Genomic DNA, 115,343 nt, shown 5'->3' on the forward strand with positions numbered 1-115,343 from the left:
GAAAAAGAGTTTCAGAAAAAGGGCCGCTGCACTTCTGACCGCAGCGATGGTATCCTCTACCGGCTTCTCTGCACTGGCAGAAGTCGGCCCGATGGCAGGTCCGACCGTTCCGACGACGGCGGCGACCAGTACCGTCACGGGCAGCAGTGCTGTACCGACCACGACACAGACGGTCACACAGGCAGCCGAAGCGAGCGCACAGACCACGGCCAACGGTCTCCCGCTGCAGGAGGATCAGCGCGTGCTCGATTTCTATCAGGATTCCGTCATCATCGGTGATTCCGTCGCCGATGGCTTCAAGCTGTTCGCACAGGGCAATAAAACGAATCCGCTCATGGCTGAGCTTCAGTTCCTGACCGCCTCCCGCTATAATCTGATCAATGCACTGATCCCAGAGGAGCAGGATAAGACGATCGCACATCCGATCTACAAGGGCCAGTTCCTGAATGTATGGAACTCCATCAAGCTCATGAACGCGAAGCACATCTATATGTTCTTCGGCTTCAACGACCTCGGCGACCGTACCGATAAGATCGTAAACCGCTATGTACAGCTCATCCACCAGATTCAGGCGGTCAATCCGGAGGTCGACTTCACGATCATCAGTACGACCTACATCTATCCGGGCTATACGAAGAGCTTCCCGGGTGTGAAGAGCTGGGCCTTCGATAATCCGACCGTCCGCAGGCTGAACACCGAGATGCAGAAGCTCGCACAGCAGAACGGCTGGGGCTACATGAACATCGCCGATGCGCTCTCGGATGGCCAGGGTAACCTGAATCCGAACTTCTGCACCGATCAGATGATCCATCAGAACGCCGCCGCGTATGTCGTATGGGCACAGTGCTTCCGCGACTACGCTGCAAGTAAAAATTTTAATCATTAAAAAGAACCGGTCCCTTGCGGGACCGGTTCTTTTTGGTTCAGGCTATAGAACCTATGAAGAAAAATGAGATGTGTGAATCGGGTTTATCCCTTGACACCACCTGTGGTAACACCACCAACGATGTACTTCGAGAGGATGAGGTACACGATGATGACCGGGAAGATCGAGAAGGCGATCATGACATAGACCTGGCCCATATCGAACTTCAGGAAGTCTGCGGAACGAAGCTGAGCGATCAGGATCGGCAGGGTCTTCTTCGTGTCGGTATGAAGGATCAGGGCCGGCTGGAAGTAGTTGTTCCAGCTGCTGACGAAGGTGAAGATCGCCTGCACGGCGATGGCCGGCTTCATCAGCGGAAGCACGATGGTGTTAAAGATGCGGAACTCGCCGGCGCCGTCGATGCGGGCCGCCTCGACGAGGGACATCGGAAGTACCGAGTCCATATACTGCTTCATATAGAAAAAGGTGACCGGTGCAGCGATCGACGGAACGATCAGCGGGATGAAGCTGTCCATCAGCTTCAGCTTCGTCACGAACTGGATGAAGCCGAGCGCTGTGACCTGCGTCGGGATCATCATGATCATCAGGATGAAGGTGAACATGAACTTCTTGAGCTTGAAGTTATATGCGTGGATCGCATAGGCGGTCATGGTCGAGAAGTAGGTGCAGAGCACCGCACTTAAGCCGGCGACGATGAAGCTGTTGCCCATGCCGCATACCACCGGAAGGGTACCATTCAGCAGGTTCTGCCAGTTCGTCAAGAGGTAGCTGCTCGGGATCGGCGTGAAGCCGCGGGTCAGCTCTGCGTTCGAACGGGTCGCATTGATAAACAGGATGTAGAACCAGATGAGGCACAGGAAGGACAGGAGGATCAGTACGAGATACGAGATAAATCGTCTGGCATGGATGTTCATTCCATGGCTTTGCTTCATTTCTGTCATAGCGCTGCCTCCTTAGTTTACTTCGCTGCTGGAAGATGTCTTATAGACGATCATACTCAGCACACCGGTGATGATGAAGAGAAGAACGGAAAGGGCACCGCCCATGCCGAAGTTCTTACTGTACAGATGCTTGTTGAGCCACATGATCATGGTCATCGTACTACGTGCCGGGTCACCGCTTCCGTTCGTCAGGATCTGCGGTACATCGAACATCTGGATACCACCGATGAGGGAGGTGATGAGCACGTACACGAGAATCGGTCGAAGCAGCGGCAGGGTGATACGGAAGAAGATCTGCGTCGAGCTCGCGCCATCGACCTGCGCCGCCTCGAAGAGTGCGGTATCGATGCCCATCATGCCGGCCATCAGGAGGATGGTCGTATTACCGAACCACATGATATAGTTCATGGCACCGACGAGGGATCTCGTCGCCGTCGTACTACTCAGGAAGGTAAACGGCTTACTGAGGATGCCAAGCTGCATCAGAATCGAGTTGACTGGTCCGGAATCGGAGAACAGGGTGAAGAACAGCATCGCGAATGCACTCGCCATGATCAGATTCGGAAGATAGATCACAGTCTTAAAGAAGCGCTGGCCGCGAAGGCGAAGCGAGGGATCCGTAAACCAGGCACCGAGGAGGAGCGAGGTGATGATCTGCGGCAGGAAACCGATGATCCACATGATCATGGTGTTGCCGGCGTACTTCCAGAGATCTGCGTTCGACAGGATCTTCAGGTAGTTTCCGAGACCGATGAAGTTCGGCCCGATCTGCTTTAAGCCCGAGCGATAGTTCTCGAAGAAGCTGTTGTAGATCGTCGTTACGAGTGGCACGAACTGGAACAAAAGATAGACAACGATAAACGGGATCAGAAAATAGTAACCCCAGCGGTTGTACTGTACAACCTTACTCTGTTTTTTCTTCATAATCTGCAGCCTTTCTGAATTTTGAAGGTAAAAATGCCCACCCGGCCTCTCCACCGGGCGGGCATTTATGTCGATTAGTGTGAAAGCTCCGGATACTTCTCCTCAACTGCTGTGTAGAAGAGGTTCAGTGCGTCCTCGTAGGAAGCATTGCCATCGAAGTAGTTCTTCATCGCCTTCTGGAACTCCTCGTTGCAGCCCTGATCGTAGTTGGTCATGTTGGAAAGGTCGATCTTATCTGCACCTGCACAGAAGAGTGCGAGCGGGTTCTGTCCACCCAGTACCTTGAATGCGAAGGAATCATCCTTTGCAGCGGCATCCATCGCCGGCTTGTTGTTTACGAAATCACTATCCTTCTTTACGATGTCGGTCATGATCTGCTCGTTGGTGGTGAGCTGTCTCATAATGTCGGCAACGAGTGTCGGGTTATCGGTTCCCTTCGCTGCACAGATCCATGTGCCGCCCCAGTAGAAGCCCTGCGGTCCTTCAACAGCACCCCAGCCGCCCTGGTTTGCGATCGATCCATCTGTATCTGCAGCCATCGAGAAGTTGATGAGCCATGCCGGTCCGAAGTAGCAGAATACCTTACCATCCGGATAGAAGCCCTTGCTCCAGTCATCGGACCAGAGCTCGTAGGTCTTGGTCTCGCCTGCATCAACGAGTGCCTTGGAATCGTCTACCCAGTTCTTGATGTTGTCATCGATGGTGATCTTGCCATCCGTTACCCACGGAGTGGTGACGTTGTTCGAGTATACACGGTAGGAGTCATTGACCGAAGATGTGATGGTATAGCCGCCATCCTTCATCTTCTTCGCCGTCTCGTTAAAGCTAGCCCAGTCCTTCACCGCAGCCTGTACATCTGCAGGATCATCGGAGCCGAGCACATCCTTCGCCGCCTGACGGTTGTAGATCAGCACGCCCGGGCAGCCCTGCCATGAAACACCACGGAGATTGCCATCGCCGTCGGTCACAACGTCCTTCGTGTACTGATACTGATTCTTAAGCTCATCCTCTGTGAGGCCGAGATCCTTGACCGGAACGGTAACCTCAACATCAGAATCTACATACTTCTTTGCATAATCGGCCTCGACAAGGAAGAGGTCTACCTTGCTGTCCGCAGACGCGTTCTCATTTTCCGGAAGTACGGTATCGAGATTGTTCTGGTATGCGTTATCAGTGGACGGTGTGATGGTCCACTTCACGGTCACATCACCGATCTTACCGGTCGTACCATCGACGGCCTCATATCCTGGATAGTGGTCGGTCAGTCTGGACTTGAACTCCTCGTTCCAGCACTGGATATTGAGCACCTTACCCTCATCAGAAGCTGCCTCGGTCGCCGCCTCGGTGGCTACCTCGGTCGCTGCTGCGGTGGTCTCTGCCTTCGTCTCTGCCGGTGCAGCGGTCGTCGCTGCAGGCTGTGATGATCCACAGGCTGCCAGTGATGCAACGGTCATCGTCGCAACAGTCGTCATACTAAGCCAACGTTTCACATTCTTTTTCATTATTGAGTCCTCCCTCAAAAAGATTCTTATTATGTAAAGTATCCTTCGATACTTCATGTACATTCTTACGTGCCTGTATTTCGTCTGATCCGTCCAATGCTTCCGGCGGAAGATCATCCCGCGTCTTCACGTTTCTTCAGCGCTGTCCTATGCTTCTTCCCGAAGATCCTTTACGCTGTGCCCCGGCAGGAGCTTGCCTCTGATCATGATCTGCTCTGCGGTACAGCTGTCCTTCTCTTCGATCTCCTCGACGAGCTTCCGTGCGGACTGATGACCGATACCGGTGGAGTCCTGGAAGTAGGTCGTGAGCTTCGGGCGAATCACCTGGGAAAGATTGATGCCATCATAGCCGGTGATGCTGATGTCCTCCGGAATCCGAAGCCCCATCTTCTCAAGCTCGGTCAGCGCTCCGAGCGCTGCGTAATCATCCGGACACATCAGGATGGTCGGTGGCTCTGGAAGTGCCATGAGCTCACGCACCGCCTCCGCGGTCCTCATCACATCATGGAAGGCTCCGGCCTTCTCGTACATCGGATTCAGCTCGACACCGAACTCCTTCAGTGCTCTCCGGAATCCATTCAGTCGCTTCTTCGTAACCATGGTCATCTCACCATGGATGAGACCGATTCTGCGATGTCCCATCTCCAGCACGTACTTCGTCAGCTCGTACTGACCTTCGAGGTTGTCGGACATCACCGCACTCTTATCATTAAACGGATAATCGATGGTGACGGTCGGGATCTCGCTCTTTACGAGCTCAACCACCTGCGGGGAGGTGAAATCCACACTGGCGATCAGGACACCATCACAGTTTCTGTAGCGTGCATGCTCCAAGAAGCTGGCCTTCGTGCCGGCGATGGTGTCGGATATGAAGGTCACATCGTAGCCGAGCTTTTCGAAGGTTTCCTTCGCGCTGTTCAGAATCGCTGCGAAGTACTCATGGGTGAGTCCTGAGTTTGTTGCATCTACAAACAGGACACCGATATTATGAGAACGATTGGTTTTTAACTGTCGGGCTGCTATATTAGGAAGATAGTGCATTTCCTTCGCTGCGGCCCGGATCCGTTCAGCGGTCTGTGGATTGATATCGGAATATCCATTCAGTGCCTTACTGACGGTCGCCGGCGAAACCCCCAGCGCTTTCGAAATGTCTTTAATCGTTACCATAATACTGATTCATCTTTCCTTTCGGATGCTCCTGGTCGAAATTACTTTTCTTTCGTTTCACTTCTCGAATTTGTCATCCGAAATCCTTTTCGTATTTTCATTCTAAATCGATTTCGTCTTCTTGTAAACAGCTAGTATTTCACAGATATTTAAATGCGTTTTTGTACGAAATATACATTTCGTTGATTTTTTCGCCGGCTCTATTTACAACTTTTGTCCAGGAAAATATAATTATGTGTAGCGAAAACGTATTCGTAAATTTGTTAATTTCAGACTCTATTTTTTGTGTTTTAAGAATTATATAGAAGGAGGCTTTATGAAATTCGGTCATTTCGATGACGCACAGCGAGAATATGTCATCACGACTCCGAAGACCCCTCTCCCATGGATCAACTACCTCGGGTCCCGGGACTTCTTCAGTCTCATCTCGAACACGGCAGGAGGCTACTCCTTCTATAAGGATGCGAAACTCCTGCGTCTCACCCGCTACCGTTACAACAACTGTCCGCTCGACCAGGGTGGCCGCTACTACTATATCAAGGATGGCGACAGCATCTGGAATCCGGGCTGGCAGCCGACGCAGACTACGCTTGATTCGTATGAGTGTCGTCACGGTCTCGGCTATACCGTCATCACAAGCCGGAAGAATCAGCTCGAGGCGAAGCTCGAGGCCTTCGTGCCGGTGGACGACGCCTGTGAGATCAACCGCATCACCCTGCGAAATGATGGTGTGACGGCCAGAAGCATTGACCTCTTCAGCTTCGTCGAGTTCTGTCTCTGGAACGCGCAGGACGATCAGACGAACTTCCAGCGGAACTTCTCGACGGGCGAGGTCGAGGTGATCGGCAGCACGATCTACCATAAGACAGAGTATCGCGAGCGTCGGAATCACTATGCGGTATTTTCCGTCAACAGACCGGTCGTCGGCTTCGACACAAGCCGTGACGCCTTCATCGGTGTCTACAACGGCTTCCATAATCCGGAGGCAGTGCTCGCCGGCGAGAGTCGCAACTCCATCGCCCATGGCTGGCAGCCGATCGGCTCGCATCATCTGAAGGTTGAGCTCGCACCGGGCGCATCCGAGAGCTTCATCTTCGTGCTCGGCTACTGTGAGAATCCGGTCGACGAGAAGTGGGAAGCGCCGGGCATCATCAATAAGAAGCCGGCGGAGAAGCTTCTCGCGAAGTATCAGACGGACGCGCAGGTGGACGCTGCGCTCGCAGAGCTGAAGGCCTACTGGGATGGTCTCCTCAGCAGCTATACGGTACACAGCAGCGACGAGAAGCTGAACCGCGTCGTGAATATCTGGAATCAGTATCAGTGCATGGTGACCTTCAACATGTCCCGCTCCGCCTCCTACTTCGAGAGCGGCATGGGCCGTGGCATGGGCTTCCGTGACAGCTGTCAGGACCTGCTCGGGTTCGTCCATCTGATTCCGACCCGCGCACGCGAACGCATCCTCGACATCGCGAACACACAGCTTCCGGATGGCTCCTGCTATCATCAGTACCAGCCGCTGACCAAGAAGGGCAATGCTGACATCGGTGGCGGTTTCAACGATGATCCGCTCTGGCTGATTGCCTGCACACATGCCTATCTCGCGGAGACCGGCGACTTCTCGATTCTCGATGAAGCCTGTGCCTGGGATTCGGATTTCACGGATGCGAAGCCGCTCATGGAGCATCTCCGTCGGAGCTTCCATTTCACCGTCACGCATAAGGGACCGCACCAGCTGCCGCTGATCGGTCGCGCCGACTGGAACGACTGTCTGAACCTGAACTGCTTCTCCGAGGAGCCGGGTGAGAGCTTCCAGACCACCGGTCCATCCGAGGGTCCGGTCGCGGAATCGGTCTTCATCGCCGGCATGTTCGTGAAGTACGGAAAGGAATATGCAGATATCTGCCGTCATATCGGTCTTTGTGAGGAGGCTGCCTCCGTCGATCAGGAAGTCGCCGCGATGGTCGAGGCCGTCGAGACCGCTGGCTGGGACGGTGAGTGGTTCATCCGTGCCTTCGATGCATACTCGAATCCGGTGGGCTCTCACGTCTGTGAGGAGGGCCAGATCTTCATCGAGCCACAGGGCATGTGTGTCATGGCCGGCATCGGTGTCGAGGATGGCAAGGCCGCGACGGCACTCGCGTCCGTGGAGAAGCGCCTCGAGTGCAAGTATGGTATCGTACTGAACCAGCCGGCCTATACACGGTATCACGTGGAGCTCGGTGAGATCTCCTCCTACCCGCCTGGATATAAGGAGAACGCCGGGATCTTCTGTCATAATAATCCATGGATCGCAGCAGCCGAAACGATGATCGGTCATGGAAACCGTGCCTTCGAGGTCTTCAAGAAGACCTGCCCGATCTATCTCGAGGACATCTCGGAGATCCACCGTACGGAGCCGTATGTCTACTGCCAGATGGTGGCCGGACGTGATGCGGCGACCCCGGGCGAGGGCAAGAACAGCTGGCTGACCGGCACCGCAGCCTGGACCTTTACCTGCATGAGCCAGTACATCCTCGGCATCCAACCGAGCCTGGACGGTCTCCGCATCGACCCTTGCATCCCGGATACACTCGAGCACTACACCGTCGATCGGCTCTACCGTGGCAGTCACTACCACATCACGATCGACAACCACGCCCACGCTGAAAAGGGCGTCACCTCTATGACGGTGGATGGCGCTCCGGTCGCCGGCAATGTCATCCCGCTGGGGCTCAGCGGCGAGCAGCATGAGGTCGTGGTGACGTTAGGATAAGAGCCCGGAGGACGGGCAGAAGAAGCACAGTACTACGAGACCGGAAAAATCTAAATTTCAGAATGCCAAAGAGCGCTACCGAAAAAACGGCAGCGCTCTTTTCCATTTCAGGCCCAACTATCTACTATTCAGCATTTTCAAAAATAGTAGATATGTTTTCGGGCTCCAAAACGAGTTTTAAAAAGAAAACTATCCAATATCCGATGATTTCAAAAATAATAGATATAGAATAGCTAATTTCGAAAGCCTCTTCTCCGACTGACTATCCAGCTTTTTAAAATTTATCGAATATTGGATACAAGAACTTCTCTGTAATCAACAATCCTCAAAAAACGATATCCACTAATTCAAAATTTCTCGATAATTCGATAGTACATTTTTGAGCATATGAGTAATTCCGAGTAAATCTATCCAATGATTGATTGTTTTTAAAATAGTAGATATTTGTGTAGTAAGCATTATGGATACTTACGGGTCAAGTTCCCGCTCAACCTTGTGAATGAGGTGCAGAAGCATCGGGATGAGGTAGGCGCAGGCGGCGAGCCAGGCGGCCTGGTCGGTCCAGCAGATGGCGCTGTAGCCGAAGAGCGGGACGCAGATCGTGGCGACGAGGATACGGGCGACCATCTCGAGGGCACCACTGATGACGGACAGTGCGCTGAAGCCGAGGCTCTGGATCGCGTAGCGTGTGACGTCGAGGATGGCGAGCAGCCAGTAGAGGAGGCCGAGCGCGCCCATATACCGGGCAGCTGCGTCGATGACCGAGACATTGGCCGCATCGACGAAGAGGCTGCCGAGGAAGTGTCCGCCGAAGTTCATGATCACACCGGCGACGATGCCGTAGCCGACCGCAAGTGCGAGCGTCACGCGGATGCCCTGCTTCACACGGTCCATCTTATGCGCGCCCATGTTCTGACCGACGAAGGTCGCCATCGCGGTGGCCACGGCGTCAAACGGGCAGAGCATCAGCTGCTTCACCTTCGTGCCGGCGGTGAAACCGGAGACGTAGATGGAGCCGAGGCCGTTGTTCGCGGACTGCATGACCATCGAGCCGATCGCGGTGACCGAATACTGGAGGCCCATCGGCAGGCCCATGACGACGAGGTTCCGGGCCACGGTACTGTTCCAGTGGCAGTCCTCGCGCGTCGGATGCAGTACCGGCATCACGCGGATGATGTAGACGAGGCAGGCGATGCCGCTCAGGGCCTGCGCGGTGATCGTCGCCAGCGCGACGCCGGCACAGCCGAGGTGAAGCACCGCGATGCAGAACAGATCCAGAAATACGTTCAGAAAGGTCGAGATCGCGAGGAAGATGAAGGGTGCCTTCGAGTTTCCGACCGCGCGGAGCAGGCTTGACAGCAGGTTATAGAGGAGTGTGAACGGGATGCCGAGGAAGATGATCAGCAGGTACCGGTACGCGTCCTGGTATATGTCTTCCGGCGTCTGCATGATGTGCATGATGAGCGGGCACAGGAGTGCGGTCAATGTCGTCAGTACCGCAGCGATGATGACCGTCACCACGAGGCTGTGGTACACGTAGCGCCGGAGTCCCTGCATATCCTCTGCGCCGAAGCGCTGTGACACCGGGATACCGAAGCCTGCGCAGCTGCCCATGCAAAAACCGAGCACAAGGAACTGGACGCTCGAGCTGGAGCCGACCGCGGCCAGCGCATCCGCACCGAGCAGACGCCCGACGATCATCGCATCGACGATGTTGTAAAACTGCTGAAACAGATTCCCGAGCAGAAGCGGAATCATGAAAACGAGGATCAAACGAAGCGGGGAGCCCGACGTCATGCTCTGAACATTACTTTTACTCATATACTACCTGATTATCTGTATAAATACCTGGCTTCTTCTATTGAAAGAGGGTTGACAGCCCCTCATTTTAAGTAGTTACTTTACGGTCGTCAATATGGAAATATCGATGGATTTCATCGGAACTTTAAAATGAGCTCTGCCGTAAGTGGCAGAGCTCTATGGGGCAAAATGCATCGTGGGAAATGCATCCGCTGTCAGATGTCCGGTTCGAGTCCTCGATATACCCGCGGATCCGAACGCTGTGTTCAGCATGTTTCAATACATGCTTCGTATCTAGAACTTACTCGACGATCGCGCCGGAGTCGGCGGAGTGGACGAGCTTCGCGTATTTCTTGAGGTAACCGGTGAGGTTGCGCTGCTCGCGTACCTTCATGGTCTTCTTACGCTCTTCGAGTTCCTCGTCGGAAACTTCGAGGTTGATGGAGTAGTTCGGGATGTCGATCTTGATCTTATCGCCATCCTTCACGTATGCGATGGTACCGCCGGCCTGGGCCTCCGGGGAAACATGTCCGATCGCTGCGCCACGGGATGCGCCGGAGAAACGTCCGTCGGTGATGAGGGATACAGTCGTATCAAGCTTCATACCGGCGATGGCAGAGGTCGGTCCGAGCATCTCACGCATACCAGGTCCGCCGGCCGGACCCTCATAACGGATCACGACACAGTCACCCGGCTTGATCTCGCCACCGTAAATCGCCTTGATGGCGTCTTCCTCGGAGTCGAAGCAGCGCGCGGTGCACTCATTGACCATCATCTCAGGTGCGACTGCCGAACGCTTGACGATGGAGCCATGTGGTGCCAGGTTACCATACAGCACGGCGAGACCGCCCTCCTTGAGGTATGGGTTATCGAACGGACGGATGACCTCCGGGTTCCGGTTGACGCTGTCCTTCGTCGCCTCACCGATCGTCTCACCGAGCACGGTCATACAGTCTCTGTGGATCAGGCCATGCTGATCGAGCTCGTGGATGACGGCATAGATTCCGCCGGCATCCATGAGGTCCTGCATGTGGTGGTGACCCGCCGGTGCCAGGTGGCAGAGGTTCGGGGTACGATCGGAGATCTCGTTGATCTTATGAAGATCGAACGGAACGCCTGCCTCATGCGCTACGGCCATGAGGTGCAGTGCGGTATTGGTGGAGCAGCCGAGGGCCATATCGGTGGTCAGGCAGTTCTCGATCGCATCTGCAGTGATGATGTCACGCGGACGGATGTTCTGCTCGAGGACCTTCATCACCTGCATGCCGGCCAGCTTTGCGAGACGGATACGCTCCGAATAGACCGCCGGGATGGTACCATTGCCCGGAAGTGCCATGCCCAGTACCTCGCAGAGGGAGTTCATGGAGTTCGCGGTGAACATACCAGAACAGGAGCCGCAGGTCGGACAGCAGGTATTCTCGATGTCGAGGACGCCCTTCTCGTCCATAAGACCAGCCTTGAACGCACCGACGGCCTCGAACGCGGTGTTCAGGTCACGCTGATGAAGAGACAGCATTGGCCCACCGGATACGAAAACGGATGGCAGATTCAGACGGCAGGCAGCGAGGAGCATGCCCGGTACGATCTTATCGCAGTTCGGGATGAAGACGAGGGCGTCGAGAGCGTGGCCGCTCGCCATACACTCAATGGTGTCGGTGATCAGCTCGCGGGATGACAGTGAGAAGTGCATGCCATCGTGGCCCATCGCGATACCGTCGCAGACAGCGATGGTGTTGAACTCGAGTGGCGTGCCGCCGGCCATCAGGATACCATCCTTGACCGCACGGGAGATCTGCTGCAGGTGCTCATGACCCGGAACGACCTCGGTAAATGAATTGACGACGCCGATCAGCGGACGGCGGATCTGCTCGTCGGTCAGGCCGTCGGCCTTCAGAAGTGAACGGTGCGGGGTACGCTCGATACCCTTCTTTACTACATCACTACGCATAATATGCCTCCTTGTTAATAAAAATTTAATGGGGTCAGACCCCCTTACGAAATTCTTAAGCCAGAATCAGTCCTGGGAACGCCAGTGGTACATAGAGGATCACGAAGAACACCACGATGAGGCCGATCAGGTACGGGATGATGGCCTTCGATATCTTCGTCATCGGAAGTCCCGTGATACCCGAGGCGACGAAGAGGTTGATGGCTACCGGCGGGGTGATCATACCGATGGCGAGGCCGACGGCGAATACCACACCGAAGTGGACGAGGTTCACGCCCATCGCCTTCACGAGCGGAAGGAATACCGGGGTGAGCAGAATGATCGCAGAGGAGGTCTCCATGAAGACACCAGCGACCAGGATGATAAGACCGATCAGGAAGAGGATGATGTAGGTATTGCTCGAAACGGAGAGAACAGCCTTCGAAATCATCTCCGGGATCTTCCAGTTCGCCAGTACCCAGCCGAACGGACCGGAGAAGCCGATGATCAGCATGATGACGGAGGAGGTCTTCGCAGAGTTCTTCATGATCTCCATGAGGCCCTTCGGCGTGAGGTCACGGTACACGAAGAAGCCGATGAGGATGGAGTAGATAACCGCGACATCGGCTGCCTCGGACGGGGTGAAGTAGCCGGAGAAGATGCCACCGAGGATGATCAGCGGCATGAGGATGCCCCAGACCGCATGGAGGAAGGTTCTCAGGACGTTCTTCACGCTGAGCGGTGTGCCCTTCGGGTAGTTGAGCTTCCGCGCTTCGACGAGGGCGATGACGATCAGGATCACACCCATCGTGATACCCGGGATGAAGCCGTTACGGAAAAGGGTATTGACCGACTGCTCTGCGATGACGGCGTAGAGCACCATCGGAACGGATGGCGGGATGACGACGCCGATCGTACCGGCAGCGGCGATGAGGGCGGCAGACTTATCGACATGATAGCCGCGCTTCTCGAGCTCCGGGATGAGGGTCGCACCGACGGCTGCGGTGGTCGCTGCACCAGATCCGGAAATCGCGGCGAAGAACATGCCGGCGAGGACGGAAACGATGGTGAGGCCGCCACGGATCCAGCCGAGGAGGGACTCTGCGAACTCGACGAGCACCTTCGACACGGCGCCCTTCGACATGAGGTCACCGGCGAGGATGAAGAACGGAACCGCGATCAGCGAGAAGCTGTCCTGCGCAGTGAAGATACGCTGCACCATCATGAGGGCAGGTACGTCACCGGCGACGAGGGTGATGAAGGCGGCGATGGCGATGGTGAAGCCGACCGGAACACCGAGAAGAAGTAAAATTGCGAACGAAATAAACAGTACGGCTGCCATTATGACTCCACCTCCTTCACTTCATCCATGTGGAACAGCTGCTGCAGGAACGCATCCAGCGCATGTACGGCCATAAGGCCGCAACCGAGGTCAATGCCTAAGTATACATAGCGCATCGGCCAGCGGAGGGATGCGGAAAGCTGTGTTCCCTGCTTTCCGAAATACTTATAGCCGTAGTAAACGACCACCAGGCAGAGGGCGAAACAGAGTGCATGCACGAGAAGCTGCATCACTCTCTTCACCGGTGCCGGCATCACATCCTGCAGTACCGTGACGGCGATGTGTCCGCCGTGCTTATAGACACACCCTGCACCGAGCATCGAGCACCAGATCAGTAAATAACGGGTGGCCTCCTCGGACCACTGTAACGACTTAAAGAAGATACGGCACACGATCTGCGCACCGGTGATGATGACCATCAGAAGCAGCATCGCGAAGATGACGTAGCCCATCACCTTATCGATCGCATCTGACAACTTATGAACAGCTTTAACAAATCCCACTTTGTCTGCCCCTTTCACTACCTGCTTCAGGTATCTGTACGACCCCTGTTTCTGAGACGGAGCCTGCGCGAGCAGGCTCCGTCTCAGCTTTATTTCTACATAAACTTCTTAATATGAACGTTCGGATAGGAAGTGTTTGCGTAGCGATACCTTCGAACGTTTCACTTTCCAATGATCCGAAAAATCACTTAACTGTAGCGATGACGTCGTTGATCTTCTTTACATAATCGGCATACTGAGGATATGCATCATATACCGGCTGTACAGCTGCCTTGAAGGAAGCGATATCCGGGTTCTCCTCGACCTCCATGCCGTTGTCCTTCATCGCCTGAAGCTGATCTGCCTCCTGAGCGGCTACCCACTCTCTCTCATACTCTGCGGCATCCTGTGCTGCATCGAGGAATACCTGCTGGATGTCGGCGTCGAGCTCGTTGAACTTATCGAGGGACATGGTGACGATCGCAGTGGAGTAGCTGTGACCATCGAGGGTTGCGTACTTCTGGGACTCCCAGAGCTTATAGGAGTTGATAACGTTGATCGGGTTCTCCTCACCATCGACGGTGCCCTGCTGTAAAGCGGTCAGTGCATCGGACCATGCCATCGGCGTTGCGTTGACACCGAGTGCATCGAAGGCCTTCTGGTAAACCTCGTTCTCCATCACACGGATCTTGAGGCCCTTTACATCCTCTGCGGTCTTGATCGGACGAACGTTGTTTGTGAGATCACGGAAGCCTCTCTCTGCATATGCGAGACCCTTGAGGCCGGAACCCTCGAGTGTATCGAGAAGAGAACGACCTACCTCACCATCGAGCACAGCGTATGCCTGCTCCTTGTTCTCGAAGAGATACGGCATGTCGAGTACACCCATATCCGAGGAGAAATTTACGAACGGTCCGGACGTCACGATACCCATATCGAGGGTGCCCATCTGCATGGACTCAAGCATATCACGCTCACCACCGAGGTCTCCGTTCGGGTGAAGCTCGATCGCATACTTGCCGTCGGTCTTATCCTGTACATCCTGTGCGAACTTTACCGCTGCGATCATGAAGGAATCCTGCTCGTTGGTGGTCATACCAAGCTTGAGCACGGTTGCGCCCTCCGGGATCTCCGGCTGAACGTTCGATGCGTTCTTTACATCATCATCGGCTGCGGCTGCTGTGGTCTCTGCACCAGCTGCCGTGGTCTCCTCTGCAGCTGCCGTGGTGTCTGCGGCTGCGGCGGTCGTCTCTGCGGCTGCTGCCGTGGTTGCCTCTGGTGTGCTGGATGATCCGCAGGCTGCCAGGGATGCTGCCATCGCACCGGCCATCATCATGGCCATCATTCTGTTCTTTCTCATAATGTCTCCTCCTCAAATTGTATCAACAAATGTAAACGTTTTTATATTTCATCCGCCGAAGCGGCTGAAAGCTTCTTCCATCCATACAGGGCCAATGCTTACGGATTTACTTCATCACGAATCCGCCCATACATGGTCGATTTGTTTTTGAAATCGATCGGTGCAAGCAGATACAAAAAAAGCCTTTGTCTCTTTTTATCAAAGAGACAAAGGCTGTAAAGTCCTCTGCGGTACCACTCTCATTGTCGAATAAAACGACCACTCTGTCGCATCTATCAATGCTTAGTCCTTTAACGGAGACCAGCCCGGCGTAACCTACTAACCAGTGCGTTCAGCGCGCAACTCAGAGATGATTTTCACAGCTTTCGTTCCACTGTCTCGCACCCTCCGACAGCTCTCTGGCTCGCTCCAACTGCTACTTTTTCTCGTCAACGTTTTTTGCTCTGTATTGATTTATTCGTAATTTACGCCTTTTCCACTGCAGTGTCAAGAATCAAGCGTAGTGCAAAAATTCATAGCTGTTATAACACAGTAACAGTTCAGACAGGAGACCCGGAGCGGCGGCAACAGAGGCACAGTACTCCGTTGCCGCTCCTCCGGGTCTCCTGGCTGCTTGAACTGTTACATAACACATCGTTTATCAAGTATGTAAAAAAACTATATCTCGGTACTACGCAGATTTGCTAATATATATGAAAATATCCGTCTGCATGGCATGAACGGGAAGGTCAGGGAGGAAATCATGAAGACGAAAGTTTATATCGATGGTCAGAGTGGCACGACGGGACTTCAGATCTATGACCGGATCGGTCAACGCGAGGATCTCGAGCTGCTGCGGATTCCGGAGGAGCTCCGGCACGATCCGGATGAGCGGAAGAAGTATCTCAACAGCGCAGATATCGTATTTCTCTGTCTGCCAGATGAAGGTGCCAGAGAAGCGGTTTCCTTCATTGATAATCCGAACGTGCGCGTGATCGATGCGTCGACGGCACACCGGACGAATCCGGACTGGACCTATGGCTATCCGGAGCTGTCGAAGGCGCAGCGGGAGGCGATTCGCACGAGTAAGCGTGTGGCGAATCCGGGCTGCCATGCGACGGGCTTCATTTCGACGACGGCTCCGCTGGTGGCGATGGGCGTGCTTCCGAAGGACTACCCGATGAGCTGCTACAGCCTGACCGGCTACTCCGGGGGTGGCAAGAAGATGATCGCGGAGTACGAGGCAGAAGGACGTTCTGAGCTGCTGGACGCGCCGGGCATCTATGGTCTCAACCTGCAGCATAAGCATCTGCCGGAGATGCAGACGGTGACGGGACTCGCGTATCCGCCAGTGTTCATGCCGGTCGTGGACGATTATTATAAGGGCATGGCGACGACGATTATGCTCCAGAACCGGCTTCTGCCTGGGCAACCGAGCGCGGAGGAGATCTGTGCGAAGCTCGCAGACTACTATCGTGATGAGCACTTCGTATCCGTCGTGCCGTTCGGCGAGAATGACAGCAAGCTCTATGCAAATAAGCTTGCCGGCACAAACCGCCTCGAGATCGTGGTCTGTGGACATGAGGAGCAGACGACGGTGACCGCAGTTTTCGACAACCTCGGAAAGGGTGCGAGCGGTGCTGCGGTGCAGAACATGAACATCATGCTCGGACTGCCAGAGGAAACGGGCCTCGAGTGATCTCGAACGGTGTCCATTTCAACATGTAAACAGAGCCGTCGCGTGAATGATGAAACTCCATGAGCATTTCACCATTCGCGCGACGGCTCTGTTTGTTAGATTTCTGTCCGTGATTGCTCACTTCACATCCGTGGCGTCGTCTGGTCCGAGGTCGATGATGTCGCCACCGTCCTTCGGCGTCGGTACGAGGCGGGCACGGTCAGACAGGCTGTGGTCGCCTGCATCGGACCAATGCTGACGGTCCGCCGCACGGGTGGCACGCCCATCCACAGTGCGGCCGTCGGCAGAGGCGGTCTGCAGGCCGAAGCGTCGCGCGATGTAGTCGTGGAGCGATCCGGAGATGTAGAAGATGCCGAGGATCAGCAGGATCTGCGGCATCACGAAAATGCTGAGTGCCGTGAGAAGGCCGTTCACGAGCTTTGCACGGGTCAGGAAGAGACGGATCAGAAGCGAGATCGCGATCGCACCGAAGCACATCAGGATGATATAGCCGACGATGCCGATGATCTGGAGCAGGCTCTGGAGGATCGCGTTCTCGAGCGGCTTCGCGAAGGTGTAATTATAAGCGAAGAAGGCGAGGATGGACAGGACGCCCAGCCAGCGCGGCGGGTAATACTCGATGATCGGCTTCGGCTGCGGTACCGCCACGTGGAGACGACGCAGGATCAGAAGGCTGAGCTCATAGATGATAAAGCCCTGGACGGCACCGGTGAAGGCGACGGAAATGATCAGGATACGCTTCAGAAAATCCGGCGTCAGCATCTGCCGGAAGACATCCATCTGGGCAGCGCTCTGCGCGGTCGCTCCGGCACCGGTGAACTTCTGTGCCGAGTTAAGGGCCTCCGTCATGATCGTCTGCATCTCGAGGACATCCTGATCGAGCGTCGTGCCCGAGATGACCGCGAGGAGGAGGACATTGACCAGCTCCGCGATGATCGAGAGCAGCATCACGAGTAGGAGGGTACGAGTCATATCCTTCTTATCGTGGATACGACTGCCGAGGATCATGCCAATGAAGGCCATGCAGGACGAGTAGATGAGCGTCGTCGGCAGACTGAAGAACACGGCCATCAGCGTGGATGCGATCCAGACCGCGAAGCTCGAGCAGAGACCGTAACGCGCGCCGTAGGCGACCATCGGAATCGGCAGGATGAAGATGAGCGCCCCCTGGAACATGGAGCCGGTCTGGCGGTCGATCAGGAGCAGGATCGTAAAGAGCGCGGTGATCATCGCACCGAACGTGATTTTCTGAGTTTTCTGGTTCAATATGTTTACCTCGGTTCTGAATTCTGATGTCGTACCAGTAAGGATCAGCGCCAGGGGCCCCTGGCTCGACTGAACTGATACGAATCTTATAATTATATAGCATATCTCTGCGTGTTTATCCTGAAATTTCGGAAATATTATGGTGGAATTTCATAGAGCAGAGTGTTATAGTCGGAACGTTTGAAATTTTCCATCACAGGAGTTCGCAATGAAACTGATCAAATCAAGAAGAAACCTGTTGATTCATCTTTGCATGGCCTTCATGGGCGGCTACGCCGGCATGTACGGCATCCTGGTCCGCGGTTCGTTCGGGCAGGCCGTCACCTCGAATCTCGCAAATGTCTTCCGGCATCTGCTGCTCGGGGACAATGTCGAGGACGCGCTGTTTCGCGCCGGTGCACTGCTGGTCTTTCTGTTTTCACTCGCACTTACGCACATCCTGCAGATGAAGGACCGTCGCATCGCAGAAATCACCTGCCTCGTATCACAGCTTGCCTGCATCCTGATTTCGGCAGCGATCCCGGAAGCCACGCAGGGCGCACTCGCGCTCTATCCGATCTTTTTCCTGACCGGTATCCAGTGGGGCACCTTCACCGGTGCCGAGGGCTTCAACAGCGCGACGATCTTCTGCTCGAATAATTCGAAGCAGGCACTCTTCGGCTGGATCGACTATATCCTCACCGGAAAGCACGAAAGCTTCCGGCAGGGACTCTTCTACACCGCGACCCTCGTTTTCTTCTATGCCGCCGTCGTCATCTCCGTCTTCATGAGTGATCGCTTCGGTGCGCACGCCATCCTCCTCGAGCTGCTGCCGCTCACGCTGGTCGCCGGTGTCTGGCTCATCAACGACCGCGCCGCCGCGAAGGACGTGGCGATCGCTGCGTAAGCCCGGGGTGCTCGTGCAGAGGACGCCATCTGTTACATGTTGATATAGACGCTATATGGCTGCCGCACCCGATGGTGCGACAGCCATTTTGATTTGTAACCGTTCTGGTAGTGGGGACCCGGAGGGGCGGCAACGGAGGCACAGCACTCCGAGACCGGTTCAATCTAAGCCGGGGACCCTAAGCGGCACTATCACTTCGATTTCGCAGAACTTCATGCCTGCTGCAGGCGGGTCGCTGTCCAGTAGGCCCCCATCGACTGGCCCGGCTGCTCGGTGACGTCGTCCGTCAGATACGCGCCGAGGCCGACCGAAGCCGGGTCGAAGGCCCGTGCCTCGTCCTCGCTTCTGAACTCGACTTCCGCATACCAGAACTCGGTCGGTGCGCCCTCGTCTACATGATTCACCTCGAGCTGATGGCCATCCGGCAGCAGGTAGGTCCGGCGAAGCTTCGGGATCAGCGGCAGACCGATGAGATCCTCGAGCTCGAGGAAGCGCGCTTCCTCGATCGAAAACTCGATTTCCTTCCGGCTGAGCCGTCCCTTCGACTTGAAGCAGAGGATGAACTCATCCTTCAGCGGCGCGCCATCACTCGACACCCGCAGCTTCTCCTCGCGGATCCGCACGGTCGGTCGCACCGACACGTAGCCCTGTCGCATCTCCTCTTCCTTCCGCAGCGGATAGCCCTCCGGCCAGCCCTGCACCATCCACTTACGCTCGATTTCCATTCCCATATCTCTACCTCAACTTAAAAACTGAAAGCCCATCACGACGATGCCGAGGATCACCAGGATGACGCCGGTCGCCCGATTCAGGGTTTTCGCGGATGCCCGATTTGCGAAGACAGCAGCGACACGCGCCCAGAGGAAGGTGAACACGATGCACAGCACCCAGACGGTCACATCCGGCATGCCACCGATCGCGAAGTGTGAAACCGCGCCGGTCAGCGCCGTGAAGGTCATGATGAAAACGCTGGTGCCCACGGCGGTCTTCAGCTCATAGCCGAGGACGGAGGTGAGGATCAGCAGCATCATCATACCACCACCGGCACCGATGAAGCCACAGATAAATCCGATCAGGACACCGCAGAGGATGGACTGGATCGCCCGCTTCTTTGCGGACACGCCCTGCATGGACTCCTTCGTCGTCATGACCGGACGCACGATAAACTTGATGCCGAGCAGGAAGGTCATGAAGACAGAGAAGCTCCCCATGGTTGCAGATGGTACGAGCGACGAAATATAGCTCCCGACGACGGTAAAAGTCAGCACACTGATCATCATGATGATGCCGTTTCGGATGTCGAGATTTTTATTCTTTCCATAGGTATAGGCAGAGACCGCGCTCGCCAGCACATCCGATGAGAGCGCGATCCCGACAGCCATATACGGATCCATGCCGAGGAAGGTGACGAGCATCGGTGTGATCACGGCAGCCGCGCTCATCCCCGCGAAACCGGTGCCGAGGCCGGCGCCCATGCCGGCGAAAAAGGTAACGATAATCGTAAATAGAAGTGACATAATGAAGCCTCCATCGGGTCAAATCGACCCTCATCCTGTAAAATTCTGTGTCTATCTCACATGATCATCGGGCAAATGCCCGGATCATGATCGTCGAAACGGCACGAATGTCCGTATCCGTGCGCTGCGTCATCCATCGATCTGAGCTATATTTTTCTCCATCTGCATCAACACCATGCGAAACGCGGCGAGCGTCGGTTCATCGATGCCCTGGAGCAGTGTGTCGATAAACTGCGCCTGCACTGCGCGACCTTTCTCGACGATCGGTGCCGCCTTCTCCGTGAGCTTGAGCTCTACCTTCCGGCGGTCATGCGCGACCTCGCAGCGCACGAGCAGTCCCTCCTGAACCAGGCGATCGACGTTGATCGATACCAGGTTCGCCTTGATCCGGCGGATCTCCACGATATCCCGTGCGCTCTTGTACTCCGGATGATTCGCGAGAAACATCAGGATATCGAACGCCGTCTGCGGGATGTCGAGCTCATGACAAAGCGCCTTACAGCTCCGCGTATACGCCCGGCTGATCTTATCTGCAAAAGAAATATCGAACATGTTTCCTCCATTTTTGATTAGTTCATTTTTGAACAAAGCGAAGTATAGAACGATTTAAAAGAAATGTAAAGCACTTCATCCTATTTCAACCAGACTTTGTGCCCAAAAGTCGAGGACACGCCGTGACCGTTCCGTGCACTATTTTGTTACTGAAAATAAAACCCGCACAAATATCCGTCGATTTCACTAAAAATCAGCATATTTATTTGTGCTGCAGCACAATGAAATCCATCTCCGAAAGTGCGATAATAAAGCTATCAGAACAGATCGTGAATTGACAACTGAAAATGGAGGTGTGGATGTGAAGCTGACCGCAATCATGGATAACCACCGAAGCGAGCAGAAGGCACTGACGGCTGAGCATGGGCTGTCGTTTCTGCTGGACACCGTGACGACGAAGATTCTCTTCGATTTCGGTGCCGGTCGGGCTGCGTATGACAATGCAGTAAAGCTGAACGTAGATCTCAAATCGATCGATTACGCCGTCGGAAGTCATGGGCACTACGACCATGGCGGTGGGTATCCGTACTTTTTTGTGGGTGGATTGAGCTGCCCGCTGATTACGGGGGACGGTTACTTCGAGGAAAAGTATGCGTTTGATGGGATGAAGGCGACGTATCTCGGCTGCGGCTTCGATGAGCGCTGGATGGAGGAACGTCGGATCGATCATCGCGTCTGTCGTGAGATGATGAAGCTGGAGGACGACTGCTATGTCGTCGGTGGATTCCAGCGGACGCATGATTTCGAGACGATTCCGAAACGCTTCGTGCTCCGGGATCAGGAGGGCTGGAAGCAGGATGATTTTTCAGATGAAGTCTGTCTGGTGCTGACACGGCCGGAGGGACTCGTCGTCATCGTGGGCTGCAGCCACCCGGGCATCCTCAATATTCTAAAGTCGGTGCAGATGCGCTTTCACCGACCGGTGTATGCGGTCTTCGGCGGTACGCACCTCGTAGAGGCAGACCGGCCGCGCATCGAAAAGACGCTGGATGAGATGAAGGCCATGGGTGTCCGTCTGATCGGCTTCAACCACTGTTCCGGCGAACTGCTCCAGGAGATGCTGGACGCCCGTCCGGATATCCGGCACTGCTACCTCGGCGCAGGCGACTGCCTGTTCCTGTGAATTTCGGAATGTGACATGAAAGAAATAGCAACGATGGCCCAGGATTTCGTGGAAGCGACGTCGGCGCTGGTGGGTCATCGCACGATCAATATCATGGATACGAACGCGATTATCATCGCGTCGACGGAAAAGAATCGCATCGGCACCTTTCATCAGGGCGCCGCAGAGGTGCTGGCGACCGGAAAGCCAGTGCTGGTTCGAAAAGAGAATCTGGCAGCGTACCCAGGTGCACGCGAGGGCTACAATATGCCGATTTATCTCGAGGATGAGATGATCGGTGTCGTCGGAATGTTCGGCGATGAGGCGGAGGTTCGGGATACAGCAAATCTGCTCTGTGTGTATGTATCACAGCAGTTTGCACAGTTCCAGCTGGCGCAAAAGCAGAAAATGGAATCGGAGATCGGCACGCAGCTGCTTCGCTCGCTCATACTGGGCGATGAGACGCAACGCGAAAAGGTACAGCAGCTCTGTGATTTTCTGGATGTACATCTCGCATTTCCGTATCGGGTCATCCTGATTTATCAGGAGACTGCGGAAAGCACGGATGAATATGTAGAGTCACTGTCCCATGCGGTTCAGTCGCTGGTATGGAAGGGGATTCTGGACCGACAGCGCGATGTATTTGGCTTTTATAAGCAGAGCTATGTAATCCTGCTGAGCGATACTTCGGAGAAATCCAGTGAAGAGTGGCTGACACATGAACATAGTGACTGTGATGCCTCAGAGGCAACGCCACCTGAAGGAGACATTGGTCGGCTCTTCGAACGGGAGCAGCTGGATGAACGGAATGGTCAGAATCGTATCGGGAAGCTGATCGCGGAAATCCGCTCGCACCCTGGCTGGCGGACCGTCATAAGCGGTATATGTAAAACGATGAACGAAATACCGGAAGGTATGCGTGAAGTGATGATAATGAAAGAGATGAAAGGAGGGGAGATTCAAAATCTCGAAGAGCATTCGTGCAGGATGCGGTATCTGCTGGGACGCTTCATCAGTTATGGCGGCGATCGGGCCGTCCGGGAGATGGCGGAGCGGCTGCTGCAGGAGGAGGAGAAGCAGGCCGAACTGCTTCTACACACGGCGGAGTGCTACTACGAGGAAAATGGAAGTGCAACCAGCGCTTCGGAACGGCTGCACCTGCATAAGAATTCCTTGCTGTATCGGATGAAGCGGCTATACCAGCTTCTGGGAATCGAAAAGGATACGGCGTTTGTGCGGGAATTCTATGTTCGTCTGCTGCTGGAGTACTGGAACCAGATTTTTTAAAAAATAAAAGGAGGTATAAAAATGTCTGGTTTATTCATTTTTGGCGTTATATTTTTAGCCGTTGTTTGTATGGTCATCGCGATTTCAAAGTTCAACATGCACCCGTTCCTGGTGCTGACGGTGATTGCGATTTTAGTCGGTCTGGTATGTGGTATTCCAGCAGGCGAGGTCATCGATACCGTGAAGAGCGGCTTCGGTAATATCCTCGCAAGCATCGGTATCGTCATCCTTTGTGGTACCATCATCGGCACCATCCTGGAGAAGACCGGTGCCGCGCTGACGATGGCAAATTCGATTCTGAAGATCGTCGGCAAGGATCGAAGCGTGCTGACGATGGGTATCACCGGCTACATCACCGGTATCCCGGTATTCTGTGATTCCGGTTTCGTTATTCTGAGCCCGATTTCGAAGGCACTGGCAAACCGCAGTAACATTTCCCTCGCAGTGATGGCGACGGCCCTGTCCGGTGGTCTTTATGCGACCCACTGTCTGGTACCGCCGACACCGGGACCGATTGCGATGGCGGGCACGCTGGAAGCAGACCTCGGACTCACGATTCTCGTCGGCCTTCTGGTTTCCATTCCGGCCGTGGCTTCGGCACTGGTATATGCCAACAAGGTTTCCAGCAAGATCGACATCCCGGCGAATCCGGAGTATACCGTCGATGAGCTGATGGAGAAGTACGGCCAGCTGCCAGGTGCACTGCACAGTTTCTCCCCGATTCTTCTTCCGATCATCCTGATCGCACTGAAGTCCGTCAGCGATTTCCCAAGCGCACCATTCGGCTCCGGTGCCGTGAAGTCCTTCTTCTCCTTCATCGGTAATCCGGTTATCGCGCTGATCATCGGTGTGTTCCTTTCCATGACGCTGATTCCGAAGAGTGAAAAGGAGAACGCGCTGAAGTGGATCACCGAGGGCGTTACCAACTCTGCAGGTATTCTGGCCATCACCGGCGCCGGCGGATCCTTCGGTGCCATCCTTCAGAAGCTTCCGATCGCGGACGCACTCAGTGCATCCCTGCTCGGACTCGGCGTCGGCGTTTTCCTTCCGTTCATCATCGCGGCACTTCTGAAGACTGCGATGGGTGCATCCACCGTTGCGATGATCACGACCTCAGCGATGATTGCGCCAATGATGCCGTCCCTCGGCTTCACATCTCCTCTCGCAAAGGTACTGGTCATCATGGCGATCGGTGCCGGCTCTATGACGGTTTCTCATGCCAATGACTCTTACTTCTGGGTTGTATCGCAGTTCTCCGACATGGATACGAAGGACGCATATAAGTGCCAGACCGGTATGACGGCAGTCATGGGTGTCACGACGATCATCGTCGTATTCATCCTGTCACTGATCTTCGTGCATTGATACACAGAATCATATAGATATACACGCAGGGCGCTGGATTTCCAGCGCCCTGTGAAATTTCTGTGAAGCTATGGATTCTCCTGCCGCTGCGGTCTACAATCACTTTATCATTTATCCGATGCCTGAACGTAAGTGGTTTATCCACCCTGGACGCACGCGTGCAGCACGTGCAGACCTCAGGCGACGTTTCATCGAACGTATATTTATAAACATTGACGAAAGGAGTTTAAAGAGACAATGTGTACAGCAGCAACCTATAAGACGAAGGATTTTTACATCGGCAGAACGCTCGATTATGAGCTTTCCTATGGTGAAGAGGTGACGGTCACGCCGCGAAACTATCCGTTCCGGTTCCGCCACGCCGGCGAGCTGAAGTCGCACTACGCAATCATCGGCATGGCCTTCGTGGCCGGCGGCTACCCGCTTTACTATGATGGCGTGAACGAAAAGGGCCTCGGCATGGCGGGCCTTAATTTCGTGGGCAATGCGGTCTATCAGGATGCTCTCCCGGATGTGCCAGCAGAGACCGATCAGGTCGCGCAGTTCGAATTTATCCCGTGGATCCTCGCGCAGTGTGCAACGGTCGACGATGCGCGGACGAAGCTCGCGACACTTCGACTTCTGAAGACCCCGTTCAGCGAGCAGCTGCCGGCAGCACAGCTCCACTGGATCATCGCAGACAGGGATGAGTGCATCGTCGTCGAGTCGATGGCGGATGGTCTTCATGTATACGATAACCCGGTCGGCGTCATGACGAACAACCCACCGTTCCCGAGCCAGATGTTCGCCCTCAACAACTACCCTGGCGTTTCCCGGACGCAGCCGGATGCCAGCTTCGCCGGTGTACTTCCGCTTCAGGCCTACAGCCGTGGCATGGGCGGCCTGGGTATCCCGGGCGATCTGTCGAGTCAGTCTCGTTTCGTGAAGGTTGCCTTCACGAAGCTGAGCTCCCTTTCCAGGGATGACGAGCGCTCCAGCGTGAGCCAGTTCTTCCATATCCTCGGCTCCGTCGACCAGCAGCGCGGCTGCTGTGAGGTCGCTGAAGACAAGTATGAGATCACGATTTACACCTCCTGCTGCAACGCAACGAAGGGCATCTACTACTACACGACCTACGACAATCACCAGATCCACGCCGTCGACATGCACCACGAAGACCTCGACGGAAGCGAACTTCGCCGCTACCCGATCGAACTCGAAGGCGAAGTAAAGTGGGTGAACTAAACTTCGCAGATCAGAAAACCGTGTCAGCGCATCACTCGTTTCAACCCGAGTGATGCGCTTTTCTTGAAGCATTTCATCTTCTTCGTATTAATTTCCTGCAGCATTTCATCTTTTTCGCGTTTTTTTGTTGAAATGTTTCATCTTTTTCACAGAAATGCTGTCTGATCCATGGATTTCCTGACTTTACGATGCTACAATCATCCTATAGCCATGCTATCCTGGAACGAGAGTTAATTATCCCGAAATGATGTACACTACGGAAAGCGAGGTGCGATGCATGTATAGAAAATTTTATGAGCAGCTGATGGAGTGGGAGCAGAAGCGCATCCCGTCACCGCTGCTGGTGATCGGTGCGCGGCAGATCGGAAAGACCTGGATCATCCGGAAATTCTGCGAAGAAACGTATCCGAACTATATCTATATCAATCTCGAGGAGCGGGCCGATATCGCATCGGTGTTTAAGGGAAATCTCGATCCGGAGACGATTCTTCTGCAGATCAGTCAGATTCTCGGACAGCGCGTGGACGACCGCACACCGATCTTTTTCGATGAAATTCAGTCCTGCGAAAGAGCGATTACATCCCTCAAATACTTCTGTGAATCCGACAAGCCCTATCGCATCCTCTGTGCCGGCAGTCTCCTCGGCGTGAAGCTGAAACGTTTCGAGGGCTCCTTCCCGGTGGGAAAGGTCCGCATACTGAAGATGTACCCGATGGATTTCGAAGAGTTCCTGCTCGCCTGTGGCGAAGACCTCCTCCGCGATGGTATCCGGGAAGCGTACCTCGGGCGAATGCCTCTGGCGGAAGGCGTGCACGAGAAGGCACTGCGTCTGTACCAGGACTATCTCTATATCGGCGGTATGCCACAGGCCGTTTTATCCTATCTGGAAAGCGAAAAACTGGCGGTTGAGGTCGATCCGCTGATTTACGAAAACCTGCGCCTCGCTTATCTCGCCGACATGACGAAATACGTGACGAGTCCTGCGGAAAGCGTAAAAATCACGGAAGTTTATCGCTCGATTCCGCGACAGCTTGCAAAGGAAAATCCGAAGTTCAGATACAGTGAAGTGAAACCGAAAGCAAATAAGCGGGATTACTTCGCGCCGATCGACTGGCTGGATGCCTCCGGCATGATTTATAAAGTCCATCGTCTGGAAGCACCACTCTCACCGCTCAGTGGTTACGAAAACAGCGACAGCTTCAAGGTCTATCTCTCCGACACCGGCCTGCTGACGCATATGTGCGGCCTGCACTATCGCGACCTGCTGCCGGATGTGCACAATATTTATAAGGGAGCCGTGACCGAAAACTACGTGATGCAGCAGTTCGCGAGTAAGAACCGTGCGCTCCACTATTTCAAGCCATCTGAAAGCATGGAAATCGATCTGGTAAGTGACCTGAATGAGCAGATCATCCCGATCGAAATCAAATCCGGTCGCAACAAGCGCTCCACCAGCCTCCGAAATTATCGCGAGAAGTACCAGCCGGACTACGCGATCCGCTTCTCCGAGCTCAATTTCGGATGGCAGGACCGACTCTACTCGATCCCACTCTACGCCGCCTGGTGCATCTGATGCTCAACAAAAAGCCACGCGCACCGTTATGCTGGTGTGCGTGGGTTTCTGTTGTTTCGGATTTATTTCGGTAGCCGTTCAGGCAAGGGACCCGAACGCTTATTTATTTCATCTCGCCGCTGATTTCCTTCACCGCATAGCCTTCGCGGGCGACGGCGGCGATGATGGTCGCCGGGGCGATGTCACGATCACAGTCGACGTGGGCGTGCTTCTTTCGGAGGCTGACATCGGCCGCGGCACCGTCGATGGCGTTGATGGCACGGGCCACCTTCGCAGCACAGTTCTCACAGTGCATACCTTCGACCTGGAAGTCGTAGCTGTGCAGCACCGGGCCGTCCAGTTTTTTCTTTTCTGGCTTCGCGATGCGCTCGCAGGAGCCACCGCCACAGCAGCCGCCCTCGCCATGCAGATGCTTCGCTGATTCTTTCACGGCCCAGGCCACGATGAGCAGCAGCACGACGATTACAATCAGATTCGACATATTCTCTCCTATTTCAGTGCACTGCAGGCATGATGTCCAGTTTCAGGGTCTTCCATGCCTGCAGTTGCTTTTACTTCGTCTCTTCCAGCAGGTTCGTCATGCTGTCGATGCCGACCATCATGGTGGAGCTGTTATGAAGCAGCGCCGAGGTCGACGGGGTGATGAGCCCACCGATGCCGAGGGCGATCAGCAGGGAATTAAAGCCGACGATGAAGCGGTAGTCACCGTGTACACGGTTCATCAGTGCGCGGCTCAGACGCCGAAGTACGACGAGCTCCATGAGGTCGTCCGCGGAGATGGTGATGTCCGCGATTTCACGCGTGATCGCTGCGCCGGAAGCGATGGCGACACCGACATCCGCCTCCGACACGGCTTCCATGAACTTGCCGCCCTTGATGGAGATACCGTAATTCCGCGCTTCCTTGATCGCCGACAGCACCGCAAGCGGTACCGAGAGCTTCAGGGCGCAGGAGTAGTCGGACGGGAGGTGACGATCTGCGCAGCAGCAGCATTGGACCGCGGACGGGTAAATTCGATCGTCGCATGTCCGGTGCGCTCGTCGACCGCCGCGTTCTTCACGCCCGGGATGGTCTTCAGATAGTATTCCAGAAGATCCGCCTGGTGCATGGACATGTGCTCCTTCGGAACACGGAGGCGAAGACGATGCTCGCTGTCCTTGCCGCGCAGAACGGCTGCTGTGCACTGGGTATATAACTTCTTCGCATCCTTGCTTGCGAGCACAGCGATACCAGCGGTACCGAACAGCACACCACCTGCAAAAACACCAAGCTTCTTCAGATTCTTCAGATCCTTTACCTTTAACATGATTCTATCCTACTGATTGATCAATAAATGTTAGTTTCTGCTAACCTCCAAATGTTAGTACCGTCTAACCCGGATGTCAAGAAAAATCACGCGCCGGAAAACTCACTTTTTCGAATGACTGACATAGTTTCAGACGAGCACCCAGGGACGAAAACATATCCACGAATTACATAAGCACGATTGAGAAGTGGGCCGATCCGATGCACCGAGTTACAAAAAGGACGCCAATCGGCGTCCCTCTCGTTTTATACCATATTCATTTCGGTGAGAACTCTTTGTGCGTTTCTCCAGCACAGCCTGGTTTCAGGCTCTCACCCTCTACAGAGTCCGGGATATGCATCCGTTTCTCCAGCACAGCCGGGTTTTAAGCTTCTGCAGAGAACTGGTCCTTACCAACCGAGCACATCGGGCACTCGAAATCCTCTGGAACATCTTCCCACTTCGTGCCAGGTGCGATACCACCCTCCGGGTATCCCTGCTCCTCGTCATACTCCCATCCACATACATCACATACGTACTTCATCTTTTTTCCTCCTGATTTTTTCGTCATTCCTGCATCTGACATGCAGGGCAGATCGCCTTAAACATGATATCGTAACTCAGGAACTGCATCCCATGCGGATCGCGGATCCGCTCTATGAGACCCGGCATTTCGTCGATGTCTACATCGAACACCTCTCCGCAGCGCACGCAGCGCCCATGGTAGTGATTTCGCAATGTGAAATCGAAACGATCCGGCCCATTTGGAACCTCGACGCGACGGATACTTCCCTCCTCTGAGAGGATGCCGAGATTTCTGTACACCGTACCCTTCCCGATGCCAGGGTGTTCCTGCCGGACGTATTCGTAAACCTCCTCTGCCGTCACATGACGTTTCATCGTCAGAACCGCATTTCGAACGAAATCTTTCTGCACGGTGTTTCTTCTCTCCATGTTGCCTCCGCCATTTCTTAATAGGATTAATTCCTATTAAGAATATACATCATGACCTACATTATGTCAACATCCGTAATGCTTTTTTCCGGAAATCACCGGATCTGCGAATAGAATTCAGTAATCCGTAATCTTCTTTTCCACAAGCTTATCACCTTCATAACGGAGTTTAATGGAGAAGAAGCGCTCATCCCCGGAGAGGAGGCGCTCGAGGAAGACTCGATCACCTTCCCAGGTCGGGAGCGCAAGAACGTCCGACTTCTCCACCCATGCGAGCTCGCCTTCATCGCACTCGATCATCTCGCCGTCGAAGGCATCCGCGGTGAAGACACACATAAGCTCCGGCTCGCAGACGTCACTGAGAAAGGTCACGAGACCGCGGAGGCGATACGCCGTCAGCACGAGCCCCGTCTCCTCCTTCACCTCGCGAAGCAGGCACTCCTCCGGCGTCTCACCGTTTTCCACATGTCCCCCGACACCGATCCACTTTCCGGCATTGATGTCATGGTGCTTCTTCACCCGGTGAAGCATCAGGTACTTCCCCTCTTTTTCGATATAACACAGCGTCGTCATCTTCATCACGCTCTTCTCCTTTTTTATTTCAAAATCAGGGAGCCAGTCACCCGGCTCCCCTCGCTATCCACATAATCTATGAAGTTTTACACCCGCACGCAGTCTCTCGTGATCTCCGCAAGCGTGCTCACACCGCACATCTCCATGGTGTCCTTCAGCTCGCTGCCGATCTTCTGGATGTACGCCTCGACGCCTTCCTCCGCGCCACCGTACACCGCCGTCACGAACGGACGGGCAATGATGACGGCGTCAGCGCCGAGTGCCAGGGCCTTAAATACGTCGGCACCTGAACGGATACCGCCGTCGACGAAAATCTTCATATCGCTGCCGGTCGCACGCACGGCCTTCACGATCTCCTCGAGCACTTCTGCCGTCGCCGGACACTGGTCGAGCACACGTCCGCCGTGGTTCGAAACCACGATAGCCGCCGCACCGGCCTCCTGTGCCTTCAGCGCACCCTTCACGGTCATGATGCCCTTCACGATGAACGGCACACCCGCTGCCTCTACGATTTCATGAAGCTCCTCCACCGACTTACTGCCGGCCGGCGGGGTCAGGTTCTTCAGGAAAGGAAGACCGGCCGCATCGACATCCATCGCTACGGCGAAAGCATTGGCCTCCTTTACAAGCGCCATCTTCTCGCGCACCGTCTCGATGTTCCACGGCTTCACCGTCGGGATGCCGAGACCACCGGCCTTCTTTACGGCTGTGGTCGCGGCCACCATCACCTCCGGATTCGTGCCGTCACCGGTGAACGCTGCGATGCCATGCTCCGCACACGCAGACACCAGGATGTCGTTGTAGGAGATATCGTTCAGCGCATCACCGTAGTGCAGATTCACCGCACCAACCGGGCCCGCGAAAAACGGATACTGGAAGGTCTTTCCGAACAGCTCGAGGGAGGTGTCGACCGGACGCTTCTCTACCAGCGTATCCATCTGGAGACGAATCTCCTTCCACTTATCATAGTTGCGGATCGCCGTGTCACCGACGCCCTTCGCGCCCGGACCCGGAATCTGGTTCCGGCATGCACGCCCGTTGCACTCCAGGCACGCCTTACAGTACTTCCCGATGCGCGTTCTCGCCTGCTCTATACACTCTGAAAAATTCATATCATGCCTCACTTTCTATACACCATGTGTTTCTTATTATACACCGTCGCGCCAAAAGTAAAGCATTTTTTACATACCGAAAGTTTATGGGGTCTGACCCCATAAACTTCTGTTTAGATTCTGTTTAGAAAAATTTAATGGGGTCAGACCCCATTACGAAATTCTTAAGATGACGGTCGATGAAAGCAGGCTTGCGTCGGTCCGCGCTCCGGTGCTATCCTATCTACGCTATATGCCTGAACGCGCGGATTACGAGCATCGAGATCTCCGTGCTCCGCAGCAGTCTTATCTTATCATTCAGAAGGATCTATCATGGCTATGACTACAAAAGACGAATACCTCATCACAGACGCGCCTCTTCGCGCGCTCACGATCTTCGCGCTGCCGATGATTCTCGGCAGCTTTTTCCAGCAGGTCTACAACATGGCCGACTCGATCATCGTCGGGCAGTACGTCGGCTCCGCCGCGCTGGCGGCGGTCGGTGCCTGTGCCGCACTGACGAACGTCTTCATCTGTATCGCACTCGGCGGCGGTGTCGGCGCCGGCGTGCTCGTTAGCCGCGCATTCGGCGCACGCAACTATGAGCGTATGAAAACGATCGTGTCAACCTCACTCATCAGCTTTCTGGTCCTCAGCATCCTCCTCGGCGGCCTCGGCTTCGTGCTCTCCCGCCCGATGATGCGCCTGCTCCAGACCCCCGCTGACATCCTCGACACGGCGACACTCTACCTCCGCGTCTACTTCCTCGGTTTCCCGTTCCTCTTCATGTACAACATCCTGTCGAACATGTTCACCTCGATCGGAGAGTCACGCATCCCGCTTGCACTCCTCATCTTCTCGTCCGTGCTGAACATCTTCATGGATCTCTGGATGGTGGCGAGCCTCGGCATGGGTGTCTTCGGTGCCGCCCTCGCAACACTCATTTCACAGGGCATCTCTGCCATCTTCTCACTACTGATCTTCTTGCGCCGGATGCGTCGCTATCCGGGCCGCTTCGCCTGGTTCGACCTTCAGGCGCTTCGGGCAATGCTGGAAATCGCCGTGCCTTCGGTCCTCCAGCAGTCCACGGTCTCGATCGGTATGATGATCGTCCAGGCCGTCGTGAACCCATTTGGCACCCAGGCGCTTGCCGGCTACTCCGCGACCATGCGCGTCGAGAATGTGTTCTCGCTGATGTTTGTGTCGATCGGCAATGCTGTCTCCCCGTACGTTTCACAGAACCTGGGTGCGAAGAAAACCGATCGTATACGAAAAGGCTACCGCGCTGCACTTCTGCTGGACGTCTGCTTCGCCGTGCTCGCCTTCGTCGTCATCGAAACACTGCATACGCAGATTTCCGCCCTCTTCCTCGGTAAGGACGGTACCGCCCTCGCCTATGAAGTCTCCGCAGGCTACATGAAGTGGCTCGGCTACTTCTTCATCTTCATGGGCATCAAGATGGCTACCGACGGTGTGCTCCGTGGCCTCGGCATCATGAAGCCGTTCCTCATTGCAAACATGGTGAACCTCGCCATCCGTATGTCCGTCGCGCTCATCTTCGCCCCACGCTTCGGCATCGCCTTCGTCTGGCTCGCCGTCCCGGCCGGCTGGCTCGCAAACTTCCTGATCTCCTACGCTGCGCTTCGGAAGAACTGGCCAGCTTAAGTTTTCATGATAAACGGTGCAAATCGCGCCAGACACTTCTCTGCATCGGCATACAAAAAACGCTGACCTGCACTACGCAGATCAGCGTTTTTTCACTCTTAAGAAAATCTTAATGGGGTCTGACCCCATTAAATTTTTCTAAACAGACGCATAGTAGGACTCGATCAGCTCACAGTCCATGATGAGGACGTAGAAGATGTTGCCATAGTAACGGTTCTGGACGATGCGGCCGTGGTCGAGTACCGGTTTCGTACTGCCGTCCTTTTTCACAAAGTGGAAGCGGACATAGTCATTGTCTCCGCTCGTCTTCGCATCGATCTGCTGCCAGATGCTCTTTTCGACCGTCTCCTGCTCATCCGGTCGAACCAGGTTACGAAAGCGATGGTCGGTGTACGCGAGGAACTCCTCGAAATCACGGCAGCCGGCGAACTGCACGAGCTCATGATTTGCGAACAGGATCTGATCATTGTCCGGATCCGCTCTGTATATAAGGAAGGCACCTGGAAGATGCCGGGCCACCTCCGGCAGTGCGAAGCCGAACTGACTTCGCTGCTGCGTCTCATAGGTACTCTGGTACGCGGCGCAGCTCTGCTTTCCATGCAGCTTTACGGCATAGAGCGCCATATCCGCGTAGCGGATCAGATGCGAAATCTCGCGCTGGTCCTTCGGATACTCCGCATAGCCCAGCGAAATGTAGAACGGATAGCAGTTGCCGTTCGCACGTACGTACCGTGCTGCACTGGTGAAGGCCTCGATTTCCGGCTTCGCTTCCTCGGCCGTCTTTCCGATCAGAACGGCAGAAAATTCATCACCGCCGCTCCTGGAAAGAATCGCATCTGTGCCAAAATGCTGCCGCAGGTCCGCTGCCAGGGTTTTCAGCGCCTGATCCCCGACATCGTGCCCATAGAGGTCGTTAATGAACTTGAAATCATCGATATCCATCTGCATGCCCACACACGGCAGTGATGAATCCGCCTTCATTCGCTTCTGTACCGCCTCATCAAATCCATGGCGGTTCAGAAGACCGGTCAGTGGGTCCGTCACCGATAGCAGCGCCAGCGCATCCCTGTGACGTCGGAGCTGAAGCATCGCGAAGCTGAGTCCCGTCAGTGACAGGATGATGCAGATGCCCAGGATGAGGTACGGCACCATGATCCACCGACGATTCCACCCCTGCTTCGGCATGACGGATAGACAGAAGTTAGTTCCCTCCATCTGGAACTGGTAGTTCACCGGATTCGTCAGCTGCGCTACAGACGAAGACACCTGTGCCTGCTCGTTCGAGAGTGGCGAGCTCGTCATCGTCAGCTGATAATCGTATCCGAAATCCGAAAGTGCCTTTACGGTATCCTTGAATATCTCCGGCACACGGATGATCACGATGGCGAAGCCCCAGAACGTCCTGCTTCCATCGGCCTCCCGCAGATAAACTGGATTCCGAATCGCGATGCCCTGTCCTCCCTGCTTCAGTTCAAACGGCCCCTGCATGGTAATGACACCGTGATCCCGTCCGTAACGGCAGATTTCTCCTCGCTGTTCATCCTGAAAGAGATCGATCTTCCCGGCTTCATTGCCGGTCTCCGGATAAATCTCCGTGACGATCCCGTCCGGTGCGAGCTGAATACTCTGCACGTAGTCGGTCATCAGATTGTCAGCCACCTCTGAGAAAGCATTAATCTTTCCCGCGTCACTGAGAACCACCGATTCCACGGCATCTGTGATGGCGATTCCACGCCCGAGGTCGTTTGCCAGACGATCCGCATAACTGATTGTATTCAGCTTCGTAATTCGCTCCATCTGCTCACGATATACTGTATATGAATTATATAAAACCCCCGCCAGTATCAGACAGCTGGCGATAAACACCAGTGCCGGATAAATCGGTACTCTGAACGGTCGTTTTCCCTTCGGATCCAGATGCGCTGAATCTCTCTCCTGCCTTTCCATGTTCTCCTCTTCTACCCGCTGATTTATATATGGTCTTACGTACGCAGCATGCCGATGGCCCGATCAGGGCGCAGCCCAGGCGTAAGGTGCAGCCTGCACACATCTCGAAACGTACGTCGTCCGATGACAATGCTGCGATAAATATCATATATTTTAAGCAAAATCAAGCAGATTACAAGAATAAAAGAAATTTTAATCATAGTGAATTCTTATATCTTCTATAGTAAAAGAAAAACGCTGACCGTCGCTACCAGATTCGCCCCACGACCCAGGATCCTGATTCTCCGAAATCATGCACCAGGATATTGCGTTTTTCCCCTCCGCATGCTATCGTAACGCATGCACAATTAAATACGAGTGTTATGTCGCTCCGGACTTCATGCGCTGCCATCGCCGCCACCGGCGTGATACATCCTTCCCACTCGCACAAAACTAAAGGAGATCACATCATGAATCATCACACAACTTCACGCAACATTCTGTCCATCGTTCAGGCCGCTATGATCGCCGCACTCTACATCGTACTGACCGCGCTCGCCGCAGGCTTCGATCTCGCAAGCGGTGCCATCCAGGTTCGCTTTTCCGAGGTGCTGACCATCCTCCCGTTTTTCACACCGGCTGCGATTCCAGGCGTCACCATCGGCTGCCTCCTCGCGAACATCCTGACCGGAAGTGCCCTGCCGGACATCATCTTCGGCACGCTCGCTACCCTGCTCGGTGCCCTCGGAACCTATGCGCTCCGGAAGCATCGCTTTCTCTGCACGCTCTGCCCGGTCATCTCGAACGGCATCATCATCCCGCTGGTTCTCCGCTATGCCTACGCGGTCCCTGGCGCACTCTGGTTCCTGGCACTGACCGTCGGCGCCGGCGAACTCATCTGCTGCGTCCTCTTCGGCAGCATCCTCATCGCCGCCCTGCTCCCGCACCGCGACCGACTGTTTAAGTAATCACCATCCTGTGATCAATGCTCATCCCACTGAAAGAGATCGCTACAGCTACACACACTTGTCTCTTCCAGAGCACGGGCTTCACCACTACACAAACAAAGCGCTGAACTGCCACCCCGCAGATCAGCGCTTTTTCTCTTCATCCCATTCCAAAAAACATCCGGTATCATGCGCATAGATCACGCCGACCGCCTGCAGATACGCGTAGATCACGGTGCTTCCGACGAACTTCATGCCTCGTTTTCTGAGATCCATCGAAATCCGGTCCGAGAGTTCCGACTGCGTCCGCCCTTTCTCATACACTACCTGCCCGTCCGTCCAGTGCCAGAGATACTCCGCGAAGCTGCCGTACTCCTCCTGTATCGCGCGAAAGACCCTCGCATTTGTCACCGCCGCCTCTATCTTCAGACGATTTCGGATGATCCCGGCGTTATTTCGTAGCGACGCCATCTTCTCCTCGCTATAGCCACAAACCGCCTCCAGATCGAAGCCATCGAACGCTTCACGGAACGCCTCACGCTTATTCAGCACGCACTCCCATGACAGCCCCGCCTGAAAGCACTCCAGAACCAGCATCTCAAACAGCTTATGATCATCATGGACCGGCACACCCCACTCTTCATCATGATAGCGGATGTACCGCTCATTTTTCGGATTCGCCCAGCAGCACCGCTGCTTTCCATCGACCCAGTCCATCTGCACACCTCCTGTCTCTGATGCCCGCTGCTCCATCAGGCCAATGCAGGCTCCTCTACTGCCCTTTCCGCCCGTGCCTTATACGCCCACGATACGTATAAGTGCATCCTGCAGAACCTTTGAAAAATTCACGCCCATGCTCTCCGCCTTTTCATTTAACCAGAACGGAATCGTACAGTTCTTTTTCACCGACTTATTTCTCATACGATTCTGATACGCCTCAAAATCGATGTCCACATAAGTCACGAGGCCATCCGAAAAATCAAGCTCGTCATCTGCAACTTCCTTTGCTTTCGCTCGAGCTTCCTCGAAGCTGGAAACCACCGGCAGCTCATCCTCTGTTTTAAACTCCATCCCAGCCGTTCCCATCGCATCACGTGCCATTTCGATAGCATCTGCAAGGCTGTTGCCTTCCGTATATGTATCAAAATCCGGAATATATACCAGAAAATCATCCTCATCCTGCTTAATTAAAACCGGATATGCTTTTGCCAGAAATCTATTCATATAATCACCTCATATAATCTAAAAGCTCAGCATTCAAGGAGCCTCACATAAGTCTCCATTTTTTCAGTATCGCACGAGCCAGTCTTTCATTGATTTCCTTATGCCTCGGAATGACTTCGACGTCGTTTCCTCTCACATACTTGTCATGATTTCCACCATGCTCTTTGAACGTGAATCCAGCCCGTTCAAGTTTCTTGATCAATTCTTTGTTTTTCATCAACTATTCCTTTCTACGATTATACGCCCTTTATGCGTATTTTCAAGACAGACTGGCGCACATTTCTGAAACTACAACAAAGCGCTGACCTGCCACCCCGCAGATCAGCGCTTTTTCCTTATATGACATGCCAATGTAGGCTCCTCTACTGCCGTCTCCGCCCGCGCTCGTCAAACATCAACTTTAGTTCTCTCTGCACGTACACCACTGTTCCGAGCAGCATGAAGGACTGCGCAAGCACCATCACCAGCGCAAGCGTCTCGAGCGTTTCCTCGCCGGCCTTCGCAAATGGCAGCTGCACCAGTACGGACAGTGCCAGTGAAATCCATCCGGCTTTCCACCATACCCGCCCGCAGCACGCATGCGCAAACGCCCAGGTATCCGCGTTTTTCATGGAGAGCGCCGTCCGGAACCCCACCCAGCGTGAAATACTCCTCGGCGGACATGTCTTCATCATATATCCACCGAAAAGCATAACCGCCGGAATGATCAGATTCACTATGAAAATTTCTATGTATTCCAGCATTTGCTCACCTCTTACGCCTCGATCTTCACCGCGTTTTCCTTCACTTCCTGGATCTTCTGCAGGATTTCTGTTCTCCTCTTCGGGTCAAACAGCTTGATGAAGCTCACCGGCTTATCAAACGGCGGTTTCATGAGGTCCGTGTTCTCCATGTAGCCGTTGTTTTCGATATAGCTGATGATTTTATTCACGAATGCAATCTGCTTCTGATTCAGGGCCTGGTCATTGATGAACTCAGAGAACACCGCCATCGCCGCGTCGTGATCGAGCTTCGCGATCTTCCGGATCAGCAGACCGAACGGCGTATCGCCATACGCCTTCTGGTAGTCCTCTCTGTTGCCCAGCTCCTCCGTCAGTATGCGTTCCAGCTCCTCATAATCGCCGCTCGTCAGTGGGATATTATGCGTCAGCTTATGGATCGACATCGCGTTTCCGTGGTCGTTGATATATCGATTCACCTTCTTCTTGTAATCGACGAAATCATACGCCGGGTCCAGCTGCTCCCCTTCTTTTCGGTCAATGATGCTGTCCGCAAGTGTCGTGTAAATCGGCTTTGCACTTCTGCCCCCGGTCAGGAACTGAATCAGATCCCGGAGCTCCTGACGCGCATGTTCGATTTCAAGCACATCGTTCACGAGCCAGAAATCATCCGATCGTACCTTCTTGATAACCGGCAGCTTCGCATTGATCTGCGGGATACTGATCTTCTTCGCCAGCATCTCACAGATATTTATCAGCTGATCCTTCAGATGCGGGAACAGCGCCGTCCCATCCATGTCCTGCAGGATCAGGTTATACATGAAGTTATCGAAGCGTTTCGCCGACTCATCCTTATCTTCGATATGCACGAGCGGTGCGATTTCCCGGATCAGCTCCGTCTGCATCTCATCCGAGATAAACTGATACACCTCCAGGTTCTTATAGTTTTCCACATATTTGAGATGCGTATGCACAGACACCAGATCGGTATTCAACGCACTCACGAGCCGCTGGCAGTCGGTCACCAGCTGCTGCCGCCACGCCTGAAATCGCGGCTCTGCATACGCTTCTGTCTGCATATGCTGTGCCAGCGCGATCTTCTTTATGAAGATCAGTTCCGACAGTGAGCTCGTTTCGGAGCCGGCATAGCCCTCCTTATGTGTCTCGAAGAACTCGAAATTTCCACAGTAATCAAAGATCAGAAAACGTCGCTTTCCTTCGTACTCTCCGTCGATCTGATCCGTGCACATAAGATGCGGGCAGAGGCGTGTACCACGTCCGATCATCTGCCAGAATTTCGTTTTTGATTTCACCTGCTTAAAGAACACCAGGTTCAATGCTTCTGGTACGTCGATACCAGTATCCATCATATCGACCGACACCGCGATCTGCGGATCCTTCTCCGGATTTCGGAAATCATCGATAATCGTCTGTGCGTAGGCATCGTCACAGATGACACGCTGAATAAACGTCCCCTTATAGTGCGGATAGAGCTTATTAAAGCGCTCGAGTATAAACTCCGCGTGACGTTTGTTCTGTGCAAATATGATGGTTTTTCCGATCTTCTCTCCACCCTCTATCTTGATGCCCCGTTCCATCAGATCCTGTAAAACCATATCTACGGTTGTGGAGTTAAAGATAAACTTATTCAGCGCACCAGACGGAATAAAATCCGGCACATCCATATCATCCTCTGTAAACGCATCCTCCAGTCGCTCCTGATCCTTTTTCGACAGCTGGCTGTAGGTGATGCCGTTTTCGAGGAATTCGGTTTTCACCTTATAGTTGTAGTAAGGCACCAGCACATGATCTGTATACACCGCTGTTTCGTAATCATAGGCATAGGTCGGAACCTCGTTCTCCATCTCGAAGAAGTCATAGGTATTTCGGTCGACGTTCATCTTCGGTGTCGCCGTCAAGCCCACTAAAATCGCATCGAAATAGTCGAAAATCGCACGGTATTTTTTAAAGATACTGCGGTGCGACTCGTCGATGATGATCATATCGAAGTGCGCCGGTGTAAACAGCCGATCTCCGTCCTTTCGCCGGCTGTCATCGATAGCATTAAGCATCGTCGGATAGGTCGAGAACACGATGCGCGCATTCTTGTCATCCTTGTTGGAGCAGAGATTGCAGAGCGTCATGTTCGGCAGGTACTCCTTAAAGGAATCCTTCGCCTGCTTGACGAGTGCGGTACGATCTGCGAGGAAGAGAACATTGGTCACATACCCACCACGGCTGAAGACATCGACCAGTGACGCCGCCGTTCTGGTCTTTCCGGTACCGGTCGCCATCACCAGAAGATTCTTGCGGAAGCCCTGCTTCACATGATCGCAGACCGCACGAATCGCTTCCTTCTGGTAGTAGCGGTTCGTAATCTTATCATCGATGGTGATGTCATCCAGCTCCTGATGATCCGAGCGGCGATTGATCAGTCGCTGCAGATCATCCTTGCCGAAGATGCCGTACACCTTCCGCTGCGGACCACTCTGATCATCCCATACGTAGGTGTCAAAGCCATTGGTCGTGAACATGATCGGTCGGCGACCGTACTTCCGCTCCAGACAGTCTGCATAGAGGGCACACTGCTTTCGGCCAATGTTGGCGTCTTTACTCGTGCGCTTCGCCTCCACAACCGCCAGCGGCAGCTGATCCTTGCCCATCAGAACATAATCACAGAATCCACTCTGTCCGATTTGTCCCATCATATCATCTACCGGAAACTCCTGTATGACATCCTGATCGATGCCGGTCAGCTTCCATCCCATCAGCTTCAGATCGAGGTCGATGTACTTCTTACGCGTACGGAACTCAGAGATATCCTCCGCCTTGAAGCTCCGCTCCTTCTCGTGCTGCTCTTTTTCACGCGTATACTGCTCGGACATCTCCGCGATCTTTTTACGGAGTTTCTCGATTTCCGAGTCCTTTTCGTTCAGAAGACTCTCCTGCTCTTTGATCTTTTTCGTATCGATGATGACCTTCTCTGCCGGGATCTTCGCCTCATCGAAGCTGCGCTCCTCATAGTGCTCGCCATAGCAGTAGTCGATCCACTCGATGAACTCGAAGAGCCCATGAAGTGAGGTCACGGCATCACCCGCCGAGACACTCTTTTCGGTATGGACCGCTAGATTACCCAGCTTGATCACATATGGAAGCTTGCCCCAGGTGTTGGAATCCATCGCGAAGCGAAAGGTCGGCTCATGAATCAGCGACTGCAGATTGTCCTTATAAGGCATCACCATGGAAAAGTCCGCAGAATATACCCACTTGACCGCCAGCTCCAGTGCCTTTCGTGCACCGATAGCACACATCGCCGGAGAGGTGGCAAACACCTTCTCCGCTTCGATCGCCGCCGGTGCGAAGAGTGCGTACTCCTGTTTATCCTTGAGAAATTCAAAATTGGACATCTTCCATTCCTCCGCTACAAACCGCTTACTTATCCTGCTTTAATAACTCCTTCAGTGCGCCGAGCTCCTGCTGGATCTCTGCCTCCAGGGCATCGATCTTACCGAGGATGACCTCCGTCGGCTCATACTCGACCGCCTGGTACTCGACCTTCTTATATTTGTTGATGGATAAATCATATCCGTTCTCCACGATCTCACTCTTCGGCACGAAGAAGCTCTGCTCTGTACGCTCGCGCTCCTTCTCGCCCTCCAGATGATGGAAACGTGCGAGGATATCTGGAATATCGTTCTCCTTGATTTCCGAGCGCTTATCGTCGAGACTGAAGCCATCCGCCTTCATATCGTAGAACCAGACATCCTCGGTTCCGCCGGCGCCCGTCTTCGTGAAGACGAGAATCGCCGTCGATACACCCGCATACGGCTTAAACACACCGGACGGCATCGATATCACTGCCCGCAGCTGATGATTCTCCACGATTTCCTTCCGAATCTGCAGGTGGGCCTTACTCGAGCCGAACAGTACACCATCCGGTACGATGCAGGCACACTGACCGCCCTTCCGGAGCATACGGAGGAAGAGCGCCAGGAACAGCAGCTCCGTCTTCTTCGTATTCGTCACCGCCTTCAGATTGTCATTGATGCTTTCGGTGTCCACGGTCCCTTTGAATGGCGGATTCGCCAGGATGATCGAATACTTCCCACTGATCTCATTCTGCTTCGAAACACTATCCTTATAATCGATTTCCGGATTACTGATACTGTGCTGCATCAGGTTCATCGCCGAGATACGAAGCATCGTACGGTCCGTATCGAATCCGGTGAAAGCGGTACTCTCGTACTTCTTCCACTGCTCCTCGGTCATCGTGCTCTCATAGTGTTCACGGATGCTCTCGGCAGCTGCCACCAGAAATCCGGCTGTACCACACGCCGGATCTGTTGCCGTGTCTAATTTGATACAACATAACGGAGCGGAATTTCTACCCCTTAACGATGCACCCGCACAGGTGCATTTTTGCACACCCCTCATAACGATGCCGTATGCACCGTTACGGAGTAAGGTATTCGGTTTTATCGCTGCCTGTGCGTATATTGCGTTCTCCTCATGAAACTGGGTTTAACCATGAAATAAAGTCTGAATTGTCGGATTGTAATCCGTATCAATGAGTGTGACTTGCTCACCGCTTCGTGCATATCCCTCAATGTAAATACGATTATCTTTTTTCAAACTGTCAATTTTACAGTCAGTATCATCCAACCTCGATTCTATTACAGACCCATATTTCTTTATCTCGTGGAAATGGGCATCAATATATGCGTCCGTCATCGCAAGGCAGATGAACTTAATAATGAGCTTATCCTTGCTCCACGGATAAAAGTTCGTCACATGACTCTCGAACTCCGAATCCGCGATGTAAGTAAAATCTCCAACGATGATATTGGGATTCGTTATCGTTGGTTTCACATAGACTTCTTTGTCGTATCCAGCTATCGGATGAATATCGTTAGGATTCGGACTTTTCCCGTCCTTCATCTTTGATCACCTCTCCTACAGTTGCGAAATAATCAACATTAGCGCTTTACTATTTCTTCGGTAATTTAAGGTTAAAATTCCCGCCCAGGGCACTTGCGGCAATGCCCAGGCCGACCACTAAGACTGTGCTTGCGACCTTTATCACGCCCCAATTAAACTGTCTTTTCTCCGAGTCCTTTTTGTCGACCATCTTGACAGTCTCTGTTTCATGGGTACGAATCTCTGTGTCCTTTTCACTAACCGCTTTGAGAATTTCCATCTCCTGTGCCAAAATGTCCTTACGTTCTTCGGCTGTTAAATCCGGGTTATCAAGGCACTTGCTAAGATCGGCATGAACCTTCCCGGCGAAATCGTAAAATTGTTTTCTGCTATCCGCAGATGTGTCCATATCCTTATCAGCAATAGCGTATACCTGTTTTATGCTTTCATCATCGCTGGATATGATGTTACCAAGTATGTCCTTGTATTCCTCCATTGATGACTGAATCAGCTTTGCAAACTCAGGAAACTGTGCAATGACTTCCTTTGCAACATCTGGCCGCAACTCACCAAGTTTTGAAGCGATACTCAAGACATCTGTTTTCGACAAATTCTTAAAATCTGTCCTTTTCATCATATCAAGTGCCTGTTTTTCAATTGGCGTATATTCCATAGCCATGTAATCCTCCTTATTCCTTAATCAATGCTGGCTCTGTTGCCGTGCCATTACTTCGAGCATATGTCTTCCGATTTTCTCAGGATCGTAGTCATTAGCCTGGCAGATGAACCGTAAACCATCCGGCGTTAGTATGCGGCCGTTATTCTTGTCGTGGAGATACTTCTGAAATTCCTCGTACTCCGAATTCTTAATCTGCTTCATGCTTTTTTCACTTTCTACCAAACCTTTATAGTAAAATATCTATTAGTTTCTTACGAATCAACTGCTTTCTCTTTTCCATAAACAGGAGAAAGTTCGGATATGTGTATTCCATTTCCGGCAAGTAGTGAATCGTGCGATACTGAATCTTATCCGAGTCTGTAACTTGCTCTTTGTTAAACCATACATCGAAATCTGCATTGAGTTTCTCCTCGTTCAATTGTGCGGCAAGCAACTGTAAATTGCTGATATCATTTACGGAGTCAATGTATGTATCCAGCTTGTCTTCCGGCACTCCCATTTTTCTGAGATATGACTTTCTAAATTTACTCTTCGGATACATATGGTCCTCATGAAATTTATTGCTGAAATCCAATGATGGATAGAGCAACATGAGCGTTGACAGTGTTTCGCTCTTTCCATATTTCAGTTTGAGCAAATACTCGTCAATATCGTCTTCAGCAAACTGGATTGATTTATTGGTTCCCTTAAATTTGTCGACAATCTGTGTGATTGGGAATTCGTTATTACCGTTCTCACGGATGATATCACGGATGGGTCTTATTACGTTATCCGGCTGTCCGCTGAAAGCCTTCTTTAGCAATGCCATTATCAGCCATTTCTTTATTTTTGCCCGATTTTCCTTGGTTGCCCCAGACTCTACAAAGTTGTCGGGCATACCGATTGTCAGAAGGTAATAGGCAATTGGAATTAGCGCGTTGTTGGAACTAAGTGTTTCTCCTGTGTAACCAAATGAGGACACTAAGTGTACCGATTGCTTTATCGCACGCTTAATATTTTCCCAATTCGCCTCGATTTTCATCATGTTAGGCTTATTGAAGTTGTCAACCTTGAATGCAATGTTAGGGAAGTCGGTCAACACCAAAGCGGTTTTTAATACGAAGTCTTTATTGATACGGAAGCCTCCACCGATGGAATTAACATCATCAACAAATTCAGTTATTTCTTCCCTTGCATCATGATTTTCCCATTGAGCAGATGCTATGGAAAGTAACAAGTCGGAGTAGGTCAATACTGTACCGCCACTATTGACGCGAATAAAAATATTCAGAACCTTATCTAACTCTGCTGCTTTCTCTTTGTAATAGCTGAGCGTTTTATCTGTATGAACAACGTTATACAACTTTTGCAACGTATTATTTGCGTGCATCGTCTGCTCTTTTGTATACGTCCCAGCAAACGCAATATTATCAAGCACATATTGAGAAGTCTCGCCTGGCTGAGTCATGGTGAGAATGTCTCCAACCTTGTACCAGAACCCTTCTGTCATCCCGCTGAATTCTTTATCAGTTAAAAACCGAAAATCGTATTTGTTGTTTTCATCCTGTGCATCCTCAATAAGGTTTAAATAAAGATATCGGACAGGATATGCGTTCTCGCTCTTCTTTTGCTTATATTTTAAGCGATACGCATAGGAGCCCTTAAGTCCAATATATATTGAGGTCAGACGCTGCTGCCCATCAAGAACCGCAGTTACACCATCAGAACCCTTGAGATCAACTTTCTTATTATGGGTATTATTCTTCTCATGGTAATTCCTTAAGAATTCATAGAAGTCATAATCCAGTAATCTTGATTTTTCAATCTCCCAGAACAAAAAGGCTCCGATGGGATAATCCTGCATAAGGCTATCGAACAGCGTTTCTATCTGTTCGGTATCCCACACATACTCTCTCTGTATGGAAGGCAGTACATATTTGTTATTCGAGATATCCTGCATCACTTCCGCAATCGTCAACGGTGTTTCATAAGCCATAATAAAAAATCCTGCCTTTCATCAGTTTTCTTCTCTCTTTACATAGGTAAGCTGAATATCATAGCCGAGAACTTCGAGCATCTGCACAAAGGTCTTATTCACAATGGAATCGCCTTTCTTGATGAGCCGATTCACATACTGACCCGTTGTGCCGACTTCCTCTCCGAGTTTAGCCTGTGTCATATCAGCTTCGATGCATTTCACTTTAACATCGACTTCAAAATTGTTCTTGACCATATTTCAATCCCTCTGTTGTTTCTAATGAATTTCTTATTACTAAATTACACTCACAGTGTTATTTATTATAACACATAATTATGAACATTTCTACCCCTTAACGAAAAAAGACACCCGACCGCAGCCGAGTGTCAATTCTATCCGTGTATCTATTATGCCTGTATCTCCGTGCCGTCCCGGAAGGTGACCGTGATTTCCTTGTTCCTGCCCACTGTGACGAACTCTACCATGCCGCCCCAAAGGCCGCCGTCAAACTCGCTGATGTTGCCGTCCTGTGCTTTCAGTACCTTGATGAAGTCCGCCAGCCGTTCGTTCTGCGCTTCCTTTGCGGAGATGGCGGCCACCACCTCATCGTACCGAGCCTTGGCTTCATCGTACCGCCTGACAAGCCCATCGTAGCGTTTTTGGTACTCGTCCTGGTCCTGCGCAATGCGGGCATTCTCCTCTACAATGTTCTGCGTCATTTCCACAAGCACCGCCATTTCTTCCTCCAGCTTGCCCTTTTCTTCCTGCAGGGCTTCGGTGACGCAGAGCGTTTTTCGGATGATCTCCGCATTGGCGATGATCTCTTTCTTCTCTGTCACGAGCTGGTTGTACGCCGATACGAACGCCGCCTTGACCTCATTCTCTGTAACATGGGGAGTCTGGCACTTCTCGCCGTTATACTTTCGGTTGCAGCGGTAAATGACCCTGCGGTACCTATCCGTGGAATGCCAGACCTTCGAGCCGTACCAGCCTCCGCAATCGGCGCACTTTATCTTGTTGGAGAAGATGCTCACGCCACTGTAGCGTGAACCGCCCTTCGTGCGCTTGGCAAGCTCCGCCTGCACCATGTCGAACACTGCAGGGCTGATGATTGCCTCGTGGTTACCCTCCACATAGTATTGCGGCACTTCACCCTCGTTCTTCTTCATCTTTTTCTGCAGGAAGTCAACCGTGAACTCCTTCTGTAAAAGGGCATCGCCCTTGTACTTCTCGTTCGAAAGCATCCGGCGCACCGTCTGTTGGTTCCACACATCCTTGCCCGCAGGCGTTTTGATGCCCCGGCTTGTCAGTTCGGCGGCGATGGAATGCGGCGTCATCCCCTCAAGAAACAAGTGGAAAATGAGCCGCACCGTTTCTGCCTGTTCGGGATTGACCACAATCTTACCCGTCTCTTTATCCTTGTCCAGTCCAAGGAAGCGACTGTAGGCAAAGCTGACCTTGCCGTCCGCCATGCGCTTGCGCTGTCCCCAGGTGACATTCTCGGAAATGGAGCGGCTTTCTTCCTGCGCAAGGCTCGACATGATGGTGATGAGCAGCTCGCCCTTGGAATCCAGCGTCCATATATTTTCTTTCTCGAAATAAATCTCGATGCCCTCGTCCTTCAGCTTCCGCACCGTGGTAAGGCTGTCCACCGTGTTCCTTGCGAAACGGCTCACGCTCTTGGTCACGATAAGGTCTATTTTTCCGGCAAGGGCGTCTGCAATCATCGCCTTGAAGCCTTCGCGCTTTTTTGTATTCGTTGCTGAGATTCCTTCGTCCGTGTATATGGCAACGAACTCCCAATCGTCCCGGCTCTTGATGTAATTAGTGTAGTAATCGACCTGCGCCTCGTAGCTCGTGGTCTGGTCTTCGTGGTCGGTCGAAACGCGGGCATATCCGGCAACGCGGCGTTTCTTCGTACTGTTTATCGGCGTGGCCGTGTACCGGCTGATGGTAGCCGGTATCGCCGTTACTTTTCTTTGCGCCATGCTTTTCCACGCTCCTTCCGTAGTTGCTTCATGTGTTCACTCATCTGCTGCCGCACCTCCGGCGTGTACCTGCCCTTGATGGATTCCTTGAACTTGGCTCTCTGCTCATCTGTCCAAGGTCTGCCGACCCGTTTCGGTTGCTCCCATGTGCGTCTGACCATACCGCCGTCCTTGAAATGGAAAACCATCTCCGTTGCGGAAAGCACATCGATGTGGTCTATCCGCTTTTCAAACTCGGCATCGTCAAATTCGGGAATGCCGAGCGTCTCCGCTATAAAGGGCTTCAGTACATCTTCCCGCAAACCGACCGTACCGCAGCCGTTCCGCTCCGCGCACCGCCAGTAGAACGCCTTACCGCTTTCCGAGGTAGCTGACGGCTGTGAAGCCCTGCGGAAATTGCATCCGCATCCGGCACACTTGATTTTCCCCGTCATGACGGAAGAACCTTTGCAGTTCGGTTTCTTTCTGCGCTTCTCGGAGGTCTTCGCTCTGTACTCAGCCGTCCAGCAATCCTGGTGTCCCGTGTTCGGGCAGTCCTTCGTGACAATGCCGCCGTCCTTCAGATGGAACTCCAGTACATACCGCTCCGGCACACTGATGAAGTCCACTTTCTCGCTGAATACATCCTCATCGAACTCTTCCAATCCCAGTACCTCGGCACACGCCTTTTTCAGATTCTCGTGGTTGATGCTGCCGCCGACGGGACACCGACCGCCTTTTTTCTTTCTCGACCCACAGACCCAAAACTCCATGAAGCCCCTGTCGGTACGCTTGTTGTGCATATAGCTTAGACCGCAATGCGGGCATTTCAGCATTCCAGAAAAACAGGTGAGGTTCAGGCTCTTGTTCGCCCTCGGTCCCAGTTCCTTGCGCCGTGAAATCTCTGACTGCACATAGTCGAATGTCGCTTTGTCGATGATGGCGGGATGCGTGTCTTCCACATAATATTGCGGAAGTTGTCCCTTGTTCTTTTTCCGCTGTTTTGAAATGGGATCGGATATGAATTCCTTCTGCAGGAGGAGATTGCCCGTGTAGGTCACATTCGTGAGAACCACCTTGATGTTGGAATCTACCCAACGGCATCCTTCTCTTGTTGTGATGCCCTCGGCGGCGAACTCCCGCTCTGTTTCCAGCCTTGATTTTCCGTCCAGGAAGTTTTGGAAGATGCGCCTCACAATTTCCGCTTCCTCCGGCACGATGACCAGGTCATCTCCCTCCCAGCGGTACCCGTACACCCGGAAGTGTCCGTTCGGTATTCCTTTCTCGAACCGCTTTCTGATGCCCCATTTGCAGTTCTCCGAAAGGCTGTGGCTTTCTTCCTGTGCGAAGGATGCAAGGATGGTCAGCATCAACTCGCCGTCACCGCTCATGGAATTGATGTGTTCCTTCTCGAAGCGCACCTCCACGCCGATGTCCTTCAAGTGCCGCACCGTCTCCAGCAAGTCCACCGTGTTCCTGGCGAACCGCTGGATTGATTTCGTGAGTATGATGTCAATCTCGCCGTTGTCGGCGGCTTCAATCATACGCTTGAACTCATCGCGCTTGGCTATCCCGGTGCCGCTTATTCCATCGTCCGCGAACACGCCTGCGTACTGCCAGTCAGGATTCTTCTGTATCAGTGAACTGTAGTAGCTGATCTGTGCGGAGAGGGAATGGTTCATGCGTTCCGATTCCATCGAGATGCGGGCATAGGCAGCGACTTTCTTCTTCGTTTTTATGGTCGGCACTGCCTGTTCGACCCTCGTGATTTTTGCCATGAAATCACTCCTTTCCGACACTATACATCACTCTTTACGCCCCGGAAGTCAACGATATATCCGAGAATAATGTGCCGAAAACAGGCTTATATTTCTCAAGGAAAATTGTATCAATCTGACGATACTCCTCCTCGGAAATAAGCCCTTCTGCTAGCATCTGCCGAGCGATATGCATGGTGGTCTGATACAGCTTTTCGTTTCTGAATTCTTCCTTACTCATGACTACCACCATTAAATCTATCTGCGATATAGCAGGCATGACTGCAATATTTTCTTCGCTTATCGCCATAAACATGAAATGTCGTACCGCAGTGCGGGCATTTGAAATCATAAACTGCTTTGCGTTTCACCTGATCAAGATGTGCATTCCACCATTCATTTCGACATTTGTCACAGCAGAAACGTTTCTTTTTCTGTTTTGCAATCTGTTTGATCGCTCTTCCACAATTTTCACAGAATGTGATTTCTTCATGACTTTCTTCCAGCGTTTTCGTAACAGGATTTCTACGACAAAACGATTTCACGGTATTCGTAGACATACCGAGTATTTGCGCTATTTTTCCATAACCATTCCCAGCAGCACGCAGCTTCCTAATTTGGGCTTTTTGATTTTCTGTCATATAATTTCAGCTCCTTCTGAGGGAATAACCTTGTACCTCCCTCACTCACTGCCGAAAAATTCAACCCCATCGTTATGACATGCATGGTGCCCTGAACACGTGGAACACGGAAAAAGCCATTATGCTGTACATTTTCCAAAGAAATCAGAGCATATAAAAAATTGTGTTTATAAGAGATATATAGGCAATTAGCGTTCCATAGTGTTCTCGTGTTCCAAAAGCAAAAAAAAAAAAATGCCCACCAAAGGATGATCTCCTCGGCGGGCATGAAAGGCTGATTTTTCAAATTGGAAATGGTTGAATTTCGAAGCTTTCGGAAGTAAATTTAAAACATACAGTGGTGACACAAATACCACCCATCTGCGGTATTTTTTAGATAGTTCGAAGGAGCTTGGTGATGAAGAGGAAGAATTGGAATAAAGGATTTACTCTGGCAGAGCTCCTGATCGTGGTGGCCATCATTGGAGTCCTAGTGGCGATCTCGATTCCGATTTTCAGCAGCCAGTTGGAAAAGGCGCGAGAGGCAACCGATGCCGCTAACATTCGTTCCCAATATGCGGAGGTCATGGCAGATGCCATTATGGACGGCGGCTCTGTCAACAAGGACCATAAAACCTATGAGGCGATTCCACTTCGACAGCAGAAGGATGAATGGCAGAGCTCTGGATTAATAACGAATCTCGAGGGCGTCTTCGGAGAGATCGTAGGCGACTATCCGAAAGCCGGTGGGCAAGCATGGGTAGAATTTGATTCCTCTAAGGATTACTCCATCCTGCATTATGAAGATGGCAGTGGAAGTGCTGGTGGAAGTGGCTCCGGCGGCGGAAGTACAACTACTCCGACCAACCCAACCACGCCAACGAATCCAACTTCTCCGACAAAACCGGATACATCGAAGCCAGATCCTTCAGAGCCTAATAAGGAACCGACAGCGCCAACAGAGCCTGAGAAACCAGGTGGAAATTCTACCATCAATAAAGTAGAAAACGCAGCCGGGACCTGGCCGACACCGGGTAACACAGGTACTGTTGAAACAGGAAAATCATACAGGTTGCCGGACGGAACCACTTATATAGCTACTTCAACTCAAAGCTATAATCAATATTACACAGCTCATTATCCAACAGAGGACGGCTATGGTTGGCTTGGTGTAAAGCCATCTGGCGCAGTAATTTCCTCTGACAAGGTTGCAAATGGTAAACTTACGGTTACTGTAAACTGCGGGGATATATTTGAGAGCCCAGATGGAAATTTTTATGTATGGAAGAATTCTTCTTCAAATTCGTGGGGAGCGCCTATTGATGATCAAAATTGGGTAAAACTCATTATTGAATGAAACCATTAAGTAAATCATGAACAGAACAAAAAGGCTCACAGGCGCAGAATACCATTACTCCGTCCTATGAGCCTTTTCTTATTTCACTCTGATCTTCCATCCAACCTGGATGCAGTTCGGATTCTTGATGAGCACGCTATTCAGCTTGAGAATGGCCGCCACACTTGTGTCATAGCGCTCCGCGAGCTCTGAGAGCGTATCTCCCGACTTCACGGTAACGTACTCTGCCTTTACCCCTTTAACCAGCTCGTTCACTCTTCGCTGTACGGTGTCCGCATCAAGGCCGAGAGCCTTGAGTGCTTGTCTCCTCTTCTCGCCGTTTCCATATTTCCCAAGTAACACATTTCTCGCGGCCTCATCAATGGTGATCGTCTGCTTCGTCTCGGTCTCATACCGAGGAGCTGCAAAGCCACGGATGTAACCCCATCCGATTGGGATGGTTCTTCTTGATACGGCATTTCCTTTATTGCCTTCGATGACCGTGAACGTATTTCCCTGTACGGACTCCACCACACCGATATGGTTTGAATATCCATCATTCGGCTGAGAGAACTGTTTCCAGTTATAGAGCACGATGTACCCTGGCTCCGGGCGGACGGTGCCATCCTCAATCCAGATCCCCTTCTTCTTAAAAATCTTTACGTGCTCTTCGCATCCGCACTCTGTACCGATGAGATCAGTCATACCTGTCTTGATCGCAGCCGCGGATACCGTGGTATCGCACCACTCATCGCTGTATCTCACCTTATATCCTCGCGCGAGTGGCTGATGGCTGTTGTAGAGATTAATAATACTTCTGTATTTCCCGTTGGCTTCTGAGAAACCGATCCAGCTTCTCAGAACAGAAATCAGGTCATTTGCTGTTCTGCTCATAAAATTACCTCCAATTCAAAAAAGCTCTCTCCACCTTGTTTCCAGTGCAAAGAGCCTAAACTATACTTCTTAGCTATACTTCTATACCGCAGCGTGAATGGACTGAGCTTGTCCGATGAGATATGCTCCTTGTGAAAGGAGCCACTATGACTATTTATGATATCGGTTACCTGGACGGTCGAAACCATGCGCTGTCCTTGATCACGCGTTTTGTGCAAAGCAAAGAATGCACCCTCGAAATTCTCTCTGACCGAACAGCTCTCGAGGATGCACTCCAACGCTTTGATCCCGGATTTTTCAATAACTACGATGAAAATATCGGGCCGATCTACTGATCACCCCTCATCTTCTGCCCGATCATGGAGCTGTTCTAAAACGGTTTTGATCTTCTCCGGTACCGGAAGTCCAAGATGCGCTGCATTCTCAAGAAGGCTTACACCTTCATTGGAAATGTAGAAAAAGATCACAGCGGTACGAAGTACACTGCCGGTACCGATGATCTGCACATCAAGGACGTTTGCAATTCCGACCAGAAGGAAGATGAGCACCTTACGGCAGATGCCCTTAAAGCCTACCTCACTGGAGAGGGTTTTATCTGCAATCGCACACATGACGCCTGTGATGTAATCGATCACCACAAAGGCGAGCAGTGCGTAAAGCAGACCGTCACAGCCGCCGAGAAAGTAGCCAAGCCATCCTCCAATCGCTGCAAATACAAGTTGAATCGTGTTCCAGAATTCCTTCATAATGTTTGTCCTCCTTTGAATTTTGGGTATGAAAAAAGCACCTCGTCATGAGATGCTTGCTTTCAAGGTGTCACCGAGCTATTCCTCTGTAATGGTGTATGTGATTTTCATGGTCTTATCTGCGGTCTTGATGACCGGAGTGCCCAGGTTATTGATGGTGGCAAGGTAGGGAGTAATCAAGAACAGCTCCCGGTACAGATTGTAGACATTCGATTGAAATATCCATTCACGAAGCGCGTAAGTCTTATACCGAGCCATCTGGTTTCGTCCCCAGGATGCATAGCTTGCATCTGGCGTATCACGAACATAGATTTTTGGCTCACCGTTTAGGAAATACCAACCATTGATTACGATGTCATCATCTACGATATAGGTCCACACGGTTGACGAAACATAGGTGATATTCGGCACAAGCTCGATATTTGCCACATTGGTGGTATCAATGCGATACACCTGATTGCCGGTATAGCACATGAGCCATTTTCCACTCATACCAATGCTGTAGAATTCACTGATATCGCTTGGAGCTACGATTTTCTGCGTGGTGCACTGATTGCCGTCAATTGTATCCATGTACCATTCGTAATTCTGGTGAGTGTAGTAGTCCGTATTGCCGCTGGTATAATTGTATTTTCGATTAGACCGTCGAACCAATCCATACCATTTTCCGTCAGCGCCGTGATACAGGTAATTCCAAATTCCAGAATCATTGTTATACGGTTCCTCTGTTCCATCCTTCTGTCCTCCAATGTAGTGGTAGTAGGAAGGGTAATGGTTCAGCTCGATTGTGGTTTCCTCATCGGCCTCCGTGGTCATTCTTGTCAGCGGTCGATCAACGAGCGCTGCATGAAGATAATCATCATAAATCTTTCGAAGTGTGGCCTGCGTGGAGTTATAATACGTTGTCATTTCCAGGCGATAGCCCTCGCCGATATAAACGCGCTTGTTTCCACGCATGCAATAAGGCTTATATTTATCCTGAACATTTGCAGACCAGGTCCCGATTCTGACCATGTAGTTACCGGCATACTGCGTACCTTTTCCGGCTAGCGTGTTGGAAAGGCAGATAGCAGAAATCGTACCATTTGCCTGCGAGGTAGCAAAGTCCCAGACAAACCGGTACCCGCCATCCACTTCCTTGCTCTCGGTAAGGTTCCGGCTGCCTCGCCGGATATCCTCTGTGTTATTTGCATCATCCGAAGCATAGCCGATCAGCGGATTATTCAGCGGAGCGTAGATATTGTCTGCTCGTTCTTCAAGTGCATTCTGATACAACAGGATGCCGCCCATGATATTTTTCTTGAGCGGCAGCATCCAATCATCTCCACTGGTACCATTAAAAGTAGTGTTGTTGTATAGCATGCCTTTGATGTTGCAGTTCAGAACATCCATTGCAGCTTCTGTCACCAGGTTAGTATCTTCGTAATGCTCCTTTTTGCCGGTATAGACATTTGTTAGTTCGATTACACTTTTTCCTTTCAGCATCGTTATTCCTCCGTATTCAGATAGTCGGTCGTGATGGACTTGAGATAGCCATCCGCGCCGCTGATGATAAAGCGGTATTTCAGCTGCCCAGTAGTTGCTTTCTCTGCCCAGGAATCCACGCTGATGGCTTCGAGTGCAGCCTTTGACATTCCAGATTTCTCCTCGGACAGCTTTGCCCACACCGCATTGATACAACTCCACCAGCTTTCCCCATCATCAAAGGAGACAGCAAACAACACCTCGTCCGAGCAGTCAGCAGTTACCTTTTCGATGCCGAGAATTGTGGCATCCGACATATCGATGTTTTCGGAGTAAATGACCTGCGGAATCGGGACCCCTGTATAGGTTACCTTCATATCCGGGAAGAGATTCTCTGAATCGTGCCAGTAAAGAATTGTTGGATCATGCAGTGTGATGAGCAGCTTTCCATTCGGGATATCCTGTACACCACTAGTCTCAAAAAGTTCTGCTGTGAGCTCTGTTTCCTCTAATTTAACGAGCGCATTCTCTTCCACGGTATACAGAGAATTGTCCGCATCAGAGATAAGATATCTTCGATTGTATGGATCAAGAAAAACAGGCGCATGATCCACGTATTCAAAGCTGTTTCCAGATGCATCCTTCGGTTTAAAAGAGATGATATTTCCAGTAAGGGCCGTAAAGGAAATCGTGCCATCCCCCGTAACCAGACTGGAATCTGCAAGATAGCTACTGTTGGTTGGAATCGTGTCAAAGGAGACACAGATTTCTCCAGTATCGAAAAGAATTGCATCCCAGATCATCCGAGTTGCTTCGTTTCGATTGCCGTGCACAGAGTAGCCTTCCCAGCGGATACGAAGGAACTTGTAGGTTCCCCAGATCGTTCCTTCCTCTCTTCGAAGTGTCATAAGATCGGTATCCCTGCGGACGATTTTTAGCTGCTCCGTATTCTCGCCAAAGCCAATCCAGGAGTTACCACTGACATAAAGGGTGGAGGCTGTTTTTCCTTTGTACTGAAACCAGTCAACGCCTTTTACGGTATCGGTGCCATCATCCTGCAGAGAATTATTTCGAAGGATCTCCATGTGCTCTGTGCTCTTTAAAAGATCATCGATAGTTCCATAATCAAACATTGCTTACCTCAAGTTCTTTTATTTCTGCCATGTTTTGAAGTCCAAGTGAAAATGTAGCAAGCCGTCCCCGGTCAATCTCCTGATCCTGTCCAGAAATGCGTGTATTGAAGGATTTCTTCAGCTTTACCGCGCCATCAATCCTCTCGATAAATTCATTTAGCTGGAGGCCATCTGCGTATAAAACCTTCATATTGATAAAAGGAAGCGTATCAAATGGCAGGATCGTCAGATCGGTCAAGCTATCGAAGTTGCCTGTCGGAATCACAAGCTTCAGCATCCGGCCACAATCGAGGCGGACATTGCTATTTCCAGAGAGGGCATATTCTTTACGAAGTTTAAATACGTCATCATCAAGGACATATTCCTTCTGGTAATGCATCTTCTTTTTATCAGCGGTTTCTACCACATCATGTACAATCGGTGCAAAGAGTCGAAGCGAATCCTTCATGGACCGCATCGGCATTCCGGTTAAGGAGATAGATGCCACGTGGTCATTTAATCCTGTCTTTTTCGGTGCAAGAAAATGTACCGTAACAGCGTCATGCAGCGCATGTGTAGGCATAGAGGAAAGAAGAATCTTCTTCAGGGTATCTTCTGCCGTGATCCGTCCATCCCAGCGTTCCTGCACACCCAGTCCCTGGCCGGTGATGGTCGCCATGATATTTTGTGCCTCAATATGCCCGGTTCCATTTTTCATGGAGATCAGCACTTCAAAGGTATGAAGCTGATTTGCCGTAAGGCCGATGATCGGGTAGTAGAGCGTCAGGAGATGCTTGCCGCTGAGCCAGGATTCCTTCGGATGGAATTCCTCAACCTCATGACCATCCAGTACATAAAAAACAGAAAGAGCTGTTTTTCCATCCTCATTCCAGGAAAGTGGAAAGGAAATCACCTTCTTGTTTTCAACTTCGTTTCCCTCGTCATCGGTAGTTGTTCCAAGGTCAATGGTCGTTTCTGCAGTGAGTGTTCGCGTATTCGGATTGCTTTCCACCTCCATGATCGCCTGGGCATGAAACTCTGCATTGGTCTCATCGCCGGATGCAAACTCCATGTTGATGATGGACTGCTTTTCTTCTCCGGCATCTAGTGCCAGGGCATTGGTGAAGGTGTAGATGCTTAGCTTCGTTTCACCAATGGAGCTGATCAGGCCACTGATGTTCTTATCGTTTTTACTTTTTGCTGCAGCAAGCCTTGGATTCTTGCCGACACATTTCACCGTCTGCTTCCCATTGATTCTCGTATAGATAGAGGTGATTGCGGATTGCTTGGTTTCATCTGCATGGCCGCCGGTAAAGCGAAGTACATCACCAAGGTCCATCGCAGGATTGCCGATGGTTTCTGAATCAAAGGGTACATACTCCACAGTCGAGACAACATCAAGAATCGTGTTAATGATTCGCTTTCTCGTCTCCTCCAAGCCAAACTGCAGAAGCGGGTTTACGCCAAGATTCATCGTCAGTCCATCATCCGGATCCTTCGCGTAGTATTCCGCTGTTTCCGTCTTTTTGTTGGTGGAGCTGACCGCTGTATAGCGAGTGACGAAATCGGAAAAGCTGCTGCTGAACCGGTGACGAATATCAATGGCCATGACTGGCGTGCTTCCGTAAGATGTCAGAGAAAGCTTTCCATAACGATCAATGACTGCAAAGCATCCGAGTGTCTGTGCAAGGTAAAAGAGAAAATCACGCCACGATTCGATGTCATTATCCTGATAGATACCAAGAAGCTCCATACCATTTGGTAAGGCCTCGATCTCTTCCTTTGTTTGCGCAAGCTCCACATGGCACGCCTTCGATAGCAGAGAAAGAAATTCATAGGGATAGGCACTGGACAGGCCTTTATTGAAGGATTTATCCAGGTTCAGCATTCCATCATAGGCTTTCAGCTCCAGTGTTTTGATACGGCGATTGGCTTCGGCTACATAGAACACACCCATCGGAATGCTCTCTGTGTTGCCATCATCAAGCAGCAGATGGAACCAGAGCTTGATTTCTGCGTCGTCCAAGGTGTATCGGTCGATATCACAGAACAGGCTGATGCCAAGCTCTGCGGCATACACAGAGCCAAGCTCAATTTCTGAGTTCCCGCAGCACTGCCTCGAAATATATCCGCTGCCTTTTACGATATCCCCATTTCCAAATTCATAGGTTTTCTTATCACTGGTGGTGATCGTGCCGGTCCAGTAATATTTTCTTGTGTTACTTTTGATTACCTGCATAAAGGCATCCGATACTGGATACACAGCACCACCTCCATTAAAATTCGTTTAGGGTAAAGCTCACTGTCCACAGTCCCTTATAGGATGTATCCTTTTTGAGCTTCGCTTTAAATCCGCTGATATACATTTCTGTTTCTTTCTGCGATAAATCTTCGGTATCAAAATATTGAACTGTCAGCTTTGGTAGCTTGGAATAAGCCGTCAGCTGTTTCAGCCATTTCGGGGATACAGAGAAAGAGACGGATATCTTCACGACACCCGTCCTTACGACATCCCGCTGCGTAGTACCTGCTTCCGTTTCACCGCTGGAATCTGCCTCTATATCGGAAAGATCGAGGTCATAGGAATCCGGCAGTGGGAGGGCAGTACCATTGAAATTCAAATATTGCATAAATGCCATCGTTACCGACCTCCGCTTCTAAGATTTGCCCTCTGCTGGGCATTGACAATGACCTCGTCCAGCATCGTGCCTCCAAGGTATACCGGAATTACGATGTCTCCTGACTGACCAGTTGCACCGGCGAGGCCTTCACGGATTGCTGCAGTGATACCGGAAAGTGTATCAGCTGTTCCGGTAGATGTAGTGGCTGTGGCAGTTTCCATTCTTCCAATTTGCGGGTTGATCACCATGCTGGTTGCAACACCATCCATTGCCTTTGACACAAGGCTCTTGCTCTCTTCAATTCCACGAGCAAGTCCAGCCATGAAGTCCGGCATCCAAGATTCATAATCGGTAAGTGGTCCTTCGTCCGGGACCGAGAAGTGAAGTACAGAGCGGATCTTGTTTGCCACACCATTTACCGCATCGGTAACTGCGCCAACAGCTGACTTGATACCATTCACGATACCCATGATGAGGTCACGTCCCCAGCTGAATGCCTGAGAAGCAAGGCCCTTCACATAGCCGACGGCTCGCTCAAAGCCTGAGTGGATCACATCGTAGATCTGACCGATGATGCTGCTGACGGCAGATTTCACGCTATTCCAGATAGAAGAAACCGTGTTCTTAATGGTATTCATCACACCGGAGATATAGCCGCTGATGCTGTTCCAGATACTTGTCACCACACCCTTGATGGCATTCAGCACAGACGTTACTACCGATTTGATGGTATTCCAGCCCGTCGTAAAGATGGAATGGATCGTGGTCAGCACCGTAGTCACCACAGTCTGAATGGCCATCCAGATTGTCTGGAAAAAGCTCTGCAATGCAGTGAGAAGCGGAGTCAGGAAGGCGACAATTGCATTCCAGATTTCCTGGATTTTTGTGCTGATTGCATCCATCGCCATGCCGATCAAGATTTGAATAGCCTGAAAGATCGTCTCAAACAGATACCGGAAGGCTTCGAGCAGCGGGCCGAAAACCGATACAAATCCGTTCCAGATATTTGTGATTGTATCGACAATGCCCTGTACAATGCCACCGACGGTCGTGCTGATTGCAGTCCAGATGGAAGAAGCAGTCGTAGCAATGCTCGTCCAGATACCAGAAAGAAACGTTGCAATGCCAGAGATGATGCTTCCAATCGAATCGGAGATTGCCTGCCATGCTGTCCCTGCAAGTGTTTTGATGTTCTCCCACATGCCAGAGAGGAAGGTTCCAATCTCCGTCCAGTGTTCTTTGATCACAATGACAAGATTCGCCACTGCAAAGACAATCGCAGCCACCACGCCTGCGACCAGTGCCGGAGCACCAAGAATGACCGCTCCAACCGCAGCAAGAGCAATGCCGACACCCATCAGGATGTCCTTTACAAGAGAGAATCCATTCCGAAACATATCTATGAAATTTTTTACAGCAGTGATAGCACCACCGATCACAAGGCCAATGCCGGAGAAAACCTTCAGCACGGCGCTAATTCCGGAGGTCGCTGCACCGATGCCCTTGATGGCTCCCGTGACCGTATTCACGGCCCCTGCAATCTTCGGTGCCATCGTCATGATAGAGCCAACGGCACTCATGATCTTTCCAACAAAGATAAGGACCGGTCCAAGAGCAGCCACGAGAAGTGCCACCACGAGGATGATCTGCTTTACCGGCTCCGGCAGCTTATTGAGAAAGTCCACCAGGCCTTGCAAAGCCGATACTAGAGAACGGATTGCAGGCATCATAAGGTCCGCAAAGGAGATGGCAAGTTCCTGAAGCTGCGATTTCAGAATCGTAAGCTGACCACTTAAGTTGTCCTGCATGGTTTCTGCCATCTTCTCAGATGTGCCGTCACAGTTCTTGATCGCGCCTTCGAGCTTTGAAATGTCCCCAGGTGCGGAGTTCATAAGAGCAAGGAAGCCGGACATGGCATTCTTACCGACGAGTGCCTCTGCATTCGATGCCTTCTCTGAATCTGAAAGCTGCCCGAAGGCGGACCGACAGTCTGCAAGGATTGCCGTGAGGCTTCGCATCGAGCCATCGGCATTGGTGGTTGCAATCGTCACATCTCCGATAGACTTACCAGAAATCTTTACCTCGCCAGTAAGGTTATTCATGATGGTACGAAGAGAGGTACCGGCCTGTGTGGACTTGATACCGGCATTCGCCATAAGCCCGATGGCCTCTGCGGTATCCTCTGCGGAGAAACCAAGTGCACCGGCGATTGGAGCACAGTATTTGAAGGTTTCACCCATCATACTGACATTCGTATTTGCGTTAGAGCTTGCCGCTGCAAGGATGTCCGCAAAATGCCCGGAGTCCTTGGCGGTGAGTCCAAATGCAGTTAGTGCATCTGTAACGATATCCGATGTGGTAGCAAGGTCCTCACCAGATGCCGCAGCAAGGTTCATGATGCCTTCGATACCATCCAGCATGTCGGAGGTTTTCCATCCGGCCATCGCCATATAGTTCATGGCATCCGCAGCCTCGGATGCTGAGAACTTGGTTTTCGCTCCCATCTCACGAGCCTTTGCACGGAGCTTATCGAAGTCCTCTCCGGTTGCACCAGACACGGCGGCTACCTGGCTCATAGAAGAATCGAAATCGGAAGCTGTTTTTACAGCAGCAACGCCAAGAGCTGTAACTGCAGCAGAGGCAGGAAGGAGCTTTTCACCGGCGGAGGAAACCTTATCGCCTGCAGACTTCAGGCTTTCACCAGCAGTAGCAATCTTCTGAACAGCGGTCGCTGACTGATTGGCCTGTGTCTCCAGCTTTTTGAGATCTTCTTCCGTTTCGATGATCTCCCTCTGAAGGGCATCGTACTGTTCTTTGGAAATGTCACCATTCGCAAGTGCCTGATTTGCCTGCTCTGCAGCAGTCTTAAGAGTGGCGAGCTTTTCTTTTGTTTCACTGACAGCGTTGGAGAGGAGCTTCTGCTTCTGAGCAAGTAGCTCAGTATTGCCGGGGTCCAGTTTCAGTAGCTTCTCGACATCCTTAAGCTGACTTTGTATATTCTTGATTTCTGAATTGACACCCTTTAAGGCTGTCTGAAGTTTTGTGGTATCGCCGCCGATTTCGACCGTGATACCCTTGATTCTACTTCCCGCCATAGGCTCCTCCTCCTACTATAGGTTTTGTGATGGTACAGACCGCCTGACATCCAGCCAGGCGTCTGTTCCTCTCGTTGCTTAAACTGCTAGAATGTTGCGGCATGGTTTATGACGTAATCCTCCTTGGAACCTGTTCACTTGAAACAGTGTCCGTATGAAAGCCAGTCAGCCAGCCGTACTCATTCGCAGTTGTTCGATTTACGTAGGTTGAACCTCAGCGTTCGTGTGATACCCCAGGAGATTGAATCAGCAATGAGAAAACTGGAACCATTGCAAATCTTATTCTGGAGGTGTTTAGTATGATAAACGCAGTAGGTATCGATGTCTCAAAAGGCCGGAGTACCATTGCCGTCCTACGTCCCGGCGGTATTACCATTCGAAGACCTTTTGATGTCTCCCATTCGTCTGCAGATCTCAGCAGTCTTGTCCAGTACATAGGATCACTGGAAGGTGATACCAGGGTTGTCATGGAGAGCACAGGGCGGTATCACGAACCGGTACTTCACGCTTTGTCGGATGCAGGGATTTTCGTTAGTGCGGTCAACCCACACCTGATCCGAAATTACGGCAACAATTCTCTCCGTAAGGTGAAAACCGACCCCGCTGATGCCATGAAGATTGCCAGATATACCATTGACAACTGGTCAGAACTCCGTGAGTATACTGGCATGGACAATATTCGCTCTCAACTGAAAATCCTTAATACACAGACAGCATTTCTCATGAAGCAGAAAACAGCTGTCAAAAACAATCTCATTGCTCTCCTTGATCAAACTTATCCGGGAGTAGACAAACTCTTTACCAGTCCCGTCCGCACGGACGGAAGCGAGAAATGGGTGGATTACGTCTACTCTTTCTGGCACGTTGACTGTGTCCGCAAAATTGGCATCAAAGCCTTTTCGGAACGCTATGCAGCCTTCTGCAAACGCCATGGATATAATTTCCAGAAAGGTAAGCCCCAGGAGTTGTTTGATGCCTCTAAGGAGCTTATCGCTACCCAGCCCAAAGACCTGATCTGTAAGAAGATGATTCAGAACAGCATTGAGCAGCTCAAGCTACTTTCCAGGCATATCGTTGAGCTTCGTTCCGAAATGGACCGTCTTGCTTCAACACTCCCCGAATACTCCACGGTTATGGAAATGTATGGTGTAGGTCCGGTTTACGGCCCTCAGCTCATTGCCGAAATTGGTGATGTGTCCCGCTTTCCACGCAGGGAATCACTGACTGCCTTTGCCGGCGTGGATCCGGGGAAAAATGATTCCGGCCAACGCATCAGCAAGAGCGTACATGCCTCAAAATGCGGTTCCTCGCGGTTAAGAAAGACTTTGTTCCAGATCATGTCGACCATTCTCCAATTAGGCGATAATGATGATCCTGTCTATCGCTTTCTTGATAAAAAACGGTCGGAGGGAAAAGATTATCTTGTTTACATGACCGCCGGAGCCAATAAGTTTCTTCGCATCTACTATGGCAAAGTAAAGGAATGCCTGAGACAACAAACAAACGCTACTGAATAACCCGACAAATGTCTTTTCTCACTCGGCCGCCCGAGTGACGGTCTTTTTGTGCTACCTTCCTTTCCGCCTGCAAATCTTTCAGAATAAGGCTTGATTTTTTATTAGTAGGCTTTCTTTAAAAATAGACATAAAAATTGCCCGGCATCTCTGCCGAGCATAAAAAAGCACCGTCTGATAAAAATAGGACAGTGATGAATTTTGATTTGTGTGGCTAAATAACGGAAGATACCGCTGCCGTAATTAATCGACTCCAGTCGCTTAGTCTGAAGCCTATAATACCGCTCAATAAAATAAATTCTATTACGAAAATCACGGCATATATAATTGCAGAACTCAAAATCACTTTATTACTTTTCCATACATATTTTTTTGAGATTTTTCTCTTGATGACGGATAATAAAATGCTGCTTATTTCTTTAAACGCCATGAACGGTGCAAGTATATCTTCTTTCAAATTTCTAAAAATCACAAAACACAGATTCCCTATTGAAAATGTTGTATGTCTTAACGCAAATTCAATAAACAATCCAAGTATAAAAGCCAGAACATATACTCCAACACTGCTAAGAAACAAGGTAAAATACTGGTTTCTATCTGCGTTAAAAGCAAAAATAGCTACAGCCAACATAATCCCCGTCCATAAGCCAACATAGGACAGAAATCCGATCAAGTATAGCAAAAACTTCATTGCGGAAGAATCTCCACTTCGAATATTATCCCAGGAAATACTATTTTTAAATCCGCATTCGGTACACTTCCATGTGTACTTATGATCGTCAAAATGCTTCTGATTATTCAGTAGAGCCCCGCAATGATCGCAGTACCAATCAATTCCTGGAAATCTAGGTTTTCGTGCCATCTTATTATTTCCTTCCGCATATATTCGTCTAATGGTTACTGCTTGTTATTTTACATCACAACTAATGAATGTTCATCTATTTTAGGTATATTTCGTTAAGGCCAAAGGATCAAAATGCGTCAAAATCTTCCTGCCTTGCGATCTGCGAATATCCCTTGTACTCATCATTGCTGCTCTCTGCGTACATGTCGTTCACCATCCCGATCGTGAGTAAGTCAAGGTCTCGAATGGAGATTCCAAGCTGTACGCAGCGGAGCAGAAATAGAGGCGTTGTCATCGGGCGGTCTGTTGCGTGAAGTTTTTTTTAGATTCCACGTCAGTCTGAACATTCAGGCCCCACAGCTCGATGATCTTTGGAAGCACCTGGTAGATGGAGAAGGTGCTGAATTCATCAAGCCACTCCTCCGGGCTGTCCGGAATGGAAGGATCCGCATGTTTTGCCATGATGTAGGCGATGTTCTCAAACATCTCAAGAGAGAACATATCGAGATGAGAGGAACCTTCATCACCGTTTCCGACAGCCTTTCCAAGTGCATCGAGATCCTTATAGATATCTCGGTGGAACTTGATGCGATAAATACGCGGAATGGCGGCAGATGCCTTGAAGGGCACCTGCTTTCCGTCAATCTCAATCTTCTGAATCATACTCATAATCCAATCACTCCTTTACTGCCTTCGCAGGCTTCGATGCAGACTGCGTTGCGACATCGCTCTCTGCCGCAGGCACATATACCGCCTTGTACCAGTTTGCATAGGTTGTGGCATCCGTGGTGTTTCCGGTCTTTGCTTTCACCATACCATTAGCAAGTGGCACCGCCTTCAGAGACAGCTTCTCCGTCTGTACTTCCTTGGAATCCTCGTTCGTCTTTCCTTCGATACCCGGACGGGAAGCAGAGCAGTTATACAGCACATGACGGATGTGCTTCTGGTCTCCATCAAACTCAAAAAGAAGCGCGAAGGCTGCAAGCTCCACCTCCGAGTTCTCGATCAGCACTCCCTTGGAATCTAATGTTTCCTTCAGTACGTCCGTGCGGAAGGACTCCGGAATCAATGCAAGCTCCAGATCTCCGTCATAGCCACAGTTATTATTGATCACGTAATACACACCGCCATCCGCGTAAAAATTCTCAGGCTCACCGTTTGCATCCAGTGAGATCGATACGGAGCCCGGCATCGGTACCGGTGTTCCGAAGGTAGGTGTTCCATCTTCGCCAATGGTAAGGAGCGCATAGTGCGTATTCTTCAGGTTGAATTTCACCTTATTTGCTTTGTCAGCCATCGTTAATTTACCTCCATTTCAAATGAATACAGGACTTCATAGAGTTTCTCCGATTCGATCCATACTTCAGATTTTTCATAAAAAATGCCATGCTCATCAAGCACAGCTTCCACTTTCTGTTCTGCCGACAAGTCCTTACAGTCGGTATACAGTTCGATATGAATCTCATTGATCTTGTAGTAGACCTTCCCGTCCGCAGCAAAGTTGTCGCTGTTCGCGGAAAGATAACAAATAAACGGCGGATCTGGGCTTTCTCCCTCTGCAAAGTGGTCATAGGCAAAGGGAATGCCGATCTCATCCAGTATCTTTACGATTTGTTCCATTGCTCATCCTCCCAGTGCCTTCTCCACTTCCTTCTCGAGTTCCTCGATGCCCTTCTCCTCCGCAGGTGCTATGTGTGGTCTTGCCGCCACTCTCCCGCCTCCGCGTTTTGCATGGCCGTGTTCCAGAAGATGTGCGATCTGGTATCGGTTTCTGGAATGAACGACTACATCAAGAGAATTCGATGTTTCCTTTACAGTCTTGACCGCCCAGCTCTTTTGGTACTTTCCGGTATCCTTCGGAGCCGTTTTTGAAATCTCGTACTTTACCGTCTTTCCTGCCTTCTTCACTGATTTTTTAAGCTCATCAGTTGTAAGATCCGCATACTCCGTAAGTCCCTCCATGATAGCCGAAGTCATCTCATCAATCGATACCCGATCACTCATGAGCGCCTCACTTTCTGGCATTTGAGCTTCACCAGTTTCTTCTTAAAGTTCATGTGATCAATGCCGAGGATGTTGTAAAGCTCTCCGGAAAAGGCCACGCGGTAATTCTCCGGTGTGATCGAAGCTGTATTCCTGCACCAGCGAATCGTAAAATCCACCTTCGTGTTATCCACGACTATACCTGCCTGTGTCGCTTCGCTCGGTGATTCATTGCTGACCGTTGCGTAGCAGGAATACCAGTCGGTCCATGCTGTTTTGTGGTTTCCAATGGCATCCACGGTAACCCCATTTTTCTGTATGGTGATCCTCGTATTTAACAGCGCAATGTTCATCAGAACTTCACCTCCCGGACGCCAAACAAAAGGTCGCGGAGCGAAAGCATCAATTCCTTATGATTCGTTTCTTCTCGATGCTCATATAAATAAGCCACCGCATACAGGTTTGCCACTTTCATGACATAACCTGTAACGGGCTTATTGGATGAGATCCTGCCTACGTCCCGGACGAGGGACTCCGCTGCAGGAATCAAGTCTTTGATGAAAGCATCGTCATCGGAACTATCCACCCTTAAATACTGTTTCACCTCGTCCACGCTAAGCATTTACCTTCTCCTCTCAGGCCTTTGCTGCCTTCGCCGCACCGATCTTCAGGATCTGCACAGCCTCCGGAAGGATGAGCTTGCCGTCTACACGCTCCTTCGCAACATAGCCGATCATGCCATTTCCAGCAAAGAGCTCATTGAGCTGCTTAAAGGAACGGGTACCACGGTCACCGATGTTGTAGTACTTGTAGTCACCAAAAGCGATCGCATTGCTTGGTGCGTACTGGGAGGTATACACGTCATAGCCAAGGAACTTGTCCGGCTCTCCTGCGGTAAGTGCAGGCTGCCACATATAGGTACCGTTGTTATCCTTCAGAGTACGGAGCTGTGCGATCAGCTGATCGTTGATGATGAAGGACGCATTCTTACGGTACGGACGCTTCAGGGCATACACAAGACCGATTGCTGCGTCCGTGGTAAGCGCCGTTACAGTATTTGCCACAGTGCCGCCACCCTTGTCAGCAAAAAGTCCAAGAGGCTGGCCGACACCGGTACCATTCAGGAAAGCATCCTCCTCGGCATTTGCGAGTGCCTTACCGAACTGATCGATGATGTAATTTTCAAGGCCGAACGCATTATCGTAGAGAAGCTCCTCGGTTACCTTGATGGCCACATGGAGCTTGTGGGCGTCCAGAAGGATCTGACCGAAAGTGGCATCCCCAAAAGTGAGTGCCGCGCCCTCTTCGATCCAAGCAGCCGCAGGCTTTGTCGCTGCGATGTTGATCTTATGCTCACCGCTCGTTATGATGCGGGTCGAGAGCTTACGCATGATGTTCTCTTCCTCCAGTGTCTGGATGAGACGAGAATCATACTCCTCCGGCACGAGATAGCCGCCATCGGCATCTACACCTTCCTGCAGAACGTTAGAGATCTGCTTAAAGTTTGTGCGGAGCGCCATCAGCATACCTGCCTTGTACTCATCCGATGCGCGTCCAGTCTTCTCTTTGCTATTCACTGTCATCGGCTTTGTCACAATCGGCGTATTCACCGGCTTATTGAGCTCGTTCTCAATCTTTTCCATCTGCTCCATGCGCTCGATCTCTGCGCTATAGTCCTTGATCTTCTTTTCCATCTCGTCATAGGCTGCAGCATCCTCCTTGGAAAGCAGGCCGTCCTTATCGCGCTTGCTCTCTACAAATGCCTTTGCACCCTGCCATGCCTTATTGCGGGCTTCACGAAGCTCATTGATCGTCATAATAATTACCTCCAATTTTTAATTAAATCGAGCCGTTCCATTAAGGAATCAGCCGTAGTCATGTCTTTCTTTTCAATCCTGCACTTGGCAGAAATCTTATCCATCAGGTGATTGGTGACCGCTGTGCGGGAGTATACGTTGTGGACCGTAGGCACTTCGATATCTTCTGTTTCACCGGAGCGCTTCATGATCTCGTCGGCAAAGCCCATCTCCACCGCGCTGTTTGCGTCCATCCAGGTCTCCGCATCCATAAGCCTAGAGAGCTTTGCCCGGCTCATGCCGGTCTTGATCTCATAAGCATTGATGATGGATTCCTTCACTTCATCGAGCATGGAGATCGCCTTCTGCATTTCCGTGGTATCTCCAAACGCCACTGTTGCCGGGTTATGGATCATAAGCATCGATACCGGCGATACCAGCACCTTGGTGCCTGCCATCGCAATAACAGAAGCGGCACTTGCGGCAATGCCATCGATCTTGACAGTCACATTCCCCTTATAATCCATCAGCATGTTGTAGATCTGGGCGGCTGCTACGCAGTCACCTCCAGGGCTGTTGATCCAGACCGTAATGTCACCATCACCGCTGTTCAGCTCATCCTTAAAAAGCTGTGGCGTTACGTCATCGTCAAACCAGCTTTCCTCTGCGATGGTGCCGTTCAGGAAGAGTGTCCTCTCCAGAGACGTTTCTTTCGTCTCCTGATTCGTCACTGTTCGACTCTTCCAGTTCCAAAACTTCTTCATCGGAATTCTTCTCCTTTCCGCTGGCTGCAAAAATGCCTGCGTCCGCCAGCTTTGTCATGTTGCCGTTAATAAGATAAAGGTCCCCGCCTTCCTCGGCTGGAATGCGGTTCAGGTTCTCAAGCTCACGGATGTCATTTGCAGACATCCAACCATTCTGTCTTGCTGTGGCATAGCCGTTCATGCGGCTTTGATAATCCCCTCGAAGAAGGCCATCCACGTTGAACTTGATGAAGTACTTTGACTTATCGCTCGATGAGATCAATGCCCTTGTCATGGACTGCTCCCATCTGACAAGCCACGGTTCCAAAGTGTACTTCACGAATTCAAGTGACTGCTGTTCAATGTTACTGAATGTGCTCCGCTCAAGGTCGCCAATCATATGGGGCGGTACTCGAAAGATGCGGGCAATCTCATCGATCTGAAATTTTCGTGTCTCTAAGAATTGAGCTTCACTTGGATTGATGGAGATCGGCGTATATTTCATGCCTTCCTCCAGAACCGCAATCTTATGGGCATTGCCGCTTCCGCCGAATGTTTCATTCCAACTGTCGCGTACCTTCGACGGGTCTTTCAGAGTTCCGGGATGCTCCAAGACACCACTGGGCGCAGCACCGTTCGCATAGAACTTGGAGCCATACTCTTCTGCAGCAATCGCAAGACCAATGGCGTTCTTTGCCATCGCGATCGGGGAGTATCCAACCAGGCCGTCAAATCCAAGGCCTGGAACATGGAGAACATCGGAAGGCTTGAGCCGTACCGTTCCACCCTTAGTGGTCCTTGCTTCATCGGTTGATGTCTGGTACACGTAGTAGAGCTGCCCCTTCTCATCGCGGTCAACTGTCATGCGGTTTGGCATGAGCGGATACAGCGCCACCACTTCTCCTTTTCCGTTTCGGATGATCTGTGCGTAAGCATTTCCCCAGAGGAGCAAATGCGTCATGAGCGTTTCCCGGAACGCAAACGAAGTCATTTCAGGATTTGGCTCATCATGCAGAACGAAATACAGCGGCTGGTCGATGGCCTTCTCTTTACTGCCTTTATCCGTGTAGCGATATAGATGAAGCGGAAGGCCAGCCACGGCTTCTGAAAGAACACGTACACAGGCATAAACCGCCGTCATCTGCATCGCAGAGCGCTCATTTACGTTTTTCCCAGAGGTACTTCCTCCAAGAAAGAAACGGTAAGCACTGCCTGCTGTACTGTCCTTCGGAGCATCTCTGCCCCGGAAAAGTCCGTTAAAGATTCCCATACAAACCTCCTATTCCCTGATTGATGCCTTCACAAAGCACGATCAGACCAATTAAAATCAGCATTTATTTTTCCTCAAAAAACAAGCAATCCTCTTGTGTCGTACACGCTTTCGCCTGTATCGTTGCCACATCGGATTGCTCTATCCAGCGCCATGATCGTTGCCACAGCACCATCAATCTTTTCTGTTGATTTTTCCTTATCCGCCTTAATGTTTCCGGCTGGATCCGTACGGATGTAGATGTTATCCATCATCCATCGGAGAACTGGATGTCCTCCATGCGCGATGCGCTTCTCAAGTACCAGCTTCATAAGCTCCTTGGTTGGCGGAGACATGTCCTTGAAGCCCTGTCCAAACGGAACTACGGTAAAACCCATTACTTCAAGATTTTGAACCATTTGGACCGCGCCCCACCGATCGAATGCTATCTCGCGAATGTTAAATTTTTCACCAAGTCGCTGGATGAACTTCTCGATGTAGCCGTAATGAATGACATTTCCTTCTGTGGTCTCGAGACGTCCCTGCTTCTCCCACACCTCGTAAGGAACATGATCCCTTCGGACGCGAAGATCCAAGGTATCCTCCGGTACCCAGAAATACGGGAGCACAATATATTTATCCTCTTCATCAAGTGGAGGGAAAACCAGAACGAAAGCTGTGATATCGGTTGTACTCGATAGGTCAAGACCGCCATAGCAAACGCGTCCTTCCAGCTCATCCTCATCAATTGGAAAGGCACAGGCATCCCACTTCTCCATCGGCATCCAGCGTACGGCCTGCTTTACCCATTGATTAAGACGAAGCTGCCGGAAGGAATTCTCCTCCCCAGGATTCTGCTTTGCTGAGTTGCAGGCGGCTTCAACCTTATCTATGCCAACCGTAATATCGAGACTCGGATTTGCCTTTCGCCATACGGCTGGATCGGTCCAATCGTCGGATTCATCGGCTCCATAGATCACGGGGTAAAAGGTCGGATCGATCTTTCTCCCATCTAAGATGTCCTTCGCTTTCTGGTGGGTCTCGTAACAGATGCTGTTCGTGTCCGTTCCGGCAGTCGTGATCAAAAAATACAGTGGCTGCATTCTCGCATCACCGGATCCCTTCGTCATAACATCAAAGAGCTTACGATTAGGCTGCGTATGCAGCTCATCAAACACCACCCCATGAATGTTAAAGCCATGCTTACTGTAAGCTTCTGCAGAAAGCACCTGGTAGAAGGAATTGGTCGGCTCATAGATGATCCGCTTCTGGGATGCCAGAATCTTCACACGCTTATTCAGCGCCGGACACATCCGCACCATATCCGCGGCCACATCAAAGACGATCGTAGCCTGCTGACGATCTGCAGCACATCCATAAACCTCCGCTCGTTCCTCTCCATCGCCGCAGCAAAGAAGAAGTGCTACGGCTGCTGCAAGTTCCGACTTTCCCTGCTTCTTTGGAATTTCTACATAGGCCGTATTGAACTGCCGATAGCCGTTTGGCTTCAGAACTCCAAATAGGTCTCGAATGATCCGCTCCTGCCAGTCGATGAGTTCAAATTTCTTCCCTGCCCAGGTTCCTTTGGTATGGCACAAGCTCTCAATAAACATGACTGCAAAATCTGCAGCATCTTTATCGTAGTGGCTGTTCTCTGCCATAAATCTGGTCGGCGTATAATTCTTTAGTTTTCTCAAGTTCTCACCTCCAGGCATAAAAATAAGCCGCCACCAATCGGTGCGACCTTCAAATCTATCGTATAACGAGGAACACACCCTTTCGGATGGTCCTTCGGGGAATGTTCTTAGTTGTATTCCTTCATCAGAATCGCAAGGGCTGTTTCGGTTTCCTCATCGACCGGTTCAATATCCAGGCCTCTGTCGTAGTTGTAAGCAATCTCGCCGTTTCTCTTCAGCATGAGTTTTGAAATCCTACCGCCGTCAATGCCGTAGTCCTCGCTTGGCTCTTCGTAGTGCTTCACCAAGTAATGGAAAATGCTGTCCCCAACCTTAATACTTCCTTCTGCCCACATAATCCTGCCCTCCTTAGTTCAGCTTGAAAAGGTATCCGTGTGCCTTTTCATACTCGTCGCTCATGAAGGCTTTCTGCTGGCTGTTGATCTCGATGAGTCCTGCCAAGGTGCATCCGGCTTTCTGGAAAAGCCATGCGGTTTCAACTGCGCCGCTCCAGGTGGAGGAGAAGGTGAAGGCTTCTATGCCGTATTCCTTCATGCAGGCTACAAGGTCCTCGACTGCGTCATCGCGGATGGTGTCGTTCAGGTCGATGTACTCGTTGCCGCAGTCCTTGGCGGTTTCATAAGCGTTCCAGATGCGCTGCTCTGTGTTGCTTAAGCCATCAAGCTTTGCGGTTGCCTGCTTGTAAAGGGCTCTTGCTGCATCCTGCTCAGCCGTGTTAGCTGCTGCGGTGTAAGCCTTTTTTGCTTCCTGGATTCCTCTGTAAGCTTCTTCAAAAATGTTCATCATGGTGTGTGCCTCCTTGTTTTCTTTTGGTAGTACATATATCACTCTGAAAGCACATAATAGCAAGCAGATTACCTACAATATATGTACCAAAGATTCAGTGCTATGTAGGGGAGAAAACTGTGTATGTTACAGCTTCTTCACTCGGTCCACACCGTAGATTACATTAAGTCCGGAGCCATTATCCCAATCCACCAGGAGGCTGCCGGTATCATCCACACCGGTTACCGTTCCCTGGGTGCCAATGGGCGGTGCCTGAGCATCATCCATTTCAACAAGCTCCACTCTGGTTCCGATGGGATAGCGGAGGCGCAGGCGTTCAACCTGCGCTCTGTTAGCGAATAACATGGCCTTCACCTCCTGCGTAGGAGCTGTTGCCGCAAAGGTATCTGCAGAGGATCCTGCGACTTTGCTTGTATTCGTCTCCGATGAAGCCGAGACGAAGAAGGAAGCAACGGAAGGCGTATTTTTCATTTTCTACCAGTTTTTCTTTTGCTGTGATGCGCTTTTGTTCCTTGCTCATCTTGCAAAGGGCAGCCAGGAAAGAGGTGTACGCGGTAATGGCGTCAAAGTCTGGCATGGTAGGCCACCAAGGGAAGCTAACCTGATCGTTATGTTCTTCGATTGGAAAAGCTTCAACTCCCAGCGCCTTCTTAATGAGAGTTGCTTTGCTTTCCAGTAGTTTTTGCAAATTTTCCAGGTTGACCTTATCTGCAGGGAAGGAAACCACTAAGCCTGTGCTTGATGCGGAAGCAACAATGTCGGCTTCTGTTGCATCTGTGTTTGCTTCAGGGGAAGCGAACTCTGTCGGTGCGCTAGCCTTTGCGCTAAAACCTGCGACACCAGCCTTTTCGATGATTGCTTTGATGATGTCGTTCTCAGTTCGCTCATCGTAGGTTACGGTGCCATCCTTGCTGATGGTGATATCCGCTACCTCGTAAGCGGCGCTTGGCATTCCTTTATACACTAGCTTCTGTCCAATTACCTCGGAAATAATTGTTGCAAGCTCTTTTCTCTTGCTTCCTGTTACATTAAATCTAATCTCCATAGTGGAATCCTCCTTTGTTTTGGTAGTACATATATCACTCTGAAGACGATAAATAGCAAGGAAACTGTGCAATCTTCGCTGGAGAATACTGTGCCACTTAAGCTTTAGAATTTTGTGAGTAGTACACAATCATTCTCTGGAAGAATCCATCTCCGCGATGGCATCTTCATAGGCCATTTCTTTCCCATCCCGGAGAAGAACAATACCATCAGTGCTGTCGTTATGCGCAGCCATGTAACGCTTCACGGCAACATCTACGAACTTCGGCTCCAGCTCTACCCCGTAGCAGATGCGGTCCATCTGATCGCACGCCATAAGCGTAGAAGCGGAGCCAAGGAAGCCATCGAGCACGAGTCCATTTGCCTGAGTGCACTGCTTGATGAGATAGGCAATTAGAGGAATCGGCTTACTGGATGGATGGCCGAAGCCTTCTTTCTCAGAATCCTTGATGCTATCAAACTCAAATACCGAGGTCTGCTTCTGGTCGCCATACCAAATGTGCTTTCCGTCCTTTCGCCATCCAAAGATGATCGGCTCCATATTGAATTTCCAGTCCGTTCGCATGAATGGTGCTCTCGGCTTTTTCCAAATCAGTCCTGCACCAACTTTGAAGCCTGCATCCTCGAAAGCGTCATAGAAAACACGTGTCTTCATGGTGGCATAAAACTCGTAGATCGAGGCATCCTTCGCCATGGCCTCTTTGAAGTTCGTGAAACATTTCAGAAGAAACTCATAGGCTTCTTTATCGTTCAAATCATCGTTCTTGATGGTACCTGACTTGTTCTTCAATGCTACAAAATAGGGAGCATCGGTGCAGACGAGATTCACCTTTCGATCTCCGAGGAGCTTCTGATAGGTTTCAGGTACCGTGGAATCGCCACAGATCACCGTGTGCCTTCCAAGCTTCCAGATGTCACCCGTCTTCGAGAAGCAAGGCTTCTCAAGCTCTGCATCGACATCAAATTCATCCTCCTGGCCCTCGCTATCTGAATCAAAAAGACTGGCCAGCTCTTTCTCATCGAATCCTGTCAGTCCCAAATCAAAATCTTCTGCCTGCAGCGCTTCGATCTCTACTTTCAGAAGTTCCTCATCCCATCCAGCATCCAGTGCCATTCGGTTGTCCGCAATGATGTATGCTTTCTTCTGGGCTTCCGTCAGATAGTCCACGAATACACACGGAACTTCCTTGATACCCTCCTCCTTTGCAGCCATGATTCTTCCATGTCCAGCGATCACGTTATAATCGCGGTCGATGATGACCGGATTGATAAAGCCGAACTCTCGGAGGGAGGAACGGAGCTTATTGATCTGCTCCGCATTATGGGTACGGGCATTGTTCACGTAAGGGATCAGCTTGTTAATGTCTACAAGCTGCATCTCCGTTGTTGTCTTGCTCATCAAGTTCACCTCCATCAAAAAAGACCCCACTCGGCAAACTTCTCAAACCCGCCGAGGGAGTCAATATATTGTCTTGCTTCTTCTACAATCTCGGAAAACAGCAAGCCGTCCACCATTTCATCACCAATAGCACACGAAAGCTCTACTGGAATGCCAGTCCTCTGCGCTTTTAGAAATGCATGAATGTTTACAGATACATCCGCTTTCGAGAGGTCCTTGCCATGCAGCCCTCCGCCGGTAACGGACTCAGCCATGTCAGAACCAAGCTTCCGGTTGGTAGCTCCGGTATCTACATCTGTGCCGCCGGTCCAATCACCGAGCGGATTCACAGTTGCTTCAGGATATGTGTTTTTCAAATCTGTAGTATTTGCATTGCTCTGACAGATGATTAATTTCTCACCATCCAGAATGTACTTTCCATCGGATGCGTACTTTGCATAAATTTCACGTGCAATCTGCGAGAGCTTCTGCTCCTCTTTTGTCAAAGGGACACCTCTAAAGATGCCATTATCGCCACAGCGGAAACCAGCGGCTTGGTTCTTAGCCAGATGCGCATCCTGAGGCTTGATGTCGGAAATGACAGCCATCGATCCCGCAATACGATGTACAATTCTTTTGATTTGCTCCGCAAAAATGTCTGCGCTTGTTTCTACAATCACATAACAAACACCATGTCCAATCATCACTTCCACAGCAATTTTCGGATCTTTTTCTGCTTTATATGCCAGATCAACAATGGCCCCCGCAATGCGGTCGGCCACCTTATCTGGATGGCTCGGATTTACTTTTTCTATCATCTATTATTTCTCCTTGTTCGAAGCAAAAGCTCCATCGTATCATTTGGGTTATCTTCAAAAATTTCTGTACAGTTCTGCTTCACAATGTCATAAATCTCATACCAGAGAAGGTTTGCTGTTTTCTGGTACTGCTGGCTCATCTGCACGAATGGGGAAGTAACCACTCCGCCAGTCGTCGGATGCTTTCCGAGAAGGCCGTAGGTACTGGTCGCATCCTCGCACTGAATATATCTAGCAAAGGCCTGTGCGTAGGCTTCGATGAGTCGTTTGTTCACGAGCTTCTCGCAGTTCCTTGCTTTGAGCCACAACCAGGTCTCCTTATAGATTTCATCCGCGCCAAGTGGCACCCCATTCTTCTGCCTTGCAGACAAATAGTCACTGGGCTTTGGCATATCCATGCCTTCCATTGCTGCGCCTTCTGGAAGATCAACTGCCTCCAGTTCTGTAGGGCTGAGCGTCGGAATATCATTTTTCATAATCTGGACCTGCTGCCCCTTTTGTATTTTTTCTGCGACAGGTGCCGGTTTATCTCCGGCACGGACTCGTCTGCCGCCACGATTTGTGCCGTCTCTCGCCATATTTTTCTATCCTTTCTGACTCAGGGGGTTAATCCCCCGTTTGAACTCAAATTTTTGTGCGCGTTAGGGGGCGCCGTTTTCCGGAGCCTTGCCCTGTAGAGATTCAGACCGCCCCTACCCCACCATGATTTTATCTGTCTCCGATCTCATGATGAATCTTGTTATGACAAGACTTACAAAGACTCATCAGATTACTTGGATCATGCGTTCCTCCTTGTGAAATCGGAACCTTATGGTGAACCTCCTCGACAGGAACGAGGATGCCGTTTGCAAAGCATCTCTCACAGAATGGATGCGTCTTTACATAGTTATCGCGGATGCGTTTCCACGCTCTTCCATACTTTTTATGCACTGCCGGATCACGACTGTACTTCTCATAGTTTTTCTCCATCAGTTTCCGGTGCACCTCGCAGTACCTTTCATCTGACAAATTCGGGCATCCTGGATACGCGCATGGCTGTTTGGGCTTTCTTGGCATTTTGCTCACCTCCATCGCCGATTGTGTACAGTGTTTACACCATTACAATTCTTCACACTTTCTTCTTGCATAGCAAAAGCCCCCACAGGATTGCTCCCATGAAGGCTTGCTCTTATCTATTCTCTTTTCGCATTATAATAGTACCATATGACAAGTGTGCCATGATGTGCCAAACTGTGCCAAAGTGTGCCAACTTTTAGTTTGGGACCACAAAATTCTGTAAAGCGGATCCGTGGATGCGATGCACCGACCGAATGGATATGTTCATCATATGGGATATTTCCTCCCAACTGCAATCATCCAAATAGCGGTAACGGAGCAACAGCTGTTCATCACGATTTTCCAGCTTATCAATCGCAGAGTTAATTTCTTCCTTGAGTTCCACCAGGTACGCCACCTTATCCTCTACGCTTTGCTGAATTTCATCAATTTTTTCCAGGCAACGGACAAACGGCGCATCTGTTGGACGATTCGGGTTGTGGTGCTCTTCATATCCACTACTTGAGACGCTAATCGATAAATCTCTCCAATAGTCAATCTCACGCAATCTGCAATGAATAAGCGCATCTAGGTGTCTTGCCTGGTTTAAATATTCCTTTGCTGTCATACACCTACCTCCTCGCAAAGAGAATGAATCAGCATCTCGCCGTCCACACTCGTCAGTGCTGAATACCACTGAGAGCGGAAGAAACGTTCAATTTCCGTTCTATCATGCTGTGCATTCTTATTTTTGGGATTCATCTTCAAACACTTCAGTGCTGTTCGATAATCCCTTACCGCTTGCAGGATAATCGCATTTGCCAGATTTTCATAAACTGTAATACTGCTCATGTTCGATACCTCCGATTATTAAAATTGGCATCGTCGCGTTGAAGCAGTGTATCTTCGTATCAGTGCAGAGAGCCGTTTACCACAGCTCGCACCTCATCAACCGAGCGAACCACCAAGGCAGTACCGCCGGATGCGAGGATTTTACGGATGGTGGCTTCCTGAAGCTTCGTAGGCTTTCCAACATCCGTCTTAACTTCAAATCCGTAAAAATGACCATTGATGCAAGCAATGATATCTGGAACACCTGCCGTTCCGTACATCCCGCCATGCTCTTTCCAGCAGAAACATCCGGGCACGTTTTTCAGATACTTCATGATTGCTCTTACAATGTCTGACTCTTTCATCTGTTCCAAAAACCTCCGTATTTTCAACACTTGGAACACGTGGAACACCTAAAATCCCATATTGCTGTATATTTTCTAAAAAAATTTATAATATAAGAAAATATATCTCATATATAGAGAGATAGGAATTTGGCGTTCCAACGTGTTCTTGTGTTCCGAATTTATGTGGCAGAGTCTCCGGGAGCATTACCCCAGTACCTCGCCAAGATGAATTCCCATAAGGACGCGTCTTTTGGCAATGCGATCAATGTCCCTTGTTACCCCAGGAAATGTAGCGATGATCTGCTGAACAAAGTTTTTCTGTGAATATGGTTTCATACCACATTCTTCGCAGTACTTCTTGTAGGAATCAAACAATTCTGTGGAACCCGCGCTATATCCTGGATTCAGCTCACAGTAGTCCTTCACGAAGGATAATACGGAATCCGATTCTTCCCGATACTGCTGAAGCTCATCCGCATTCACCTTTGTTTCCGAGAATACATAGTGATTATTCATCAGTCTGCGAAGCCCCTCTAATGCAAACAGAAAGATACCATCTGCTTCCATGCGAAACTTCTCCAAAAGCTCAGGATCCCTTTTTTCCTTCGGCACCGTATGATTGAACCGTATGATAATGAGCCTTCGATAAAAACCTTCTGAACGATCACCATAGTTTTTCGGAATACTGTTGCAGGAAAACAGTAACCTTGCTGTGGACTGGAATGAGAACGGATTCTTGTTTTTCTTTTCTACGGTCAGATAATCCTCTCCTACAAGTGCCTTGAATATGCCATTGTCATCAATGTTCTTTGTCGGCAAATCCGCAAAGATATTTGCAAGCTTTCCAAAAAGTTCAGCAGTCTTAAAACGTTCGTTTAGTGCCTGCCAGGATACATTGGACACATTCTGCTTTCCAAGAAGTACATCATTCAGAACACGAAGAAGCACGGATTTCCCGGCTCCAGCGGCACCTACAATAACAAAGCATTTCTGTGCTGAGTTCACAGGGATCAGAAAATAGCCAAGCATCTCCTGAATCAATTTCACCTGATCTGCATCCCCACCCATTGACTCCGAAAGGAACTTCTTAAAAAGCGGACAATCTGCTGACTTATCATAGGTCACATTCAGCTGGACCGTAGAATAGTAATTCGGTGTATGCTCTGTCAGCATATCCTCCAGCACATTGTATAGACCGTTCCGAACATTGATAATGTACGGGTTTGCATTCAACTCGCGAATATCCCGCTGTACAAGAAGTCGCCACTGTTTTTCTGCATCAACGATCTGATTCATCTTTGTTTCGCGAATCAGCATTTTCTCCTGAACCTTACGCTGAGCTTCCATTTCCGAAAGTTCCACATACACTCCACCCTGATAGCTAAAATGCTGCTCTGCTGCATAAAATACCTGCTGTTCCTCAGACATCGTCTTTGCAAGTACGCCAGGCAGGAAGCGCAGGCCCTTGTCATTCGGCTCATACCAATCAGGAATCGCTGTACCGGCCTTTGCACGTCTTGCATTTTTACTTGTCTGATACGCTTTACTGACATCCTTGTAAACAATAGACAGCGGTTTCACAAACGATGCGTTCAGCTTGAAATGTTGTTTGAGTTCTGAAGTGATAATCGCATTAGCCGTAACTACGTCCTGATTATATAGATATTCCGTTACAAACTTCTTTGCTGTCTGCAAGTCGCTGAGTGCTTCTCCGGTAACAGGAAGGCCATGCAACACATCGAGAAGTACTTCTACGTTCATCGGCTGATAGCACCAGGCTGCCGGGGATTTAACCGGACACTCCCCAGACGCAAATTTAGGACACTTGAATCCTTTCTCGCAGATGGTCTTACAGGTGATTGGATTCGTTCCACTTTCCAGAAAGTGATTAATCTTCTTCTGGGTATTACTTTCGTTGTATCCGGGATACGGAGAAGACAGTTCATGAATCATTTTCGTGCCGCCTTCAAAAGGCGCAAGATTCGTGATCATGGCGTACCAATCATGCTCTGAGAGAGAAGCGGCATCATCTCTACAATGTTGCAAAAAGGTACACGAACGCATAACCTGATCAAGACCTTTTTCCGCACCGCTCTTACGCTCTACTGGAGTAAGATCAACCTCTGGAAGGATATCGGATAACTGGTCCTGCGTATATTTACGTTCTGGATGGAAGCTGACGCAGGTCACCTCAACCGGCGTATCTTTTTTACAATGCATGAAGCCCGGAAGCCGCATAACCCTCGATTCATTAACGCACATCGGATCACCATCAAAATGCTTCACAAGCTGCGTCTGAATGGTGCGAAAACGCTCCACTTTGGCGCTGGCATCCATGAACCAATATACATGGTAGGATTTCTGCGTTTTCATGATCATGGAAGGTGGCAGAGGAAATGCATCAATTTTCTTCTGCTGTTCTTCAAAGCTATCATTATCCATCTCCACGAACTGCGCATTGATTCTCGTAATCGACTCGTCATCCTGTCCACCGTAATTAACTACGAAAAATATCCCTCGATTCATGGCATTGTGGTTCTTCAGTGTTTCCTCAATACTCTTATACTTTCCGCATTCACAGGACAGCTTTGCACCCTTGAAAATGCCCTCTTTCTTATCATCAAACACACGGAAACATACCGTGTCGGTCGGATTAAAAAGGGCACACAGCACATCGGTTACCGTCACGTTCATGCATCCACCTCCTCAAAATATCGAATCTGCTTCTTTAGTTTTTTTGCCTCTTCAATTTCACCGGCCATGCCCTTCGTCACTTTTCCAAACACCCATACTTCATCACACATTTGAAGAAGTGCAAGACCAAATGAAAGTCCAAGTTCTCGCTCGGCAGGATTTTTATCATCCAAAATCTGTGGATACAAAAGGTGACTAGCAATCGGCATATACCCATCCTGGATCACCCTGCGGCAATATCCTATCGCTGCCGTTGTATTCGCAACCACATCGCCAGCATACCTTGATGCCACATACACTTTTCTACGATTCTTATCGGCATAGCGTTTCTTCTGTCCCTGCCGATATTCTTTCATCATGTGGCTGAGTGCCAATCCCGCAGTGGGATCGGCATAGCCCTCTTTATTTCTGTACATATCAGTCCTCCAGTTCTTCCATCATGCCGAAGGTCGGTCCGGCAGATGCCTCTGCAATGAGAGGAAGATCAAATTCTGGGAAAGGCTTTTCTTCCATGCAGGCACGGATAAAGTTAACTGCTTCGCTGAGCTTGTCCTCTGGAATGATGAAGGTCAGTTCATCATGAATCTGCAAGATCGGTCGCAGCCACTCTCGCTCTGGCAGTCCTTTTAGGATCCTTGCAATGGCGAGCTTTAAAATATCTGCTGCCGTCCCCTGAATTGGAGTATTCAGTGCACATCTCTCTGCAAATGATTTCTGGCCCCAGTTATCCGAAGTAATGTTCGGCAGGTACCTACGTCTACCAAGCCAAGTCTCCGAGTACATACGTCTTGCGGCATCTGCCTTGGTCTCCTCCTGCCATGCAGTGAGCCCTTTGTAACCGTGCTTCAGGTTGAAAAGTATCTCCTCACACTCACTAACGGATTTTTCAACCCCCGCCTTAAATTTCAGCGTTTTCTGCAGTCCTCTTGGGAACAAACCATAAAATGTGCCAAAGTTCACATTTTTCGCAATCGTGCGGTGTTCCTTATAATTTGCAGAGTGCTTATCCTGCGCTTCTTCGTAACTCACCCCGAAAATAACGCTTGTCGTAGCCGCATGGATATCACCGTTATTCCGATAAGTATCCAGCATCTTCTGGTCACGACAATAGAACGCTCCCACGCGCAGTTCGATCTGCGAAAAGTCCAACGACAAAATCAGATGCCCAGCCGGTGCTTTGATAAAATTTCTCACCCCAATAGGATCATTGGTCTTGCGCGGCATATTCTGAGCATTCGGATTCCGGCAGTTCATTCGGCCCGTGTCAGTCGAGAGCGCAAACATATCCGGATGGATACAACCAGTCACAGCATTCAGATGCTTTAAGTAACCGTCAATATAGGTGGATTTGATTTTGCCCCACTTACGGTATTCCTGCACCAGCGTGAACAGTTTGGAAAGCTCCGGGCGATTCGTATCGCACCACTCTTTCAAAAGTGTCATGGTCATATCATCTGCTGCCTCACGGTTACTTTCGGTGGTTTTCAGTACCGGCAGTCCCAAATCTTTATACAGATAATTCTTAAATGCCTGTGTGGAGCAGTTTGCTCCGATATTCACATCACCAATGATGAATGCAATTTCCTTACGAATGCGCTCCATCTCTGTCTCGGCTTCTGCCTTACGTTTTTGCATAAGCGGCAAATCCACTGGAATGCCATTGCATTTCATAATGCCAAGATACACTGCTGTCGGACTTTCGATATTTTCCACGATGTATCTGTGTTTTGGAAGATAGCGGTCAAACCAGGTATTAAACTTGTGATACAGTCGCAACGCAAAATCCGAGTCAGCCGCACCATAACGCACGGTTTCCGCATCCTGCGCATCCAGCTCGTCAAAATGCTTCCCGTCCGTCACACTTGAAAATGACGGCAGCGGCTCTCCGAATAACTCTGCTGCCAGACGCTTCAAACCACTTTCGTTCAGCTTGCGAAATTCATAGGTGCTTTTGAGACTCATTTGCGATGCACAGATGGTGTCATAAACGGGAGCCTGAATAACAATGCCCTTCGCATATGCCATCGAAGATTCAAAGGCGATGTTGTGTGCAATCTTTACAATTGTTGAATTCATAAGAAACGCCGCCAGAAATGAAAAAAAGTCTGTTTTGTCCATATTGGTTCCGATGCGGTGGGCAACAGGAACATAGATACCCGTTCCTTCCTTAATAGAAAAGGAGCAGCCGACAATATGCGCCTTTGCCGGATCAAGTGCTGCCTTGTCCTCATCACGAAACGGATCGTCCGGCGCAGTCTCAAAGTCAAATGCCACCAGCGGACTGTTGCCGATATATTCTTTAATACCGTCCACGGCGGTCACACATTTATATTCTGTATTCATGTATATTCTCCTATGGGATTAACCCGGAGAGCTTCGCACTCTCCGGGCATTTCGGTCTATTTCGTATTTTTCTGCTTACTTCAAAGGTTCAATAATCTCACCGGTCTCAGGGTCAACCAACGGCTCATCATCGATAAGGGATGCCGGAGTCAGGTTTGCCGCATATGCTTTGACCGTATCCGTTACCCCTGCCACCGCCGCACGCTCTTCAGCGGACAGCATACGCACAAAACCGAATACCGCCTGGGAGAATGCAATGCCTGATGCATTGGTCGCTTTCTTCAGCGTGATTTTGGTTACCACCTGGTTCAGTTTGCGTCCACGGGAAAGCTGACTCTTCACATAGTTCGTGAAGGATTTCAGTGACCCGGTCGGCAGGGAAATGGTGATCGGGAACAACTCACCCTCGCGCAGAATGTATAGCATACGCTTGTTCTTGCACAGCTTGCTCTGCCCATCGCCACTGCCGAACTTGTTGTACGGACAGTTCTGGCAATCCCCGCCAGGATTTCCAATTCCGTTTACCCCGTCAAAAGAGCCGCAGTCTGGAGGATTATTCCCGCCGGTATATTTGTCGTGATAATAAGCATAGGCAGGATGGTTATATACAATGACTCCGGTGATGTCTTTCGCCATCTCGGAATCTTCGCCCTCGGCAGACGGAATCTCAAATGCCGTACCGCCGCCCGCAGGCAGCTTCACACGGTCAAAGGAAAATTCCAGTCCCTGGCAATCATCTGCCAAAGCCTCGTTCAATACATTCTGATTTGCAAGTACAGCGAACCCTTCGTTCACTGCGATTTCTGTATTCTTATCTGACATGATCTATGTCCTCCTGTAAAATGATTTGTGATTTGCGTTGTTGCAGCGTGCTTCGCACACTTACGATTTGCGGATACCGACCGACACTTTTTCATAAGTGCTGACGGTTTCGCTAAGCCATGTGGGAACTTCCTCGCCGGTGATTTCCCGCTGCTCCTTTATGAAGGATGCGAGGGTGTTTGCGTTGACCGTTTCCGTAACCAGGCTGCCATATCCGTTTTCCTTTAGAGCCTGCATCATCTCATCCTTGCAGCCTGCTGCCGGGGATGCAAACAATCTGCTCTTCAAGTAAAATGTGCTGCCGTTTCTGGAAAAGCGGTCAAGTTCGGCTTCTGTCATGGCATCAGAGAGCTGAAGGTCAAGCTCCGTAATCTCTGCGCCCAGAGCCTTGATCTGCGCTTCGAGGTCTTTCTTCTGTTCCTGCAGAGTCTTGAGCCTGTCAGCCATTTCGAAAATTTTTGTATTTTCCATCGGTGACTACCTCCTTTCACTTACTACCGAAAAATTCAACCTCCTCGGAGTTTTCAGCTTTTGAATGGATTTTTTCCTTGGCGGTAATCATCGACCAGCATTTTTGCCAGGTTGATTTTCTTTCTCAGTGCATACAGCACCTTGCGGTCAACCGTATCCTTGCAGACGAGATAGATATAATGACAGTTTTCTGTCTGCCCGGCTCTGTGAATACGAGCCTTTGCCTGTTCAAAATTCGACATTGAATAATCAAGCGAGTAAAAGATCATGGTGCTTGCTGCAGTCAGCGTAATGCCCAGTCCTGCTGCCGCAATCTGCCCCACAAATACACGGCACTTTGCGTCATACTGAAAACGGTGAATTTCGCTGTCACGATCTTTTACACCGCCGCGCACAACAGCGTAGCCGATTTTCTTCTTTTCAAGAAGCTCCTGGATATCGTCCAGCTCCGGCACAAAGCGTGCCATAATAACGAGCTTTTTGTCTTCTGCCATCGCAGTGTCGATAATATCCGAGAGAGCATCCAGCTTGGCGTGGCTTACTGTATTTACCACGCTGTCATCATCCGTCAGATGCCCGCCTGTGATTTGTGACAAGCGGAGCATCCTGATAAGAATATTTGCAGTCGTAACTTCGGAATCGTCCATTTCCGCATAGCTGTCCGATTCGATGCTTTCATAGAACTTTGCCGCATCCTTCTCTAATTCCACGGTACGCACTTCTTCGGTGATAGCAGGGAGGTCAAGGCACTCCGCTTTCGTTACACGAAACGCAATCGAGTGGAGCTTCCGCAGAAAATCGTCCGTCATCCATTTACGGAAGATTGGTGTGTGATTGCCGTAGCCGCCCATATCAAAATACTGATTGCGGAAGGCATAAAACGATGTGCCGAATATCTGCGGATTGAGAAAACGGTACTGAGAGAACACATCCAGTTCACGATTTGTAATGACCGTGCCCGTAAGTAACAGCTTGTAACGAGCCTTATCTCCGATATGCTGCATTCCCTGACTCTGTTTTGAGCGGTTTTCTTTCAGCTTGTGCGCTTCATCCGTAATCACCAGATCAGCGTTATATGTAATCAGCTCCTTTTCCAATCTCCAGGCACTCTCGTAATTCACTACTACAATCTGCAATCCCTTGTCAGGCAGTTTAGTCAGCTGCTTCCTTTTCTTTGCCGCCGTACCTTTCAGAACAGTCAGCGAATAAGGAAAATCTGCAAATTTTTCAAATTCCTCTTCCCAGACACCGAGGATGGAAAGCGGAGCAACCACCAGCACACGGTTGATCTTTCCGTATTGATACATGCAACCAGAAATGGCGATGCTTACGATCGTTTTCCCAGTTCCCATTTCCATAAGTAAGGCTGTGCCACGGCTTTTAAGCTGGTTATCAAAGACTCCGAATTTATCGCAGGCAAATGCAAAAGCCTTCTTCTGATGCTCATACGGTGCAGCCTTAATTGGCATCATCAGTTCAATATTTTCACTCATGGCTCTCACCTCTCATTTCCTTGATCTCGATGCCCTGCACGGTTTCACCTGGTGTCAGAACAAGAACCTCACAGAAATCTCCAAAGAGAAAGGTGAGCAGCTTTTTCGGAATGCTCCTGTGTTCACTCTGCAGGACTTCCTGCTTATTTCCGTTTTTGTCTGCGATATTGATACGCACTTTGTGTTTTAATCTCATAGATTCGTCCTCCTTTTTATCCGATCTGCTTTGCAGCGGAGGATGGATGTATTTCCTTCCTCACTCACTACCGAAAAATTCAACTCTCTAAAGAGGGAAGGTCGGGGAGGACTCCGACCTCTGGATCTGCCGCCGGTCATGGCTCAATCCTGTTTAGCGGATTTACGACGTTTCACACGCTCCACACCAAAGGACTTAGCGACCTTGTCGATGATTTTATTTTTGCGGTTGGTCATTGCCTGGGAGGATGGCAGCTTTCCTGTCTGCTCGGCTTCGGTCTGGCGAATCTCCTCAAGCTGTGTACCCTCACCGAAGTGGCTATAGAACAGCTCCTGCTGTGCTTCGGTGCAATCCTCGTTGATGATGCAGCGCACCTGTGCCACCTGAGGATTCTCCTGCTCCGGCTCGGAAAATAAGATATTTTCAGGATTACCACTCTTGTCGGCAAGCGTGTCCCACGGATCGACCGCATCCTCGTTATCCGGGTCAGCCTTATAGTTTGATATCTTGGTATCAAACAATGGGTCACGCTGTTCGCTCTCATAGCGATCCTGCAAATCCATGTCGTGGTCAAATTCATCAAGAAAAATTGTCCACTTTTTCGACAAATCTTTACCGACTTCGAGTTTCTGCGTGATCATACGACCTGTATCGATGTCTAAAATCTCGAAACAGTAATATTTTCCGTCTGCTGTCAGATAGCAGGCACGGTTAGGGTTATAGTTGCTTTTTCGTTTCTTTGAATCCTTGTTTCTTTGCATGAAAATGGCTCCTTTCAGATTCGTTAGAATCCGCAGGAGCCGTTTTTATCCGTAGAGACAAAGAAAGACGGCTTGGATAAAGTTCACCCATAATGGGTTTGAACTATATCCAGGCCGTCATGCAGCTCTGCGGATTCAACTATTTGATTTTTTTGCTGCATCAAGCGGCGAGTGCATAATCTTCCACGGTAAAAGCCGTGGCTGTTCTGGTTACCAGTGACCTGAGATCATCCCGAACGACTGTAAATGTTCCACCAACGGGAATGTAAAAAATATAGGATGAGTGATGTGGACCCTGCGTCTCAACTTCACCCGTACTATCGTTTGCCATGCAGAGCAGTCTGTTATCACTGTTTCTGATTTCTCTAAATCCTTCTTCTATAGCGGTTCCTCCTTCCTGACTATGCAGCCCTTTTTCATACTCTGATTTTATCAGTTTGTACATTTTAATTGAAATTGCAGCATTCATATTATGGTGGCATATCACAATATAAACACTTGATTTGTTCGTTTTTTGGTGGTATTATAAAGTATGATCTAAAAATAGGAGGAGTGTACCATTGGGAAAGAAACGATACAAAAAAGCAGATGTATCCAAGTCTATGACCGAAGCACTCGGCATTACCGACCTGCTTGTGCTTAAGACCAGCACCGACAGTCATTACTATGCCATCCACAAACGTTATTTCTCAGATGATAAACTGCCTTGCCCTGCCTGCGGTTCTACTAAGACGAGATGTTCTAAGGTCGTAAAAAGGACATTCAAAGATATCTTGTGGGAGGATGATCCTCATGATGATGCGGAGACAAAACGGAAATTCCGCGTATTCGACTTAACTTTCTATCAGACATACCTCCGCTGCGATGGTTGTAATAACAGTGTATTTCCGGAGCCCATTAACTTCAGTGGCAAAGGCTGCCGATACACAAACCGGCTGTCAGATGAACTGGCTGATGGCACCTTTCGCTTTTCGTATAAGAAAGTGTGTGATTATTTTGGCGTTCCCGCATCGACCGCATCTATCGGACCGATCATGCGTAGAAGAATTCAATATAGAGAATCTCTATTACTGCCAGTCAGCACTCCGAAGAAGCTCGGTATTATGGAAGCTGTCTTCTTCCGCGAAACACACCCGATTGTTTTTGCCTTAAGGGAAGATGGTGTGTATTGCATTGATATTCTAAGAGATTCTTCGGAAGAAACAGTGCTTACTTTTCTCCGCACTTTGGACACGAATGAAGTTGATACCGTATATATCGATCCCGTTGACAGCATTCGCAGTGCAGCAGCAATCGCATTTCCAAGTGCCAATTTGGTCGTTACGGATGAGTGTATTCTCCGCTATGCTCGAGATGCTATGCTCGAAATCATACATGAGGATGGGAAACGCTTTCCTGTAAAATTCAAAGATGCTGTGTTGTCCATACCGAATAAGCGTCTGCAGAATGATTTTCAGCGCAAGCAGATTGAAGATGGAATGGAAAGCCGACCAAGATTAAAGGGGGCGTATAATCAACACCAGGCACTGATGGAACTGATGGATAGCGAATGGACGTATGACGCCTTGAGTAATTGGGCACATAACATACCCGATAATCTTACAGAATTTGCCACACTTGTAGATGTGATTGATCTGTTCGATCAGGAAATCAGGGACTACAAAGGAACAGAAGAAAAGCCGCCGGACCTCTATCCGACAGCTTTACAAGCAGTCTGCGAGGCATTCAAAGGAATGCCACACTGCATATTCGATGTGCTGAGAGCAAGATGCTTCTTGACCATCAGCCACGATACCATAGAAGAAAATGAAGCCAAATATCGGCTTGGAATTCATACAAGTCGATTAACACAAAATATGAATGAAATAACGGCAAATATCAAGGAGGCAAGAGAATATGGACTCTAACGACAAAATCCAAGCGGTAGGCATCAATATCCAAGAAAAAGCAAATTTGATCTGGAATGTTGCAAACTCTCTCTTTGGTGCATATAAACCCCACGAATATGGACTGGTCATCCTTCCGATGGCTGTAATCAAGCGTTTCCACGACTGCTTACTTCCCACACATGATAAAGTCTTGGAAACTTATGAAAAAATCAAACACCTCGCTGTCAAAGACGGATTTCTTCGTGCGGCGGCCGGAGGCTACCATTTCTACAACACAAGTCCTTTTACCTTTGAACGGTTGAAAACTGACCCGGAAAATATCAAAGCAAACTTCGAGTCATTTATCAACGGTTTCTCTGATAATGTCATCGACATACTGGCAAATATGGGATTCTTCAATCAGATTGACCGCATGAATGACGCCGGTGTGCTTTATCAGGTCATCAGCGATTTCTGCGAAGATAATGCAGACATGAGTCCTGACAAAATTTCCGCAATCGACATGGGCTATGTATTTGAGAATCTTGTCCAGAGATTTTCGGAGAGCTATGACGAGGAAGCCGGAGCCCACTTCACCAGCCGCGACATCATTTATCTGATGTGCGATATGCTGACGATGGAAGCGGACTTCTCCGACCCGGAGGCTCCTGCTAAGACCGTATACGATATGGCAATGGGCACAAGCCAGATGCTTACCTGCATGGAGGAACGGATTAAGGCTCTGGACGCCGAGGCAGAGATCATCTGCTACGGTCAGGAAATCAATCCGTTCACCTTTGGTATTGCCAAGGCGGATATGCTTATCCGTGGCGGAGATCCCGACAATATGCAGTTCGGCAATACGCTGAATGATGATAAGTTCACGGGATACACCTTCGATTACTGCATTTCCAATCCGCCCTTCGGTATCGACTGGAAACGCGAGGCTGCGGACGTGGAGAAGGAGCATAAAAAAGGCGATGCAGGACGATTCGGAGTCGGCCTTCCCGCTAAGTCTGATGGACAGATGCTGTTCATGCTAAACGGTATCGCCAAGCTGAAGGATACCGGACGCATGGCGATTATTCAGAATGGCTCTTCTCTCTTCGCCGGAGATGCAGGCAGCGGTCAGAGTGAAATCAGAAGATACATTATAGAAAATGACTGGCTTGACGCCATCGTTCAACTGCCGAACGACAGCTTTTATAACACAGGCATTGCCACCTATGTGTGGATCATCACGAAGGATAAGCCTGTATCCCATCGTGAACACGTCCTGCTGGTCGATGCAAGCAGATGTTTTGAGCAGCGCAGAAAGCCTATCGGCAACAAGCGTGTTGATATCACGGAAACCTGCCGCAATCTCATCATCGAGGCTTACGGCGATTATGACAGCAAGACCTATGAAAAGAAAATCAGTGATGGCAAAATCATTGTAGTGAAAAGCAAGCGCATGGATTCTATTGCTCTCGGATATAACAAAATCACGGTGGAAAGCCCTGTTCTTGGCGATGATGGCGAACCCGTTCTCAAGAAAGGTAAGCCTGTCGCAGACACATCCAAGAGGGACACCGAAACCATTCCTCTGGATGAGGATATGGATGCATACTTTGAAAGAGAGGTTCTTCCGTACCGCCCCGGCGCATGGATCGACAAGTCCAAAACGAAAGTCGGCTATGAAATCCCGTTCACAAAGACCTTCTATGAATATTTGGAGATGGAACCCGCTGATGATATCGCCAAGCGTATTGAAGCGCACGAGCATAGCCTGATGGAAAAATTACACAGACTTTTCGGAGGTGGGCAGAATGAGTAATGCCGTTCAATACACAGACATGAAAGATAGCGGCATCAAGTGGATTGGGAAAGTACCTTCCCACTGGAGTCTTTATACCCTTTACCAATTGGTGACCCAGGTAAAAAACAAGAACAAAGACCTGCAGGAACAAAATCTGTTGTCTCTTAGCTATGGAAAAATTAAACGTAAAGACATCAATACCAATGACGGTCTGCTGCCAGCTTCTTTTGATGGTTATAACATCATTGAAGCTGGGGATATCGTTCTTCGTCTGACCGACCTTCAGAACGACCACACCAGCCTGCGTGTCGGGCAAGCCACGGAGCGCGGCATCATTACCTCGGCATACACCACACTGCGTCCAATCAATCCTGCGCAATCCAGATATCTGTACTATCTTATTCACGCCTTTGACCTCAAGAAAGGCTTTTATGGCATGGGGTCCGGTGTCCGCCAGGGATTGAACTATAATGAGGTAAAGGAACTGCGTGTGGTTATCCCATCGCAGGAAGAACAGGATGCTATTGTTGAATATCTTGATCAGTTATGTGCATTTATAGATGCGCTTGTCTCAGAAGCGAAGGCAACGATAAAGGATTTTTCTCTGTGGAAATCGGCGATTATTTTCGAAGCAGTCACTAAGGGAATTAACAAAACAATTAAGGTAAAAGACAGTGGATTAAAGTATATCGGTACTATGCCGTGTAATTGGCAACTCGCATCTTTGAAGCATTTGTTTGTTTTGCAGAGAGGATACGATTTGCCAAAAGAATCTTTTATTGATGGCGAAATTCCAGTATGCGGATCAAACGGCATTATTGGTTACCACAACGAGGTTACTGTACGAAAACCATGCATAACTATTGGAAGAAGCGGGAGTGTTGGTAAAGTCAATTATTATGATTGCGATGCTTGGGTTCACAACACCGCAATCTATGTAAAAGAAATGTATGACAATGTGCCGAAATATATATATTATATTTTGATGTCACTTGATATGGAGTATTTAAGCACTAAAACTGCTGTTCCCACTCTCGACAGAAAAAATATCCAGAACTATATTTATCCTTATACCACCGACAAATCAGAACAACAAAGAATCGCTGATTTTCTTGATGAACGGTGCGATAGTATAGAAACATTGGAAAACGAGCAGATTCAACTAATCGCTGAACTCGAACAGTATAAGCGGTCCATTATATACGAAACAGTAACCGGAAAGCGAAAGGTGGTGTGACCCATGAACGAAAGTGAAAAAACATTTGAAGAATTCATCGAGTCCTATCTCATTTCGGAAGAGGGCGGCTGGACAAAGGCAACGGATGCGGGACTCCGCAGCGAAGAAAGCCGCGGCATGAACCTTGACATCGTGACACTGACTGATTTTATCAAGAGTACCCAGCCTATGGCGTGGAAGCGTTTTGAGCGGATGTGTACCATTAACCCGGTGCGCCAGTTCTATAAGTCCTTTGAGAACGCTGTGACACAGGACGGGCTGATCTCTGTTCTACGCTACGGCTTTAAGCATCGCGGAATTAATTTCCGTGTGTGCTACTTCAAGCCAGAGTCCGAACTGAATGACCTCGCCGTAACAAATTATCAAAAGAATATTTGCCAATGCATCAGACAATGGCATTATTCCGAGCAAAACACAAACAGCATTGATATGCTGCTTGCAATCAACGGCATCCCGGTTATCGCAATCGAGCTTAAAAATCAGCTTACGGGACAGTCCATAGACGATGCAAAAAAGCAGTGGGCTTATAACAGAAATCCCAAGGAGCCGATGTTCGGCTTCAACAAGCGAATTCTGGCGTACTTTGCCTGTGATCTTTATGATGTGTGTATGACCACGCGGCTCGAAGGCCCCATGACAAACTTTCTGCCTTTTAATCAGGGCAGCAACGGTGCAGGCAGAGACGGCGGAGCAGGCAATCCTCCAAATCCAACAGGTGGCTATGTGACAGCTTACTTCTGGGAGAATGTTCTTCAGAAAGATAAACTGATGGATATTCTCCAGAAATTCATCAGCTATGAGAAGACCGAGAAAAAGGAAATCATGCCGGACGGCTCCACCAACATCAAGAAGACCGAGAAGATCATCTTCCCACGCTATCATCAGTTGGATGTTGTTCGGGCGCTGGTGCGCCATGTCCGAGAGAACGGTCCCGGACACAACTATCTCATCCAGCACAGTGCAGGCTCCGGCAAATCCAACTCTATCGCATGGACGGCATATCGCATGGCGAGCCTCCATGACAGCAACAATGAAGCTGTATATGACAGCGTGATTGTGGTCACCGACCGGCGCATATTGGATCAGCAGCTTCAGGCCACCATTTCCGGCTTTGACCATACTCTTGGCAGTGTGGAAACCATTGATGACAAGAAGAGCTCGAAAGATTTATTAAATGCCATCAACAAGGGTAAGCGTGTCATCGTCACTACCCTGCAGAAGTTCCCGGTAATTTATGAGCAGGTACAGTCTGCCGTTGGCAAGCACTACGCAATTATCGTGGATGAGGCACACAGCAGCCAAACCGGACAATCCGCCATGAAGTTGAAAGCTGCACTTGCAGATGTTTCGGATGCTCTTGAAGAGTATGCCGAGCTGGAGCAAAAAACGGTTGATGAGGTTGAGGCAAAGGATATTCTTGTACAGGATATGCTCAGCCAAGGCAAACACAAGAACCTTAGCTTCTTTGCTTTCACGGCCACACCAAAGGGCAAGACCCTCGAAATTTTTGGTGAACCGCAGCCGGACGGCTCATTCCATCCCTTCCATATCTATTCGATGAGACAGGCTATCGAGGAGGGATTCATTCTGGATGTACTGGCGAACTATACCACTTATAAGATGTGCTATCAGATTGCCAAAAATGTGCCGGATAACCCGGATGTGCCGACCTCTAAAGCCGTGCGTACCATCCGCCGCTATGAGGAGCTGCATCCTCATAACCTTGCGCAGAAAGCTGCTATTATCGTAGAAACCTTCCGTGATGTTACCAAGCACAAAATCGGCGGTCTCGGAAAGATGATGGTTGTAACAGCCTCCCGTCTTGCGGCAGTCCGATATTACCACGAAATCAAGCGGTATTTGGAACAGAACGATTATGACGATATTGAGATCATGATTGCATTCAGCGGAAGCCTGAAAGACCCGGATGATCCTAACAGTCCGGAATACACCGAAAGCTCCATGAATGTGGACAAAAGCGGAAATCGAGTGAAGGAAAGTCAAACCAAGAGCGTATTTCATGATGAAGGAGATATCCTTATCGTTGCAGAAAAGTACCAAACCGGCTTTGATGAGCCTCTCCTGCATACCATGATTGTAGACAAGGAACTGCGGGATGTAAAAGCTGTCCAAACATTGAGCCGTCTCAACAGAACCTATCCAGGCAAGGTTGATACCTATGTCCTTGACTTTGTGAACGATGTCGATCATATCCGCGAGGCATTCCAGCAGTTCTATCAAGAGACAAGCCTGGACGAAGAAATTAACTTTGACCTCATTTATACCACTCAGAAAATCCTTCATGACTTCAAAGTTTATACCGATGCGGATATTGAAGCAGTATCGCAGATTTACTTCGACCCCGATATCCGTAAAGCAAACGCGACACAGGGCAAAATTTCTAATATCCTCAAACCGGTCGCAGACAAGTACAATCTGCTGAACCAAGAGCAACGGTATCAGTTCCGCAGAGAAGTTCGTGCATTTGTGAAGTGGTATAACTACATTTCGCAGATTACGAGAATGTTTGACAAGGACTTGCATAAAGAATATATCCTCTGCTCCTACCTTGCCAAACTGCTTCCCTCTGATAAAACGCAGCCGTTTGACCTTGATAATCGTGTGAAACTGGAGTACTACCGCCTTGAGAAGACCTACGAGGGAGCAATTGAACTGGAAGCAACACCCGGTTCATGGAAGCCGACTCAGCCTAAACGCGCAGGCGGGCAAAAAGACAGACTCAGTCCACTCGATGAAATCATCGCCAAAATCAACGAGGAATTTTTCGGTGACTTCACGGACGCTGACCGCGTCATGGTAGATACGCTTTATACGAAGATGCGCAAAGATGCCAAGGTCAAGAAAGCCGCTAAGAGCAATGACCGTCAGGTGTATGAACGGAGCATTTTCCCCGGTATATTTGACACAACTGCACAGCAGGCCTATATGGAGAATACAGAGGCATATGAACAGCTGTTCCTCGATGCAGAAAAATATCGAATTATCCAACAGGCGCTCGCCGAGAGGCTCTATAGGGAACTTCACGGCGATCTGAAGTAAATCACGCTAAACACCAATCAAAGGACTTCTGGCATAATCGCTGGAAGTCCTTTTCTACCACCGATAGAACAAACCTTCCTCGCCATAATAATCAGTAACATTTTCGGTCATACTGGAAACAGACTGTTCTCGAACTTTTTTAATCATCTTCATCCAGCTCGTAGAACGACAATGCATACCCTCATAACGAAATATCCTATTCATCGTTACGGAATGTATAAATCGTTACGAGGGTGTGCATTTCCTCATCTATACACCGGGCATCCTGATTGCTCCACTGCTGCCATTTCGGTTTTCGGACAAAAAAATAAGCCATCTGCACACTCTTTAGTGTCAGAAAGCCGTTATCTTCCTGTGTTTATATTCACCTTAACGAATGCAAGCGGAAAACTTTGTATCAATCACGCAACGCTTTCATCGCAGATTTCATCATCCGGTGTCGGCTGTATCAGCTCTACCATCATTTTGATGATGTGCCGAGGCGTTCTGAACTGACCATTTCTTCCCGCCGTTGACAGCTTACCCAGCATGTACTCATAGAGGTCACCCTGCATATCCATATCGGTGATATCATGCTCGTAAAGATCATCGAGGCCGGTGATCACCTTCTGAAGCACCTGCGGCGTCGGAATCAGGAACATCGCATCTTCCATATATCTGGCAAATGCCGTCTTGTCCCCATTTTCATCATCGCCTTCGATGACCGGCTGCATCTCACCCGTCGCATCGAAGTCCGGAAGATGGCCGTTTTTCATCTTCTTGATGGCCGGAAAAACCCGCTGCGACATCGTCTCATAAATCGTGCTGGCATCCTTATCCTTGAACTTACTCCAGCGCATGGACTGCCCAACTGCCGACGCCGGGAAAATATGCTCCATCTGACTGCCCGTCATATTCTCAAACGCCTCGGTTTCCAGCTCCTTCTCGTCCAGAGACCTGATGAACATAAGATACGTCAGCTGCTCGATCACGGTAAGCGGATTCGTCACTCCGCCCGCAGCCATATCATCCCAGATCTTATCTACTTTATTTTTAATCGCTCCTGTAACCATCTCGATCTCCTTCTTTTCCTCTAATTATAATCGAATCTATCAAATCGCCAAAATGATATTTGTCGGCCTGGTTTTAGCTATAAATCTGGCTTGTCGTGCCTCTAGCAATTACAAGTTGAGGGATGGTGAATCATCAACAGTAAAAGTCTATTTCTCCGAAGTGCTCCCCTTTCTACGCGATGTATTTACGATGCGATTCCTTTACGTTACTCTGATTTACGATTGCGTATTGCATGGTCGTATCAATCTGCGAATGCCCTAGAAGCTTCTGCACCTGCTCCACCAGCATTCCCTTGTCGATGGCTCTGGTGGCCATCGTTCTTCGGAACTTATGCGGGTGAATCCGCTCCACCTTTGCCTTCTTTCCGAGGTTTCGGAGTCGTATCTCCACGCCGCTGATTTTCAATCGAACATGCGGCGCATCCAGTGTCACCAGCAGTGCCTCATTATTATCTGAGCGCATCGCCAGATACTCCTGCAGATGAATCTTTGCCTTCGCATCGAAATAAACCTTTCGTTCCTTATCACCTTTACCGAGAACGATACACTCCCGGTCATTAAAATTGATATCCTTTCGATTCAGACGCACCAACTCGCCGACTCGAATTCCCGTCGAATACAGAAGATCGATGATGGCCAGGTCTCTTGCATGCTGACAGCAGCCCCTGAGCTTTTCGATATCCTCATCCGAAATGATGGTCTTCACGATTTTCGTTGCCTTGATTTTATGGATACGCCGCATCGGACTTTTCAAAATATAGTCTTCCTCCTCCAGCCAGGAGAAGAAGCTCGATATGTTTCGTCGAATGTTGTCGACGGTCGTCTTGCTGCAGTCATTTATGCCCTGATAATCCACCAGATACTGTCGTATCTCTTCGGTAGATATCTTCTGAACTTTTGTTTCAATCGCACGAAGAAAATGCTTGATTGTCACCTGGTAATACTGGACCGTCCTTTCGGAGCAGCCCTCAATCTTTTTCGCATTCAGGAACATCTGGAGATACTCTTCATTTGACGTGGTCTGCTGAACAGCTTCATTGGCAGCCAGCTCCTTTAACAGCACTTCCTGCAATTTCCGAAGCTGTGATGCATTCAGCACTTCCGCCATCGCGTTGATGATAACAACAATCTTCTCTTCCATGGATTTATCTCCTTCATAAAGGAGGTAAATCACCGACCAATCTACCTCAACTCCACTGATACCTGTATTTGCAAATAAATATCCTCGGTCAGTCCTGCATAGTCATAACCCGTTCTGCCTGCCGTTCTGCAAAATCCAGATAGCCAGACACAAGCTGTCCCATCGCCCGAAGTTCTTTCTCATTCAGGTAGTTCTTGACATCTAATTATAGTAATCCACCTGATAGGTCTTACCGTCAGCGGCAGTTGTTGCAAAATTTGCAACAACTGCTTCTCGCTTCAATTCGCCCTCAGCGAAAATATTCTTGATATGTCTGGAAATGGTAGATTTGTCTCTCTGAAACAGCTCCGCCATCTGGTCAATGGAAAGCCAAACGGTATCTCCATCGAAGGTCGTTTCGATCTTTGTCAAGCCATCCTCTGTGGTATAAATCATCATTTCAGAAATGTTCTGCTCATTCTCCCAGCGTTCCATGGTCACTCCACCTCGTTTTCTGCCAATTTCAGCATGTACTTATCAAAGTCAGACATATATTCGCATCCTCCTTCATAAAGGAGGTAAATCACCGACCAATCTGTCCCAACTCCACTGATACCCGTATTTTATCCAAAATATTTCTGCATTAACGAATCGAATAACACCTGCGTTTCATCTAGAGACTTCTGTACTGCAGCTTTTGATTTGTCGACATGAGCAACAAACTCTACAAACTCTTTTTGAAGGTCCATTGGTGGGAGCATAAGCCGGAGCTTGTTGTATTTTCCAACATTGAAGTGCTGTTGCGCTGCACCTCCGGTTCCCTCTTCAATCTGTCTCTTGCCATGAGGCATGTTGGTGTATGTACAAAGATAATACGGGTTAATTCGTTCTGTATTTGGCCTTGCGATGATAATATCTATAGCATTGCAGCCCTCATACTGTTTCGGCACCACACATGCTGTCCCCGGAGCTCCAGACCGGACTATCAATAGGTCATTTTCTTTCAGTTGTGATTTTGCATTCTTAACATTTCCTTCACGGGAGAAGTACACCCAGTCACCATCTTTGATTGTCATTGGTCCAATGTTAAGCGACCGAAAAGCCTTTACCCCATGCTCTGCATTTGTATAATACTGAGCTGGTTTGATGACTACTCCAACAGATACATTTGCAACCTCTTCAACATTAACCACAGGCCAGTTATACGGGTTCGTTTCATCTCCGAACATCTCGACAAATCGGGCCTTAACGAGTTCGTCAAATTTAATTAGCTCTTCCTCTCTCATCTTAATTATTGAATACAATTTATCCAGATGAGCACTTATCTCAATTTGCCTTTCAAAAGAATTATCTTGTACTTCATATCTTGAAACATAATCATCTATTTTTAAGTTATGAAGACCCGTCGTCTTATTTTCAAATGGTCTTGTTCCACCTCTTCGATAATTACCATATAGAGAATAAAACACATATTTAGGGAACCAAAGATTTGGTTCCTTCACTCTTAATAGTCCGGTAAAATTGTTAAACAGATATGTATTTTCCAGCCCATCAAAATATATCACTCTTCCAACGGGCTGCTTATCGCTTCCACCGGATTTTTCAATGATAATATCCCCTAAACGAAGATACTTCTCTTCAATATTTTTCTTAGCGATTGTCCTTGTGACAACATTGTGGTAGTCGACTACGCCCTCGTTTGTAAAGTTTGTAGTTCTGAGTACCGGTATTCCATCTCCAGTTTTATCATCAGTCCCCCACTCTCCAGATAATGCTTTTCCAGTTATCTCTATAAGTTTAGCCATCTATTCATCCCCTACAAATATCAATTTTACCATCCAGCATCTCTCCAAAATAATAGACGTATTTTTATATAGTGTTGATTAAATACCTATAAGTGCTCATATTCTGCGCATTTTGATCTGCATTTATTCATATCTATACATCGTCAAATACGTATTTATATTGGTATCTGGATTTTCGCCCTTCACACCCGTTCTCTTGCGATCATGAGTGCGTATCCCAGCAGGTTCGTTCCGCGCCACTTTTTCACGTCGAGCCGGTCCGGGTCCTTCATCGATAAGCCGATGCCCCAGATGCGGTCCTTGACGGCGCACTCTGCGAGGATGGAATCGCCGGTGGATTTGAGCTGGACCTTCAGGTCTTCGTTCTGCTCGAACTTCGCGAGGAGGCCTTCGTATACGAGGATCTGGCGCATGCCGTTCCATCTGCTTTCATCATAGTTTGAAACCTGGCGGCCCAGTTCCTTGATGCGGCCGACGTCATCGGTTTTTCAGGATTTCTGCGGCGACCTTCTCGTCCCGGAAGCAGCGCGCCTTCTGGTACATCATGTACTGCTCCATAGAAGAGAACCGGATGCCGTCCTTTTCGAAATCCGACCGATACCAGTTACTCAAATATCCGTATTCCTCATCCGGGTTGTGAAAGCCGATGATCTGCTGTGTATTCATAATCCGTTCCTCCTGTCTATCTGACGCAGATGCTCTTCTGCACTATGATCATATCGCGGTTCTGCGACAAAATTTTTTACATTCCGCAAGCTATCTGATTATACTTCCTGATAGTACCGGATGGTTTTCCCGTGCTCTTCGGCGTACTGGATTTCCGAGCGGGTGCTGTCGCCGATGTAGCCGCCGACGTTGATGACGTAGATTTCGTCGGCCATGTCGATTTTCCGTTTGTGCATGTCGTCGAGCATTTCCTTCGTTTTCGAGAGGGTGCCCTCGTCCATGCCGTCCCAGACTTCCTGGTCCCCGGCGTGGCCGAAGAGGCCGACGCTGATGACAATATTGCCTTCGAGCGTCAGCCGCTTCTGGGCCTCCATGAACTGCTCTTTGAAGCGGGTGCTGCCGCAGAGCGTAATAACTTTATATTTTCCTACCATGCTTTATCCTCCTGTTTCCTGCGACCACCTTCCTGGTCAGAGTGAAAAATGGAATTCTGTGAAGTCGCAATTTGTGACTTCACTGCTTCAACTGTATGCGCCTTCAAATCTATCTTTAATCAAACATCTTTGAGGTTCCAGACTGGAACCTCAAAAGAAAAATAATCTGAGGGCATAATTTGTGACCTCAAATTATTTTTCTGCCACGACAGGCTTAATACTCGCTATAGAGGTAAATATGAAGTCGATTATCCATATTATCACAGATTACTATTTAAGCATCTACCCATTCCATATCCTGCTCGGCATCCCAGAAAGATTTTCCGTTCCAGATTCTGGCTTCTAAAAACGCTTCAACCGGATACTGCGTTGCACTCCCCTTCCAAATGTACTTTTCTCCATTGTCTGCCATTTCGTATAAGCACAAATCAAGTCTGCCGTCGTTCATCCACCCTTCCAGGAAGTATTTTTTCCCTTCATATAGGAACCAAAGTTCATCTCCGTAGTAAATATGATCAACAAACTCACGAACATTACCATTTTTCAATTTCAGGCACCCCCTTAAAGAATCGCTTATATTTTTGGTATTCCTGTTTTGTAATTCGATGCGCCGGGCGTACCAGAAAATTATTTTGCTGTGGATACTCATGTACATGAAGAATACTTTCGGTACGATTTCCATTATTCAAATTCGGCTCAGGATGATATGCAATCTCCGTTGTTAAATAATGATACTCATTATAAAATCGCATTTCATGGAATGTTCCATCTGGCTTAAGCTTGATATAAGCCACACTTGAATGCGCTTCTTCAGGCAAACCATGTTTACCCGAAATACCCTCTAATACTTTAACTCCATCAATCGTTCCGATGGTTTTATAGCTATAAGGAACTTTATTTCCAGCCGCAAAAGATCCACGTCCACCCATATCAACGCACCACCTTCCGTGAAGTACTATAGTCTACGGTGACAATATTTCCCTTCATCTCTGGAAACGGCGTTCCAAAGCAGATAATGGTTTCGGGATGAATCCTTTCTAACATAGCATAATATCCACACATGAAGTTAAGGCGATCATGCTTACAGCCGATCATCCCAATAGCAACGATAGCGTTTTTCTCCACACCATCAAAGCAGAAATCATAACTACTTGGTGTGCTCCAGCTGATTGTCGGCACAACTATTAAACCTTTGCTCTGCCAATAAGCTCCGCACCATCTGTTTTTTGCAACGCTTTCCATCTGGCGCCACAAGTTCATGTCCGCATACGTTGAAAAATCTGGCGTAAGAAGAAATGAGTATTGAGCGTATTTTGCCAAAGTTTTTTCTGGATTGTTATAGATTCCATTGAATCGGTAATCGTCTACAAAAAAATGAACTCCTTTCTGCGTATTCACAGATGAATCGTTTGATTTCGTATCAGAACACGCTATCAGCGCCAGATTATCCACATCGAGTGCCTGCTTTTTCACCAATGGAAGTAAGCATAACATGCAGCTTCATAACTTATTTCAAATATCTGTGCTATGCTTTCCGGATCATCCAGTTTGAGCTTATGAATAAGAACGGGTGGCGCAAGTGCATATTTGGCAAAAAATTTCACTTCTTTTTCTGCCAACTCACTATCCTCCGTGTGGTCAAGAACAATGTGACCGAGCTCGTGCATAATGGTATGATTTACACGCCCATAATCTTTCTCGTCGTTATAGAATATGTACCACTGACCGTTATCCATTTCTACCGAAAAGCCATCCTCGCTTTTTTTAATAAGAAGCCAACGCTTACTTGGAGCGATGGCTGAGTAAGGAATAACTTTAATCCCCATCTTATGTGCGATTTCAAAACCGTTAATTGGCACGCAAGATACTCCGTATTTTACAAACATTCTTACGACGATACGCTTGATTTCTTCGTATCTTTGATTCGATATTTTGATTGGCAATCCTTACGCCTCCCCGAACAGTGCTTCAATCAGAGCTTTCTTTTCCTGATCCGTCATAGAAGAAGCATTTCTTGCGATCATACGGCGAACATGATGATAATTGAACTCATCATTCTCAATTCCCAGGAGATAATCTGATGTTGTGTGCAATGCAGTTGCCATATTAGCAATCACATCAGGTTTAGGTTCTCTCGTTCCGGAAATATAACGTGACATAGCAGTTTCCGTGATACCGATTCGTTCTGCCAGTTCCTTTTGCTGAAGTCCCTGTTTCTGCAACATTTCATATATTCGTTCTCCCAACTCCTTGCCCATAATCTTCCCTCCTTTTGCCAAGCTTCATTACTCAGCCTAATATAATTCTATTTCTGACTTGCCAAATCGTCAAGCGCAAATTTTGAAAACTTTTTGCACAGTCAAAACCATGGTCTGCGGAGATGCAGATTCGCCCATATACTTCGCAATAATGCATTTTGGTTTCAAAAAAGCGATCCGTTTCTGGTTGACGTATAATTACACTATAATTATAGGAGGGCTTTCGTATTATTTCGTCCAGAAAGGCTACGACAACTGAAAGAGCAGGCTATGAAAGGAGTAGGGAATGACGAACGAAAGAGATGAGTTTTTAGAGAAAGAGTTTGATTTTAGTAAGGCGGCAAAAAATCCGTATGCAAAATCGCTTAAGAAGCAGGTAACCATTAATCTGGATGAGAAAGTCGTGGCCTATTTCAAGGATCAGTCGGCTGCCATCGGCATCCCATATCAGACACTGATCAATCTGTATCTGTGCGATTGTATAAAGAATCATCGCCAGCCAGAAGTGGTTTGGAAAAAGAGCGTATCTTAAATGATCGATGAAGTCACAATTTGTGATTTCACCGATCATTTTTCTGTTTAACACGTTCATCTGTTTTTTAGCGCCAGGACTTTGTTAGAAATACGACATCTGAGTTAAGCGGTTTTTCTTGTGCTCTGCCACTTTCATGAGCGAATAAATGATACTTCATTACACTTTCATGAGGGAATCCGTGCTTCCGCGCGGCGCGAGGAGGCGAAAGAAGGTGGAGGGTGCGGAGTGAGTAGATCGAGGGCGGAGGCATTGGCATAAGAAAGGTGGCGGGCGCGGATGAGTGAGCGCGACGTAAGGAGGTGGAGGACGGAGGCATGAGCCTAGGGAAAGTGAGCAGAAATATACGAGTGTCAGCGGGAGGGTTTTATGGTACAACTAGAAGTAGTTTTTTGATGGAGGTGCCTATGGAGCCGAAGGTCAGTATCATCGTGCCGGTGTATAACACGGAGAAGAGTCTCGCGCGCTGTGTGGACAGTATTCTGAATCAGGAGTTTCGGGATTTCGAGCTGATCCTCATGGATGATGGAAGTAAGGACCGGTCCGGGGAGATCTGCGACGGGTATGCGCGGGCGGATGCGCGCGTGGTGGTCGTGCATAAGGAGAATTCGGGGGTGTCGGATACGCGAAACCAGGCGATCACGCGGGCGCGGGGGACGTTTCTGCAGTTTGTGGACAGTGATGACTGGCTGACAGCGGATGCGACGAAGCTGATGGTGCGGGCAGCCGAGGAGACGGGCTGCGACATGGTGATCGCGGACTTCTATCGTGTCGTCGGAAAGATGGTGTCGCGGAAAGGAGACATTGACACTGACCAGGTGATCGGGCGTGAAGCGTTCGTGGGCTTTATGATGGAGAATCCGGCGGACTACTACTATGGGGTGCTGTGGAATAAGCTCTACCGGCGCTCGCTCGTGGAGGCGCACGGGATCCGGATGGATGCGAAGCTCAGCTGGTGCGAGGATTTCCTGTTTAATCTCGAGTATGTGCGCTATGCGACGACGTTCTATGCGCTGCGGACGCCGGTCTACTATTATGTGAAGACGAAGGGCTCACTGGTGAATCAGAAGATCAGCTTCGCGCGGACGGTGGAGATGAAGCTCGCGATGTTCGAGTGCTACAACGACTTCTTCAAGCATGTGCTGGATGAGGAGGCGTATGAGCGGAAGCGGCTGCAGGTCTATCATTTTCTGGTGGATGCGGCGAAGGATGGTTTCGTGTTCCCGGCGACGATTCCGGGGACGCAGAAGCTCGGTGAGGAGCGGAGCCAGGCGCTGCAGGAGGTGATTTCGGAGGATGGGATCATCGTGGAGAAGTACCGGGACCGGAAGCTGCTCGAGCGCTATCTCGAGTCGGTGGCGCTGAAGTATGATATGACGATGGCGGAGCTGTCGCTGCTGCTGTATCGGAAGGACGCGGGAAAGGCGCTCGCTCGAGGGGCTGAAGCGCAGATGCCGGCGCGGGAAGATGCCGTGGAGGCGACTGATCGAAAGGATGCGGGAAAGGCGCTGAGCCGGAAGGATCTTGCGGAGCTGATGCATATGAGCCGCGGGGATCTGCGCAGCGCGCTGCAGAAGCTGGTCGCACGCGGGATGCTCGAGGTGGTCGACGTGCCGAGGAAACGGCGTGACGTGGTGGAAATAGCCGAGGCGACTGGTCTTTTCGGAAAGCGTGGCGAGGCACAGGATGCAGACGCGGACGGAATGACGAAGAAAAAACGCGAGCCGCGGAAGATCCGTCTCGAGCTGCTGCCGGCGTCGGATGCAGTGCTGCAGGATATCGCGGCCGCGGAGCGCGACTACGAGCAGGCGAAGTTCCGGGGATTTACGGAGAACGAGCTCCGGCAGTATACAGCGCTCGAGCGGCGCGTGCAGGAGAACGAAAAACAGATACTGCAGAAGTGAGGATGTGGCTGACGATGAGTCAGCGAGCGGCAGAGTGCGTTGCGGCGAGGCACAACGCATGCGCGGAGTGATGATGTGGAGGGCCGAAACATCATCATAAAAAAAGGATCGTATCCGATGCTTCGAATACGATCCACTCTATGGAGACAACGGGATTCGAACCCGCGACCTTTGCGTTGCGAACGCAACGCTCTCCCAACTGAGCTATGTCCCCGCTACAGCTGTATATTATAGCGCAGAAAAAGCTGAAACGGAACTGATTTTTTCAGATTTTGCACGTCCAGTCAAACCGCCCCGTTTCGCAAGGGGGTCTGACCACCCTTGCGACCGGCTTAAGACGTTACGAGGATGCCTACCTGAATCCGAGAGGGGTCTGACCCCCTTTCGACCGGCTTAAGAATTCTGCAAGTTTTTCTTCATAGGGTCAGAGCCCGTTAAAACGCGGCAGATGACCTTCACGACTTCGTCCATGTCGATCGTCTTCGCGAGGTGGCCGTTCATGCCGGCGGCGTGGGCGGCGGCGATGTTTCGGTGCCGGATGCCGGCGCTGCGGTCGCAGCGCTCGTCTGCTCTGCATAGACCGGCGTCGCGCCCGCGCTCAGCGTGAGCAACAGCGACATACAGAGCAGCAGTGTAAAAAATGTTCGCGTATGATATTTTAGAGTACTGCGCTTATATAAAAAACAGTTTTTCATAATGAAATTACGAATTCCAGACCTCATCACGTCCCCCATCGGCGCAGCCGTATAGCTCTCTGTCCCTGCACCGGACATACTTATGTACATTATAACATGTTTTATAGTGAATATATACTTCGCATTTCCCTGGGGCTTAGCCCGAAGTTTTCGCACCAGTAACAAAAAGCAGCCTCCTAAACGGAGGCCACTTTAAATCGGTGAATCTATACTTTCCATCTTAAGCCACTATGCTTGATTTCATTTCCGGCATCATTGGACATCACATAGTATGTATCTGCTCCATTCAGTAACGATATGGAGATATACTGCGCATTGTCACGTGTATCAAAGGTCAGTTTAAAAAGATCAAAGACAGGATCACCCAGCTGGCAGTTCAGCAGCCGGCTCATCTCTTCATTTGCTTTCCGAACCTTTAATACCCGATAATACTTTTTGGGCTTCACGCCATAGTCCTTCTCCAGTATCTCAATTAGCGAAAAATCCTCTGTTAATTTTTCGAAAATTCCAGGGAAACGTTTAAGCGGAATATAACTGTTGTCAATCATAATCGGCTTTTTATCCGCATACATGACCCGCTGTAAAAAGATTACATCATCGTCCGGATCGATTTCCAAATCACCGGCATACTCCTTTTTAACCTTGATAATCTCTTTTTTTATAACTTCCGATCTTGCGCTTTTTCCATTTCGTCGAATTGACTCGTGAAAGCCTAAGGTTTCCTGATCCAGTCTGGCCGCGTTGTTTTCTTCGCCTATCACAAACGTTCCCTTCCCCTGTCGTTTGATCAGTACATTTTCATCGCACAGCTCTTTGATCGCTCTACGCACTGTGATTCGACTGACACGGTACTGCTCTTCCAGCTCCGGCTCGCTCGGCATACGATCTCCCGGTGCATATTTTTTTCTTTCAATGTCTCTCCTGATTGAAATTTTCATTTGTTCGTATAACGGAATTGACGTATTCTGATCCAGCATCGGCTATTCTCTCCCTTAGTTTATTTTCTCTTGTAATAGTCTTCTTTCCTTGAACCTGCTAATATAAGGAAATCCCAAGCTCTGTAGTATCTTCTCCGCCTCCTGGATTCCTGCACCAACATCCTGTCTGCGATGTGCATCCGACCCAAGCGTTATGATGGTTCCGCCCTCGTCCTTGTACCACTTTATAAGAGTATTCGATGGAAACTGTTCATGTACAGCCTGTCGAAGTCCTGATGTATTGATTTCAATCCCTTTATTTCTGCGTACTAAAATCCGGAACAGTTCCCTGACCGCCTCTTCGTCATCCTCTAAGCGAATGCTGATTCCCTGTCCGGCAGCATAGCGCTTGATCAGATCCACATGACCGAGACAGTCGAAGTCTCCCGTTTCAGCAATTTTCAGTAGTCCTTCCAGATATCGCCCTTTTAAGCTATCACAACTTACATTATGGTAATCGTATCCTTTCAAATCCAAATTGTCAATTTTATGAAAGGACGCAATCACAAAATCAAACGGATAGGTAGCTGTAATGAAGTCTGCGGCTTTCTGCTGCAGATGAATCTGTCCTAATTCGGTTCCAAAACCCACATAGAGACGGTCTTTATACTTTTCTCTGCATTCCATGACCGAATCCAGACATTGATCCAGATATGCAGGATCAAACGCCGCACGCCCATAATCATCGGTGAATAACTCATAATGATCCGTGACCATGATTTCCGTAAGCCCGGCATCCACTGCACCTTGACAGATTTCATCCAGTGGCTCACTGCTATCCGGAGAATTTTTACAGTGTACATGATAATCCATATGAAGCATAGTATATCTCCTCTACCTTTTTACATAATCACGAAAGAAAGTCATGGATTTATCATCTATCAGCATGCTTTCCATACATCAAAATGGACTGTTGTCATGTCAACACCAGTCCATTCTTCTTACAGTTCATTATTGCAAAACTCACATCGGATGTGGATGTCCGAAACCGCCACGAATCGTACAGGTAAGCGCAGAACGCTCTGCCGCATAATCGAGTGCCTCTTCCATCGTTTTTCCATCACCATGTGCTGTTAAGAAACCGGCGATGAAGCTATCTCCTGCACCCATGGTATCGATGGCTTCTACTTTTTTGATTCCCTGATGATATACCTTCTCTCCATCATAGAACATCGAGCCCTTCGATCCTCTGGTAATGCCTACAATTTTCGTTCCGAATGTATGCACATGCTTTAAAAGCGCTTCGCACTCTTCTTCCGTCATGTCCGAACCGGAGAAAAACGCATAGCTTACATATGGGCAGGTTCTCTTCAGATACTCCTCATCCTTTTTATCTGAGAAATCGAAGGAAACTGCGCAGAGTTCCGCCAGTGCCGGAAGCTCATACTCTAAGTTCGAGTAGCAGCTGGTATGGCAGATATCATACTCCTTGATGATTTCCTCATCTTCCTTCACGATTTTAATCGAGAATAGATGCTGACAGCTGTCACGAACGCCTGCTGCAAACACACGGTCTCCATCCTTCAGGTACACTCTCGGCTGAGCCGAATGTGCATATACCTTTCTGGATCGGTCATACGTAACACCCTCTTCTGTCAGGCACTGCTTAATATAATCTGCACGCTCGTCATCACCGAAAACGCCGATGTAATTTACTTTTTCCGCTCCGTTTTTCTTACAGTTTACAGCTACGTTCACTGCATTGCCGCCTGGAAAATACACACCCTCATCCATATAGCAATCCGTTACATTGTCGCCGATTGCGATTAATTTCATATCTTCTCAAACCTCCATATTCATGTCCGGCACTCTGTCCCATTACTTATCACACTAACCTGTCGATTATCTGCTTGAAATCAGCCCTTTACAGATCCTGCCATCATGCCTCGAACGAAGTTCTTCTGCATCGCGATAAACAGAATCATGATTGGGAGGCAGGCGATCACCATACCAGCCAGAACAACGCCCCATTCTGTCATGAGTCCGTCACTGAAGGCCATCAGACCTACCGGAATGGTTCTGAGTTTTGAACTGTCTACAAAAATCGTCGCAAAAACGAATTCATTCCATGCATAGTACGTCGTCATGATGACCACAGTTGACATGATCGGCTTCGAAAGCGGCAGATAAATCTCTTTATAAATCTGGAACAGTGTTGCTCCGTCCAGGATGGCTGCCTCTTCCATTTCTTTTGAAATACCGATAAAGAACGAGCGGATCAGCATGATGGAAACCGGAAGACGGAACGCAATGTATGGTAAAATCATCGCACCCAGGGTGTTCTTCAGCTTTAACGCCTTCAGCAGCATAAACAGCGGAAGCAGACATACCTGTGGGGAAAGAAGGAGTCCGCACAGACAGAATAAAAATACAAAATTTCCAAGCTTTCCCTTAATCTGACATACGCCGAATGCTGCAAAAGAAGAAACAAATACTACGCCTGCCAGAGTCGCGATCGTAACAATCAAGCTGTTTGCAAAATACTGGGAAATACCCTTATTCCACGCCGTTACGTAATTTTCCCAGAGCCATTTTTTCGGAAGTCCCCATACATCTCCATAGATTCCCTGATAGTCCTTAAAGGAAGACATCAGAATCCAGCACAGAGGATAAATAATCAGGATTGCTAAAATACAGAGCACAACAAAACATAGTACTTCGCCTACTCCGATTTTGTTTCTATTTTGCTGTATTTTACTCATCGCCATTCTCCTTATCCGTTCCATAACTAAAGAACTGTACGGAAGATAATACGGCTGTAATCACGAAGATCAGCATCGCAATCGCGGATGCATACCCCATATTCTGCTTGATGAATCCCGTCTGATACATGTGCAGAGACAGAACCATCGTTGCGGTACCAGGACCACCACCCGTTAAAATATACGGCTCGTTAAAGACGGTAAATGCACCCACGACGGTTAAAATCATGGTTACAAAGAACATCTGCTTTACCTGCGGAACGGTGATATAGAAAAACCGTTCGATTTTACTTGCGCCATCAACCTCAGCAGCCTGATATAAATCATGCGGAATCTTCTGAATCGCCACGATAAACAGCATGGTCGTATATCCGGTACTCTGCCACTGCGATACCGCAATGACTGCATACATCGCTGTTTTTTTGCTTCCCAACCAGACTTTCGCGAGATTATCTAGTCCAATCGCCTGTAAAAAGCTGTTCAGCAATCCCATTTGAGGATTATAAACAAATTTAAATAGCAGACACACAACGGTCATCGAAATAACCGTCGGGATAAAATATACACTTCTGAAAAACGGGGCAACTCGCTGGAATACGACGTCCTCCAGCACTGCCGCCAGAACGAGGCCGAATCCTACCTGTATGATAATGGAAATTAATGCATAAAGAATATTATTTTTCAGACAGGCAAGGATAGTCTTGTCGGTAAAAAGCTGCTGATAATTTGCCAGTCCTACCCATTCCTTGGTTACCGAAGAAAGTGTAAATGACTGGAAGCTGTAGATAATATTTTTAATCAGTGGGAAATACACAAAGATACCGAGTATCACGAGTGCTGGTATTGCAAAAATAAATGCTTCTAAATTTTTCTTCTTCGTCAAAATCATCCATCCCATCTTTTCATCACGTCCGAAGCAGGTGATTCCCTGCCTCGAACGGATTCATATTTACTATTTTACGACCATCGGGCCGCGTGTTTCTTTAATGTAAGGATGCTGCAGCCTGCTGTACTTCCTGCATACCGCTCTCCGGTGTTTCATCACCTGTCGCAATCGCCTGTGCTACCTGCTGGTATACGGTATATACGCCAGGATCGCATGCATTATCAAACCATGGGGTGAGCTTGCTTGCGTTCTTGATGATATCCATCGCCTCTAACTGTGACGGCAGTGCATTCGTCTCATCTACTGCACCTGCAACAGAGGAAAGATCACCGCTCTGTGTTGTCAGAGCCTCTCCGCCCTTCTTGCTTACCAGCCACTTTAAGAACTTCTGGCACTCTTCCGGATTCTTCGCCTTATTGCTGATCATGAAGCCTTCCGGTGCACCGGTCAGCTCCTTCGGATCGCCCTTGCCATCCTCAAATGCAGGGAAATTAAAGAATCCATACTCGAAATCATCCGGAAGGGACTTCTCAAGCATCGGAATCTCTGCAAACTGCAAATACATGATCGGCGCCTCACCGGTTGCAAAATAGGTGTTTCTGGCGGTCTCATGATTAATCGCGGTGCTGGTCTCTCCCATATAGGATGTTAACTGCTGCCATTTCTTCAGCACTTCAGTGTAACCAGGATCTGTAAACTCTCCGGTTGCAGGATCATAATCCTTCGCCAGCGTCTCCGGATCGATCATTCTCTGGTTCATCGTGCCTAAATAATGCAGGGACTCGAAGCCATCAGACAGACCCGCGATGATCGGAGTCTCATAACCTGCTGCCTTTAGCTGATCCAGTACAGCGATGAACTCATTCCAGGTTGTCGGAATACTGATATTATTCTCTTCAAAAACCTTCTTGTTGTAATAGAATACCTTACCATCCTGTGACCATGGTACTCCGTAGATCTGTCCATCAAATGTGAATTTTTCAACACTCGCCGGTGCGATCTGCGAAGACCAATCCTTATCGGACTCATACATATCGTTTAATGAGGCAACATTGCCGGAAGCGATCATCTCCTGTGCAAATGTTCCTGACCAGGAAGAGAAAATATCCGGCACTTCATCTGTACTTACAATCATACGGATTTTTTCTTTATACTGATCATTCAGAATGCAATCCATGTTAATGGTTACATTCGGGTTCTCATCCATATATTCCTGAACCAGCTCCTTAAACATCGAGTTCTTCGGATCATTCGGCCAGCGGTGGAAGAAATTGATCACAACCTTTCCGTCATCCGTTGCCGCTGCGCCGTTGGCTGCCGTCGTTGTATCCGTTCCGGAACTGCTACCGCAAGCTGCTAAGGAAAGTCCCATTACTGCTGCCATAAGTGCAGCAAAAGCACGCTTCATTTTCATATGTCGCTTTCTCCTTATCTGTATTTATGACAGAACGACGGAAATCCTGACTCATCTTCCTGTCAGAACCCCCGTCGTTCTTTCGTCCTTATATCTGATTAGTATTCCATCTTCCACATATAACGGCGAACGCCAAGGTCATGACCTCTCTGATATGCAAACTCATCTGCAAGTGAGCGAAGAACAGCGCCTGCTACCAGTGGTGCAAAGTACTCTCTTACACTCTCTGCAATGCCGGTCATATCGAAGTCCTCACAATCAATCAGCATAATGCAATCAGAATATTTCTTACAGAAATTGTATGCTCTCTCATCCAGCGGTCTGGTAGAACCGATGCCCTTCACGATGATAAATGGTACGTCAAAATCAGTTACCTCGAATGGGCCGTGGAAGTACTCACCACTGTGAATGCAATTCGAGTGGATCCACTGCATCTCCATCAGCAGGCAGATTGCGAAAGAATATGTCTCGCCATAGCAAGCGCCGCTGCCCATGGTGTAAATCATCTTCTCTCTCTTATACTTCTTGCCCCACTCCTTCAGCTTATCAGCATACAGAGCCTTTGCCTTCTCGAGAACATCATTGATATTCTCTACAGATGCGATACCTTCCTTATACTTATCGCACGGAGCAACTGCATCCAGAATACGGAAAACCAGAGAATATAATACAGCCTTATTCAAATCACTTGCATCTGCATCCTTGCCCCAGTCATAGTGGATCGGATATTCTGCTGCGTTCCACAGTGGAGAATCCACAAGGTTCGATAATGCGATCGTCGTTGCACCCATGGATCTTGCCATCTCGGTTGCCTTGACAGTCTCTGGTGTATTTCCCGAATGAGAACATGTAATAACGACGGAATCCTCGCCTAATGCCTTCGGCACTTCATGTACAAACTGGTTCGATGTATAGATACCTGACGGGGTCTCCAGCTCCTTATCAAACATAAACTGTGCCGGCATCATAAATGCCTGGGAACCACCACATGCTACGAAATAGAAGTGGTTAATGTGCTTCTTTGCTGCAACGGCCGCAACGGCCTTGTTGATCTGATCAATGTGCTCCTGCTTCATAATTATTCCTCCAAATTTGCCATAGTGCTTCACTGCTTTAAGACGTCTTATAATGTACTGTCATCATATAACGTTATATAGTGACTGTCAATATGTTTTTACTCAATTTTGAGGATTTTTTTACAAAGCATGTTTAAAAAATGCAGATTTTATGTTTATTTTGCCTAATTTTTGTAATTCTGCCATGCGAAAATTCACTCTGCATTTTACTCCAGCCATATCTGTGCGGCAATAAATTCCTGTTGCACGAATTTTTCGATATATAAATGAAGCCGGCGGGATCTCCCGCCGGCTTCGGATACTTCGATCTTTGATTTTCAGTTCCGATACACATCCCTGTCCGGACCCCCTGCTTTTTCCTCCATGACCTGTCGCAGGTGCTCCGGAATTCAGAAATGCGTCGTACATTTCCTGGAGTACATCGCAGGCGCTCAGGCATTTAGAAATGCTTCGTACATTTCTTTCAGTGCGTCGTAAACGCTGTACTCCGGGGTCCAGCCGAGCTCTTCCGTGATGCGGCTGTGGTCGCAGCAGATGCGTGGCTGGTCGGACGGACGGAAGCGTGCCGGGTCGACTTCGATGGAGATCGACTGGTGGCTGAGCTTCGTGACGTACTGAAGCAGCTCCGTCAGGTTATATGCCGTGCCGGAGCCGACGTTATAGATGGCGCGGCAGTCGTCATGCTCGACGATCATGCGGTATGCGCGGACGATGTCCTTCACGTGGCTGAAGTCACGCTCGATGTTGAGATTGCCGACCTGGATGGTGCCCGGCTGCCCGCTCTTCTCGATCGCCGCCACCTGCTTACAGAAGCTCGGGAGGACGAAGGAATCGCGCTGGCCGACGCCGGTGTGATTAAACGGACGCACGCAGTAGACCTGAAGTCCATAGTGCGCGCGGTAGAGCGCCGCGAAATTTTCCTGCGTCACCTTCGAGATGCCATACGGGTTGCTGGCGTTGAGCTCCGTTTCCTCATCGATCGCCTGCTCTGTGATCACGTACTCCTCGCTGGAGCCGACGAAGAGGATGCGCGGCTTCTTCTCTGCCTTTCGTGCGGCCTCGAGGATGTTGAGCGCACCGACCACGTTCACCTCGATCGTCGTCTGCGGGATGCCCCACGAAGCCCCGACGCTGCTGATGGCGGCGAGGTTAATGACGACGTCCGGGCCGACAGCATTGACCAGCGATTCAACTTCTTCCGCGTTCAGAAGATCCGCCGGGTGGAACGCGACCTCCGGCGGCAGCTGCCCGCGCGTGGCCTTATCACTCCCGACCACGGCGTAGCCATGCTCGAGAAACTCGCGCGAGAGGTAGCTTCCGACGAAGCCGCCCGCGCCAAAAATCAGGACTTTTTCCATATACTTCTCCATATAAATCACATGAGCAGGCCGACGTTTCGATCTGCGCCACCTGCCCATACTCCTGTTTCTCTGTTCACTCCGATGGCCCTGCCGGCCATTCCTGTCGACGTCCGATCTTACTGGAGCCCTGCTTCCTTCTTCGCAAGCTGGAGGTCATGCTCGGCCATGATCCGGCAGAGCTCCTCGTAGCTGGTCTTCTGCGGATTCCAGCCGAGCTTCGTTCTCGCCTTCGTCGGATCACCTAAGAGGTTTACGACATCGGTCGGACGGTACCACTTCGGGTTGACGCTGACGAGCATCTTGCCGGTCTTCTTATCGTAGCCCTTCTCGTCGATGCCCTCGCCGCGCCACTCGAGCTCGATGCCATCATGCGCAAATGCGAGGGTGGTGAACTCACGAACGGTGTGCTGCACGCCGGTCGCGATGACGTAATCATCCGGCTCATCCTGCTGAAGAATCAGCCACATGCACTCGACGTAGTCCTTCGCGTAACCCCAGTCACGGAGAGAATCCAGGTTGCCGAGCTCGAGGTGGTCCTGAAGACCACAGGCGATACGGCCGGCAGCAAGCGTGATCTTACGCGTTACGAAATTGTCACCGCGACGCTCAGACTCATGGTTGAAGAGGATGCCGTTGCAGGCGAAGATGCCATAGGCATCACGATACTGACGCATCATCCAGAAGCCGTACTGCTTCGCAACCGCATACGGGCTAAATGGATGGAACGGGGTCGTCTCGGACTGTGGAACCGCCTCGACCTTACCGAAGAGCTCGGAAGTGGATGCCTGGTAAACACGACAGGTCTTATCGAGACCCGCGGTGTGTACAGCCTCGAGGATACGAAGCACACCGAGTGCATCGACGTCACCGGTGTACTCGGCGGCCTCGAAGGACACCTGTACATGGGACTGCGCCGCGAGGTTGTAGATCTCATCCGGCTTCACCTGAAGCACGATACGGATGATGCTGGAGGAATCAGACAGATCGCCCTCATGGATGATCAGCTGATCGAGGATGTGGTCGATGCGCTCAGTCGTGGAAACCGACGCACGACGGATGATGCCGTGCACCTCATAGCCCTTCTCCAGCAGAAGCTCTGCAAGATAGGAACCATCCTGACCTGTGATACCTGTAATTAACGCCTTTTTCATATATGTCTCCTGTTCTTTCTATGGAAGAATCTTTTTCATGTGTGGACTGGCCATACTTTCACATAGTGTATCACATGTCGGCGAGGATTCCATACCTTAAGGCGAAAAAAGGCGCTGAAAAGCCGGCGGGATATCCCGCCGGCTCCTTACCTACACCGCGTGCATCGCGTCTGCATTGCTAAGAAGCGACATCACTCCATGTATGCGCCCTTCATCGGGCTGACGGCGTGCTGAGCATAGAGCTTCAGCAGGCCCTTCGTGTACTTCTGTGGCTTCGGCTGCCACTTCGCGCGACGCTCGGCGAGGATGGCCTCCATCTCTTCCGGCGTCTTCTTCTCACCCTTGACACCGACGATGGCGAGCAGGCGCTGCTCCACATCGATCTGGATGAGATCGCCCTTCTCCACTAGGGCGATCGGTCCGCCGACCGCGGCCTCCGGGCTGACATGTCCGATCACCGGACCACGGCTCGCGCCGGAGAAACGACCATCCGTGATTAGTGCGACACTGGATGCGAGCTTCGGATCCGCGCAGATCGCCTCACCGGTGTAGAACATCTCCGGCATGCCGCTGCCTCGCGGTCCCTCGTAGCGGATGAAGATCGCATCGCCCGGCTTCACTTCACCGTCAAGTACGGCGGCAATGCAGGCTTCCTCACTGTCATATGGCTTCGCGGTCAGCGTCGCCTTCATCATCTCCTTCGGGCAGGCCGTATGCTTGATGACACAGCCCTCTGGTGCCAGGTTCCCCTTGAGGATGGCAATGCTGCCGTTGGTGCCCTTTGCGTTATCGAAGCTGTGGATGATATCCTCGCGGGTAACCTCACGGTTCAGTCCAGCCGTCTTCTCCTTCAGGATCTCATCGCAGTGCTCGTAGAAGCCGTTCTTCTTCAGCTCCTCGAGGTTCTCACCGAGGGTCTTGCCGGTGACGGTCATGACGTCGAGGTGGAGCATCGACTTGATCTCCTCCATGACGCGTGGCACGCCACCTGCATAGTAGAAGTACTGTGCAGGCCAGTCGCCGGACGGACGGATGTTCAGAAGATAATGTGCGCCACGGTGCATACGGTCGAAGGTCTCCGCATCGATCTCGATGCCGAACTCATGTGCGATGGCCGGAAGATGCATGGTTGCATTGGTCGAACCGGAAATCGCGGCATGGACCATGATCGCGTTCTCGAAGCTCTCCTTCGTCACGATGTCCTTTGCGGTGATGCCCTTCTTCACAAGCTCCATAAGCTGCTTGCCAGCATCATACGCTGCCTGCCGGAGCTCTGGAGCAGTGGCTGGCATCAGAGCGGTGCCCGGAAGCATCAGCCCGAGGGCCTCTGCCATGACCTGCATCGTGGAGGCGGTGCCCATGAAGGAGCAGGCGCCACAGCTCGGGCAGGCGTTGTGCTTATAGTAATCGAGCTGGCTGT

General features: G+C 49.9%; 112 protein-coding genes, 1 tRNA gene, 4 pseudogenes and 1 other annotated feature (2 of these 118 cut by a window edge). Of the genes and pseudogenes, 20 read left to right on the plus strand and 97 right to left on the minus strand.

Going from position 1 to position 115,343, the window contains the following annotated elements:
• Positions 1-886, plus strand: the 3' portion of a protein-coding gene (locus ACTQ52_RS00250) for a GDSL-type esterase/lipase family protein (protein ID WP_410042851.1). It extends 2 nt beyond the left edge of the window; only the last 886 of its 888 coding nucleotides appear in the window; only part of the start codon is in view: it crosses the left edge, with 1 base visible at position 1; it ends in the stop codon at positions 884-886.
• An 83-nt stretch (positions 887-969) separates the two neighbouring features.
• On the opposite strand, the gene ACTQ52_RS00255 is transcribed toward ACTQ52_RS00250, so the two are convergent.
• The 4 genes from ACTQ52_RS00255 to ACTQ52_RS00270 form a co-directional block, all read right to left on the minus strand.
• A complete protein-coding gene (locus ACTQ52_RS00255) occupies positions 970-1,827 on the minus strand; it encodes a carbohydrate ABC transporter permease (protein WP_410042850.1) in 858 nt (285 codons plus the stop codon).
• A 12-nt stretch (positions 1,828-1,839) separates the two neighbouring features.
• On the minus strand, positions 1,840-2,751 hold the full coding sequence (locus ACTQ52_RS00260; protein ID WP_441226523.1) for a carbohydrate ABC transporter permease: 912 nt from the start codon (positions 2,749-2,751) through the stop codon (positions 1,840-1,842).
• A gap of 74 nt (positions 2,752-2,825) precedes the next feature.
• Positions 2,826-4,253, minus strand: coding sequence for a carbohydrate ABC transporter substrate-binding protein (locus tag ACTQ52_RS00265; RefSeq protein ID WP_441981438.1), 1,428 nt, complete (start codon positions 4,251-4,253; stop codon positions 2,826-2,828).
• A gap of 147 nt (positions 4,254-4,400) precedes the next feature.
• Complete coding sequence (locus ACTQ52_RS00270) at positions 4,401-5,420, minus strand: LacI family DNA-binding transcriptional regulator (protein ID WP_441981439.1); 1,020 nt, start codon at positions 5,418-5,420, stop codon at positions 4,401-4,403.
• Between the two features lie 316 nt (positions 5,421-5,736).
• Between ACTQ52_RS00270 and ACTQ52_RS00275 the strand changes: the two genes are divergently transcribed.
• Positions 5,737-8,172, plus strand: a complete 2,436-nt coding sequence (locus ACTQ52_RS00275) for a GH36-type glycosyl hydrolase domain-containing protein (protein WP_441981440.1) — start codon at positions 5,737-5,739, stop codon at positions 8,170-8,172.
• Positions 8,173-8,640: 468 nt separating this feature from the next.
• Here ACTQ52_RS00275 and ACTQ52_RS00280 read toward each other — a convergent pair whose 3' ends face one another.
• The 5 genes from ACTQ52_RS00280 to ACTQ52_RS00300 form a co-directional block, all read right to left on the minus strand.
• Positions 8,641-9,993: an MATE family efflux transporter gene (locus tag ACTQ52_RS00280; RefSeq protein ID WP_441981441.1), complete on the minus strand. Its 1,353-nt coding sequence runs from the start codon at positions 9,991-9,993 to the stop codon at positions 8,641-8,643.
• A gap of 280 nt (positions 9,994-10,273) precedes the next feature.
• Positions 10,274-11,920: a dihydroxy-acid dehydratase gene (ilvD, locus tag ACTQ52_RS00285; protein ID WP_441226527.1), complete on the minus strand. Its 1,647-nt coding sequence runs from the start codon at positions 11,918-11,920 to the stop codon at positions 10,274-10,276.
• Positions 11,921-11,975: 55 nt separating this feature from the next.
• Complete coding sequence (locus ACTQ52_RS00290) at positions 11,976-13,241, minus strand: TRAP transporter large permease (RefSeq protein WP_441226528.1); 1,266 nt, start codon at positions 13,239-13,241, stop codon at positions 11,976-11,978.
• On the minus strand, positions 13,241-13,744 hold the full coding sequence (locus ACTQ52_RS00295; RefSeq protein ID WP_410042843.1) for a TRAP transporter small permease: 504 nt from the start codon (positions 13,742-13,744) through the stop codon (positions 13,241-13,243). The genes ACTQ52_RS00290 and ACTQ52_RS00295 overlap by 1 nt, the downstream gene beginning before the upstream one ends.
• A gap of 184 nt (positions 13,745-13,928) precedes the next feature.
• Entirely contained in the window at positions 13,929-15,083 is a 1,155-nt protein-coding gene (locus tag ACTQ52_RS00300; protein WP_410042842.1) for a TRAP transporter substrate-binding protein, read from the minus strand.
• Between the two features lie 199 nt (positions 15,084-15,282).
• Positions 15,283-15,524: a binding site (T-box leader), on the minus strand.
• Between the two features lie 301 nt (positions 15,525-15,825).
• Between ACTQ52_RS00300 and argC the strand changes: the two genes are divergently transcribed.
• Entirely contained in the window at positions 15,826-16,761 is a 936-nt protein-coding gene (gene argC / locus ACTQ52_RS00305; protein ID WP_441981442.1) for an N-acetyl-gamma-glutamyl-phosphate reductase, read from the plus strand.
• A gap of 117 nt (positions 16,762-16,878) precedes the next feature.
• Here the strand turns inward: argC and ACTQ52_RS00310 are convergent, their stop codons facing one another.
• Positions 16,879-18,027, minus strand: coding sequence for a DUF2232 domain-containing protein (locus ACTQ52_RS00310; RefSeq protein ID WP_441981443.1), 1,149 nt, complete (start codon positions 18,025-18,027; stop codon positions 16,879-16,881).
• Positions 18,028-18,235: 208 nt separating this feature from the next.
• Between ACTQ52_RS00310 and ACTQ52_RS00315 the strand changes: the two genes are divergently transcribed.
• On the plus strand, positions 18,236-18,913 hold the full coding sequence (locus ACTQ52_RS00315; protein ID WP_410042839.1) for a DUF1275 family protein: 678 nt from the start codon (positions 18,236-18,238) through the stop codon (positions 18,911-18,913).
• 212 nt (positions 18,914-19,125) lie between these two features.
• On the opposite strand, the gene ACTQ52_RS00320 is transcribed toward ACTQ52_RS00315, so the two are convergent.
• The 3 genes from ACTQ52_RS00320 to ACTQ52_RS00330 form a co-directional block, all read right to left on the minus strand.
• Entirely contained in the window at positions 19,126-19,644 is a 519-nt protein-coding gene (locus ACTQ52_RS00320) for a CYTH domain-containing protein (protein ID WP_441981444.1), read from the minus strand.
• A 9-nt stretch (positions 19,645-19,653) separates the two neighbouring features.
• On the minus strand, positions 19,654-20,430 hold the full coding sequence (locus tag ACTQ52_RS00325; protein WP_441981445.1) for a sulfite exporter TauE/SafE family protein: 777 nt from the start codon (positions 20,428-20,430) through the stop codon (positions 19,654-19,656).
• 129 nt (positions 20,431-20,559) lie between these two features.
• Positions 20,560-20,982 carry a MarR family winged helix-turn-helix transcriptional regulator gene (locus ACTQ52_RS00330; RefSeq protein WP_441981446.1) on the minus strand — a complete coding sequence of 141 codons (423 nt, stop codon included), beginning with the start codon at positions 20,980-20,982 and terminating at the stop codon, positions 20,560-20,562.
• Between the two features lie 319 nt (positions 20,983-21,301).
• Here ACTQ52_RS00330 and ACTQ52_RS00335 point away from each other — a divergent pair, with 319 nt between their 5' ends.
• From ACTQ52_RS00335 to ACTQ52_RS00355, 5 genes are all read left to right on the plus strand, one after another.
• Entirely contained in the window at positions 21,302-22,105 is an 804-nt protein-coding gene (locus tag ACTQ52_RS00335) for an MBL fold metallo-hydrolase (RefSeq protein WP_441981566.1), read from the plus strand.
• A 15-nt stretch (positions 22,106-22,120) separates the two neighbouring features.
• Entirely contained in the window at positions 22,121-23,371 is a 1,251-nt protein-coding gene (locus tag ACTQ52_RS00340) for a CdaR family transcriptional regulator (protein ID WP_441981447.1), read from the plus strand.
• 21 nt (positions 23,372-23,392) lie between these two features.
• Positions 23,393-24,736 (plus strand): GntP family permease, encoded by a 1,344-nt coding sequence (locus tag ACTQ52_RS00345; protein ID WP_410042834.1) that lies wholly within the window; start codon positions 23,393-23,395, stop codon positions 24,734-24,736.
• 237 nt (positions 24,737-24,973) lie between these two features.
• Entirely contained in the window at positions 24,974-25,960 is a 987-nt protein-coding gene (bsh, locus tag ACTQ52_RS00350; protein WP_441226534.1) for a choloylglycine hydrolase, read from the plus strand.
• A 277-nt stretch (positions 25,961-26,237) separates the two neighbouring features.
• Positions 26,238-27,533, plus strand: a complete 1,296-nt coding sequence (locus ACTQ52_RS00355; RefSeq protein ID WP_441981448.1) for an ATP-binding protein — start codon at positions 26,238-26,240, stop codon at positions 27,531-27,533.
• Positions 27,534-27,636: 103 nt separating this feature from the next.
• On the opposite strand, the gene ACTQ52_RS00360 is transcribed toward ACTQ52_RS00355, so the two are convergent.
• The 7 genes and pseudogenes from ACTQ52_RS00360 to ACTQ52_RS00390 all read right to left on the minus strand — a co-directional run bounded on the left by ACTQ52_RS00360 (position 27,637) and on the right by ACTQ52_RS00390 (position 31,457).
• Positions 27,637-28,014, minus strand: a complete 378-nt coding sequence (locus ACTQ52_RS00360) for a heavy-metal-associated domain-containing protein (RefSeq protein ID WP_441226536.1) — start codon at positions 28,012-28,014, stop codon at positions 27,637-27,639.
• A gap of 70 nt (positions 28,015-28,084) precedes the next feature.
• Positions 28,085-28,387 (minus strand): annotated as a pseudogene (locus tag ACTQ52_RS00365) (heavy metal translocating P-type ATPase); the annotation flags it as partial.
• 86 nt (positions 28,388-28,473) lie between these two features.
• Entirely contained in the window at positions 28,474-28,839 is a 366-nt protein-coding gene (locus ACTQ52_RS00370; RefSeq protein WP_441226538.1) for a DUF6110 family protein, read from the minus strand.
• 364 nt (positions 28,840-29,203) lie between these two features.
• Positions 29,204-29,362 (minus strand): rubredoxin, encoded by a 159-nt coding sequence (locus tag ACTQ52_RS00375; protein WP_441226539.1) that lies wholly within the window; start codon positions 29,360-29,362, stop codon positions 29,204-29,206.
• A 23-nt stretch (positions 29,363-29,385) separates the two neighbouring features.
• Positions 29,386-29,772 carry a Fur family transcriptional regulator gene (locus tag ACTQ52_RS00380; RefSeq protein WP_441981449.1) on the minus strand — a complete coding sequence of 129 codons (387 nt, stop codon included), beginning with the start codon at positions 29,770-29,772 and terminating at the stop codon, positions 29,386-29,388.
• 117 nt (positions 29,773-29,889) lie between these two features.
• Positions 29,890-30,351, minus strand: coding sequence for an NUDIX hydrolase (locus ACTQ52_RS00385; protein WP_410042828.1), 462 nt, complete (start codon positions 30,349-30,351; stop codon positions 29,890-29,892).
• 80 nt (positions 30,352-30,431) lie between these two features.
• Positions 30,432-31,457, minus strand: coding sequence for an alpha-hydroxy-acid oxidizing protein (locus ACTQ52_RS00390; RefSeq protein ID WP_410042827.1), 1,026 nt, complete (start codon positions 31,455-31,457; stop codon positions 30,432-30,434).
• Positions 31,458-31,769: 312 nt separating this feature from the next.
• Here ACTQ52_RS00390 and ACTQ52_RS00395 point away from each other — a divergent pair, with 312 nt between their 5' ends.
• Complete coding sequence (locus ACTQ52_RS00395; protein WP_410042826.1) at positions 31,770-33,101, plus strand: MATE family efflux transporter; 1,332 nt, start codon at positions 31,770-31,772, stop codon at positions 33,099-33,101.
• Between the two features lie 138 nt (positions 33,102-33,239).
• Here the strand turns inward: ACTQ52_RS00395 and ACTQ52_RS00400 are convergent, their stop codons facing one another.
• The gene (locus tag ACTQ52_RS00400; RefSeq protein WP_441981450.1) at positions 33,240-35,048 is read right to left on the minus strand and encodes a diguanylate cyclase domain-containing protein; all 1,809 of its coding nucleotides are present in this window, start codon (positions 35,046-35,048) and stop codon (positions 33,240-33,242) included.
• A 449-nt stretch (positions 35,049-35,497) separates the two neighbouring features.
• Here ACTQ52_RS00400 and ACTQ52_RS00405 point away from each other — a divergent pair, with 449 nt between their 5' ends.
• Positions 35,498-35,995 (plus strand): QueT transporter family protein, encoded by a 498-nt coding sequence (locus tag ACTQ52_RS00405; RefSeq protein WP_410044211.1) that lies wholly within the window; start codon positions 35,498-35,500, stop codon positions 35,993-35,995.
• Between the two features lie 123 nt (positions 35,996-36,118).
• Here the strand turns inward: ACTQ52_RS00405 and ACTQ52_RS00410 are convergent, their stop codons facing one another.
• The 14 genes and pseudogenes from ACTQ52_RS00410 to ACTQ52_RS00475 all read right to left on the minus strand — a co-directional run bounded on the left by ACTQ52_RS00410 (position 36,119) and on the right by ACTQ52_RS00475 (position 49,835).
• Positions 36,119-36,691 (minus strand): DNA-3-methyladenine glycosylase I, encoded by a 573-nt coding sequence (locus tag ACTQ52_RS00410; RefSeq protein WP_441226542.1) that lies wholly within the window; start codon positions 36,689-36,691, stop codon positions 36,119-36,121.
• A 78-nt stretch (positions 36,692-36,769) separates the two neighbouring features.
• The gene (locus tag ACTQ52_RS00415; RefSeq protein WP_441226543.1) at positions 36,770-37,198 is read right to left on the minus strand and encodes a type II toxin-antitoxin system HicB family antitoxin; all 429 of its coding nucleotides are present in this window, start codon (positions 37,196-37,198) and stop codon (positions 36,770-36,772) included.
• Between the two features lie 43 nt (positions 37,199-37,241).
• Entirely contained in the window at positions 37,242-37,415 is a 174-nt protein-coding gene (locus ACTQ52_RS00420; RefSeq protein WP_441226544.1) for a type II toxin-antitoxin system HicA family toxin, read from the minus strand.
• Positions 37,416-37,560: 145 nt separating this feature from the next.
• Entirely contained in the window at positions 37,561-37,872 is a 312-nt protein-coding gene (locus tag ACTQ52_RS00425) for an SdpI family protein (protein WP_441226545.1), read from the minus strand.
• A gap of 80 nt (positions 37,873-37,952) precedes the next feature.
• Positions 37,953-41,324, minus strand: a complete 3,372-nt coding sequence (locus ACTQ52_RS00430) for a DEAD/DEAH box helicase family protein (RefSeq protein WP_441226546.1) — start codon at positions 41,322-41,324, stop codon at positions 37,953-37,955.
• Between the two features lie 25 nt (positions 41,325-41,349).
• Positions 41,350-42,270: pseudogene (locus ACTQ52_RS00435) on the minus strand (HsdM family class I SAM-dependent methyltransferase); the annotation flags it as partial.
• A gap of 168 nt (positions 42,271-42,438) precedes the next feature.
• Positions 42,439-42,855, minus strand: a complete 417-nt coding sequence (locus ACTQ52_RS00440; protein WP_441981451.1) for a hypothetical protein — start codon at positions 42,853-42,855, stop codon at positions 42,439-42,441.
• Between the two features lie 49 nt (positions 42,856-42,904).
• Positions 42,905-43,513 (minus strand): hypothetical protein, encoded by a 609-nt coding sequence (locus ACTQ52_RS00445; RefSeq protein WP_441981452.1) that lies wholly within the window; start codon positions 43,511-43,513, stop codon positions 42,905-42,907.
• Positions 43,514-43,739: 226 nt separating this feature from the next.
• Complete coding sequence (locus tag ACTQ52_RS00450; RefSeq protein WP_441981453.1) at positions 43,740-45,488, minus strand: DUF262 domain-containing protein; 1,749 nt, start codon at positions 45,486-45,488, stop codon at positions 43,740-43,742.
• A gap of 21 nt (positions 45,489-45,509) precedes the next feature.
• Positions 45,510-45,725 carry a helix-turn-helix domain-containing protein gene (locus ACTQ52_RS00455; RefSeq protein WP_441981454.1) on the minus strand — a complete coding sequence of 72 codons (216 nt, stop codon included), beginning with the start codon at positions 45,723-45,725 and terminating at the stop codon, positions 45,510-45,512.
• Positions 45,726-45,877: 152 nt separating this feature from the next.
• Entirely contained in the window at positions 45,878-47,458 is a 1,581-nt protein-coding gene (locus ACTQ52_RS00460) for a recombinase family protein (RefSeq protein WP_441981455.1), read from the minus strand.
• Positions 47,440-49,215 (minus strand): recombinase family protein, encoded by a 1,776-nt coding sequence (locus tag ACTQ52_RS00465; protein ID WP_441981456.1) that lies wholly within the window; start codon positions 49,213-49,215, stop codon positions 47,440-47,442. The genes ACTQ52_RS00460 and ACTQ52_RS00465 overlap by 19 nt, the downstream gene beginning before the upstream one ends.
• 34 nt (positions 49,216-49,249) lie before the next feature.
• Entirely contained in the window at positions 49,250-49,435 is a 186-nt protein-coding gene (locus tag ACTQ52_RS00470) for an SHOCT domain-containing protein (protein WP_441981457.1), read from the minus strand.
• The gene (locus tag ACTQ52_RS00475; RefSeq protein WP_187565955.1) at positions 49,428-49,835 is read right to left on the minus strand and encodes an RNA polymerase subunit sigma-70; all 408 of its coding nucleotides are present in this window, start codon (positions 49,833-49,835) and stop codon (positions 49,428-49,430) included. The genes ACTQ52_RS00470 and ACTQ52_RS00475 overlap by 8 nt, the downstream gene beginning before the upstream one ends.
• Before the next feature lie 397 nt (positions 49,836-50,232).
• Here ACTQ52_RS00475 and ACTQ52_RS00480 point away from each other — a divergent pair, with 397 nt between their 5' ends.
• Positions 50,233-51,171 (plus strand): type IV pilin protein, encoded by a 939-nt coding sequence (locus tag ACTQ52_RS00480; RefSeq protein ID WP_441981458.1) that lies wholly within the window; start codon positions 50,233-50,235, stop codon positions 51,169-51,171.
• A gap of 78 nt (positions 51,172-51,249) precedes the next feature.
• On the opposite strand, the gene ACTQ52_RS00485 is transcribed toward ACTQ52_RS00480, so the two are convergent.
• Positions 51,250-52,044, minus strand: coding sequence for a LysM peptidoglycan-binding domain-containing protein (locus ACTQ52_RS00485; RefSeq protein ID WP_441981459.1), 795 nt, complete (start codon positions 52,042-52,044; stop codon positions 51,250-51,252).
• A 146-nt stretch (positions 52,045-52,190) separates the two neighbouring features.
• Here ACTQ52_RS00485 and ACTQ52_RS00490 point away from each other — a divergent pair, with 146 nt between their 5' ends.
• Positions 52,191-52,379 carry a hypothetical protein gene (locus tag ACTQ52_RS00490; protein ID WP_441981460.1) on the plus strand — a complete coding sequence of 63 codons (189 nt, stop codon included), beginning with the start codon at positions 52,191-52,193 and terminating at the stop codon, positions 52,377-52,379.
• On the opposite strand, the gene ACTQ52_RS00495 is transcribed toward ACTQ52_RS00490, so the two are convergent.
• The 6 genes from ACTQ52_RS00495 to ACTQ52_RS00520 form a co-directional block, all read right to left on the minus strand.
• Entirely contained in the window at positions 52,380-52,790 is a 411-nt protein-coding gene (locus tag ACTQ52_RS00495; RefSeq protein ID WP_441981461.1) for a phage holin family protein, read from the minus strand.
• 78 nt (positions 52,791-52,868) lie between these two features.
• The gene (locus ACTQ52_RS00500) at positions 52,869-54,275 is read right to left on the minus strand and encodes a hypothetical protein (protein WP_441981462.1); all 1,407 of its coding nucleotides are present in this window, start codon (positions 54,273-54,275) and stop codon (positions 52,869-52,871) included.
• Positions 54,276-54,277: 2 nt separating this feature from the next.
• The gene (locus ACTQ52_RS00505) at positions 54,278-55,387 is read right to left on the minus strand and encodes a hypothetical protein (RefSeq protein ID WP_441981463.1); all 1,110 of its coding nucleotides are present in this window, start codon (positions 55,385-55,387) and stop codon (positions 54,278-54,280) included.
• Entirely contained in the window at positions 55,380-57,605 is a 2,226-nt protein-coding gene (locus ACTQ52_RS00510) for a hypothetical protein (protein ID WP_441981464.1), read from the minus strand. Before ACTQ52_RS00510 ends, ACTQ52_RS00505 begins: the two co-directional genes overlap by 8 nt.
• A gap of 37 nt (positions 57,606-57,642) precedes the next feature.
• On the minus strand, positions 57,643-58,005 hold the full coding sequence (locus ACTQ52_RS00515) for a hypothetical protein (protein ID WP_441981465.1): 363 nt from the start codon (positions 58,003-58,005) through the stop codon (positions 57,643-57,645).
• A 2-nt stretch (positions 58,006-58,007) separates the two neighbouring features.
• On the minus strand, positions 58,008-61,082 hold the full coding sequence (locus tag ACTQ52_RS00520) for a phage tail tape measure protein (protein WP_441981466.1): 3,075 nt from the start codon (positions 61,080-61,082) through the stop codon (positions 58,008-58,010).
• 302 nt (positions 61,083-61,384) lie between these two features.
• Between ACTQ52_RS00520 and ACTQ52_RS00525 the strand changes: the two genes are divergently transcribed.
• Positions 61,385-62,599, plus strand: a complete 1,215-nt coding sequence (locus ACTQ52_RS00525; RefSeq protein WP_441981567.1) for an IS110 family transposase — start codon at positions 61,385-61,387, stop codon at positions 62,597-62,599.
• Between the two features lie 211 nt (positions 62,600-62,810).
• Here the strand turns inward: ACTQ52_RS00525 and ACTQ52_RS00530 are convergent, their stop codons facing one another.
• The 31 genes from ACTQ52_RS00530 to ACTQ52_RS00680 all read right to left on the minus strand — a co-directional run bounded on the left by ACTQ52_RS00530 (position 62,811) and on the right by ACTQ52_RS00680 (position 86,396).
• The gene (locus tag ACTQ52_RS00530; RefSeq protein WP_441981467.1) at positions 62,811-63,458 is read right to left on the minus strand and encodes a hypothetical protein; all 648 of its coding nucleotides are present in this window, start codon (positions 63,456-63,458) and stop codon (positions 62,811-62,813) included.
• Positions 63,459-63,731: 273 nt separating this feature from the next.
• Positions 63,732-64,109, minus strand: a complete 378-nt coding sequence (locus tag ACTQ52_RS00535; RefSeq protein WP_187565944.1) for a hypothetical protein — start codon at positions 64,107-64,109, stop codon at positions 63,732-63,734.
• A 7-nt stretch (positions 64,110-64,116) separates the two neighbouring features.
• A complete protein-coding gene (locus ACTQ52_RS00540; protein ID WP_187565943.1) occupies positions 64,117-64,737 on the minus strand; it encodes a major tail protein in 621 nt (206 codons plus the stop codon).
• 2 nt (positions 64,738-64,739) lie between these two features.
• Entirely contained in the window at positions 64,740-65,060 is a 321-nt protein-coding gene (locus ACTQ52_RS00545) for a hypothetical protein (protein WP_441981468.1), read from the minus strand.
• Positions 65,061-65,063: 3 nt separating this feature from the next.
• A complete protein-coding gene (locus tag ACTQ52_RS00550; protein WP_441981469.1) occupies positions 65,064-65,444 on the minus strand; it encodes an HK97 gp10 family phage protein in 381 nt (126 codons plus the stop codon).
• On the minus strand, positions 65,441-65,776 hold the full coding sequence (locus ACTQ52_RS00555; protein ID WP_441981470.1) for a phage head closure protein: 336 nt from the start codon (positions 65,774-65,776) through the stop codon (positions 65,441-65,443). Before ACTQ52_RS00555 ends, ACTQ52_RS00550 begins: the two co-directional genes overlap by 4 nt.
• Positions 65,776-66,045 (minus strand): head-tail connector protein, encoded by a 270-nt coding sequence (locus ACTQ52_RS00560; protein WP_441981471.1) that lies wholly within the window; start codon positions 66,043-66,045, stop codon positions 65,776-65,778. Before ACTQ52_RS00560 ends, ACTQ52_RS00555 begins: the two co-directional genes overlap by 1 nt.
• Positions 66,046-66,058: 13 nt before the next feature.
• Positions 66,059-67,240 carry a phage major capsid protein gene (locus ACTQ52_RS00565; RefSeq protein ID WP_441981472.1) on the minus strand — a complete coding sequence of 394 codons (1,182 nt, stop codon included), beginning with the start codon at positions 67,238-67,240 and terminating at the stop codon, positions 66,059-66,061.
• A 5-nt stretch (positions 67,241-67,245) separates the two neighbouring features.
• Positions 67,246-67,983, minus strand: coding sequence for a head maturation protease, ClpP-related (locus ACTQ52_RS00570; RefSeq protein WP_441981473.1), 738 nt, complete (start codon positions 67,981-67,983; stop codon positions 67,246-67,248).
• Positions 67,868-69,232, minus strand: coding sequence for a phage portal protein (locus tag ACTQ52_RS00575; RefSeq protein WP_441981474.1), 1,365 nt, complete (start codon positions 69,230-69,232; stop codon positions 67,868-67,870). Before ACTQ52_RS00575 ends, ACTQ52_RS00570 begins: the two co-directional genes overlap by 116 nt.
• Positions 69,233-69,306: 74 nt before the next feature.
• Positions 69,307-70,872, minus strand: a complete 1,566-nt coding sequence (locus tag ACTQ52_RS00580; protein WP_441981475.1) for a terminase large subunit — start codon at positions 70,870-70,872, stop codon at positions 69,307-69,309.
• A 143-nt stretch (positions 70,873-71,015) separates the two neighbouring features.
• The gene (locus ACTQ52_RS00585; protein ID WP_441981476.1) at positions 71,016-71,243 is read right to left on the minus strand and encodes a DUF7678 domain-containing protein; all 228 of its coding nucleotides are present in this window, start codon (positions 71,241-71,243) and stop codon (positions 71,016-71,018) included.
• Positions 71,244-71,256: 13 nt separating this feature from the next.
• Entirely contained in the window at positions 71,257-71,694 is a 438-nt protein-coding gene (locus tag ACTQ52_RS00590; RefSeq protein ID WP_441981477.1) for a DUF7698 family protein, read from the minus strand.
• A 126-nt stretch (positions 71,695-71,820) separates the two neighbouring features.
• Positions 71,821-72,039 (minus strand): DUF4314 domain-containing protein, encoded by a 219-nt coding sequence (locus tag ACTQ52_RS00595; protein ID WP_441981478.1) that lies wholly within the window; start codon positions 72,037-72,039, stop codon positions 71,821-71,823.
• The gene (locus ACTQ52_RS00600; RefSeq protein ID WP_441981479.1) at positions 72,026-72,739 is read right to left on the minus strand and encodes a virulence protein; all 714 of its coding nucleotides are present in this window, start codon (positions 72,737-72,739) and stop codon (positions 72,026-72,028) included. The genes ACTQ52_RS00595 and ACTQ52_RS00600 overlap by 14 nt, the downstream gene beginning before the upstream one ends.
• 129 nt (positions 72,740-72,868) lie before the next feature.
• Positions 72,869-74,137, minus strand: a complete 1,269-nt coding sequence (locus tag ACTQ52_RS00605; RefSeq protein ID WP_441981480.1) for a site-specific DNA-methyltransferase — start codon at positions 74,135-74,137, stop codon at positions 72,869-72,871.
• A gap of 14 nt (positions 74,138-74,151) precedes the next feature.
• Positions 74,152-74,934: an S-adenosylmethionine synthetase N-terminal domain-containing protein gene (locus ACTQ52_RS00610; protein ID WP_441981481.1), complete on the minus strand. Its 783-nt coding sequence runs from the start codon at positions 74,932-74,934 to the stop codon at positions 74,152-74,154.
• Positions 74,931-75,512 carry a P27 family phage terminase small subunit gene (locus tag ACTQ52_RS00615; protein WP_441981482.1) on the minus strand — a complete coding sequence of 194 codons (582 nt, stop codon included), beginning with the start codon at positions 75,510-75,512 and terminating at the stop codon, positions 74,931-74,933. The genes ACTQ52_RS00610 and ACTQ52_RS00615 overlap by 4 nt, the downstream gene beginning before the upstream one ends.
• Before the next feature lie 130 nt (positions 75,513-75,642).
• Positions 75,643-75,990 (minus strand): HNH endonuclease, encoded by a 348-nt coding sequence (locus ACTQ52_RS00620; RefSeq protein WP_441981483.1) that lies wholly within the window; start codon positions 75,988-75,990, stop codon positions 75,643-75,645.
• 196 nt (positions 75,991-76,186) lie between these two features.
• Positions 76,187-76,597 (minus strand): DUF1492 domain-containing protein, encoded by a 411-nt coding sequence (locus ACTQ52_RS00625; RefSeq protein ID WP_187565927.1) that lies wholly within the window; start codon positions 76,595-76,597, stop codon positions 76,187-76,189.
• Positions 76,594-76,821: a hypothetical protein gene (locus ACTQ52_RS00630; protein WP_187565926.1), complete on the minus strand. Its 228-nt coding sequence runs from the start codon at positions 76,819-76,821 to the stop codon at positions 76,594-76,596. The genes ACTQ52_RS00625 and ACTQ52_RS00630 overlap by 4 nt, the downstream gene beginning before the upstream one ends.
• Positions 76,822-76,880: 59 nt before the next feature.
• Entirely contained in the window at positions 76,881-77,165 is a 285-nt protein-coding gene (locus tag ACTQ52_RS00635) for a VRR-NUC domain-containing protein (protein ID WP_187565925.1), read from the minus strand.
• A 186-nt stretch (positions 77,166-77,351) separates the two neighbouring features.
• On the minus strand, positions 77,352-79,841 hold the full coding sequence (locus ACTQ52_RS00640) for a phage/plasmid primase, P4 family (protein ID WP_441981484.1): 2,490 nt from the start codon (positions 79,839-79,841) through the stop codon (positions 77,352-77,354).
• A complete protein-coding gene (locus ACTQ52_RS00645) occupies positions 79,838-80,257 on the minus strand; it encodes a DUF7768 domain-containing protein (protein WP_187565923.1) in 420 nt (139 codons plus the stop codon). The genes ACTQ52_RS00640 and ACTQ52_RS00645 overlap by 4 nt, the downstream gene beginning before the upstream one ends.
• 1 nt (position 80,258) lies before the next feature.
• On the minus strand, positions 80,259-82,184 hold the full coding sequence (locus ACTQ52_RS00650) for a bifunctional 3'-5' exonuclease/DNA polymerase (protein WP_441981485.1): 1,926 nt from the start codon (positions 82,182-82,184) through the stop codon (positions 80,259-80,261).
• 75 nt (positions 82,185-82,259) lie between these two features.
• A complete protein-coding gene (locus ACTQ52_RS00655) occupies positions 82,260-83,006 on the minus strand; it encodes a hypothetical protein (RefSeq protein WP_441981486.1) in 747 nt (248 codons plus the stop codon).
• A gap of 60 nt (positions 83,007-83,066) precedes the next feature.
• Positions 83,067-83,477, minus strand: a complete 411-nt coding sequence (locus ACTQ52_RS00660; RefSeq protein ID WP_441981487.1) for a gp33 family protein — start codon at positions 83,475-83,477, stop codon at positions 83,067-83,069.
• A 53-nt stretch (positions 83,478-83,530) separates the two neighbouring features.
• Positions 83,531-84,970: a DEAD/DEAH box helicase gene (locus ACTQ52_RS00665; protein ID WP_441981488.1), complete on the minus strand. Its 1,440-nt coding sequence runs from the start codon at positions 84,968-84,970 to the stop codon at positions 83,531-83,533.
• Positions 84,963-85,166: a hypothetical protein gene (locus ACTQ52_RS00670; protein ID WP_187565918.1), complete on the minus strand. Its 204-nt coding sequence runs from the start codon at positions 85,164-85,166 to the stop codon at positions 84,963-84,965. Before ACTQ52_RS00670 ends, ACTQ52_RS00665 begins: the two co-directional genes overlap by 8 nt.
• A gap of 143 nt (positions 85,167-85,309) precedes the next feature.
• Positions 85,310-85,927 (minus strand): hypothetical protein, encoded by a 618-nt coding sequence (locus ACTQ52_RS00675; protein ID WP_441981489.1) that lies wholly within the window; start codon positions 85,925-85,927, stop codon positions 85,310-85,312.
• Positions 85,928-86,087: 160 nt separating this feature from the next.
• A complete protein-coding gene (locus ACTQ52_RS00680; protein ID WP_441981490.1) occupies positions 86,088-86,396 on the minus strand; it encodes a hypothetical protein in 309 nt (102 codons plus the stop codon).
• 91 nt (positions 86,397-86,487) lie between these two features.
• On the opposite strand from ACTQ52_RS00680, the gene ACTQ52_RS00685 reads away from it, so the two are divergent.
• From ACTQ52_RS00685 to ACTQ52_RS00700, 4 genes are read left to right on the plus strand one after another with little or no spacing between them, the layout of a single operon-like run.
• Positions 86,488-87,834 carry a transposase gene (locus ACTQ52_RS00685; RefSeq protein ID WP_441981491.1) on the plus strand — a complete coding sequence of 449 codons (1,347 nt, stop codon included), beginning with the start codon at positions 86,488-86,490 and terminating at the stop codon, positions 87,832-87,834.
• A complete protein-coding gene (locus ACTQ52_RS00690) occupies positions 87,824-89,611 on the plus strand; it encodes a type I restriction-modification system subunit M (RefSeq protein WP_441981492.1) in 1,788 nt (595 codons plus the stop codon). Before ACTQ52_RS00685 ends, ACTQ52_RS00690 begins: the two co-directional genes overlap by 11 nt.
• Positions 89,604-90,830, plus strand: coding sequence for a restriction endonuclease subunit S (locus tag ACTQ52_RS00695; protein WP_441981493.1), 1,227 nt, complete (start codon positions 89,604-89,606; stop codon positions 90,828-90,830). The genes ACTQ52_RS00690 and ACTQ52_RS00695 overlap by 8 nt, the downstream gene beginning before the upstream one ends.
• A 3-nt stretch (positions 90,831-90,833) precedes the next feature.
• Positions 90,834-93,890 carry a type I restriction endonuclease subunit R gene (locus ACTQ52_RS00700; protein WP_441981494.1) on the plus strand — a complete coding sequence of 1,019 codons (3,057 nt, stop codon included), beginning with the start codon at positions 90,834-90,836 and terminating at the stop codon, positions 93,888-93,890.
• 401 nt (positions 93,891-94,291) lie between these two features.
• On the opposite strand, the gene ACTQ52_RS00705 is transcribed toward ACTQ52_RS00700, so the two are convergent.
• From ACTQ52_RS00705 to ACTQ52_RS00760, 12 genes and pseudogenes are all read right to left on the minus strand, one after another.
• Positions 94,292-94,942, minus strand: coding sequence for a type I restriction-modification system subunit M N-terminal domain-containing protein (locus ACTQ52_RS00705; protein WP_441981495.1), 651 nt, complete (start codon positions 94,940-94,942; stop codon positions 94,292-94,294).
• 172 nt (positions 94,943-95,114) lie between these two features.
• Positions 95,115-96,083, minus strand: a complete 969-nt coding sequence (gene xerA, locus ACTQ52_RS00710; protein ID WP_441226548.1) for a site-specific tyrosine recombinase/integron integrase — start codon at positions 96,081-96,083, stop codon at positions 95,115-95,117.
• Positions 96,084-96,171: 88 nt separating this feature from the next.
• Positions 96,172-96,270, minus strand: a complete 99-nt coding sequence (locus ACTQ52_RS00715) for a hypothetical protein (RefSeq protein WP_441226578.1) — start codon at positions 96,268-96,270, stop codon at positions 96,172-96,174.
• Positions 96,271-96,287: 17 nt separating this feature from the next.
• Positions 96,288-96,557, minus strand: a pseudogene (locus tag ACTQ52_RS00720) (virulence RhuM family protein); the annotation flags it as partial.
• Between the two features lie 128 nt (positions 96,558-96,685).
• Complete coding sequence (locus ACTQ52_RS00725) at positions 96,686-97,867, minus strand: restriction endonuclease subunit S (RefSeq protein ID WP_441226549.1); 1,182 nt, start codon at positions 97,865-97,867, stop codon at positions 96,686-96,688.
• 182 nt (positions 97,868-98,049) lie between these two features.
• Positions 98,050-98,533 (minus strand): annotated as a pseudogene (locus tag ACTQ52_RS00730) (NADAR family protein).
• Between the two features lie 98 nt (positions 98,534-98,631).
• On the minus strand, positions 98,632-98,967 hold the full coding sequence (locus ACTQ52_RS00735; protein ID WP_441226550.1) for a hypothetical protein: 336 nt from the start codon (positions 98,965-98,967) through the stop codon (positions 98,632-98,634).
• Between the two features lie 274 nt (positions 98,968-99,241).
• Complete coding sequence (locus tag ACTQ52_RS00740; protein WP_441226551.1) at positions 99,242-99,514, minus strand: hypothetical protein; 273 nt, start codon at positions 99,512-99,514, stop codon at positions 99,242-99,244.
• Positions 99,501-99,896, minus strand: a complete 396-nt coding sequence (locus ACTQ52_RS00745) for a hypothetical protein (protein ID WP_441226552.1) — start codon at positions 99,894-99,896, stop codon at positions 99,501-99,503. The genes ACTQ52_RS00740 and ACTQ52_RS00745 overlap by 14 nt, the downstream gene beginning before the upstream one ends.
• A 1-nt stretch (position 99,897) precedes the next feature.
• A complete protein-coding gene (locus tag ACTQ52_RS00750; protein ID WP_441226553.1) occupies positions 99,898-100,419 on the minus strand; it encodes a DUF4417 domain-containing protein in 522 nt (173 codons plus the stop codon).
• Between the two features lie 17 nt (positions 100,420-100,436).
• Positions 100,437-100,910 carry an ImmA/IrrE family metallo-endopeptidase gene (locus tag ACTQ52_RS00755; RefSeq protein ID WP_441226554.1) on the minus strand — a complete coding sequence of 158 codons (474 nt, stop codon included), beginning with the start codon at positions 100,908-100,910 and terminating at the stop codon, positions 100,437-100,439.
• Positions 100,911-100,913: 3 nt separating this feature from the next.
• Positions 100,914-101,225, minus strand: a complete 312-nt coding sequence (locus ACTQ52_RS00760) for a helix-turn-helix domain-containing protein (RefSeq protein WP_441226555.1) — start codon at positions 101,223-101,225, stop codon at positions 100,914-100,916.
• 286 nt (positions 101,226-101,511) lie between these two features.
• Between ACTQ52_RS00760 and ACTQ52_RS00765 the strand changes: the two genes are divergently transcribed.
• Together ACTQ52_RS00765 and ACTQ52_RS00770 are read left to right on the plus strand one after the other, a co-directional pair.
• The gene (locus ACTQ52_RS00765; RefSeq protein WP_441226556.1) at positions 101,512-101,757 is read left to right on the plus strand and encodes a BrnA antitoxin family protein; all 246 of its coding nucleotides are present in this window, start codon (positions 101,512-101,514) and stop codon (positions 101,755-101,757) included.
• A 407-nt stretch (positions 101,758-102,164) separates the two neighbouring features.
• Entirely contained in the window at positions 102,165-103,661 is a 1,497-nt protein-coding gene (locus ACTQ52_RS00770; protein WP_441981496.1) for a glycosyltransferase, read from the plus strand.
• A gap of 141 nt (positions 103,662-103,802) precedes the next feature.
• On the opposite strand, the gene ACTQ52_RS00775 is transcribed toward ACTQ52_RS00770, so the two are convergent.
• The 12 genes from ACTQ52_RS00775 to ilvD (ACTQ52_RS00830) form a co-directional block, all read right to left on the minus strand.
• Positions 103,803-103,875 (minus strand) — tRNA-Ala (locus ACTQ52_RS00775).
• Between the two features lie 283 nt (positions 103,876-104,158).
• Positions 104,159-104,383 (minus strand): hypothetical protein, encoded by a 225-nt coding sequence (locus ACTQ52_RS00780; RefSeq protein WP_441981497.1) that lies wholly within the window; start codon positions 104,381-104,383, stop codon positions 104,159-104,161.
• Between the two features lie 179 nt (positions 104,384-104,562).
• Positions 104,563-105,333: a GntR family transcriptional regulator gene (locus ACTQ52_RS00785; RefSeq protein WP_410043083.1), complete on the minus strand. Its 771-nt coding sequence runs from the start codon at positions 105,331-105,333 to the stop codon at positions 104,563-104,565.
• 15 nt (positions 105,334-105,348) lie between these two features.
• Complete coding sequence (locus tag ACTQ52_RS00790) at positions 105,349-106,155, minus strand: histidinol-phosphatase HisJ family protein (RefSeq protein ID WP_410043084.1); 807 nt, start codon at positions 106,153-106,155, stop codon at positions 105,349-105,351.
• 141 nt (positions 106,156-106,296) lie between these two features.
• A complete protein-coding gene (locus tag ACTQ52_RS00795; RefSeq protein ID WP_410043085.1) occupies positions 106,297-107,109 on the minus strand; it encodes a PfkB family carbohydrate kinase in 813 nt (270 codons plus the stop codon).
• 80 nt (positions 107,110-107,189) lie between these two features.
• Positions 107,190-108,035, minus strand: coding sequence for a carbohydrate ABC transporter permease (locus ACTQ52_RS00800; RefSeq protein ID WP_441226559.1), 846 nt, complete (start codon positions 108,033-108,035; stop codon positions 107,190-107,192).
• On the minus strand, positions 108,028-108,918 hold the full coding sequence (locus ACTQ52_RS00805; protein ID WP_410043087.1) for a carbohydrate ABC transporter permease: 891 nt from the start codon (positions 108,916-108,918) through the stop codon (positions 108,028-108,030). The genes ACTQ52_RS00800 and ACTQ52_RS00805 overlap by 8 nt, the downstream gene beginning before the upstream one ends.
• Before the next feature lie 100 nt (positions 108,919-109,018).
• The gene (locus ACTQ52_RS00810) at positions 109,019-110,335 is read right to left on the minus strand and encodes an ABC transporter substrate-binding protein (RefSeq protein WP_441981498.1); all 1,317 of its coding nucleotides are present in this window, start codon (positions 110,333-110,335) and stop codon (positions 109,019-109,021) included.
• Between the two features lie 98 nt (positions 110,336-110,433).
• Positions 110,434-111,411, minus strand: a complete 978-nt coding sequence (locus ACTQ52_RS00815; RefSeq protein ID WP_441226561.1) for an SIS domain-containing protein — start codon at positions 111,409-111,411, stop codon at positions 110,434-110,436.
• A 431-nt stretch (positions 111,412-111,842) separates the two neighbouring features.
• On the minus strand, positions 111,843-112,769 hold the full coding sequence (locus ACTQ52_RS00820) for a GDP-mannose 4,6-dehydratase (RefSeq protein ID WP_441981499.1): 927 nt from the start codon (positions 112,767-112,769) through the stop codon (positions 111,843-111,845).
• A gap of 119 nt (positions 112,770-112,888) precedes the next feature.
• Positions 112,889-113,923 (minus strand): GDP-mannose 4,6-dehydratase, encoded by a 1,035-nt coding sequence (gene gmd / locus ACTQ52_RS00825; RefSeq protein WP_441981500.1) that lies wholly within the window; start codon positions 113,921-113,923, stop codon positions 112,889-112,891.
• A 191-nt stretch (positions 113,924-114,114) separates the two neighbouring features.
• Positions 114,115-115,343 carry the 3' portion of a dihydroxy-acid dehydratase gene (gene ilvD, locus ACTQ52_RS00830; protein WP_410043092.1) on the minus strand. It continues 559 nt past the right edge of the window, so the window shows 1,229 of its 1,788 coding nt (coding positions 560-1,788); its start codon lies beyond the right edge, outside the window; it ends in the stop codon at positions 114,115-114,117.

Source organism: Oribacterium sp. Sow4_G1_1 (genome assembly GCF_052116105.1).
Taxonomy (GTDB): Bacteria; Bacillota; Clostridia; order Lachnospirales; family Lachnospiraceae; genus Oribacterium.

Bases quoted from the DNA above. Each gene is read 5' to 3' on its own strand.
- ACTQ52_RS00255 (WP_410042850.1), bottom strand. From the start codon at position 1,827: ATGACAGAAATGAAGCAAAGCCATGGAATGAACATCCATGCCAGACGA.
- ACTQ52_RS00260 (WP_441226523.1), bottom strand. From the start codon at position 2,751: ATGAAGAAAAAACAGAGTAAGGTTGTACAGTACAACCGCTGGGGTTAC.
- ACTQ52_RS00265 (WP_441981438.1), bottom strand. From the start codon at position 4,253: ATGAAAAAGAATGTGAAACGTTGGCTTAGTATGACGACTGTTGCGACG.
- ACTQ52_RS00270 (WP_441981439.1), bottom strand. From the start codon at position 5,420: ATGGTAACGATTAAAGACATTTCGAAAGCGCTGGGGGTTTCGCCGGCG.
- ACTQ52_RS00275 (WP_441981440.1), top strand. From the start codon at position 5,737: ATGAAATTCGGTCATTTCGATGACGCACAGCGAGAATATGTCATCACG.
- ACTQ52_RS00280 (WP_441981441.1), bottom strand. From the start codon at position 9,993: ATGAGTAAAAGTAATGTTCAGAGCATGACGTCGGGCTCCCCGCTTCGT.
- ilvD (WP_441226527.1), bottom strand. From the start codon at position 11,920: ATGCGTAGTGATGTAGTAAAGAAGGGTATCGAGCGTACCCCGCACCGT.
- ACTQ52_RS00290 (WP_441226528.1), bottom strand. From the start codon at position 13,241: ATGGCAGCCGTACTGTTTATTTCGTTCGCAATTTTACTTCTTCTCGGT.
- ACTQ52_RS00300 (WP_410042842.1), bottom strand. From the start codon at position 15,083: ATGAGAAAGAACAGAATGATGGCCATGATGATGGCCGGTGCGATGGCA.
- argC (WP_441981442.1), top strand. From the start codon at position 15,826: ATGAAGACGAAAGTTTATATCGATGGTCAGAGTGGCACGACGGGACTT.
- ACTQ52_RS00315 (WP_410042839.1), top strand. From the start codon at position 18,236: ATGAAACTGATCAAATCAAGAAGAAACCTGTTGATTCATCTTTGCATG.
- ACTQ52_RS00320 (WP_441981444.1), bottom strand. From the start codon at position 19,644: ATGGGAATGGAAATCGAGCGTAAGTGGATGGTGCAGGGCTGGCCGGAG.
- ACTQ52_RS00325 (WP_441981445.1), bottom strand. From the start codon at position 20,430: ATGTCACTTCTATTTACGATTATCGTTACCTTTTTCGCCGGCATGGGC.
- ACTQ52_RS00330 (WP_441981446.1), bottom strand. From the start codon at position 20,982: ATGTTCGATATTTCTTTTGCAGATAAGATCAGCCGGGCGTATACGCGG.
- ACTQ52_RS00335 (WP_441981566.1), top strand. From the start codon at position 21,302: ATGGATAACCACCGAAGCGAGCAGAAGGCACTGACGGCTGAGCATGGG.
- ACTQ52_RS00340 (WP_441981447.1), top strand. From the start codon at position 22,121: ATGAAAGAAATAGCAACGATGGCCCAGGATTTCGTGGAAGCGACGTCG.
- ACTQ52_RS00345 (WP_410042834.1), top strand. From the start codon at position 23,393: ATGTCTGGTTTATTCATTTTTGGCGTTATATTTTTAGCCGTTGTTTGT.
- bsh (WP_441226534.1), top strand. From the start codon at position 24,974: ATGTGTACAGCAGCAACCTATAAGACGAAGGATTTTTACATCGGCAGA.
- ACTQ52_RS00355 (WP_441981448.1), top strand. From the start codon at position 26,238: ATGTATAGAAAATTTTATGAGCAGCTGATGGAGTGGGAGCAGAAGCGC.
- ACTQ52_RS00360 (WP_441226536.1), bottom strand. From the start codon at position 28,014: ATGTCGAATCTGATTGTAATCGTCGTGCTGCTGCTCATCGTGGCCTGG.
- ACTQ52_RS00370 (WP_441226538.1), bottom strand. From the start codon at position 28,839: ATGTTAAAGGTAAAGGATCTGAAGAATCTGAAGAAGCTTGGTGTTTTT.
- ACTQ52_RS00375 (WP_441226539.1), bottom strand. From the start codon at position 29,362: ATGAAGTACGTATGTGATGTATGTGGATGGGAGTATGACGAGGAGCAG.
- ACTQ52_RS00380 (WP_441981449.1), bottom strand. From the start codon at position 29,772: ATGGAGAGAAGAAACACCGTGCAGAAAGATTTCGTTCGAAATGCGGTT.
- ACTQ52_RS00385 (WP_410042828.1), bottom strand. From the start codon at position 30,351: ATGAAGATGACGACGCTGTGTTATATCGAAAAAGAGGGGAAGTACCTG.
- ACTQ52_RS00390 (WP_410042827.1), bottom strand. From the start codon at position 31,457: ATGAATTTTTCAGAGTGTATAGAGCAGGCGAGAACGCGCATCGGGAAG.
- ACTQ52_RS00395 (WP_410042826.1), top strand. From the start codon at position 31,770: ATGGCTATGACTACAAAAGACGAATACCTCATCACAGACGCGCCTCTT.
- ACTQ52_RS00400 (WP_441981450.1), bottom strand. From the start codon at position 35,048: ATGGAAAGGCAGGAGAGAGATTCAGCGCATCTGGATCCGAAGGGAAAA.
- ACTQ52_RS00405 (WP_410044211.1), top strand. From the start codon at position 35,498: ATGAATCATCACACAACTTCACGCAACATTCTGTCCATCGTTCAGGCC.
- ACTQ52_RS00410 (WP_441226542.1), bottom strand. From the start codon at position 36,691: ATGGACTGGGTCGATGGAAAGCAGCGGTGCTGCTGGGCGAATCCGAAA.
- ACTQ52_RS00415 (WP_441226543.1), bottom strand. From the start codon at position 37,198: ATGAATAGATTTCTGGCAAAAGCATATCCGGTTTTAATTAAGCAGGAT.
- ACTQ52_RS00420 (WP_441226544.1), bottom strand. From the start codon at position 37,415: ATGAAAAACAAAGAATTGATCAAGAAACTTGAACGGGCTGGATTCACG.
- ACTQ52_RS00425 (WP_441226545.1), bottom strand. From the start codon at position 37,872: ATGATGAAGACATGTCCGCCGAGGAGTATTTCACGCTGGGTGGGGTTC.
- ACTQ52_RS00430 (WP_441226546.1), bottom strand. From the start codon at position 41,324: ATGTCCAATTTTGAATTTCTCAAGGATAAACAGGAGTACGCACTCTTC.
- ACTQ52_RS00440 (WP_441981451.1), bottom strand. From the start codon at position 42,855: ATGAAGGACGGGAAAAGTCCGAATCCTAACGATATTCATCCGATAGCT.
- ACTQ52_RS00445 (WP_441981452.1), bottom strand. From the start codon at position 43,513: ATGGCTATGGAATATACGCCAATTGAAAAACAGGCACTTGATATGATG.
- ACTQ52_RS00450 (WP_441981453.1), bottom strand. From the start codon at position 45,488: ATGGCTTATGAAACACCGTTGACGATTGCGGAAGTGATGCAGGATATC.
- ACTQ52_RS00455 (WP_441981454.1), bottom strand. From the start codon at position 45,725: ATGGTCAAGAACAATTTTGAAGTCGATGTTAAAGTGAAATGCATCGAA.
- ACTQ52_RS00460 (WP_441981455.1), bottom strand. From the start codon at position 47,458: ATGGCGCAAAGAAAAGTAACGGCGATACCGGCTACCATCAGCCGGTAC.
- ACTQ52_RS00465 (WP_441981456.1), bottom strand. From the start codon at position 49,215: ATGGCAAAAATCACGAGGGTCGAACAGGCAGTGCCGACCATAAAAACG.
- ACTQ52_RS00470 (WP_441981457.1), bottom strand. From the start codon at position 49,435: ATGAGTAAGGAAGAATTCAGAAACGAAAAGCTGTATCAGACCACCATG.
- ACTQ52_RS00475 (WP_187565955.1), bottom strand. From the start codon at position 49,835: ATGACAGAAAATCAAAAAGCCCAAATTAGGAAGCTGCGTGCTGCTGGG.
- ACTQ52_RS00480 (WP_441981458.1), top strand. From the start codon at position 50,233: ATGAAGAGGAAGAATTGGAATAAAGGATTTACTCTGGCAGAGCTCCTG.
- ACTQ52_RS00485 (WP_441981459.1), bottom strand. From the start codon at position 52,044: ATGAGCAGAACAGCAAATGACCTGATTTCTGTTCTGAGAAGCTGGATC.
- ACTQ52_RS00490 (WP_441981460.1), top strand. From the start codon at position 52,191: ATGACTATTTATGATATCGGTTACCTGGACGGTCGAAACCATGCGCTG.
- ACTQ52_RS00495 (WP_441981461.1), bottom strand. From the start codon at position 52,790: ATGAAGGAATTCTGGAACACGATTCAACTTGTATTTGCAGCGATTGGA.
- ACTQ52_RS00500 (WP_441981462.1), bottom strand. From the start codon at position 54,275: ATGCTGAAAGGAAAAAGTGTAATCGAACTAACAAATGTCTATACCGGC.
- ACTQ52_RS00505 (WP_441981463.1), bottom strand. From the start codon at position 55,387: ATGTTTGATTATGGAACTATCGATGATCTTTTAAAGAGCACAGAGCAC.
- ACTQ52_RS00510 (WP_441981464.1), bottom strand. From the start codon at position 57,605: ATGCAGGTAATCAAAAGTAACACAAGAAAATATTACTGGACCGGCACG.
- ACTQ52_RS00515 (WP_441981465.1), bottom strand. From the start codon at position 58,005: ATGGCATTTATGCAATATTTGAATTTCAATGGTACTGCCCTCCCACTG.
- ACTQ52_RS00520 (WP_441981466.1), bottom strand. From the start codon at position 61,082: ATGGCGGGAAGTAGAATCAAGGGTATCACGGTCGAAATCGGCGGCGAT.
- ACTQ52_RS00530 (WP_441981467.1), bottom strand. From the start codon at position 63,458: ATGGCACGAAAACCTAGATTTCCAGGAATTGATTGGTACTGCGATCAT.
- ACTQ52_RS00535 (WP_187565944.1), bottom strand. From the start codon at position 64,109: ATGAGTATGATTCAGAAGATTGAGATTGACGGAAAGCAGGTGCCCTTC.
- ACTQ52_RS00540 (WP_187565943.1), bottom strand. From the start codon at position 64,737: ATGGCTGACAAAGCAAATAAGGTGAAATTCAACCTGAAGAATACGCAC.
- ACTQ52_RS00545 (WP_441981468.1), bottom strand. From the start codon at position 65,060: ATGGAACAAATCGTAAAGATACTGGATGAGATCGGCATTCCCTTTGCC.
- ACTQ52_RS00550 (WP_441981469.1), bottom strand. From the start codon at position 65,444: ATGAGTGATCGGGTATCGATTGATGAGATGACTTCGGCTATCATGGAG.
- ACTQ52_RS00555 (WP_441981470.1), bottom strand. From the start codon at position 65,776: ATGAACATTGCGCTGTTAAATACGAGGATCACCATACAGAAAAATGGG.
- ACTQ52_RS00560 (WP_441981471.1), bottom strand. From the start codon at position 66,045: ATGCTTAGCGTGGACGAGGTGAAACAGTATTTAAGGGTGGATAGTTCC.
- ACTQ52_RS00565 (WP_441981472.1), bottom strand. From the start codon at position 67,240: ATGACGATCAATGAGCTTCGTGAAGCCCGCAATAAGGCATGGCAGGGT.
- ACTQ52_RS00570 (WP_441981473.1), bottom strand. From the start codon at position 67,983: ATGAAGAAGTTTTGGAACTGGAAGAGTCGAACAGTGACGAATCAGGAG.
- ACTQ52_RS00575 (WP_441981474.1), bottom strand. From the start codon at position 69,232: ATGGGAATCTTTAACGGACTTTTCCGGGGCAGAGATGCTCCGAAGGAC.
- ACTQ52_RS00580 (WP_441981475.1), bottom strand. From the start codon at position 70,872: ATGGCAGAGAACAGCCACTACGATAAAGATGCTGCAGATTTTGCAGTC.
- ACTQ52_RS00585 (WP_441981476.1), bottom strand. From the start codon at position 71,243: ATGTGGGCAGAAGGAAGTATTAAGGTTGGGGACAGCATTTTCCATTAC.
- ACTQ52_RS00590 (WP_441981477.1), bottom strand. From the start codon at position 71,694: ATGATGAACATTTTTGAAGAAGCTTACAGAGGAATCCAGGAAGCAAAA.
- ACTQ52_RS00595 (WP_441981478.1), bottom strand. From the start codon at position 72,039: ATGTTATTCGCTAACAGAGCGCAGGTTGAACGCCTGCGCCTCCGCTAT.
- ACTQ52_RS00600 (WP_441981479.1), bottom strand. From the start codon at position 72,739: ATGGAGATTAGATTTAATGTAACAGGAAGCAAGAGAAAAGAGCTTGCA.
- ACTQ52_RS00605 (WP_441981480.1), bottom strand. From the start codon at position 74,137: ATGAGCAAGACAACAACGGAGATGCAGCTTGTAGACATTAACAAGCTG.
- ACTQ52_RS00610 (WP_441981481.1), bottom strand. From the start codon at position 74,934: ATGATAGAAAAAGTAAATCCGAGCCATCCAGATAAGGTGGCCGACCGC.
- ACTQ52_RS00615 (WP_441981482.1), bottom strand. From the start codon at position 75,512: ATGGCGAGAGACGGCACAAATCGTGGCGGCAGACGAGTCCGTGCCGGA.
- ACTQ52_RS00620 (WP_441981483.1), bottom strand. From the start codon at position 75,990: ATGCCAAGAAAGCCCAAACAGCCATGCGCGTATCCAGGATGCCCGAAT.
- ACTQ52_RS00625 (WP_187565927.1), bottom strand. From the start codon at position 76,597: ATGACAGCAAAGGAATATTTAAACCAGGCAAGACACCTAGATGCGCTT.
- ACTQ52_RS00630 (WP_187565926.1), bottom strand. From the start codon at position 76,821: ATGAGCAGTATTACAGTTTATGAAAATCTGGCAAATGCGATTATCCTG.
- ACTQ52_RS00635 (WP_187565925.1), bottom strand. From the start codon at position 77,165: ATGAAAGAGTCAGACATTGTAAGAGCAATCATGAAGTATCTGAAAAAC.
- ACTQ52_RS00640 (WP_441981484.1), bottom strand. From the start codon at position 79,841: ATGAACGTGACGGTAACCGATGTGCTGTGTGCCCTTTTTAATCCGACC.
- ACTQ52_RS00645 (WP_187565923.1), bottom strand. From the start codon at position 80,257: ATGTACAGAAATAAAGAGGGCTATGCCGATCCCACTGCGGGATTGGCA.
- ACTQ52_RS00650 (WP_441981485.1), bottom strand. From the start codon at position 82,184: ATGAATACAGAATATAAATGTGTGACCGCCGTGGACGGTATTAAAGAA.
- ACTQ52_RS00655 (WP_441981486.1), bottom strand. From the start codon at position 83,006: ATGTCAGATAAGAATACAGAAATCGCAGTGAACGAAGGGTTCGCTGTA.
- ACTQ52_RS00660 (WP_441981487.1), bottom strand. From the start codon at position 83,477: ATGGAAAATACAAAAATTTTCGAAATGGCTGACAGGCTCAAGACTCTG.
- ACTQ52_RS00665 (WP_441981488.1), bottom strand. From the start codon at position 84,970: ATGAGTGAAAATATTGAACTGATGATGCCAATTAAGGCTGCACCGTAT.
- ACTQ52_RS00670 (WP_187565918.1), bottom strand. From the start codon at position 85,166: ATGAGATTAAAACACAAAGTGCGTATCAATATCGCAGACAAAAACGGA.
- ACTQ52_RS00675 (WP_441981489.1), bottom strand. From the start codon at position 85,927: ATGCAAAGAAACAAGGATTCAAAGAAACGAAAAAGCAACTATAACCCT.
- ACTQ52_RS00680 (WP_441981490.1), bottom strand. From the start codon at position 86,396: ATGAATGCTGCAATTTCAATTAAAATGTACAAACTGATAAAATCAGAG.
- ACTQ52_RS00690 (WP_441981492.1), top strand. From the start codon at position 87,824: ATGGACTCTAACGACAAAATCCAAGCGGTAGGCATCAATATCCAAGAA.
- ACTQ52_RS00695 (WP_441981493.1), top strand. From the start codon at position 89,604: ATGAGTAATGCCGTTCAATACACAGACATGAAAGATAGCGGCATCAAG.
- ACTQ52_RS00700 (WP_441981494.1), top strand. From the start codon at position 90,834: ATGAACGAAAGTGAAAAAACATTTGAAGAATTCATCGAGTCCTATCTC.
- ACTQ52_RS00705 (WP_441981495.1), bottom strand. From the start codon at position 94,942: ATGGTTACAGGAGCGATTAAAAATAAAGTAGATAAGATCTGGGATGAT.
- xerA (WP_441226548.1), bottom strand. From the start codon at position 96,083: ATGGAAGAGAAGATTGTTGTTATCATCAACGCGATGGCGGAAGTGCTG.
- ACTQ52_RS00725 (WP_441226549.1), bottom strand. From the start codon at position 97,867: ATGGCTAAACTTATAGAGATAACTGGAAAAGCATTATCTGGAGAGTGG.
- ACTQ52_RS00735 (WP_441226550.1), bottom strand. From the start codon at position 98,967: ATGGTAGGAAAATATAAAGTTATTACGCTCTGCGGCAGCACCCGCTTC.
- ACTQ52_RS00745 (WP_441226552.1), bottom strand. From the start codon at position 99,896: ATGGGTGGACGTGGATCTTTTGCGGCTGGAAATAAAGTTCCTTATAGC.
- ACTQ52_RS00760 (WP_441226555.1), bottom strand. From the start codon at position 101,225: ATGGGCAAGGAGTTGGGAGAACGAATATATGAAATGTTGCAGAAACAG.
- ACTQ52_RS00765 (WP_441226556.1), top strand. From the start codon at position 101,512: ATGACGAACGAAAGAGATGAGTTTTTAGAGAAAGAGTTTGATTTTAGT.
- ACTQ52_RS00770 (WP_441981496.1), top strand. From the start codon at position 102,165: ATGGAGCCGAAGGTCAGTATCATCGTGCCGGTGTATAACACGGAGAAG.
- ACTQ52_RS00780 (WP_441981497.1), bottom strand. From the start codon at position 104,383: ATGAGGTCTGGAATTCGTAATTTCATTATGAAAAACTGTTTTTTATAT.
- ACTQ52_RS00785 (WP_410043083.1), bottom strand. From the start codon at position 105,333: ATGCTGGATCAGAATACGTCAATTCCGTTATACGAACAAATGAAAATT.
- ACTQ52_RS00790 (WP_410043084.1), bottom strand. From the start codon at position 106,155: ATGCTTCATATGGATTATCATGTACACTGTAAAAATTCTCCGGATAGC.
- ACTQ52_RS00795 (WP_410043085.1), bottom strand. From the start codon at position 107,109: ATGAAATTAATCGCAATCGGCGACAATGTAACGGATTGCTATATGGAT.
- ACTQ52_RS00800 (WP_441226559.1), bottom strand. From the start codon at position 108,035: ATGAGTAAAATACAGCAAAATAGAAACAAAATCGGAGTAGGCGAAGTA.
- ACTQ52_RS00810 (WP_441981498.1), bottom strand. From the start codon at position 110,335: ATGAAAATGAAGCGTGCTTTTGCTGCACTTATGGCAGCAGTAATGGGA.
- ACTQ52_RS00815 (WP_441226561.1), bottom strand. From the start codon at position 111,411: ATGAAGCAGGAGCACATTGATCAGATCAACAAGGCCGTTGCGGCCGTT.
- ACTQ52_RS00820 (WP_441981499.1), bottom strand. From the start codon at position 112,769: ATGGAAAAAGTCCTGATTTTTGGCGCGGGCGGCTTCGTCGGAAGCTAC.
- gmd (WP_441981500.1), bottom strand. From the start codon at position 113,923: ATGAAAAAGGCGTTAATTACAGGTATCACAGGTCAGGATGGTTCCTAT.